90 protein-coding genes and 2 tRNA genes (2 of these 92 running past the window's edge) are annotated in these 115,343 nt (G+C 69.0%); 43 read left to right on the forward strand and 49 right to left on the reverse strand.

Annotation, left to right across the window (positions count from 1 at the left end):
• On the forward strand, positions 1-543 hold the 3' portion of the coding sequence (locus tag QHF83_RS07755) for an HNH endonuclease (RefSeq protein ID WP_282417116.1). 204 nt of this gene lie to the left of the window's left edge; only the last 543 of its 747 coding nucleotides appear in the window; the start codon falls outside the window, past its left edge; the stop codon is at positions 541-543.
• Here the strand turns inward: QHF83_RS07755 and QHF83_RS07760 are convergent.
• Positions 540-980 (reverse strand): hypothetical protein, encoded by a 441-nt coding sequence (locus QHF83_RS07760; RefSeq protein ID WP_282417117.1) that lies wholly within the window; start codon positions 978-980, stop codon positions 540-542. The two genes, QHF83_RS07755 and QHF83_RS07760, sit on opposite strands and share 4 nt — an antisense overlap.
• Before the next feature lie 35 nt (positions 981-1,015).
• Complete coding sequence (locus tag QHF83_RS07765) at positions 1,016-1,477, reverse strand: hypothetical protein (RefSeq protein ID WP_282417118.1); 462 nt, start codon at positions 1,475-1,477, stop codon at positions 1,016-1,018.
• Positions 1,478-1,555: 78 nt separating this feature from the next.
• Between QHF83_RS07765 and QHF83_RS07770 the strand changes: the two genes are divergently transcribed.
• Positions 1,556-2,197 (forward strand): AgmX/PglI C-terminal domain-containing protein, encoded by a 642-nt coding sequence (locus QHF83_RS07770; RefSeq protein ID WP_282417119.1) that lies wholly within the window; start codon positions 1,556-1,558, stop codon positions 2,195-2,197.
• Positions 2,198-2,339: 142 nt separating this feature from the next.
• Positions 2,340-3,944 (forward strand): hypothetical protein, encoded by a 1,605-nt coding sequence (locus QHF83_RS07775; protein WP_282417120.1) that lies wholly within the window; start codon positions 2,340-2,342, stop codon positions 3,942-3,944.
• On the opposite strand, the gene QHF83_RS07780 is transcribed toward QHF83_RS07775, so the two are convergent.
• Together QHF83_RS07780 and QHF83_RS07785 are read right to left on the reverse strand one after the other, a co-directional pair.
• Positions 3,941-5,197 (reverse strand): MFS transporter, encoded by a 1,257-nt coding sequence (locus QHF83_RS07780; protein ID WP_282417121.1) that lies wholly within the window; start codon positions 5,195-5,197, stop codon positions 3,941-3,943. The genes QHF83_RS07775 and QHF83_RS07780 overlap by 4 nt on opposite strands.
• Before the next feature lie 220 nt (positions 5,198-5,417).
• Positions 5,418-5,756 carry a hypothetical protein gene (locus tag QHF83_RS07785; protein ID WP_272418234.1) on the reverse strand — a complete coding sequence of 113 codons (339 nt, stop codon included), beginning with the start codon at positions 5,754-5,756 and terminating at the stop codon, positions 5,418-5,420.
• A 387-nt stretch (positions 5,757-6,143) separates the two neighbouring features.
• Here QHF83_RS07785 and QHF83_RS07790 point away from each other — a divergent pair, with 387 nt between their 5' ends.
• The 3 genes from QHF83_RS07790 (at position 6,144) to QHF83_RS07800 (ending at position 8,913) form a co-directional block, all read left to right on the forward strand.
• Positions 6,144-6,968 carry an OmpA family protein gene (locus QHF83_RS07790; protein WP_282417122.1) on the forward strand — a complete coding sequence of 275 codons (825 nt, stop codon included), beginning with the start codon at positions 6,144-6,146 and terminating at the stop codon, positions 6,966-6,968.
• 44 nt (positions 6,969-7,012) lie between these two features.
• Complete coding sequence (locus QHF83_RS07795) at positions 7,013-7,963, forward strand: Ppx/GppA phosphatase family protein (RefSeq protein ID WP_282417123.1); 951 nt, start codon at positions 7,013-7,015, stop codon at positions 7,961-7,963.
• 443 nt (positions 7,964-8,406) lie between these two features.
• Entirely contained in the window at positions 8,407-8,913 is a 507-nt protein-coding gene (locus tag QHF83_RS07800) for a CarD family transcriptional regulator (RefSeq protein ID WP_136920397.1), read from the forward strand.
• Positions 8,914-8,994: 81 nt separating this feature from the next.
• Here QHF83_RS07800 and QHF83_RS07805 read toward each other — a convergent pair whose 3' ends face one another.
• Positions 8,995-9,447, reverse strand: a complete 453-nt coding sequence (locus QHF83_RS07805; RefSeq protein WP_282417124.1) for a hypothetical protein — start codon at positions 9,445-9,447, stop codon at positions 8,995-8,997.
• A 5-nt stretch (positions 9,448-9,452) separates the two neighbouring features.
• A complete protein-coding gene (locus QHF83_RS07810) occupies positions 9,453-9,971 on the reverse strand; it encodes a tRNA (cytidine(34)-2'-O)-methyltransferase (protein ID WP_282417125.1) in 519 nt (172 codons plus the stop codon).
• A gap of 103 nt (positions 9,972-10,074) precedes the next feature.
• Here QHF83_RS07810 and QHF83_RS07815 point away from each other — a divergent pair, with 103 nt between their 5' ends.
• The gene (locus QHF83_RS07815; protein ID WP_282417126.1) at positions 10,075-11,235 is read left to right on the forward strand and encodes a hypothetical protein; all 1,161 of its coding nucleotides are present in this window, start codon (positions 10,075-10,077) and stop codon (positions 11,233-11,235) included.
• A gap of 75 nt (positions 11,236-11,310) precedes the next feature.
• Here QHF83_RS07815 and QHF83_RS07820 read toward each other — a convergent pair whose 3' ends face one another.
• The 3 genes from QHF83_RS07820 to QHF83_RS07830 are packed head-to-tail and all read right to left on the reverse strand — an operon-like array spanning position 11,311 to position 12,852.
• Entirely contained in the window at positions 11,311-11,727 is a 417-nt protein-coding gene (locus tag QHF83_RS07820; protein ID WP_282417127.1) for a hypothetical protein, read from the reverse strand.
• A gap of 23 nt (positions 11,728-11,750) precedes the next feature.
• Positions 11,751-12,536 (reverse strand): ribonuclease III, encoded by a 786-nt coding sequence (rnc, locus tag QHF83_RS07825; RefSeq protein WP_282417128.1) that lies wholly within the window; start codon positions 12,534-12,536, stop codon positions 11,751-11,753.
• 19 nt (positions 12,537-12,555) lie between these two features.
• Positions 12,556-12,852 (reverse strand): 4a-hydroxytetrahydrobiopterin dehydratase, encoded by a 297-nt coding sequence (locus QHF83_RS07830; RefSeq protein ID WP_282417129.1) that lies wholly within the window; start codon positions 12,850-12,852, stop codon positions 12,556-12,558.
• 68 nt (positions 12,853-12,920) lie between these two features.
• Here QHF83_RS07830 and QHF83_RS07835 point away from each other — a divergent pair, with 68 nt between their 5' ends.
• A complete protein-coding gene (locus QHF83_RS07835; protein ID WP_282417130.1) occupies positions 12,921-13,544 on the forward strand; it encodes a hypothetical protein in 624 nt (207 codons plus the stop codon).
• A gap of 106 nt (positions 13,545-13,650) precedes the next feature.
• Positions 13,651-14,466, forward strand: coding sequence for a hypothetical protein (locus tag QHF83_RS07840; protein ID WP_282417131.1), 816 nt, complete (start codon positions 13,651-13,653; stop codon positions 14,464-14,466).
• Between the two features lie 12 nt (positions 14,467-14,478).
• Here the strand turns inward: QHF83_RS07840 and QHF83_RS07845 are convergent, their stop codons facing one another.
• Both QHF83_RS07845 and QHF83_RS07850 read right to left on the reverse strand, forming a co-directional pair.
• On the reverse strand, positions 14,479-15,510 hold the full coding sequence (locus QHF83_RS07845) for a peptidyl-prolyl cis-trans isomerase (protein ID WP_282417132.1): 1,032 nt from the start codon (positions 15,508-15,510) through the stop codon (positions 14,479-14,481).
• 52 nt (positions 15,511-15,562) lie between these two features.
• Positions 15,563-16,837: a metallopeptidase family protein gene (locus tag QHF83_RS07850; protein WP_282417133.1), complete on the reverse strand. Its 1,275-nt coding sequence runs from the start codon at positions 16,835-16,837 to the stop codon at positions 15,563-15,565.
• Between the two features lie 150 nt (positions 16,838-16,987).
• On the opposite strand from QHF83_RS07850, the gene QHF83_RS07855 reads away from it, so the two are divergent.
• Positions 16,988-18,901: an SBBP repeat-containing protein gene (locus QHF83_RS07855; RefSeq protein ID WP_282417134.1), complete on the forward strand. Its 1,914-nt coding sequence runs from the start codon at positions 16,988-16,990 to the stop codon at positions 18,899-18,901.
• Between the two features lie 60 nt (positions 18,902-18,961).
• On the opposite strand, the gene QHF83_RS07860 is transcribed toward QHF83_RS07855, so the two are convergent.
• Entirely contained in the window at positions 18,962-20,509 is a 1,548-nt protein-coding gene (locus tag QHF83_RS07860; protein WP_282417135.1) for a hypothetical protein, read from the reverse strand.
• A 237-nt stretch (positions 20,510-20,746) separates the two neighbouring features.
• Between QHF83_RS07860 and QHF83_RS07865 the strand changes: the two genes are divergently transcribed.
• On the forward strand, positions 20,747-22,132 hold the full coding sequence (locus tag QHF83_RS07865) for a sigma-54 dependent transcriptional regulator (protein WP_282417136.1): 1,386 nt from the start codon (positions 20,747-20,749) through the stop codon (positions 22,130-22,132).
• A 155-nt stretch (positions 22,133-22,287) separates the two neighbouring features.
• Positions 22,288-23,490 (forward strand): hypothetical protein, encoded by a 1,203-nt coding sequence (locus QHF83_RS07870; protein ID WP_282417137.1) that lies wholly within the window; start codon positions 22,288-22,290, stop codon positions 23,488-23,490.
• A 25-nt stretch (positions 23,491-23,515) separates the two neighbouring features.
• On the opposite strand, the gene QHF83_RS07875 is transcribed toward QHF83_RS07870, so the two are convergent.
• Complete coding sequence (locus tag QHF83_RS07875) at positions 23,516-24,763, reverse strand: hypothetical protein (RefSeq protein ID WP_282417138.1); 1,248 nt, start codon at positions 24,761-24,763, stop codon at positions 23,516-23,518.
• Positions 24,764-24,921: 158 nt separating this feature from the next.
• Between QHF83_RS07875 and QHF83_RS07880 the strand changes: the two genes are divergently transcribed.
• Positions 24,922-24,996, forward strand: a tRNA-Cys gene (locus tag QHF83_RS07880).
• Positions 24,997-25,032: 36 nt separating this feature from the next.
• Here the strand turns inward: QHF83_RS07880 and QHF83_RS07885 are convergent.
• Complete coding sequence (locus QHF83_RS07885) at positions 25,033-25,806, reverse strand: hypothetical protein (RefSeq protein WP_282417139.1); 774 nt, start codon at positions 25,804-25,806, stop codon at positions 25,033-25,035.
• 110 nt (positions 25,807-25,916) lie between these two features.
• Here QHF83_RS07885 and cobA point away from each other — a divergent pair, with 110 nt between their 5' ends.
• On the forward strand, positions 25,917-27,527 hold the full coding sequence (gene cobA / locus QHF83_RS07890; protein ID WP_282417140.1) for a uroporphyrinogen-III C-methyltransferase: 1,611 nt from the start codon (positions 25,917-25,919) through the stop codon (positions 27,525-27,527).
• A 9-nt stretch (positions 27,528-27,536) separates the two neighbouring features.
• On the opposite strand, the gene nhaR is transcribed toward cobA, so the two are convergent.
• The 10 genes from nhaR to QHF83_RS07940 all read right to left on the reverse strand — a co-directional run bounded on the left by nhaR (position 27,537) and on the right by QHF83_RS07940 (position 43,085).
• Positions 27,537-28,436 (reverse strand): transcriptional activator NhaR, encoded by a 900-nt coding sequence (gene nhaR, locus QHF83_RS07895; RefSeq protein ID WP_282417141.1) that lies wholly within the window; start codon positions 28,434-28,436, stop codon positions 27,537-27,539.
• An 82-nt stretch (positions 28,437-28,518) separates the two neighbouring features.
• Positions 28,519-29,916, reverse strand: a complete 1,398-nt coding sequence (locus QHF83_RS07900; RefSeq protein WP_282417142.1) for a hypothetical protein — start codon at positions 29,914-29,916, stop codon at positions 28,519-28,521.
• A 36-nt stretch (positions 29,917-29,952) separates the two neighbouring features.
• Positions 29,953-30,330: a dihydroneopterin aldolase gene (folB, locus tag QHF83_RS07905; RefSeq protein WP_282417143.1), complete on the reverse strand. Its 378-nt coding sequence runs from the start codon at positions 30,328-30,330 to the stop codon at positions 29,953-29,955.
• A gap of 108 nt (positions 30,331-30,438) precedes the next feature.
• Entirely contained in the window at positions 30,439-31,164 is a 726-nt protein-coding gene (locus tag QHF83_RS07910; RefSeq protein ID WP_282417144.1) for a Crp/Fnr family transcriptional regulator, read from the reverse strand.
• Positions 31,165-31,208: 44 nt separating this feature from the next.
• Positions 31,209-35,069: a hypothetical protein gene (locus QHF83_RS07915; protein ID WP_282417145.1), complete on the reverse strand. Its 3,861-nt coding sequence runs from the start codon at positions 35,067-35,069 to the stop codon at positions 31,209-31,211.
• Positions 35,070-35,109: 40 nt separating this feature from the next.
• On the reverse strand, positions 35,110-37,185 hold the full coding sequence (locus QHF83_RS07920; RefSeq protein WP_282417146.1) for a hypothetical protein: 2,076 nt from the start codon (positions 37,183-37,185) through the stop codon (positions 35,110-35,112).
• Positions 37,182-40,214, reverse strand: coding sequence for a preprotein translocase subunit SecA (gene secA, locus QHF83_RS07925; protein ID WP_282417147.1), 3,033 nt, complete (start codon positions 40,212-40,214; stop codon positions 37,182-37,184). Before secA ends, QHF83_RS07920 begins: the two co-directional genes overlap by 4 nt.
• Positions 40,215-40,528: 314 nt before the next feature.
• Positions 40,529-40,610, reverse strand: a tRNA-Leu gene (locus tag QHF83_RS07930).
• A gap of 72 nt (positions 40,611-40,682) precedes the next feature.
• Complete coding sequence (locus QHF83_RS07935) at positions 40,683-41,621, reverse strand: hypothetical protein (protein ID WP_282417148.1); 939 nt, start codon at positions 41,619-41,621, stop codon at positions 40,683-40,685.
• A gap of 66 nt (positions 41,622-41,687) precedes the next feature.
• Complete coding sequence (locus tag QHF83_RS07940) at positions 41,688-43,085, reverse strand: hypothetical protein (RefSeq protein ID WP_282417149.1); 1,398 nt, start codon at positions 43,083-43,085, stop codon at positions 41,688-41,690.
• A 455-nt stretch (positions 43,086-43,540) separates the two neighbouring features.
• Here QHF83_RS07940 and QHF83_RS07945 point away from each other — a divergent pair, with 455 nt between their 5' ends.
• Positions 43,541-43,990, forward strand: a complete 450-nt coding sequence (locus tag QHF83_RS07945; RefSeq protein ID WP_282417150.1) for a response regulator — start codon at positions 43,541-43,543, stop codon at positions 43,988-43,990.
• Here the strand turns inward: QHF83_RS07945 and QHF83_RS07950 are convergent.
• Complete coding sequence (locus QHF83_RS07950; protein ID WP_282417151.1) at positions 43,944-44,669, reverse strand: Crp/Fnr family transcriptional regulator; 726 nt, start codon at positions 44,667-44,669, stop codon at positions 43,944-43,946. The genes QHF83_RS07945 and QHF83_RS07950 overlap by 47 nt on opposite strands.
• 352 nt (positions 44,670-45,021) lie before the next feature.
• Between QHF83_RS07950 and rpoN the strand changes: the two genes are divergently transcribed.
• Together rpoN and QHF83_RS07960 are read left to right on the forward strand one after the other, a co-directional pair.
• Positions 45,022-46,554, forward strand: a complete 1,533-nt coding sequence (gene rpoN / locus QHF83_RS07955) for an RNA polymerase factor sigma-54 (protein ID WP_282417152.1) — start codon at positions 45,022-45,024, stop codon at positions 46,552-46,554.
• An 11-nt stretch (positions 46,555-46,565) separates the two neighbouring features.
• Positions 46,566-47,504 carry a hypothetical protein gene (locus QHF83_RS07960; protein ID WP_282417153.1) on the forward strand — a complete coding sequence of 313 codons (939 nt, stop codon included), beginning with the start codon at positions 46,566-46,568 and terminating at the stop codon, positions 47,502-47,504.
• Between the two features lie 4 nt (positions 47,505-47,508).
• Here the strand turns inward: QHF83_RS07960 and QHF83_RS07965 are convergent, their stop codons facing one another.
• The 5 genes from QHF83_RS07965 to QHF83_RS07985 form a co-directional block, all read right to left on the reverse strand.
• Positions 47,509-48,081 carry a Uma2 family endonuclease gene (locus QHF83_RS07965; RefSeq protein ID WP_282417154.1) on the reverse strand — a complete coding sequence of 191 codons (573 nt, stop codon included), beginning with the start codon at positions 48,079-48,081 and terminating at the stop codon, positions 47,509-47,511.
• 32 nt (positions 48,082-48,113) lie between these two features.
• Positions 48,114-50,915, reverse strand: a complete 2,802-nt coding sequence (locus QHF83_RS07970; RefSeq protein ID WP_282417155.1) for a valine--tRNA ligase — start codon at positions 50,913-50,915, stop codon at positions 48,114-48,116.
• Between the two features lie 788 nt (positions 50,916-51,703).
• Positions 51,704-53,095, reverse strand: coding sequence for a neprosin family prolyl endopeptidase (locus tag QHF83_RS07975; RefSeq protein ID WP_282417156.1), 1,392 nt, complete (start codon positions 53,093-53,095; stop codon positions 51,704-51,706).
• A gap of 22 nt (positions 53,096-53,117) precedes the next feature.
• On the reverse strand, positions 53,118-53,852 hold the full coding sequence (locus QHF83_RS07980; protein ID WP_282417157.1) for a hypothetical protein: 735 nt from the start codon (positions 53,850-53,852) through the stop codon (positions 53,118-53,120).
• 76 nt (positions 53,853-53,928) lie between these two features.
• Positions 53,929-54,372, reverse strand: coding sequence for an HNH endonuclease signature motif containing protein (locus QHF83_RS07985; RefSeq protein ID WP_282417158.1), 444 nt, complete (start codon positions 54,370-54,372; stop codon positions 53,929-53,931).
• A gap of 102 nt (positions 54,373-54,474) precedes the next feature.
• On the opposite strand from QHF83_RS07985, the gene QHF83_RS07990 reads away from it, so the two are divergent.
• Complete coding sequence (locus QHF83_RS07990; RefSeq protein WP_282417159.1) at positions 54,475-55,491, forward strand: WYL domain-containing protein; 1,017 nt, start codon at positions 54,475-54,477, stop codon at positions 55,489-55,491.
• Here the strand turns inward: QHF83_RS07990 and QHF83_RS07995 are convergent.
• Complete coding sequence (locus tag QHF83_RS07995; RefSeq protein ID WP_282417160.1) at positions 55,460-56,257, reverse strand: response regulator; 798 nt, start codon at positions 56,255-56,257, stop codon at positions 55,460-55,462. The two genes, QHF83_RS07990 and QHF83_RS07995, sit on opposite strands and share 32 nt — an antisense overlap.
• A 270-nt stretch (positions 56,258-56,527) precedes the next feature.
• On the opposite strand from QHF83_RS07995, the gene QHF83_RS08000 reads away from it, so the two are divergent.
• Positions 56,528-57,571: an RluA family pseudouridine synthase gene (locus QHF83_RS08000; RefSeq protein WP_282417161.1), complete on the forward strand. Its 1,044-nt coding sequence runs from the start codon at positions 56,528-56,530 to the stop codon at positions 57,569-57,571.
• On the opposite strand, the gene hrcA is transcribed toward QHF83_RS08000, so the two are convergent.
• The gene (hrcA, locus tag QHF83_RS08005) at positions 57,563-58,612 is read right to left on the reverse strand and encodes a heat-inducible transcriptional repressor HrcA (RefSeq protein WP_282417162.1); all 1,050 of its coding nucleotides are present in this window, start codon (positions 58,610-58,612) and stop codon (positions 57,563-57,565) included. The genes QHF83_RS08000 and hrcA overlap by 9 nt on opposite strands.
• 309 nt (positions 58,613-58,921) lie before the next feature.
• Between hrcA and QHF83_RS08010 the strand changes: the two genes are divergently transcribed.
• Positions 58,922-59,986 (forward strand): hypothetical protein, encoded by a 1,065-nt coding sequence (locus QHF83_RS08010; RefSeq protein ID WP_282417163.1) that lies wholly within the window; start codon positions 58,922-58,924, stop codon positions 59,984-59,986.
• A 40-nt stretch (positions 59,987-60,026) separates the two neighbouring features.
• On the opposite strand, the gene QHF83_RS08015 is transcribed toward QHF83_RS08010, so the two are convergent.
• From QHF83_RS08015 to QHF83_RS08030, 4 genes are all read right to left on the reverse strand, one after another.
• Complete coding sequence (locus tag QHF83_RS08015) at positions 60,027-60,482, reverse strand: transcriptional repressor (RefSeq protein WP_348980431.1); 456 nt, start codon at positions 60,480-60,482, stop codon at positions 60,027-60,029.
• A 65-nt stretch (positions 60,483-60,547) separates the two neighbouring features.
• Entirely contained in the window at positions 60,548-62,890 is a 2,343-nt protein-coding gene (locus tag QHF83_RS08020; RefSeq protein WP_282417165.1) for an HAD-IC family P-type ATPase, read from the reverse strand.
• Between the two features lie 9 nt (positions 62,891-62,899).
• Positions 62,900-63,862 (reverse strand): ornithine carbamoyltransferase, encoded by a 963-nt coding sequence (argF, locus tag QHF83_RS08025; protein WP_282417166.1) that lies wholly within the window; start codon positions 63,860-63,862, stop codon positions 62,900-62,902.
• Positions 63,859-65,112 (reverse strand): aspartate aminotransferase family protein, encoded by a 1,254-nt coding sequence (locus QHF83_RS08030; protein ID WP_282417167.1) that lies wholly within the window; start codon positions 65,110-65,112, stop codon positions 63,859-63,861. Before QHF83_RS08030 ends, argF begins: the two co-directional genes overlap by 4 nt.
• Positions 65,113-65,241: 129 nt before the next feature.
• Here QHF83_RS08030 and grpE point away from each other — a divergent pair, with 129 nt between their 5' ends.
• The 3 genes from grpE to QHF83_RS08045 all read left to right on the forward strand — a co-directional run bounded on the left by grpE (position 65,242) and on the right by QHF83_RS08045 (position 71,836).
• A complete protein-coding gene (grpE, locus tag QHF83_RS08035; RefSeq protein WP_282417168.1) occupies positions 65,242-65,847 on the forward strand; it encodes a nucleotide exchange factor GrpE in 606 nt (201 codons plus the stop codon).
• A gap of 85 nt (positions 65,848-65,932) precedes the next feature.
• Positions 65,933-67,780 carry a molecular chaperone DnaK gene (gene dnaK / locus QHF83_RS08040; protein ID WP_282417169.1) on the forward strand — a complete coding sequence of 616 codons (1,848 nt, stop codon included), beginning with the start codon at positions 65,933-65,935 and terminating at the stop codon, positions 67,778-67,780.
• An 87-nt stretch (positions 67,781-67,867) separates the two neighbouring features.
• Positions 67,868-71,836 (forward strand): serine/threonine-protein kinase, encoded by a 3,969-nt coding sequence (locus QHF83_RS08045; RefSeq protein WP_282417170.1) that lies wholly within the window; start codon positions 67,868-67,870, stop codon positions 71,834-71,836.
• 16 nt (positions 71,837-71,852) lie between these two features.
• Here the strand turns inward: QHF83_RS08045 and QHF83_RS08050 are convergent, their stop codons facing one another.
• A complete protein-coding gene (locus QHF83_RS08050; RefSeq protein WP_282417171.1) occupies positions 71,853-73,466 on the reverse strand; it encodes a thioredoxin-like domain-containing protein in 1,614 nt (537 codons plus the stop codon).
• 53 nt (positions 73,467-73,519) lie between these two features.
• A complete protein-coding gene (gene dnaA, locus QHF83_RS08055) occupies positions 73,520-74,980 on the reverse strand; it encodes a chromosomal replication initiator protein DnaA (protein WP_282417172.1) in 1,461 nt (486 codons plus the stop codon).
• 806 nt (positions 74,981-75,786) lie between these two features.
• Between dnaA and QHF83_RS08060 the strand changes: the two genes are divergently transcribed.
• From QHF83_RS08060 to QHF83_RS08110, 11 genes are all read left to right on the forward strand, one after another.
• The gene (locus tag QHF83_RS08060) at positions 75,787-76,860 is read left to right on the forward strand and encodes a hypothetical protein (protein WP_282417173.1); all 1,074 of its coding nucleotides are present in this window, start codon (positions 75,787-75,789) and stop codon (positions 76,858-76,860) included.
• 91 nt (positions 76,861-76,951) lie between these two features.
• Positions 76,952-77,554 carry a tRNA isopentenyl-2-thiomethyl-A-37 hydroxylase MiaE gene (gene miaE, locus QHF83_RS08065; RefSeq protein ID WP_282417174.1) on the forward strand — a complete coding sequence of 201 codons (603 nt, stop codon included), beginning with the start codon at positions 76,952-76,954 and terminating at the stop codon, positions 77,552-77,554.
• A 5-nt stretch (positions 77,555-77,559) separates the two neighbouring features.
• On the forward strand, positions 77,560-78,897 hold the full coding sequence (locus QHF83_RS08070) for a hypothetical protein (RefSeq protein WP_282417175.1): 1,338 nt from the start codon (positions 77,560-77,562) through the stop codon (positions 78,895-78,897).
• A gap of 48 nt (positions 78,898-78,945) precedes the next feature.
• Entirely contained in the window at positions 78,946-79,224 is a 279-nt protein-coding gene (locus QHF83_RS08075; protein WP_282417176.1) for a hypothetical protein, read from the forward strand.
• 5 nt (positions 79,225-79,229) lie between these two features.
• Positions 79,230-79,622, forward strand: coding sequence for a PIN domain-containing protein (locus QHF83_RS08080; RefSeq protein ID WP_170229043.1), 393 nt, complete (start codon positions 79,230-79,232; stop codon positions 79,620-79,622).
• A gap of 357 nt (positions 79,623-79,979) precedes the next feature.
• Positions 79,980-80,453, forward strand: a complete 474-nt coding sequence (locus QHF83_RS08085; RefSeq protein ID WP_282417177.1) for an ATP synthase F0 subunit B — start codon at positions 79,980-79,982, stop codon at positions 80,451-80,453.
• Positions 80,453-81,418: a F0F1 ATP synthase subunit B gene (locus QHF83_RS08090; RefSeq protein WP_282417178.1), complete on the forward strand. Its 966-nt coding sequence runs from the start codon at positions 80,453-80,455 to the stop codon at positions 81,416-81,418. Before QHF83_RS08085 ends, QHF83_RS08090 begins: the two co-directional genes overlap by 1 nt.
• Positions 81,415-81,957, forward strand: a complete 543-nt coding sequence (gene atpH, locus QHF83_RS08095; RefSeq protein WP_282417179.1) for an ATP synthase F1 subunit delta — start codon at positions 81,415-81,417, stop codon at positions 81,955-81,957. The genes QHF83_RS08090 and atpH overlap by 4 nt, the downstream gene beginning before the upstream one ends.
• Positions 81,958-82,036: 79 nt before the next feature.
• Positions 82,037-83,824, forward strand: a complete 1,788-nt coding sequence (gene atpA / locus QHF83_RS08100) for a F0F1 ATP synthase subunit alpha (RefSeq protein ID WP_282417180.1) — start codon at positions 82,037-82,039, stop codon at positions 83,822-83,824.
• Between the two features lie 3 nt (positions 83,825-83,827).
• Positions 83,828-84,763, forward strand: a complete 936-nt coding sequence (gene atpG, locus QHF83_RS08105; protein WP_282417181.1) for an ATP synthase F1 subunit gamma — start codon at positions 83,828-83,830, stop codon at positions 84,761-84,763.
• A 95-nt stretch (positions 84,764-84,858) separates the two neighbouring features.
• Positions 84,859-85,470: an L-threonylcarbamoyladenylate synthase gene (locus QHF83_RS08110; RefSeq protein WP_282417182.1), complete on the forward strand. Its 612-nt coding sequence runs from the start codon at positions 84,859-84,861 to the stop codon at positions 85,468-85,470.
• Between the two features lie 21 nt (positions 85,471-85,491).
• On the opposite strand, the gene QHF83_RS08115 is transcribed toward QHF83_RS08110, so the two are convergent.
• Together QHF83_RS08115 and QHF83_RS08120 are read right to left on the reverse strand one after the other, a co-directional pair.
• Positions 85,492-88,113, reverse strand: a complete 2,622-nt coding sequence (locus tag QHF83_RS08115; protein ID WP_282417183.1) for a PBP1A family penicillin-binding protein — start codon at positions 88,111-88,113, stop codon at positions 85,492-85,494.
• 42 nt (positions 88,114-88,155) lie between these two features.
• Positions 88,156-89,571, reverse strand: coding sequence for a serine/threonine-protein kinase (locus tag QHF83_RS08120; RefSeq protein WP_282417184.1), 1,416 nt, complete (start codon positions 89,569-89,571; stop codon positions 88,156-88,158).
• Positions 89,572-89,647: 76 nt separating this feature from the next.
• On the opposite strand from QHF83_RS08120, the gene pgeF reads away from it, so the two are divergent.
• On the forward strand, positions 89,648-90,529 hold the full coding sequence (gene pgeF / locus QHF83_RS08125; RefSeq protein WP_282417185.1) for a peptidoglycan editing factor PgeF: 882 nt from the start codon (positions 89,648-89,650) through the stop codon (positions 90,527-90,529).
• Here the strand turns inward: pgeF and QHF83_RS08130 are convergent, their stop codons facing one another.
• A complete protein-coding gene (locus QHF83_RS08130; protein ID WP_282417186.1) occupies positions 90,530-91,519 on the reverse strand; it encodes a zinc-dependent alcohol dehydrogenase family protein in 990 nt (329 codons plus the stop codon).
• 6 nt (positions 91,520-91,525) lie between these two features.
• Positions 91,526-94,762: an AAA family ATPase gene (locus QHF83_RS08135; RefSeq protein WP_282417187.1), complete on the reverse strand. Its 3,237-nt coding sequence runs from the start codon at positions 94,760-94,762 to the stop codon at positions 91,526-91,528.
• A 376-nt stretch (positions 94,763-95,138) separates the two neighbouring features.
• Here QHF83_RS08135 and QHF83_RS08140 point away from each other — a divergent pair, with 376 nt between their 5' ends.
• From QHF83_RS08140 to QHF83_RS08150, 3 genes are all read left to right on the forward strand, one after another.
• Positions 95,139-95,528 carry a hypothetical protein gene (locus tag QHF83_RS08140; RefSeq protein WP_282417188.1) on the forward strand — a complete coding sequence of 130 codons (390 nt, stop codon included), beginning with the start codon at positions 95,139-95,141 and terminating at the stop codon, positions 95,526-95,528.
• 30 nt (positions 95,529-95,558) lie between these two features.
• Entirely contained in the window at positions 95,559-96,422 is an 864-nt protein-coding gene (locus tag QHF83_RS08145) for a hypothetical protein (protein ID WP_282417189.1), read from the forward strand.
• Positions 96,423-96,505: 83 nt separating this feature from the next.
• On the forward strand, positions 96,506-97,213 hold the full coding sequence (locus QHF83_RS08150) for a glutathione binding-like protein (RefSeq protein ID WP_282417190.1): 708 nt from the start codon (positions 96,506-96,508) through the stop codon (positions 97,211-97,213).
• A gap of 48 nt (positions 97,214-97,261) precedes the next feature.
• Here QHF83_RS08150 and QHF83_RS08155 read toward each other — a convergent pair whose 3' ends face one another.
• Positions 97,262-98,647 (reverse strand): cystathionine beta-synthase, encoded by a 1,386-nt coding sequence (locus QHF83_RS08155; RefSeq protein ID WP_282417191.1) that lies wholly within the window; start codon positions 98,645-98,647, stop codon positions 97,262-97,264.
• Between the two features lie 183 nt (positions 98,648-98,830).
• Between QHF83_RS08155 and QHF83_RS08160 the strand changes: the two genes are divergently transcribed.
• On the forward strand, positions 98,831-100,825 hold the full coding sequence (locus QHF83_RS08160) for a serine/threonine-protein kinase (protein WP_282417192.1): 1,995 nt from the start codon (positions 98,831-98,833) through the stop codon (positions 100,823-100,825).
• A gap of 11 nt (positions 100,826-100,836) precedes the next feature.
• Positions 100,837-103,464, forward strand: a complete 2,628-nt coding sequence (locus QHF83_RS08165) for a radical SAM protein (protein WP_282417193.1) — start codon at positions 100,837-100,839, stop codon at positions 103,462-103,464.
• 3 nt (positions 103,465-103,467) lie between these two features.
• Here QHF83_RS08165 and QHF83_RS08170 read toward each other — a convergent pair whose 3' ends face one another.
• On the reverse strand, positions 103,468-104,814 hold the full coding sequence (locus QHF83_RS08170) for a hypothetical protein (RefSeq protein WP_282417194.1): 1,347 nt from the start codon (positions 104,812-104,814) through the stop codon (positions 103,468-103,470).
• A 78-nt stretch (positions 104,815-104,892) separates the two neighbouring features.
• Here QHF83_RS08170 and QHF83_RS08175 point away from each other — a divergent pair, with 78 nt between their 5' ends.
• Entirely contained in the window at positions 104,893-107,682 is a 2,790-nt protein-coding gene (locus tag QHF83_RS08175) for a radical SAM protein (protein WP_282417195.1), read from the forward strand.
• Between the two features lie 65 nt (positions 107,683-107,747).
• Here the strand turns inward: QHF83_RS08175 and QHF83_RS08180 are convergent, their stop codons facing one another.
• Entirely contained in the window at positions 107,748-108,086 is a 339-nt protein-coding gene (locus QHF83_RS08180; protein WP_271927784.1) for a helix-turn-helix transcriptional regulator, read from the reverse strand.
• Between the two features lie 274 nt (positions 108,087-108,360).
• Between QHF83_RS08180 and QHF83_RS08185 the strand changes: the two genes are divergently transcribed.
• Positions 108,361-108,501, forward strand: a complete 141-nt coding sequence (locus QHF83_RS08185) for a hypothetical protein (protein ID WP_282417196.1) — start codon at positions 108,361-108,363, stop codon at positions 108,499-108,501.
• Positions 108,502-108,674: 173 nt separating this feature from the next.
• Here the strand turns inward: QHF83_RS08185 and QHF83_RS08190 are convergent, their stop codons facing one another.
• Positions 108,675-109,211, reverse strand: coding sequence for a thioredoxin family protein (locus QHF83_RS08190; protein WP_282417197.1), 537 nt, complete (start codon positions 109,209-109,211; stop codon positions 108,675-108,677).
• A 13-nt stretch (positions 109,212-109,224) separates the two neighbouring features.
• A complete protein-coding gene (locus QHF83_RS08195) occupies positions 109,225-110,160 on the reverse strand; it encodes a hypothetical protein (RefSeq protein WP_282417198.1) in 936 nt (311 codons plus the stop codon).
• A gap of 30 nt (positions 110,161-110,190) precedes the next feature.
• On the opposite strand from QHF83_RS08195, the gene QHF83_RS08200 reads away from it, so the two are divergent.
• Positions 110,191-111,429: an aminotransferase class V-fold PLP-dependent enzyme gene (locus tag QHF83_RS08200; RefSeq protein WP_282417199.1), complete on the forward strand. Its 1,239-nt coding sequence runs from the start codon at positions 110,191-110,193 to the stop codon at positions 111,427-111,429.
• Positions 111,430-111,456: 27 nt separating this feature from the next.
• Here QHF83_RS08200 and QHF83_RS08205 read toward each other — a convergent pair whose 3' ends face one another.
• Both QHF83_RS08205 and QHF83_RS08210 read right to left on the reverse strand, forming a co-directional pair.
• On the reverse strand, positions 111,457-114,171 hold the full coding sequence (locus QHF83_RS08205; protein WP_282417200.1) for a hypothetical protein: 2,715 nt from the start codon (positions 114,169-114,171) through the stop codon (positions 111,457-111,459).
• A gap of 83 nt (positions 114,172-114,254) precedes the next feature.
• Positions 114,255-115,343, reverse strand: partial view of an ATP-binding protein gene (locus QHF83_RS08210; protein ID WP_282417201.1) — the 3' portion only. 648 nt of this gene lie beyond the right edge of the window; 1,089 of the gene's 1,737 nt are visible here — the last part of the coding sequence; its start codon lies beyond the right edge, outside the window — the gene reads right to left on this strand; it ends in the stop codon at positions 114,255-114,257.

The raw sequence follows: 115,343 nt of genomic DNA on the forward strand, positions 1-115,343 counted from the left end.
CTCAACCGGCATTTTCATCCTGTCCAGGTGACGACCGCGCGCCGCGCATTCCTGCTTCTCTTCGGCGGCGCCGCGCACGCCATCGACGAGGCCGGCGAGGTGCACGATTTCCCCTCCTGGCGCCGCTTGCCCGTTCGCGACTCCGACGACGGCCTGCCCATCATCGGCGGCTCGCTGCGTGTGCCACGCGTGCTCCACCTGCGCCGCTACGAGCGCGTCCGTCGCCCGACGGTGCGTCTGTCGCGCCGCAACGTGATGCTGCGCGACGCACACCAGTGCCAGTACTGCTCGAAGCGACCGCCCGTGCGCGACCTCAACATCGATCACGTCGTGCCGCGATCCCGCGGCGGCGTCGACTCGTGGGAGAACCTCGTCACCGCGTGCCGCCCCTGCAATCTGCGCAAAGGTCGGCGCACGCCGGAGGAGGCGAGCATGCGCCTGCTCCGCGCGCCCACGGCGCCGCGGTGGTCGGCCTCCATGCTCCTTTTGCTCGGGAGGCCCGAGCCGTTCAAGGAGTGGGAGCCTTTTCTGAAATCGGCCTAAAGCTCGTGCCGCTTGCGCACTTCGAGCGTGACCGCGAGCTCGAAGCGCTCGCGAGACTGCGTCGTCGGGAACCGCAGCGCCGCCACGATTCGCTCGACGCACGCGCGCGCGTCGTCCGTGCCGTAGGTCGTCGCTTGTTGCGAGGTCACGTCGAGCGTCGCGCCGTCCTCCTCGATCCCGAGCTTCAGCGCGATCACGCCCGTCGAATCATCGGGATCGAGGCACGCGAGAAACGCGGGCTCCGCGTCGCGCAGCACCGCGCGCACCGCGTCCGCGTCGATCGTCGCGTCGGAGCGCACCGAGACGACGTCCACGACCATGCCCGAAACAGGCGCGCGCGCGCCTTTCGCCGCGGTCTCGGCCGTGGGTTCCACGACCTCGACCGGGCCGCGTTCGTCCGGACAGCCCACGAGCGCCATCGCCATCGCGAGGAGCACTGCGGCTTCCGGGACTCGATGCAGACCTCGTTGCCTCACTGGGTCAGTTCAAGCGTCCCTTCTTCATTGCAGTATGCCACGAGGTTCCAGCCTTCTCCGGTGCAAAGAAAAAAATCCAAGCAATCGGTCAGGCAAACGGTCTCGAAGCACTGCTCGGCCGCGACGGCAGGACAGTCCGGGTTCTGCAGATCCGGCATGCACCCCGTGGTCTCGCCCGTGTGGTCAATCACAGGTTTGGCGCAACCATCGGGCAAGGTGCCGGCGTCCGGGTCCTCACCGCCGCCGGGGCAGGTCTCGGCGAGGCGCCAGGCGCCGTCCACGCAATCGTAGAGGGCCGCGCAAGTCTGGTCGTCGCACGCACCGCCGCGGCCGACGGGGCAGCCTTTTTCGGGGATCTGACCGCAGGGACGAACCTCGTAAGGGTCGCCGCACGCGGCCGGGAGGGCAAATGCGAGGGGGATCACGAGGAACGCGAGCCTGGCGGGGAGCCTACGCATGGCCGAAAGATGGCCCGGCGCGCGCGTTCGGGCGAGGTGACGCACGGGAAGGAGGCAGGATCGGGTAGGATGGCCGCCATGCGAGCCTGCGCGACAGCCTCCTTCTTCGCGACGTTGAGCCTCACTTTCGCAGCGCTGTTCTCGGCGTGCGCGAGCGGATCGCCTCCCGAGGCGAGCTCACCCGAAGCCTCGCCGGACAAGGCCGCGAGCGGCGAGACGGCGACGCCGAAGGAAGAGGCGAAGCCCGGGCAAGGCGCGGCGACGGCCGATCAAGCTGCGGCCCCGACGCCTCCGCCCGTGCAGCGCAAGGCGCCGGAGAAGGCGTCCGACTGCAAGGACATGCTCGCCGAGATCACGAACGAGCCGCCGGCGAGCGGCGTCGTGATGAACAACGCGCAGACCGCGGGCGACGCGGGCGCGAGTGATCGCTTCCAGCCGATGAGCGACCTCATCAAGTCGAAGCGCGACGCGTTCCGCTGCTGCTTCGATCTCTGGGCGAAGAACAACCCGGGGCAGAAGGGCAAGGTCGCCTTCACGTTCGAGCTCGCGCCGGATGGTCGACTCAAGGAGGCGAAGATCAAGCGCGAGGACAGCGACATCACCGCGCCCGAGATCGAGAGCTGCATGCAGGACGTCGCGAAGGGGCTCACGTACCCGAAGTCGCCGAGCGGCAAGGACACGATCTTCACCTATCCCTTCGAGTTCAAGGCGCGCCGCTAGGTAGGCTGTCGATGAACTTGCTGCGCGCCCTGGATCGTCGGTCGTCGTCCTCGGAAGAGGACGCGTCTTTCTGCGTCCTCCTCCCTAGCTCCAGGGCGCTCGCTGCGTTCCTCAACAGCCTACCAGGGCGCCGGACGAGCCCTTGACGAGCGATTCGAACCCTCCCACACGCGGCCAGGGCCTCGGCGGCGCGAACAACGCGTACGTCGAGCTTCTGCGCGACTCGCGCGGCCTGCGTCGCGAGCAACGCGAGGCGCGCGAGGCCTGGTTCTCGAAGCTCGCCGAGAAGCAGAAGGACGAGATCCTCTTCGAGCTCGAGATTCTCCTGAAGGGCCTCGCCTGCTTCGCGAACCCGCGCAACCACCCGGGCTCGGGCCGCAGACAAACCATCGTCAGCCACGACTTCCGCGAGCAGCTCGCGCACGCGAAGGACGGCATGGCGCGCGTCGTGCAGCTCGCGCGCATGATGCTCGGCGAGCGTGATCGCGCGTTCGTGTTCCAGCGCTACCTCGAGACCGTGCTGCCCGAGGACAACTCGCGCACGCGGCTCGTCTACGCGACGATGGCGCAGGAGTCGCCCGAGGCGGCGCTGTTCCTCTTGCGGCAGGCGTTCACGAATCTGATCGAGACGGGCACGGCGATGCTGCGCCTGCCGCGCGTGAGCTACCGCGTCTTCTACGCGCACCTCTCGATCACGATGCGCGAGATCACGCAGAGCGCGTTCTTCAACCCGCTCTCGGCGCTCGAGTTCCGGCCCGAGTTCGATCGCATCGGCTCGTCGGCGGTGCTCGAGCTCATGCAAAACGTGGCGGGCGAGCACCCGCATCGGCTCGTGGCGCTCACGTTCCTGTCGCTCTACCGCATGCTCCGGTACCTGCGGCTGCTCGATGCGATCGCGCTCGATCACACCGATCGTCGCGTGGCGGGGCGCGCGTACCTCGTGCTCGCGGTGCTGCGCAGCGACGGGCGCGCGCTCTCGAACTACCTGCGCAGGCGATCGGGCGAGCTGCTCGCCGAGGGGTTCAGTCGGGAGATCGGGCGCGTGGGCGCGGCGGACATCGCGGCGCGGCACGGCGCGCTCGTGGCCGAGGGGCAGAGGCTCTCGGCGATCAAGGATGCGCTGCTCACGGTGTCGGCGAGCCTGCGCATCGAGCTGCGAAGAATCTTTGAGCACGAACTACCTCCCGCGGACGCGAAGCTGACGGAGCAGGATCTGCGCGCGCGGATTCAGGGCGCGACGGCGCTCCTGCGGCCGGCGATCGAGGTCTGCGTGCTCTTCCTGGGGCGCGCGCTCGGGGCGACGCTCGAGGAGGGGCGCGTCTTCGAGGACGTCGGTGTGCGGCGCGGGACGCTCGCGCGCGTGCGGCAGAACGTGTGGATGTTCGCGCAGATCACGCGCGCGTTCACGAGCAAGCTCCGGCACGCCGATCCCTCGAGCGACCGATGGGCGGTGCCCGAGAGCTTCGGCTTCGTGCGCGACTTCCTCGGCTACTTCCGCGCGATGGGTTATCCGCTCGTGGTGCTCGGCGACTACCCGCGCACCAAGGAGCTCGTCGCTTCGCTCTCGGCGCTGCGCGACGCCGATCTGCTCGACCCGACGCGCCTCGACGCGGCCGCGCGCGAGTGCGAGGCCTTCTACGATTTTTCGATCCAGCTCTTCGAACGCATGTCGCAGCGCGAGCTCGCGGGCGTGCCGTTCGATCGTCCCGCAGCGGCGCGATCGCTCCGGCTCTACCTCGGCGACTAGCTCGACGAGGGAACCGGGTTTGTCCGGCGCGCGCCGGCAAACCAGAACGCGGCCGAGAGCGCGAGCGCGACGGGCAGCGTGAGCATGCCCCAGAAGAGGCCCGTGCCCGACGTGCACTGCGCCTTCGAGTCGCCGAAGGCGTCGCTCACCGCGCCGACGATCGGAGGCGAGATCAGATCGCCGAGCAGGTGGATCAGGAAGATCGAAAGCGCCATCGCGCTCGCGCGTCGATCCTCGGGCACCGACTTCAAGATGGCGAGGTTCGTCGGGGCCACGCTCGCGAACACCGCGAGCTCGCAGACCCCGAGCAGCGCGAGGAAGCTCGTGGACGAGTGCGCGAAGAGCGCGAGGACGGCGACCGGCGTGGCCACGGCCGAGGAGATCGCGCAGACCCAGAGCGCCGCGCGCACGCGATCTTCGCCGGGCACGCGCTCCGCGACGAGGCTGCCGATCGCGGTGCCGACGAGGCCCGTGAGCACCGTGAGCTTGCCGAACGCGCCGTCGGCGACGTGCAGATCGAGGCAGAGCCTTCGATAGAGGAACGGCACGGCCCACTGCACGAAGCCGCCGAGCGCGAACGTCTGCGCGACGTAGCCCGCGACCGTGAGCACGTACGATCGGTTCCGTGCGAGCGCGCGCGTGTCGTCGAGGAAGCTCGCGACGACGCCGCGATCGTCCTTCTTCTGCGCGAGCGTGCGTGGTGGCTCGTGGACGAGCAGCGCGACGAGCGCGAGCAGCACGCCGGGCCCGCCTGCGATGTAGAAGGCGTTGCGCCATCCGTAGCGGTGCTCGAGCAAGCCGCCGAGGATGAAGCCGAGCGCGGAGCCCGCGGGGATCGCGACGTAGAAGATGCCGAGCCAGCGGTTCTTTTTCTCGGCGGGAGCGATGTCGTCGATGAGCGTGGGGCTCAGGGTCGCGTAGCTCGCCTCGCCGACGCCCACGACGACACGCGCGGCGAGCAGCGACGCGAGCGCGCCTGCGAGGCCCGAGGCTGCGGTCGCGGCGGACCAGACGAGGACGCCGGCGGCGATGAGGGCTTTGCGCGGGAACCTGTCACCGAGCCACCCGAAGACGGGGCTCGTGGCGAAGTAGCCGAGCATGAAGGCGCTCGTGACGAGGCCGAGCTCCTTGTCGGAGAGCCCGAGGTGTTCTTGGATGCGCGGTCCTACGGCCGTGACGACGAAGCGGTCGACGTAGTTCAGGAGGTTCAGGGCCGTGAGCAGCGCGAGGATCGCGCGCGGGCTCTTGATCACGGGACGAGACTACGGAAAGAGGCGCACAAAAACACGAATGGACGTGCGGCGCGTTCCGACGTCCATTCGGTCTAGGCTCTTCGATGTCTCCACCGCGACGGGTCGAGCTTCTTCGGGGCACATCATCCCTCGATCATGTCGAGGCCCCGACTCCCGTGAGGCGGACTCGAAATCCGCCTCCGGGAGGGCTGCGAAGAGCGTTGCGAGCTAGCTACCGGGCCTATTCCTCTTCGTGCGAAGCGGCGGGCGCGGGAGCGGGCGCGGACTTCGGAGCAGCAGGCTTGGCGGCGGCGCGACCCCGTGGAGCGGCCGACTTCTTGGCCGGCGCGCGCTTCGTGGCCTTCTTCGCCGTGCGCTTCGTCGTGGCGGCGGCGCGCTTCTTCGCGGGGGCGCGCTTGGCGGCCGTCTTCTTCGCGGGGGCGCGCTTGGCGGCCGTCTTCTTCGCGGCTGCCTTCTTCGCGGGCTTCTTGGCGGCCTTCGTGGCCTTCTGGGCGGCCGGCTTGGTGGCCTTCTTGGTCGCCTTCTTCGCGGGCTTCTTCGCAGTCTTCTTCGCAGCCATCTGAGACCCTCCTGATTGGCCGCCTCGCTCTCGCTCTCGCTATGCGCTTTGCCTGAGTCGCGAGCCCCGAGACAACAGATGTTGCACGACGTATATTGCCACGCATGGTGACGGTCAAGGAAATTCTTGCAAGGCCTGCTCTGATGTACCCCTTCGGTTGAAGGGAGATCGCTCTGCAAGCATTGCGAGGGCGGAACGCAGGAACAGATGGGGTGTAGTGTCCCTCGCGATTCCAGGCGCCTACAACCTCCTCTTTCGTCGCCAAACGTCGCCTATTGACATTGTGGTCGATCTGTGCGTCGTGGCTCGCGGAGCATGTCTCCCCTTGTGCGACACATCGGACCTCGGCTACCGTCCGGACGTCCGTCAAGCGTCCAGGAGGACAGGATGTCGATGCGTCGCACGACCTCGTGGCTCCTGCTCGGATCCGCCCTCTTCGCCTTCACGGGCGCTCTCGGGTGCGGCTACTCCGAGGAGGAGATGCAAGCCAAAGTCCGTGAAATCGAGGCCCTGAAGGGCCAGCTCGCCGATCAGGAAAGGCAAAACAAGAAGGCCCGCGGCGAGCTCGACGACGCGAAGGCGCAGATCGAGCAGCTCAAGCAGCAGCTCAAGAACGCCGGCGTCGATATCTCGAAGCTCAACGCGAGCCTCGAGGAGCAGTCGAAGGCCCTCGAGGAGTACCGCCGCCGCGCCGAGCAGCTCGAGGCGATCAAGAAGCGCTTCGAGACGCTGCGAGAGAAGCTCCAGGCCCTCACGAAGCTCGGCCTCAACGTGACCGTGCGCAACAACCGCATGGTCATCCAGCTCCCGGGCGACGTGCTCTTCGACCCCGGCAAGGAAACGCTGAAGAAGGACGGGCAGGACATCCTGCTCAAGGTCGCCGAGGTCGTGCGCACCGACTCGGCCCTGTCGCAGCGCTCGTTCCAGGTCGCCGGTCACACGGACAGCGACAAGCTCACGGGCGGTCGCTTCAAGGACAACTGGGGCCTCAGCGTGATGCGCGCCCGTGAGGTGCTCTCGTTCCTCATCGAGACGACCGAGAAGGGCGGCGGCGGCCTGAGCCCCTCCCGCTGGAGCGCCGCGGGCTACGGCGACACCGACCCGGTGAAGCCGAACGACACGCCCGAGAACAAGCTCGCCAACCGTCGCTGCGAGCTCGTGGTGCTGCCGAACGTCGAGGAGATGCTCGACCTCAAGACGCTCGCGAACTGATCGAGCGTCCGTCCGATCCTTTGTCCTCCAACCATCGGAGCTCCATGCGATTCGCCGCCATCGACATCGGCACGAACTCCGTTCTTTTGCTGGTCGTCGAGCAGAGGGGCGACGAGCTCGTGCCGATCCTCGAGCGAGCCACGATCACGCGCCTCGGGCAGGGCGTCGACGCGACGCGCAAGCTCGCGCCCGAGGCCGTGGATCGCACGCTCGACTGCCTCGCGCAGTACGGCAAGGAGCTCCGCGCGTGCGGCGTCGCGAAGGTCGCCGCCGTGGGCACGAGCGCGATGCGTGACGCGAGCGGCGGCGACGCCTTTCGCGCTGAGGCGAAGGCGCGGATCGGCGTCGAGCCGCGCGTCGTCTCGGGTCGCGAGGAGGCGGAGCTCACGTTCGAAGGCGCGCTGTCGGGGCTCGGACTCTCGGGCCCCGTCACGGTCTTCGACGTCGGCGGCGGCAGCACGGAGATCGTGACGGGCGACACGGCGAAGGGGCTCGCGCATGCGACGAGCCTCGACATCGGCAGCGTGCGGCTCACCGAGCGGCACGTGAAGAGCGACCCACCGACGGCAGCGGAGCTCGAGGCGGTGCGGGCGGACGTGCGCGCCTCGCTCGAGCGCACGGGCTTCTCGCCGAGCGGCGCGCTCGTCGGCGTGGCAGGCACGGTGACCACGCTCGCGGCCTATGCGCGGGACGTGTTCCCCTACGACGCGTCCCGCGTGCATGGCGCGCGTCTCTCGCGGGACGAGGTCGTCCGCGCCGTGGGTTCGCTCGCTGCCATGCCGCTCGCGGAGCGACGCGCCTTGCGGACGATCAAGCCGGAGCGTGCGGACGTGATCGTCGCGGGGGGTGTCCTCGTCGCGGAGGTGCTCGCGTGGGCCTGTGAGGCACACGCGCCGAGCACGCCCGCCGTGGAATCCACCGTCGAGCTCGTCGTGTCGGATCGGGGCGTGCGCTGGGGGCTCGCACAAAGGCTTGCGGAAGGGCGCGAGGCGTAACGGCGATCGCTCGGTCTGCCGCCCATTCATACGCGTGTCCGTTGCCGTTTCACCGGACCGTTGCCATATCTGTATGGAAGCTCGCCGGGAGAAGCCAATTCGGTTGACAGATCCCGGCGTTCTAACTAGAGTGCGCGCGCCTGGCGCAAACTAACCCCTCACCGGGACGTCGAGATCTCGAGACGTGAGGGGACTTCTCTCAACAACCCCGAAACCCCTTCCACCGTCAGCTCCCCCGCGGTGTCTTCGATGGTGACCGAACCAGCAGCGCTCTGCGATCTCCCGCATCCCCCAGGCCCTTATCGTGGTCTTCGCGGCGGCGCTCCCCTCTTCGGAATGAGACACCAGATCCAACGGTTCCTGGCCGACCTCGAGCGATCGCATCGCTCGGCCCAGCGGGGACACGGGATCGAAGCGGCGGGGCGGTAGGCAAAGGAGACAGTATGCAGGCTCGTTCGGAGATCCAGTTCAAGGTAGGCGACAAGGCGGTTTATCCGGCCCAGGGCGTGGCCGAGGTCGTCAACATCGAAGAGAAAGACATCGCCGGGAACCGCCAGCGCTTCTACGTTCTCCGCATCCTGGACACCGACCGCAAGATCATGGTGCCGGTCTCCAACGCCAGCGCCGTCGGGCTCCGTCAGGTGATCTCGGAGCAGGAGATCCGCGAGATCTTCGATATCCTGCGCGAGCGCACGATCGCGTTCGACAACCAGACCTGGAACCGCCGCTACCGCGGCTTCATGGACAAGATCAAGACGGGCTCGATTTACGACGTCGCCGAGGTCTTGCGTGATCTCTACCGTCTGAAGACGGACAAGCAGCTCTCCTTCGGCGAGCGCCGCATGCTCGACACGGCGCGTTCGCTCATCGTGAAGGAGATCGCGATCGCGCGGGGTCAGACCGAGGAGCAGGTGAAGACGGAGATCGAGGCGATCTTTCTCGCCAACTGAACCGTAGAGCCGCGCGGGCAAGGGGGCGGTGCGGTTCCCCGAAACAGGGCCGATTCCACGAGGAATCGGCCCTTCGTTTTTTTAATTATTTCCCGGACGAACCTGCACCGGAGGCAGCGGCGGAAACGGAAGATCCACGCGCCAGGCTTCGTCCTCGAAGACACACGCGACCTGCGCGCGATCCTCCGGTCCGAGGCCGATGATCTCGACGAGCGCGTGGTTGCCGGAGATCTGCGCCGCATACCGCTGCGGCTCGAACCGAACGACGAAGCGCGAGGGGACGATCATCGCCTCGGGCGCGATCGTCTTGCCGCTCGCCGCGCTGTAGCGCTGGGCTCGCTCGGCGAGGTTTCCACGCGCGCGCTTCGAGAGCAGCTCGAACGCGCTCTTCGCCGCGGCCGGGTCGCCGTTCACGAGCCGCAGGCGCTCGACGAGCTCGCGCACCGCGCCGTCGGGCGAGGCGTTCGGCGGTCTGCGGTTGCAGCCCGCCGCGGAGGCGAGCAGGCCGAGGCAAAGGAGGAGCGGCTTCATCATCGAGGTCACCCGAGCGTCGTCTGCGAGAGCGCGCCGATCTGCCGCAGGGCCTCGTAGAGCACGATGCCCACCGCGTTCGCGAGGTTCAGCGAGCGCACGGGCCCGAGGGTCGGGATGCCGTAGACGTCGTCGGGGAAGCGCTCGAGCAGCGCGTCGTCGAGGCCCTTGCTCTCCTTGCCGAACACGAGCACGTCGCCGGGCCTGTAGCCCGCGTCGAGGTAGCTCTTCGTGGCCACGGCGCTGAAGAGGCAGAGCCGCGCGTTCGGCAAGCTCGCGCGGAACTGGTCGAAATCGGTGTGCTGTTCGAGCTCGACGAGGTGCCAGTAGTCGACGCCGGCGCGGCGGACGGAGTGCTCGTCGATGCGGAAGCCGAGCTTGCCGACGAGGTGCAGCTTGCTCTTCGTGGCCGCCGTGAGCCGGGCGATGCTGCCGGTGTTCTGCGGGATCTCGGGATCGACCAGCACGACGTGCAGGGGTTCGTCGAGCGGTCGTGCGCGGAGGCGAGGGCGCTGGTCCTTGGCCACGCGGTCTTTTTAGCCCCATGCGCCCCGGGCACAAGCTTCCGTTCGGAGAGACCTTGACGGGAAAGCGGCCCCCACCGTAGCCTCGCGGCTCGGAGATCCTGGTATGCGTCGATTCGGGTGGATCGCGGCAGCTGCCGCGCTCGTCGCGGCGGTGGCGGTGCCTCGCCAGGCAGAGGCGGACACGATGGACCCCGCCCTCGCGCGCCTCGTGACGGACGAGAGTTGCCGCGCGCCGGGCGGAAACGGCGGCCTCTACTACAACCCGCAGTCGGGCTATTCCCGTTGCGGCACCGACGATCTCGCCTTCGCCAAACTCATCGGCGAGTGGGGCTTCGCGCTCGCGCCAACGGCGATGCATCCCGCGCGGACGACCGGCTACGGCGGGTTCGATCTCGCGTTCGAGGGCGCGTTCACGAACATCTCGTCGGACGCGCAATACTGGGCGCTCGGGACGCAAGGCAAGCAGGACCCGAACAACAAGCTCTTCTCCACGCGCAACACCGGGCCCGACGACTTCCTCCAGGTCTTCTCGATGAAGACCCGCTACGGCTTCGCGCCGCTGTCGTTGCCGCTCGGCATCCTCGGCATGGAGCTCGGCACGAAGATCGGGTTCATGGCGAACTCGAACATCGGCATCCTCGGCGCCGACGTGCGCATCGCGCTGCTCGAAGGCTTCCGCACGGGCATCCCCGCGATCTTCCCGGACATCGCGGTCGGCGGCTCGGTCACGACCCTGACGGGCAACCCCGAGTTTCAGCTCACGGTCGCGGCCGCCGACGCGCAGCTCTCGAAGCCCATCCCGATCGCGGGCAGCGTCGTGCTCACGCCGTACGTCGGTTACTCGTTCCTCCGCATCTTCGGCGACTCGGGTCTCATCGACCTCACGCCGAACACCGACGCGCTGAACTACTGCGGCTACCGGGGCGGTAACTCGCCCGCCGCGCCCGATCCGAGCAAGACCTACCGCGACGGCCAGCCCGTCTGCGCCACGGGAACGAGCGCGGACTTCAACAACACGGTCGTCTTCGATTCGGTCCGCATGACGCGCCACCGCATCGACGCGGGCCTGCAGTTCCGCTTCCAGATGGTGCGCATCGGCGCGCACTTCGTGACCGACGTCATCGATCCCGAAGAGGCGAACCAGGACGAGGCCTCGTTTGCCCCCACGCCGGATCCGAACGACGATCAGGCCGCCACGGTGAACAAGTTCGAGGGGCTTCCCCGGCAGTACACGCTCGCCTTCGACGTCGGCCTCGTCCTCTAGGAACGAGCGACGCTCAGAGCAAAACGGGCCACCTCGTTCGAGGCGGCCCGTTTCGTTTTCAGGCCTGCGCGCCGCTCATTTCTTCGTGTTCACGTCCGGCAGCGTGTAGCCGAGCTCCCGTATGATCGCGCGGAAGTTCCGGTCCTCGTCGCGCGCCGTGGTCAGGTGCTCCATGAACTTCTTGAAGTTGCCGTCCTCGGCCGCGGACGCCGCGCGCTCGTAGTTCTCGAGCACGAGCAAGAGGTGCGGGTGCGCCTTCGTCACGGCCGCGGGCACCTCCATCTTGCGGCCGACGCGCGCGCGCGCCTCGGCGAGCGCCTTCACGACGAGCACGAGCTCCTTGTCGAACGTGCGGGGCTGGAGCATGTCCCCTTCCTTGCGCGCCCCGTCGAGCAGCAGGGCGGCGCGGTCGAGATAACTACCAGCCCACGCCGGCAGAACGGTGAAGACCAGCGCGAGCGTCACGAGCACGGCGAGCGCGATCCGGCGCATCCTCGAAAACCTCCTCGAAAGTCTCAGGCATCCTCCGTCCGCGGGAGGGCTCCATTGGACGGACGAACCTCGGACTCGTTGGAACCCGAAGATACTTCGCTCGCCGCGTCCGCGTCACCTGCCCACAAGCGCAGGATCGCGGCCCGCGCGGCCTCCTGCTCCGCGAGCTTTTTCGAACGGCCCTGGCCTTCGCCCACCACCCGCTCGTCGATCTCCACGACGACCGTGAAATCCCGATGGTGCGGCGGTCCCTCGACGCGCACGACGCGGTAGCGGGGCGAGGGGCCGCCCGTGGCCTGCACACGCTCTTGCAGCTCGCTCTTCGGATCCCGCGTGCGCTCGGGGCCCTCCGTGAGGCGCGCGAGCGGCTCGGCGATCACCGCGTGCACGAAGAGGCGCGCCGCGTCGAAGCCACGATCGAGGTAGATCGCGCCCATCATCGCCTCGACCGCGTCCGCGAGCACGTTCGTGCGGTCACGCTCGCCTGCGGCTTGCGCGCCTCGACCGAGCCGGAGCGCCGCGCCGAGCTCGACGGTGCGCGCCCATGCGGCGAGCGGATTCGGGTTCACCAGGGACGCGCGCATCCGCGAGAGCTCGCCTTCGTCTGCACCGGGAAAACGCTGCATCAAGAGCTCGGCAACGCAGAGCCCGAGCACCGCATCGCCGAGGAATTCGAGCCGCTGGTTGTCGGCGCACGCGCCCTTGCGTTGCTCGTTCGAGAAGCTCGGGTGCGTGAGCGCCTCTTCCAGATGAGGCAGCTCGCCGCTCAACCCGAGCCGCGCGAGGAGCGCTTCTCGAGGGGACTCCATCACCGCGTCGGATCCTCGTTCATGCGCTTGCGTAGAGCCGATCGGTCGCTTCGGCCATCTCCGTGTCGACGACCGTGATCCCGCCGGCGTCGTGCGTCGACCAGACGACCGTCACGCGGCCCCAGCCGAGGTGGACGTCGGGGTGATGATCATGCTTCTCCGCCGCGAGGCCCACGCGCACGACGAAGGCGAGCGAGGTGGAGAAGTCGGGGAACTTGTAGGTCTTCTGGATGGCCTCGCCGGCGCGCGACCAGCCTGCGTGCGCGGACAGGAACGTGGCGACGGCGTCGTCTGCGAGCTTCTGTCGGTTCGACATGGTGGGGCATTTGTAAACGGCATGGCGCGCGCTGGGAACCCGGCGCGCGCTAAACTCCCCGCCGCCCGATGCCTGCCCTCGTCGCGTGCCCCTTCTGCCGTGAGATGTTCGAGCCCTCGGAGGCGCGCGTCTGCCCCGAGTGTGGCCTCGCGCTGGAGGACATCCGCAAGCTGCCGCCTTCGCGCGAGGCCCTCGAGGACGAGGAGCCGGTGCCGCCCGAGATGGAGACGGTGCCGTTCACGTACGTCGGCCGCGGACGTGGTCCGCTCGTGATGATCGCGGTGCTCGGGCTCGTCGCGTTTTTTCTGCCGTGGATGCGCGAGACCGCGCCGGAGCTTCGGGTGTTCACGGGATTCGAGTTCGCGGAGCGCTTGCAGTGGATGTGGGCGCCTTTCGTGTCGTGGGTCGTGATGCTCCCGCTCGTGCTCTCGCGCCGCTCGATCCACGCGATGCGCGGCGCGCGCCTCGCGGTCGGATTCCTCGCGGCGATCGTGATCATGACCGTGATCATGCGCGTCGCCGTGGTCCCCGAGAGCACGCGCAACCTGCCTCGTCGCTTCGCGTGGGCGTACGGTCTGCACGTCACGTTCGTGCTCGGCTTGCTCGCGCTCGGCGTCGCGACGCGCTTCGGCGGGCGCGTCGACGACCTGCGCTCGAAGGAGGCGCGCAAGGGCGACGAGATGTTGCATTGAGGCCTTTTTGCGGCCGCCCCGGGTCGACACGGCCGAGGCGCTCGCGTATTCTGTGGGCGGCGGCTTTTCTTCGCGCGGCGCGGGGCGGGTCCGTCGGAGGTGCGCCATGGCCAAGACACCGATGAGCGCGCAACGCGTCCGGCCGAGAGCGGACTCGTCCGACACCGATGCCTTCGAGGTGCCCGCGGCTGTGCTCTGCACGATCTGCGGCCAATCGGATTGCTCGGGGTGCACGCCCGCGGACGAGACGGCCTCGGGCGTGATGGCCATCGTGCCGTGGGAACGTCCTGGAGGGACGGCGTGGTCGCGGCTCTGGGGGACGGCGCTCGCGACGACGCAGGGCGCGGACGCGTTTTTCTCGGCGCTGCCGGACGGCGCGCTGCCGCCGGCCGTGCGGTTCGCGATCCTGGCCGAGATGCTCGCGGTCGGCTCGATGGTGGCGATGCTCTTGCCGCTCGCCGCGCTCGCGCTGCCGAACCTGGCGCTCCAGGTGATCGGCGATCCGGAGATGCGCGTGCGGGCGATCGAGTGGTTCGTCATCGGCGTGCCCGCGCTCGCGCTCTGGATGGTCGTGGCGCACGCGAGCCACGGCGCGGCGCTCGACGCGGGCGCGCGAAAGCATGGGGCGCGTCCGCAACGAAGGCGCGCGCTCCGGTTTGGCCTGTACTCGTGCGGCTGGGATCTGATGACGGGCCCGCTCGGCGCGATCTGGATGCTCGGATCGCGAGGCGCGAAGGCGGCGGCGGAGGTCCTCGCGCTCTCGATGCGCGTGCCGGGTCGAGCTTCGGACGCGCTCCTCAAAGGCGTCTACGGTTTGCCCGAGGACGCGGCGAAGCGCGCGCGGCGCACGGGCACGGTCGTCGCGGTGATCTCGGCGATCGTCTCGGCGTTCGGGCTCCTCGTGGCGATCGCGCTCGCTTGAGAGCGCGCTGCGTCAGCGCGGGCCCACGGGCGTCTGCGAGGGCGCGGGCGGGCCTGCGGCCGGGCGCCGCGACGAGGGCAAGGTGCCGGGGCGTTTGGCCGGCGTGATCTCGCCCATCGCGCTCACGCCGAGCATCTCGAGCAGGTCGGAGTTCGTCTCGCCGAGGTGCTCCTTGCGCAGCGCGGCCACGAGCTCCTGGATCTTCTTCTGCGTGCGCTCGTGCATCAGGATCTGCTTGATCGACGGCGCTTCGAGCTCGAGCGGGCGATCGACCGCCTTGATGCTCTGGCGCCGCCAGACGACGGCCCAGGACGAACCTTCGGCCACGGGCTCGGGCACGAGCTCGCTGTCCTTCACGCCCTCGACGGCTTTGACGAGCGCGACGTCGACCTTCACGTTCGGGTCCGTCGTCGTTCCATCCGGCGCCGCGAGCCCGAGGTTGCCGCCGCGCATGTTCGTCGTCTTGTCGAGCGAGAGATCTCGCGCGAGCTCGTTCCAGCGCTTCGGCGAGAGGTCGGCCTTCGCCTTCTGGATGACGTCGAGCGCCTGCTCGCGCGTCGCGACGAGGATGCGCCAGATCGCGACGCGCGACGGCGCGTGGTACTTGTCGCGGTTCGCGTCGTAGTAGGCGCGCACCTCCTCGTCGGTCACGCCGCCCTGCGCGGCGACCTCGGCGCGGATCTGCGAGACGATCGCGTTACGCAGCACGCTTCGAACGCGCTCGGCGACCTCGGGCAGCTCGCGCATCTTCGCGGCCTCGGCGCCCTCGGCGTAGAGCGTCTCCTTGAGGACGGTCTCTTCGACGAACTTGCGGCGGATCTCGTCGTGCGTCTTGCCGAAGTAGCGGAGCTGGAACGGCGGCATCGAGGCGAGCCTGCGCTCGACCTCGCGCACCGTGATCGTTCGAACTCCAACTTTCGCGACGACCGCGTTGCCGTCGGCCTTCGCGTCGGTCTGGGCGAGCACGTACGAGCTCGCGGCCGTGGCGGCGACGAGCGCGATCGAGGAGGCGAGGATCGCGCGCAGGATCGAGGCAGGGCGCATGACGAGGCCATTCTTGCCGGGCGAGGGCCGAGGTCAAGCTGGCTCGCCTCTTTCAGCGGCAGAATGTGAAATACGTGGCGACGAACGCGATCACGAAGAGCGGCCACGTCGTCCGCACGAACCCCGCGAGGTCCGACGCGAGGCCTCGGCTCGCGCGGCGCGCGGCCTCGCGTTTGCCGATCCTGCGGAGCGTTTCCTTCTCGATCACCGCGTGTTCTTCGTCGTCGAGCGGATCGTCGCCGGCGAGGTGATGCAGGTGGTGGGTGATCTCGTGGTCGATCGTCTCGTCGATCTCGGCGGCCACGTCGAACGAACGATCGCGGCGGTGCTCGGTCTGGAACGTCCGGTAGAACAAGCGGATCTCGGGCGCGCGTGGGATGCCGAGCGTCGCGTCCGTGCCGCCGGGCGTGTAGCAGCCGAGCAGCGGCTCGCCGCCGTCGTCGCAGGCGGGCACGCCGTCGTCGACGATGAGGTCGATGTTGCGCACGCCGCGCGCGCGGTAGATGCGGTCGGCGGCTTCCGTGACCATCGCCTCGAACGCGTCGAGGTCCGGGAAGGCGCGGCGTGGCTTGCGAGGCTCGCCGATCTCGTAAGGGATTTCGCGGTGCCAGGGGATGTCGAGGTCGTTTCGCGCGCCGCAGGAGGCGCAGCGGTGCACGGCGACGAGGCGCGCGGAGTAGTGCGCTTCGTAGAGGAGATCGGCGACGGCCTGGTAGGCCTCGGGCGGGGCCTCGGTGAGCGCCTTGGCGATGGCCGAGGCGCGGCGCTCGCGGCCGAGCGCGGTGATGCCCATGGCGACGACGAGCGCCGGCGTGATGCGTGCCGGTGCAGACTCGGCGCGGAAGAGCGGGAGGGCTTCCTCGACGGTGCGCGCGGCGATGCGGATCGAGCGGGCGAGCTCGGTGCCCACGCGGATCGCCGGGATCGCGTGGGCCGCCTCGTGATCGAAGGGTGCGTCGAGCTCGGGGTCGTCGAGCTCGCCGTCGATGAACGGCGCGATCTCGAGCAGGCGCGAAGGGACGACACGGAAAGCTTCGCCGCAGTTCTCGCACGGCAGCTCGGCGGGCTCTTCCTTTTGCACGCCGGTGTGGACCAGGAGCGCGCGGAGCACGTGGAAGTCACGCAGGGACAAACCACGCACGTCGATCGGCGCGGCGGCGTCGGTCTTCGCGACGTCCTCGGCTTCGAGGATCGCGATCGCTTCCATGCAGCCGCCCTTGCGTGTATCGGGCGTGCGAGCGTGTGTCCCGGCGCGCCGAGCGGCCTCGTCGGAGAGGCGCGCTACGCGGCCGGAGGGCAGGTGCACGCGGGCGGAGAGGCGGGGCACGTCGAGGCGATGATGCCGGAACGCGCCAGCGTCAACCCATCGCCGGATCGTGGGCGCGGCCCGATTGATTCGGCCGCCGGGCTCCCGTAGAGTCGATTCCTCCCCCAGCGCGTTATCGGCGCGTATTGCTTTTCGCACAGGAGAATGCTCATGCCCCACGCGGATCGTCGGATTCGTCGCTCTCTAGGTCTGCTCGCCGTGCTCGGCCTTTCCGCGGTGCCGCTCGCGTGTGGGTTCGACACGAATGGTTCGCTCCCCGTGCTGGCGGGCGGCGCGGCCGGCTCGGGGGGGACGGCGGGCGCAGGCGGGGTGGGCGGCACGGGGGGCAGCGGGGGCGATGGCGGCGCGGGCGGGAGCGTGATGTGCACGCCGGGCGCTACGAGGGCGTGTTATTCGGGGCCGTCGGGGACCCAGGGTGTCGGCATCTGCAAGGCCGGCACGGAGGTCTGCGGGGACAACGGCATGGAATGGGGCTCCTGCGAGGGGCAGGTCGTTCCCGCAGCAGCCGAAGATTGCACCCAGCCCGAAGACGAAGATTGTAATGGCGAGGCCAATGAGGCGGCGGTCTGTATTTGCCAGCCCGGCCAGCCGGCCTCGTGCGACACGGGTTTGGAAGGCATCTGCGCTGCGGGCATGGGGACGTGCAGCGCGGATGGAAAAGCGGTCGAATCGTGCACGGAGCTGAACAAGCCCAAGTTCGAAGATTGCGCGACGGTGGAGGACGAAGATTGCGACGGCACGACCATCACGTGCACGGGCACGGTGGAGTCGGGTTTCACGCCGACCGGGAAGAACTCCGATCCGATGGACGACGCGATCTACGACGTGGAATTCGCGCCGGACGGCGGGTATGTGATTGCAGGCACGGTCGACGCGGACCTCGGGGCGGATCTGTTCGGCTTCGACACGGCCGTGGGCAGCGTCTACGTCGCGAAGGTCGGCGCCGACGGACAGATGCAGTGGGCGAAGACGTATCCCGCGACGACGGTCGGCGTCGCGCGCGGGGTCGCTGTCAGCGATGCTGGCGACATCGTCGTCGTGGGCGAGTTCATCGGGACGATGAACTTCGGCGGCGGTGACCTGTCGGCCTCCGGGGACAACTGGGGGGACATCTTCGTCCTGAAGCTCAACGCCGCGGGTGAGCACGTCTGGAGCAAGCGCTTCGGGGCGAACAACGTGCAATCGGCGCAGGACGTGGACTTCGACGGCGCGGGGAACCTGTACGTGACGGGGTGGGCGACCAGCGACAACGTGAACCTCGGGGGCAACTCTCTGGACCCCAACATGGAGGACGTGTTCCTGGCGAGCTACGATTCCGCAGGGAATCATCGCTGGAGCCGCGTCATGGGCGGCGGCGGCAATCAACGAGCGCGGCACCTGACGGTGACGAAGGACGGCAATGTCGCGCTCGTGGGCGAGACGGACGGCAATGCGAATATCGGCGGCGGCAACATGAATGGAGCGGGCGGCCGCGACATCATCGTCGGTATGTACGAGGGGGGAAACGGCAATCACATGTGGAGCAAGCTCTTCGGTTTGTCCGGGGATCAATTCCAGGGAAACATCGCCGCCGCGCCGAATGGGAACGTCCTGATCACCGGCAGGTTCGCCGATAAGGTGAATTTTGGCAGCAGCGAGATGACGGCCGTGGGGGCGACCGACGTGTACGTTGCCGAGCTCGCGGCGAACGGAAACCACGTGAACAGCAGGCGCTTCGGGATCACCGGAACCTCGCGCGGCGCGGGCATCGCCGTCGACGGCGCGGGGCACGTCATCGTGACCGGGCATTTCGACGGGTCGGTGGATTTCGGCAGCGGGACGCTCACGACGGGCGACGGCAATGACGTCTTCGTCGTGAAGCTCGCCGCGGCGAACTGGGCGCCGATCTGGACCAAGACGTTCGGCGGGACCGGCGCGCAAACGGCCTGGGCCGCCGCCGTCGACGGAACAGGCGACGTGATCGTGGGCGGCAGCTTCGAATCGCAGATCGCATTCGGCGCGCCGCTCGGGACGATCACGAGCAGCGGCGGCGCCGATCTCTTCGGCGTCCGTCTCGCGCCCTGACGAACCCCGCGGCGATCGTGGCCTCCGTCCTTGGAGGACCAACGATCGCCGCGCCTCCCGCTACATCCGGAAATAGCCGCTCGGCCGCTTCGCCGGTTTGCCCATGGCGATCCGGTGGAGCTCGCGCGCGGCGTCCTGGTGGTCCGGATCGAGGTCGAGCACGCGGCGGAGATCCTGCACCGCGCCCTGCTCGTCGCCGATCCGACGGCGTAGATATCCCCGGTAGAACAAGGCCTGCGTGTGGTCCTCGCGTGCTTCGAGCAGCGCGTCGAGCTCGGCCACGCGGGCGCGGAGATCGGCGCCTCCGACGAGCGAGCGGATCCACACGGCGAGCGCGGCATAGTCGGGCTGCGTGGGATCGACCTCGCGCGCGAGCTGACACGCCGCGAGCGCGCCCGCGAGATCACGCTCCGCGATGCGCGACGTCGCGAGGCAGTAGAGCGCGTGCGCCGGGCGCGCGGCGTCCGGTTGGCCCTCGGGCGGCATGGGCACGGTGGGCGCCTTGTCGCTCTCCGAGGAGGGCGTGTCGCTCGCGGGCGGCTCTGCGGCCGCAGGCTTCGGTACGTTCGGCGGCGAAGGGTCTGTCTCGACGACCGCCGACGGCGGCGGCTCGGTCACGGCGGCCGTGGACGGCCGCTCGCTCACGGCCTCCATCGGCGGAGGCGTGCCGATGCGCCGCGCGGCGAGCGTGAACGCGCTCGGACGACCACGCTTGCGCGGGCGCGGTTGCACACGCGAGCGCTCGCCGTCGCCCGCGAGATCCGGCGCCGCCGCGCCCACGCGATGCGAGGCCGCGCGCAGGCGGATCCGCGCGAGCGTCACGGGGCGCGCCGTGGTCGGCTGCGGCTCGGGCGGGGTCTCCGCGCAGAGCGGCGTCGTGCCGAGGCCGAGGTCGAGCGAGCGCGTGATCACGAGCGCGTAGACCATCCAGCAGAGCGTCTCTTCCGGCGCGAAGCCGGCGCTGAAGAGCTGCGCGAGCGAGAGCTCGCTCGTCCGGATCCGATCGAGGATCTCGCGCTCTTCGGGGGCCATCGCGAACCTCTCGATCGCGGCCGCGGGGTGGACGCGGATCGTGACGTCGCGCAGGCGCTCGATCGTCTCGGCCATCATCGACGAGGCCGCGGCGTGCGCGCGCACGCCGGCCCAGAGGACCGCGAGCGGATGCAGCGTCGAGGCCGGCGCCGCGTCGTCGAGCAGGTCCGTGTGGCCGTCGAAGTAGCTGTACGTGGTATCGGCGCCGAGGCTGAAGAGCCGCGTCATCCGCATCGTGAACTGACGCGCGGCCGTCTGCTCGAGCAGGTCGCGCTCGACGCACCCCGCGAGGAGGAGCGCATCACCGAGCAGCCCGTGCATCGAGAGCGCGCCTCGCAGCGTGGTCTCGTCGATCGCGCCTGCCTCGACGAGCATCTCGCCGAGCATCGCGTGCCCGTCGCCCGGACGAACTTTCACGGGCGCGCCCGCTTCGAGGCGGATCGCGTGCTCGATGCCCGATGCCTCGCGCAGGAAAAGCGCGCCCGTGAGCGCCTTGTCCAGCGCGTAGACGAGCAGGTGTGCGAAGGGCGTTCGCCCGAGATCGCCTTCTGCGGTCGGAAGGATCTCGGCAGGCATGGGATCTCGAACGTACCACGAAGCGAACCACGTTCGTACATCCCCAACGTGGGGGCCGAGCGAGGCTCGACCCGAAAGCGGTTCATCGCTGCGCGAAAAATCGTCGGGACCCCGCTCGCTCGCTTCCGCGTCCACTTCGCGGAGCTTCGTTACAGGTCACGTTCGAACCCGTGCCGTGACGGAGGCGAAGGGCCCGGCGCCGTCCCACCCCCGGCGGACGGGTGCTAGGGTCTGCCGATGCCGCGCGGCCACGTGCTCGTCGTCGATGACGAGCCCTCCATCCTCACCACGCTCCAGAAGGCTCTCTCCCTCGAAGGCTATACCGTGGACGTCGCCGGCGGCGTCCGCATCGCCGAGGAGAAGCTCGCCAAGAAGAGCTACGACATCGCGCTCTTCGACGTCGCGCTGCCCGACGGCGACGGCGTGTCGCTGCTCGAAAAAGTCCGCGTTGGCGGATCGGACCTGCCCATCGTGATGATGAGCGGCCACGCCTCGATCGACGCCGCCGTCCGCGCCACGCGCCTCGGCGCGCTCGATTTCCTGGAGAAGCCGCTCTCCACCGATCGGCTGCTCCTCGTGCTCGACAACACGCTGCGCCTCGTGCGGGCCGAGGCCGAAGCACGCGTACTGCGCGCGCAGGCGGGGCAGCTCGGGGAGCTCATCGGCGAGAGCCGGTCGATGGTGGCGCTGCGCGAGCAGATCGCGCGGGCCGCGAAGGCGAGCGCGACGGTGCTCGTGACCGGCGAGCGCGGGACGGGCAAGGAGCTCGTGGCGCGCGCGATCCACATCGCCGGCAAGCGCGCGAAGGGCCCGCTCGAGAAGATGAACTGCGCCGCGGTCCCGAGTGAGCTCATCGAGAGCGAGATGTTCGGACACGAGGCCGGCGCGTTCACGGGCGCGACGAAGCAACGGCGCGGAAAATTCGAGCGCGCGAGCGGCGGCACGCTCTTCCTCGACGAGGTCGGCGACATGCCGATGCCGATGCAGGCGAAGCTGCTCCGCGTGCTGCAAGAGCGCGAGATCGAGCGGGTCGGCGGGCACGAGACGATCAAGGTCGACGTGCGCGTGGTGGCCGCGACGAACCGCGACCTCGAAGCCGCCTGCCAGAAAGGCGAGTTCCGCGCCGACCTCTACGATCGGCTCAACGTCGTGCCGCTCGCGCTGCCGGCGCTCCGCGCGCGCCGCGAGGACGTCCCGCTGCTCGCGCGGCATTTCCTGGGCCTCGCGATGGCCGCGAACGATCGGCCCGGCATGGTCCTGACCGAGGGCGCGATCGATGTGCTCACGGGTTATGGCTTCCCCGGCAACGTGCGCGAGCTCCGGAATTTGATCGAGCGGCTCGTGATCCTGACGCCCGACGCGAAGATCGACGCGGAGGACGTGCGGGTTTGTCTGGGCGGCGCCTCGGCCGGGACGCCGACGGGCCTGTTTCGTCCGGGCACGCCGTTCCGGGTGCTCGCCGAGGAGGCGGAGCGGCGGATCCTGGAGGAGGCGCTCGCGCATCACGGCGGGGCGATGGCGTCGACGGCGCGCGGGCTCGGCCTCGAGCGGAGCCACCTTTACAAGAAATGCAAAGCGCTCGGGCTGCGCGGCGACAAGGCGGAGGCCGAGGACGAAGGGTAGAGCATCGAATTCGATGCTCGGAAGATCGCGAAGCGATCTTCCCTCGGGGGGTGAATCGACCGGGCTTTGCCCGGGCGAGAGGGGGACGCGAGGCGTCCCCCTCGGGACAGGCACTTGGTCGTGGCAATCAAAAGGCCGCGGCGAGGAGACGGGTCATGAAGTCGAAGACGTACGTTGCTTTGATTCTTACGGGTGCACTGGGCCTCGGGCTCGGGGCGTGTCGCGCGACGGGGAACAATACGACCGGCATCGGCGGCGAAGGCGGCGAAGGTGGCGCGGGCGCGTCGGGCGGCGGCGGCGCGGGCGCGTCGGGCGGCATGGGCTCGGGCGGGATGACCACGTCGAGCACGGGCACGCCGGGCAGCTCGTCGTCGAGCGGCACGATGTGCACGCCGACGGGCGACGAGAACACCACGGAAGCGTGTAGCGACGGCGTCGACAACGATTGCGACGGCTTCAAGGACTGCAACGACTTCAACTGTGACAGCGTCGCGCCGTGCGCGAAGATCCAGGAAGCGTCGAACCCGCTCTGCTCCGACGGGATCGACAATGATAATGACGGAAAAACCGATTGCCAGGAGACGGCGTGTCAGGCGCTCGCGTTCTGCAAGCGTGAATGGTCGAACGGCCGCTGTTCCGACGGGATCGACAACGACGGCGACGGCAAGAGCGATTGCTTGGACACCGATTGCCAGGCCGAGGGCATCGTGGTCTGCACGGGTGACCAGCCGGCGAACCCCATGCCGACGGCGGCCGAGTTCGAGTCGCTCGCGAACGAGGCGTGCACGAACGGGCAGAACGAGGACGGCAACAACTTCATCGATTGCAGCGACAATGCCTGCCTCGTGAACCCGGACGTGACGGCGTGCAAGAACCTCGTCAAGGAGGATTCGAACGTCTTCTGCGCGAACGGGCTCGACGACGACAAGGACGGAGTCTCCGATTGCGAGGATCCGGGCTGTCAGCGCGAGGGCATCGTCGTGTGCAACGCGAACGTGCCGGCGAGCCCGATGCCGGCGCCGAACGAGTGGACGGCGCTCGCGAACGCGGAGTGCTCGAACGGCGCGTCGGATGACAACAACAACTTCATCGATTGCGCGGATTTTGGCTGCTCGCTGAACCCCGACGTCACGATCTGCCCCGAGGCGAACGACGCCGAGTGCTCGGACAACGTCGACAACAACGCGAACACCTTCGTCGATTGCGCCGACAACTCCTGCAGCCGCAAGCCGAGCATCACCGTCTGCGGCCACGAACTCTCGTTCGCCGAGTGCAGCGACGGTATCAGCAACGACGGCAATCCCTTCGTCGATTGCGACGATTTCGCCTGTGCGAGCAGCGGCGCCTGCGTGAAGTGACGCTTCGCCCGGGGGGGCGCCTTTCCTAAAAATATCCGTGAATCGTGGTGGCGACGCTCTGGTCGAGGAACTTTCCGACGCCCGGGGCGGGGTGCTGCGTCCAGTGCGCGTATTCCACGAGGAACTGGAGATGGTCGTTCATGTTGTAGCCGAAGCCCGGCTGATGCATGAACTCCGTGTAGCCGACGTCGCGGTATCGCACGCCGCTCACGTTGTAGCGGGCCACGAATTTCCAGATGCGCGCCTCGCCGCCGACGAGCAGATAATCGTTCCGTGCCGAGGCGCGGCCGGGGACGGCAGGCGTCGTCGCGGTCGCCGGGACGGGCGGGATCGGCCAATCCGTGACGCTCTGGCCCATCTGGCGCATGACCTCGCCCCACGCGCTCACCGGGCCGATGTTGACCGTGGCGTCGACGGCGAACCGGAGCACGTCCCGGTTTTTCCCGGCGAGCGCCGGGATGTCCGCCTGGAAGTATTGCCCCGACGCACCCAGGACGAGCGACGTGTCCTTGTTCCAGTAATAAGCCGGCTCGGCGCGGACGATGGCGATGTGCCTGCGCCTCGCGCCGGGGATGCTGATCGTGTCGCGCCCGACGTACGAGCCGTTCGTCCGGCCGTCGACGAGGTAATATTGCCCGAAATACGCGAGGCGCAGGCCCGTCTCCTTGCCCGCGGTGCCCTCGATCGAGATGCCGTAGTTCGGGTCGAGCTTGATGCCGTCGTAGAAATGGATGGGACCGAAAAACGAGTTGTCCCAGAAGAGGCCGAAGCGGCTGTACGATTTGCCGACCTTCACCATGACGCGCGGGTGCTTGTAATAGAAATAGCCTTCCTCGATCCACGCCGGGCCTTCGTAGAACTCGCGCATGCGGGTGTCGCGCACGCTCGCGTTGAAGAAGAGGCCAAAATCGCCGATCGAGGCGTCGAAATTCAGGTGCGCGACGTGCATCCGGAGGAAGGGCTTCTCCTCGGGAGGCTGGAAGGGCTGGTAGTAGAAGAGCCAGGCGCCGCCGTGGAGCTCGATCTTCAGCGTCGGTTTCGAGGGCGGCGGCTCTTTCGGCGGCTTCGCGGCGTCCTTCGCCGGGTCCTTCGCCGCGCCTGCGTCCGAGGGCTTCGGCCCGGGGTCGGGCTTGGCTGCCTTCCGCGTCGGGTCCGCTCCTCGCGGGTCCTCCTGGACACGGCGCGGAGGCGTGGACGTGATGCCCTGTCCCAGGGCAAACGACGGCGCCGCGAGGAGGCAAGCGGCCCAAACCCATCCGACGATCGCACGCATGCCCGTTCTCCGCTCGCCCTGCACGGACCATCGTACCGGATCGAGGCGCGGCGCCGAAAAAGTTTCAGGGACTGTGGTGGGGGTCACCTGAAAGGTGTCGTGCACGGACGCTTGACAGAGGGCGCAGGATGGGGCAAAAACGCGCCCCTACCAGCCGCGGTGAGGTAGCCAAGCGGTTAGGCAACGGTTTGCAAAACCGTCATACGCGGGTTCGAATCCCGTCCTCACCTCCAGAAACTGCTTCTTTCGGCCGGGATCTCCCGGCCTGATCACCAGCCGTCGTGATCGGCGCGGCACGAAAGGGCGTCGACGAGAGCCTCGACGACCGCGAGCTCACTCGCCCGGATGCGCGGCGCCTTGCGGCCGAGCTCGATGGACGCAGCAAGGCGGCCGCCCGCGAGCACGGGGACCATCCACGCCGCCTCGCACGAGACGCCAAGAGTCAGGAGCCGATCCCGGACCGCCTGCCCCGCGGGGCCCGGCGAGGGCTCGGCGACGACCGTGTTGCCCTCCGCCGCCGCCGCGAGCGCCGGATCCACGAGGCTCGTGCGCTCGCCGATCATGTCGCGCGCGAAGGGGCCGTGCGCGTACAGGACGACCGCTCCGTCGGGACGCACCACGTGCACGAGCCCGGCGTCGGCACACGTGCGCACGACGGCCGCGTTGAACAGGAGGAGCAGCGCGTCGTCGAGGTCCGCGGCGCCCGCGAGGGCGTCCTGCGGCATCACCTCGTCCGGAAAGACGGGCCGACCCGGCAGCGTGACGTCATCCCCCAGGCTGCCCGGGATGGTCGCCGCGGGGCGAGGATGGTAGGGCGGCGTGGGCGCCGCAGAGTCGACCGAGATCACCGCGAGCTCCGAGAGAGGTCGCCACACCTTCCACGCCTCGTGACGAACGTAGCTCTCCAGCGGCACCTTTCCCGCCTCGAGGCCCCGCGCGATGAGCTCGATGCCGACAGGACCGACCGCCGTCGCCCCATCGGAGACGTACCATCGGTCGACGACGCCCGCGCTGGGTTCGGTGAGCAGCTTGATGGATCGCATACAGCAGAGATCCCCAACGAGGAAGGGATGTGATGGGCGGAATCTAGGCGAATTGCGCATTGTGTCAAGGATGTGGCAATCGGGTGAAGAGGAAAGTGGTTGCGGGGATCATGAAAAATCGGTCGGAAGGCGAAGAAAGCGGGGATTTTACGCGATCCGCGGCACGGGCTGCCGCGTCAGGGACGGTGTACCTCGTAGGCGGAGGCCCCGGTGATCCTGGACTTTTGACCGAACGTGGGGCCGAGCTTCTATCGAGCGCGGAGGTGGTGCTGCACGATGAGCTCATTCATCCGGCCTTGCTTTCGCGCGTGCGGCCCGACGCGGTCGTGATGCCCGTGGGCAAGCGAGGCTCGGATCGCGCCTCGAAGCAGGCGAAGCAGGAGGCGATCGAGGCGGAGCTCGTGCGGCTCGGGCGCGCAGGGAAGAGCGTGGTGAGGCTGAAAGGCGGCGATCCGTACCTGTTCGGCCGAGGCTCGGAGGAGGTGGAGGCGCTCGCGCGCGCGGGCGTGCCGTTCGAGGTGGTGCCCGGCGTGTGCTCGCCGCTCGGGGCGACGGCGTACGCGGGGTTTTCCCTGACGCACCGGGATCTCGCGTCGAGCGTGACGATCGTGAGCGGGACGATGCGATCGGGCACGGGATACGACTGGTCGGAGCTCGCCAGCGTGAAAGGCACGATTTGCGTGCTGATGGGGATGCACAACCTGGAGGAGGTCGTGGCGGGGCTCGTCGGGCCCGCGAAGCGCGCGCCGGAGACGCCGGCGGCGGTGATCCAGTGGGGGACGCGGGCGGAGCAGCGGGTCGTGACGGGGACGGTCGCGGAGATCGCGGCGAAGGCGCGTGCGGAGGGGCTCGGGAGCCCGGGGATCTTGCTCGTGGGAGCGGTGGCCGCGCGGCGGGAGGCGCTGCGCTGGTTCGATACGCGGCCGCTGTTCGGCAAGCGCGTGGCATTGCTCCGGCCGCGGGGTCAAGCGCAATCGGTGGCGAAGCGGCTCAGGCAGCGAGGAGCCGAGCCCTACGTGTGGCCGGCGATCGAGATCGGTCCGCCGCCGGATCCGTCCGCGGTTTCGGCGCTCGTTTCGGAGCTCGGCGCCTGGGACGTGGTGGCCTTCACCAGCGAGAATGGCGTGGAGCGGCTCTTTGCGGCGCTCGCGGAGAAGGGCCTCGACGCGCGGGCTTTGGGCCGCGCGAAGGTGGCGGCGATCGGGACGGGGACGTCGGCGGCGCTGCTTTCCCGGGGAATTCGCGCGGACATCATGCCCAAGGATTTTCGCGGGGAGGGATTGGCGGCCGCGATCCTGGCGGACGAGGAAATACGGAGTCGTTTGTCCGAAAAGAAGATTGTGCGTGTCGTGATCCCGCGCGCGCTCGTGGCGCGGGAGGCGCTGCCCGAAATGTTGCGGGCAGCAGGCTGCGAGGTGCGGGTCGTGCCGGTGTACGAGACGCGAAAAGCCGGGCCCGAGCGGACGGCGGAGCTCGTGCAGAGGTTCGAGGAGAAATCGATCGACGTGGTGCTGCTCTCGGCGACGAGCACGGTGGAAGGGCTCGTGGCGGCGCTCGGGGCGCGGGCAGGCGCGCTGCTCGCGGGCGTGACGGTGGCGAGCATTGGCGAGATCACGACGGAGAGCGCGCGGGCACGGGGAATCGAGGTCGCCGTGACGGCGGAGACGAGCACGATGGAGGGGCTCGTGGAGGCGGTGGAGAGGTATTTCGCGCGGAAATGAAAGGCGGGCTCAGCCGAAGATGTGTTTGCGCGCGGCGCTGGCGACTGCGTTTGTCGCCGGGTTTTTGATTTTTCGTTCGCCGGTGATCGCGTAAAAGCGCTCCTTCACGGCTTCCGTGTGGCCGACGACACGCAGGTCGTACTGATTCTGGATCTCTTTTTCGATCACCGAAGGCGCGACGAGCACGCCCGCGCCGGCCTGGCCGAAGACCTTGAGCAGCGCGCTGTCGTCGAACTCGCCCACGACGCGTGGCCGGACTCGTTCGGATTCGAACCATTGCTCGAGCGAGCGCCGGAGCGTGGTGCCCTCGGCAGGCAGGAGGAACGGCGCGCCGTCGAGCAGGCCCGGGAACGGGCGTCGCGTGTCGAGCGCGATCGAGGGCGCGGCGAAGAAGCTGATCCCGCATTCGCCGAGCAAATGGCTGTACGCCTTGATCTTCATGCCGGAGCTGAGCGGGGCGTCGGTGATCACCATGTCGAGGTTGTGGAGGGCGAGCTCCGCGATCAGCCGTTCGGCCTTGTCTTCGCGACAAACCATACGCACGGGCTCTTCGAGGTCGAGGGCCGGTTCGAGCAGGCGGTGCGCGATGAGCTTGGGCAGGACGTCCGCGATGCCCACCACGAACCGGAGCGGCCTGCCGGTCGGTCGGCCTTTGACCGTGTCGAGCAGCTCGCGGCCGAGCGAGAAGATGTCGTCGGCATAACGATAAACGACGCGCCCGACCTCGGTGAGGACGAGGTGCCGGCCGCTGCGAGCGAAGAGCTTTTCCCCGAGCGCCTCCTCGAGGGCGCGAATCTGTCCGCTGATGGTGGGCTGGGCGAGCCGTAGCTCCTGGCTCGCCCTCGCGATGCTGCCCTCTCGCGCGACGACCCAGAAATAAAGGAGGTGATGATAGTTGAGCCACTCCACAGTGGCCGCAGCATACCATCGTTTTTCCCGATGTCTCCGCCACGATCCCTCGGTTTTTAGGGCAGCTGACCTCGCTTTGGCTTCAGGAAATGCGGATCGGATTCGCAAGGAGCCACAAGCGCTCGCGGATGTACGACGCGCCGGTGTCGCCGACGTGCGGGCGGAGGTGGGTCGGGAGGATGCGGACCTCGACGCGATACGCGCCGGGCGGCGCATTCTCGAGGCGGATCGCGTCGCCCTCGGCCGCGATCGTGGTGCCGGACGCGTCGATGCGCAGCAGGCGCATGGAAATCGTCGGTGCGTCGACGGCGGGATCGAGGTTATGAACCTTGGGAGCGTGGGCCACGATTGTCGCGCCGGCGGAGGCCTCCCCACCCATTTCGACGACGGTACCGTTTGTCTCGGCATGAAAATCGAATCCGGACGGCGTGCCGAGGATCTCGAACGCGACGTAGCTGCGGCCGGCAGCGAGGGCGGTCTTGACGGAGGTCGGGGTGATCGGGCCGTCGACGAGCGCGATGTTCGAGAACCACCGCATGAGGCGGCGGTAGCTGTCGCCACGCTCGCCGTCGCGGAGCACGCCCGAAAAGCTATTTTCGTGGACGTCGGTGCCCGCGATGCCCGTGACGTGGCGCGTTCGGAGCAAGGCGTCCCAGCGCTGTCCGTAGATGGGTAGCTCTTCGAAGAAGCCAAGGAAGGCGAGGTCGGGCTGCGGGCCGTCCTCGTCCTGGCGCGTGAACGGGAGGATGGAGGTGCCCCCGCCATAGGCTTCGAGGCCGAGGTAGTCGCGGCGAATGTCAGGGTCGATCGCCGCGTGGACGTTGTAGACCTCGATGCCGTCGTACGGCATCGAAGCGAGCCACTCGGGCGTGCGGGACTCGGTGTGCGCGATGAAGACGAGGGCGCCGGCTTCGTGCATCGCATCGACGGTGGTCGCGGTCTCGCCCTCGTAGGTGGCGCGGCGCGTGGCCGGGTCGCCGGGGAGGTGGCGTTCGAGGCCGACGGACATGAAGGTGTTCTCGTTGCCCGCCGTGACGAGGACGCGGCGGCCGTCGCCGCACGCGACGAAGTTGCCGATGGGCGCGCCGTCCGCGCCGAGGACGGGTTCGTCGCCGGGCTGGATGAAGAGCAACGAGGGGAAGTCGGCGTCCGCCATGTGAGCGGCGTGGTCCGTGAGGAAGACAAAATCCTCGGCGGCGTCGCACATGCCACGGCGGAGGTTCGCGACGCAGTCGGCTCGAGGTGCGCCGCTGTCGTCGAGGCCTTTGCCGTCGCACGCGTCGTGCGAGTAGGGCGAGTGGCTGTGGATGATGCCGCGCGCCTGCGTGAAGCCACGCACGGGGCCGAGCGCGACGTCGCTCGGTGTGGCGAGTTTGTCCCAGGCGCGCGGCGTGGGTTTGGCGGAGGGGGTTACGTCCTCGCTAGAGCAAGCGAGGGCGAGGAGCGCGAGCGGTGCCGCGAGGAGCGAGAGGCGATGCATGGCCCATGATAGGCCGCTCGCTCGTCTGCGGGATGGCTACGCGGGGCGGTTCGCCGAGAGCTCGACCGAGACCGCGTCGACCGACACCGACGTGGGCGGGCCGAACTTCTTGACCTGCACGGTGACGGCGACCGCAGGCGTGTCGGCGAGGATGCGCGTGATGAGCCGCTCAGCGAGGATTTCGAGCAGCTTGTACGAAGCACGCGTGCCCTCGTCGACGACGAGGTTCGCGAGGCCGTCGTAGTCGAAGACCTTCGCGAGGCTGTCCGTCCGGGGCAGACTCGTGACGGGCAACGAGACCTCGACATGGACGACGAAGTCCTGCGGCAATCCGCGTTCGGCCCGCGAGACACCATGGCGCGCGCGGAACCGGATCCCTTCGAGTCGAATCCGGTAGCTCTGGGCGATCGACATCGCGGTCGGGCGATAGCACGCCCGACCGCGACCGAGCACGCGAAAAGAAAAGACGCGCGGGGGCTCCGCGCGGACGAGCCGAGCTACGCCGCCGAACCCCCGAGCGGGTCAGCGGCGCTTCGCGAGCGCGTCGCGGTCGACCACGATGAGCCGTCGACCCGCCACGGCGAGCAAGCCGTCCTTGCGGAGCGCGCCGAGGGTGATGGTGACGGTCTCACGCGTGGAGCCGATCGACTGCGCGATCTCGAGGTGCGTGATCGGCGCGGAGATCAACGTGCCGCGTGTGTCGGGTACGCCCCAGCGATCGACGGCCCCGAGGAGGAACTCGACGAGGCGGCCTTCGACGTTGCGGAAGAGGAGCGACTCGATGCGATCCTCGGCCGCGCGCTGGCGATCGATGAGCAAGCCGAGGAGCGCGATGCCGAGCGCGGGATCGTCGCGCAGCCACGCTTGGATCGATGCGACCGGGAAGCGCACGACCTCGCTCTCGTCGATGGCGATTGCGCTCTCGGTGTACGTCCTCGCGCCCGCGAGCGCGGCCTCGCCGAGGAGATCACCGCTGCCGCGGTAACCAAGTGGAACCGTCTGTCCAGACGGTAGTTTGCGCTCGAGCCGCGCGCGCCCGTGTCCGAGGAGCGCGAGCGACGTGACGTCGTCGTCCTGCTTCTGGATGGACATCCCCGCGCGAACGACGTCGATTTCGGCGACTTCGAGCGCGCTGTCGAACGTCGAGCGAGCCACCTTCTCGAAGAGAGGGCACAGCTTGAGCGCACGGTTGATGCGTACCTTGGGTGCGTCGACAGAGGGACGCCGGTTATCCTGGATCGTGACCATGATTCATGGTCCATATTACCAGGATTGGTCGTAACGCGAGATCGCTAACGTGAACCCACGGAAATCACGATGTCGCGATGCAGGGCCGCCTCGGCCTCGCGGACGAAGCTCTGGAAGGTGCCATACGCATCGGGCTGCACCCGGCCGGCAGGGATGGTGATCGCGCGCTCGAAGACGAGTGTGTCGCGATCCACGCGGTCACTGACGGTGGCCGTGCGGCCTCCGTCCTGGGTGGAAGCCGAGGAGAGTTGTGTGGTGACTCGCGCTCCCTCGGGGAGTTTCACCTTCAGGCGAACGTTCGAAAAGACCGAGGATTGCTCCGAGATGTAGAGCGGCGTCTCACGCGAGGGGAGGGCAGCGAACGGCGAGAGGCGGAGCGCGAAGGGCGGCGAGATGACCATGTCGCCGGTGCGGACACGGGCGAAGTCGTTCATCTCGAGGTCCATGACGAGGACGAGCGGCGCGTCGAGGTCGGCCGCGTTCTTGATGTCGAGCGAGCGCAAGCGCGCGCCAGGCAAGGCCTGGCCGATGAGCTTGGTCTCGATGGCCTCGTCGCGTTGCGCGTCAGGCAAGCTCTCGAGGGCGGTGCGGAGCATGATCGCGAACTTGCCCTCGAAGCGCTGTTCGAGCTTGAGCGCGGCCGATCCGTCGCTGCGGAGCTCGACGGTGCCTTCGTACGTGACGCCGTCGCGCGAGCCGGTGAGCGGCGTGGTCTCGCGCGGCGCGCCCTCCTCGAGCACGACCGCAGGCTGGCCGCGCAAGGAGCTCGGGAGGTAGCCGAACGGCGCGAACTTGTCGCGCACGACCATCCAGCGCACGCCACGCTCGGTGCCGAGGCGGACGGCGAGCGCGTTGAAGGACTCGGCTTCGCTGAGCGGGCCATTGGAAGGCGGGGTGAGGCGATCGCGGACCATGCCGAGCGAGGCGTCGATGCCGGCAAGGCGGCAGAGGTAGAGGAACGCTTCGGTGCGGTTGCCGCTCTTGCCGATGATGATGCGGCGTCCGTCATCCTCGCGGCCCTGCTCGACGTTCGCGAGGACCCAGCGGTAGATGCGGCGCGCCTGCTCGTCGACGGACGTCGGGCGGGCAGGTTTGTCCGCGTCGTCGGGCGCAGCGCCGGTGACGATGCTCTCGGCGATGCGCTTGAGGCGCGGGTCGCGCGGGGTCTCGTCGCTCGTGGCGTCGACGAGGCGATCGATGCGCTCTTCGAGGTTGATGCCCCAGCCGACACGCACGTTCGGGAGGAACTCCTGCGTCGGCGCGCTGCCAGGCTCCTCGGGGAGCGCAGGGCTGCGATCGACGCGGAAGCGACGCTCGACGAACGCGCCGTTCTCCTTGAGGGTGGGCTTGGGGACGCTGCCGCCGATCTCGACGTCGAGCGGGCGGTTCTTGGGCGAGACGACGACGTACTCGCTGATGAAGTAGGGGATCTTCTCTTCGCGGAAGAACCAGCGCGGGCCCTCGAAGCTGCGGCCGCCGCGGCCGTCGCCGCGCAGCGTGTAGAGCGTCTCGGTCTCGATGTAATCGCCGACCTCGAGGTGCGGCATGGTGACGGTGGGCTTGCCGTCGACGAACTCGGGTTCGAGGACGCGGCCGTCTTTCTTGACGGTGCGGAGCTTGAGGACGAGGCCACGCGGGACGCGCTGCTCGGCGAGCTCCTCGATGGCCTCGCGCGACTGGATGCCGATGATCTCGTGCTCGAGCATGCGCGCCGAGCCGTCGGCGTGGACCCAGACGGTGGCGTAGTCGAGGACGCGCGCCGCGGTGCCGGGCATGGTGACGCCCGAGGCCTCGAACTGCGCGATGACCTTCTTGCCCTCGATGCGATACGGCGTGAGCTCGGTCGTGCCCTCGACGAGCTCGATGGCCTCGCGCAGCGCGGAAGGATCGGCGCCGGTCTGGATCGCCTCGACGAGCGCGGTGCGGAGGGCCGTCTTGTCGCCGCGGGCGAGGCGCGCGTCGGCGAGCGCGAGGCGCGCGGAGGCGTCCTCGGGGTCGTTCTTGACGGCGCGCTCGAGGGCTTCGATCGACTCGCGCTGCGCGCCGGCGCGGGTGAGGAGATCGGCGATCTTGATGGCGATGTCCTGACGATCGCGGCGGGTCTTTCCGATGCGTTCGAACTCGCGGATGGCGCCGCCCCAGTCGCGTCGCTCGAGCGCGCGCTGGAGGGCGACCTCGGCGTCGGGATCGAGGGCCTCGATGCGCTTGGCGATCTTGTCGGCCTCGGCGACGTCGCCGCGCTCGTCGTGCAGGCGCACGAGCGCGAAGAGGGCCTCGGTGTCCTCGGAGAAGCGCGTGGCCGTGTCCTTGACGGTGCGCGCGTGCTCGACGGTCCAGCCGATCTGCGCGTACATGCGGCCGAGTCCCTTGAGGATGTCCGGGACCTCGCGGAAACGATCGGCGAGCTTGGCGATCTTGGCCGCGGCCTCGGGCGCGCCGACCTTGTCGGCCTCGTCGAGCGCGAGCCAGAAGAGCGAGAGCCAGAGGTCGGGGTCCTTGGCGACGGCGCGGGCGCGGACGTCCTTCACGAGATCACGCGCGTCGTTCTGCGGGAAGATCGGGTCCTTCTCGATGAAGAGCGCCTGCGTGGAGAGCGCGGGGCCCGTGGCGCGCGACGGATCCTTCACGAGCGGTTCGAGCAGCACGGAGGCGAGGTCGTCCTGTCCCTCGATGTGCGAGAGCCACGTGGCGAGGTAACGCGCGATGGGATCGTTCGTGTCGCGCGGCGAAGGGCGCGGAGTGCGCGGCGCGGCGGGGACGCCGAGCGCGAGGAGGAAGGGTTCGAGGACGTTCGGATCGGGCAGGACGAGCGGCGGTTCGAGGACGTACGGCGCCGTAGGATCGTCGGAGGTCTCGGCGCCGAGGGGCAGGCCATTCGGCGCGAGGATGCGGATGCCGGTCTCGGCGCTGCCGATGCTCGCGAGGATGCGATGGCGGCCCGCGGAGAGGCGGACGCGCGCGCCGAAGCGAGGCCAGATGCCCCAGTCGCGCGGGTCACGCGCGAGGACCTCGACATCGTCGACGCGGATCGAGAACGCGCCCTGCACGGCGACGATGAGCTCACGCTCGGCAGGGAGCTCGAGGAAGGTCTCGGCGTAGAAGACGCCACCCGAGACGGGCTCGGCGGTGCGGATCTGGCAGCCGCGCCGCTCGGTGGCGAGGACACGCGGGCGATCGGCGCGGCGCGGATCGGCCGGGAAGAGGCGAGGCCAGGGGCCGGCGCGCTCGGCCTCGTAATGCTCGCGGTGATCATTCGCGGCGAGGTGGCCGAAGGGGCCGGCGAGGCGCGCCTTCTTGGCGCAGCCGAAGCGCTCGGCCGCGATCTCCGTCGGGCTCTTGTCCTTGCCCTCCGCTTCCTTGCGCAGGCCCTCGACGCTCCACCACTCCGCGAGGTCGCTGCGCGCGCGCCAGCCGATGTGGCCCGGCTGATCGATCGTGCGCACGACCGTGTCCTTCGCGAGTTCCCAGATGCCGGGGACGCTCGTGCGCAGGCGCAGCAGGTGGCTCGCCGCGTACCAACCGACGAGCGGCGCGTCGGGGTGATCCGTGGTGCGGGCGGCATTCACGGCGTCGAGGTGCGCGAGGGCGGCGGCGCGGAAGCGTCCGTGGATCTCGTCGTCGACGGCGCGCGCGAGCGAGGCGTAGAGGCCCTTGTTCGTGGAGGCCTTGTCGAGCTTTCCGCGCGCCTCGCGGGCCCGCGCCGCGTCGCCGCCGGGGACGAGCAGCTCACCGAGGAGCCAGCGGCCGAGGACCTCACCGTCTTGCGAGGCGCTCGCGCCGGCGCGCATGGCCTCGATCGGATCGGCGGCCGGCTTGGGGACGGCCGAGCCGCAGGCGCCGAGGGCCGTCACGAGCGTGGCGGCGGTTGCGATGCGAGCGATCGCGGCGATCAGGCGAGGACGCATGGCCGACGTGTTAGCGCGGCCAGGCAGGGGGGGCGAGCCGTCAGGGGACGACGCCGTCGAGTTGCGTCGTGATCTGGTGGAGGAGGACCGCCTGCTCGACCACGCCCGGCGCGACGTGCCCACCCTCGGGGCCGACCGCTCGTCGCAGCGTGGCAAGCTCCTGGTGGGCCGCGAGCAGGGCTTGCTCGAGCTCGACCGCCACGGCCGCGGGCTCTCCCTCGCCGCGCTCGGCGGACGCGAGGGCGAGCTCGAGCTGCGCGATGCGCCACTCGGCGGCCTTGAGATCTGCCTCGGAGCGGGCCGCGCGGACCGCGAGCGTGTCGAGCTGCGTCTTCAGGGTCTCGGCGTCGGCGTTGGCGACGGGAGAGGCTTCCGTGGTCTCGGAAGGAGCCGCCTCGGTCGCGGATGCAAACCCGCCGAGCGTCGACGGGGGCACGGGCGCTCCATTTTGCGTTTGCGGCGTCGCTGCCGGAGGAGCGGCCTCGCCCGCGGGGACCACGGCCGTCGCGCGGAGCGTTTCGAGCTCCTCGACGAGCTCCTTGCCGACGCGCAGGCCTTCGCGCAGCTCCGCTTCGAGCACCGCGATGCGATGCCCGCGATCCTGGAGCTGCGCTTCGAGCGCGTCGATCTCCGGCGCGAGGGACTCGCTCGCGGCGCGCTCGGCGAGGAGCGCGGCCGTCTGCTTCTCGAGCGTCTGGACCTTCTCGGCCAGGTGGAGCCGCTCCGCCGTGGTCGCGGCGAGCGTCTCGCCGAGCTCGTCGGCGCGGCGCACGGCGGCTTGCCGGGTGGCCTCCGACCGTTCGAGCGCGGCTTCGAGCTGAGCGACGCGCGAGAGCAGACCGGGATCCGGCTCCCGCGAGGCGGCCTCCTGGGCGGCGAGGCGGAGCTCCAGCTCGGCGACGCGGGCGCGCAGCGCGGCCCGATCGCTCGAGAGCTCCTCGATGCCCACGCCGGCCGCGCTGAGCTCGCCTTCGACCTCCATGGCGCGCGAGCGCGTCGCGACGAGCTCGGCCGTGAGCTGCTCGATGCGCTCCTTCGCGCCCGGGATCTCCGGGCGTCCGCGGGCGAGCCCGAGCTCGACCTCGGCCTTCGTGCGGAGTTTCTTCTCGTCGTCGAGCTGCTTCGCGAGCTTGGTCGCGCGGTCGCGCTGGCGGCGGAGCTCCTCGTCGAGATCGCGGATCTGGTGCGTCAGCCGCTCAGCCCGCACGTGCGTGTCGCCGGCGCGCGTGTCCACGTCGCGCAGCCGTTCGAGCTTTGCTTCGAGCTCGACCACGCGCGCCGCGGTCGCCACGGCGGCGGCCGCGCGCTCCTCGGCAAATTTTTCGTCCGTGCGCCTTCGCTCGTCGTGCACGGCGAGCGCGGCTTCGAGCTCCTTCACGCGGCTCGCGTCCACGGCCGTCGCGCCTACCGTCCCGATCGCCTCGCGCACCTCGGACAGCGAGAGCTCCACGACCACGAATGCGTCGACGGAGACCTTGCGCTCGCTGGCGATCGCGATGAAGTGCTCGGGCTCCTCGGTCGCCTTGAGCAGCGACGTGTCGACGCTGACCTCGAGATCCGGGCCGGCGGCGAAGTCCGCCACCGTGTACCCGACGAACGGCGCTTGCCCGAGCATGCGCACGACGGGGAACTGGAGCGAGACGATGTCGTAGAGCGCGTAATACCCGGGCGGCGACGTGTCCTTGCCGCGCGGCGAGGCGAGCGCGAGCAGCCTCCGCGACGCGTCCGGGTTCGGCGAGGCGATCACCGCGACGCCGGCCGAGCCGACGAGCTTTCGTGCCCTGCGCAGCACCTCGGACGGGTCGGCGAAGAGCGACAGATCGGGCACGACGACCACGTCGAAGGCCCCGTCGCGCACGCCGAGGTCGCCTTCGAACACTGCGTGCGTCACGTGCCGGTCGCGATCCTGCGCGGTACGCGCGAAGGCCTGGGCCGCGCGCGCTGCGTCGGGATCGTAGGCGTGGACGAGCCTCGCGCCGCGCTCGACGAGCTTCTCGGCGAGCTCCAGGGTCGCGTCGCCGAGCACGGCGACGCGACGCGCGCGGACGAGGCGCTCGAGGTAGGCCCCGAGCACCATCGACGGGTGGACCGGCCTTTGTGACGCCGCGGTGCTCATACCGACGCCTCGTCCTCGGCGCCGTGGCACTGCATGAAGGGCTTACCGCTGCCGCAGGGGCACTCCTGCTCGGCCTGGACGACCGGCTCTTGCGGCGGCGGCTCGGCGGAAGCGCCGGGCGGCAGCTCCTCGTCGTGGTGGGCCACGGCGTGCTCGAGCTGCGCCTGGTGACGGGCGAGGTCTTGCTCCTCGATCGCCTGCTCTTCCTCCTCGCGACGCACCTTCATCGCGAAGACCTTGGTCATCACGTTCGACTGCACGCGCGCGACCATGGTCACGAAGAGGTTGTAGCCTTCCTTCTTGTACTCCTGCTTCGGGTCCTTCTGACCGTAGCCGCGCAGGCCGATGCCGTCGCGCAGGTGGTCCATGTCGGTCAGGTGATCGACCCAGGACTTGTCGAGCTCTTCCAGGTAGATGTGCCGGAAGATCCTGAGGAGCAGCTCCGTCCCGATCTCCTTCTCGCGGGCCTCGAAGGCCTTCTCGGCGCGATCGAAGAGGTCGTGCGCGAGCTGCTCGGCCTCGGCGTGCTCGGCGATCTCGTCGGGCAGCTCGATCCCGAAGTGCTCGCGGAAGCCCTGGAAGATCCCGCCCCAGTCCCAGTCCTCCGGGGGCTTCCGCGGCGGGCAGTTCTCCTCGACCATCGCGCCGATGATCCGGTCCATCAGGTCGAGGAAGCGCTCGCGTTGCTCGGTCATCGCGCGCGGGATCAGGTCGACGCACTCGTCGTAGATCTCGACCCCTTCGTCCTCGCGGCCCTCGAAGTCGATCTTCACGCCGTAACGCGTGTAGAGCTCCTTCTGCAGGTTGTCGGTCTCGACGAACTTCTCGACCTTCTCGAAATCCTTGCGCGTGAGCGTCCGCGGGTTGCCGTCCTTGTCGCGCGGCGAGATCGGATCGGCCGCGAACATGCCGAGCATGTAGCCGACGTCCGGCACCACGTCCTCGACGAGGCGCGTGAGCGGCTTGATCGTGCGCTTCTCGCCCGTGGGCTTGCCTTCCTCGTCGACGATGTCGGGGGTGTAGCGTCCGACGAGCAGCTGCTGACGAATGTCGTAGATCGTCTTGCGCTGCGCGTTCATCACGTCGTCGTACTCGAGCAGGTTCTTGCGGATGTCGAAGTTGCGCTCTTCGACCTTCTTCTGCGCGTTCTCGACGCTCTTCGTGACCCAGGGGTGCTCGATGGGCTCGTCGTCCGGCATGCCCATCTTCTCCATGAGGTTCTTCACGCGGTCGCCCGCGAAGATCCGCATGAGGTCGTCCTCGAGCGACAGGTAGAAGCGCGACATGCCCGGGTCGCCCTGGCGGCCGGCGCGGCCGCGGAGCTGGTTGTCGATGCGCCGCGACTCGTGCCGCTCCGTGCCGATGATGTAGAGCCCGCCGATCTCGCGCACCTCGGCGCCCTCGGCCTCGCACTCCTTGCGGATCTGCTCGACGAGCACCTCGAAGGCCTCGGGCTCGGCCTCGGGCAGGCGGTTCTGCTCCTTGAAGCGCAGCTTCGCGAGCATCTCGGGGTTGCCGCCGAGGAGGATGTCGGTGCCGCGGCCGGCCATGTTCGTGCTGACCGTGATCGCGCCTTTGCGACCGGCCTGCGCGACGACGTAGGCCTCGTTCTCGTGCTGCTTGGCGTTCAGCACGCTGTGCTTGATCCCCTTCTTCCCGAGGATCTTCGCGATCGCGGCGCTCTTCTCGACGCTCGTCGTGCCGACCAGGATCGGCTGACCCTTCTCGTGCTTCTCGATGATCTCGTTGACGACGGCGGTGAACTTCTCGCGCTCGGTCTTGTAGACGACGTCCTCGTCGTCCTTGCGGATCGTGGTCTTGTTCGTCGGGATGATGATGACGTCGAGCTTGTAGGTGCTGTGGAACTCCGAGGCCTCGGTGTCCGCGGTGCCCGTCATGCCCGAGAGCTTCTTGTAGATGCGGAAGAGGTTCTGGAACGTGATCGTCGCCATCGTGCGGCTCTCCTCCTGGATCCGCACGTTCTCCTTGGCTTCGACCGCCTGGTGCAGGCCGTCCGACCACCTGCGTCCCGCGAGCACGCGGCCGGTGAACTCGTCGACGATGAGGACCTTGCCCTCCTTCACCAGGTAGTTGACGTCGCGCTTGTAGAGCGAGTGCGCGCGCAGGCACTGGTTCAGGATGTGCAGCGTCTCGAGGTTGACCGGGTCGTAGAGGTTCTTGCTCTTCAGGACCCCGATCGCCTCGAGCAGCTTCTCGGCGAGCTCCACGCCATCGTCGGTGAGGGTGACGGAGTGGCCCTTCTCGTCGACGTTGTAGTGCTCCTCGTTGCGGAGGCGCGGGATGATGTCGTTGATGACGCGGTACTTGTCGCTCGACCGCTCGCCCTGGCCGCTGATGATGAGCGGCGTCCGGGCCTCGTCGATGAGGATCGAGTCGACCTCGTCGACGATCGCGTAGTTCAGCGGGCGCTGGTGATAGTCGAGCGCCGAGAACTTCATGTTGTCGCGGAGGTAGTCGAAGCCGAACTCGTTGTTCTGGCCGTAGGTGATGTCGCAGCGGTAGGCGTGCCGCTTGTCCGCGTCGTTCTGCTGGTTCACGACGACGCCGGTCGAAAGGCCGAGGGCGCCGTAGAGCCTGCCCATCCACTCGGCGTCGCGCTTGGCGAGGTAGTCGTTCACGGTGATGACGTGGACGCCTTTGCCTTCGAGCGCGTTGAGGTAGCAGGGCAGGGTGGCGACGAGCGTCTTGCCTTCGCCCGTGCGCATCTCGGCGATCGAGCCCTGGTGGAGCACCATGCCGCCGATGAGCTGCACGTCGTAGTGGCGCATGCGCAGGACGCGCCGACTGGCCTCGCGGCAGACGGCGAAGGCCGGGATGAGGATGTCGTCGAGCCTCGCGCCGTTGTCGAGCTGGGTCTTGAACTCGGCCGTCTTGGCCTGGAGTTCTGCGTCCGAGAGCTTTTTCAGGTCCTTCTCGAGGGCCCCGATGGCCTCGACCTTCGGTCGCATGCGGCGGATGGCACGGTCGTGCGAGGTACCGAAGATCTTCTTCATCGCCCAGGTGAGCATCGTCTTTCGCCTTGGCTCCGGGTCTCGTCGTCCCGGTCGGATCGAGGGTCGGGGGTGGCGCGGAGCCTGCCGAACGTAGTCCCTACGGCAAGCGGGCGCAAATCCCGGGATGGGGACCTGAACCCGTACCCGTTCGAGGCGCTTCCCGCAACGGAGCGAAGCGCAGCGAAGTGGAGCGCGCGGGGGGTGGGGGGCGGAGGAGCCCCCAACGCTGGGAAACTGCAGAGAACCCCCACCCGATTCGAAACCGCGGGGGTGTGGGGGGCAGAGGAAGGACTGCAACGCAGTCCGACCGGAGCCCCCACCGTGGGCGGTGCACGAGGAGGGAGTCGAACCCTCAATCCTTGCGGCGCCGGAACCTAAACCCGGTGCGTATGCCAGTTCCGCCACTCGTGCTCGGGGACCGGCACTCTAGCAGCATGTGGCGGACCTGCGCATTCTTCCAGCGAACGACGGGATTTTCCGGCTTCAGGGGGCCACACAGACCTGGTTTTCGCACTTCGGCTTGGCCGGATCGGCGCAGTGCTCGTCCTTGTCGCACTGCACGCAGACCTCGCCCTTGCAGATCGGCGCGAGCGGGTCCTTGCAGTCCGCGTTCCCGAGGCAGCCGACGCACTCGTTTTTGTCTTTGCAAACCGGCGTTTGCGGGTTCGTGCAGTCGGCGCTCGTCACGCACACCCGGCAGTTGTTCCCGTCGCAGATCGGCGCCGCGGCCCCGCAGTCGGCGCTCGCCAGGCACTCCACGCAGCTGTTCTCGGCCACGTTGCAGACTGGCTTGCCCCCGTCGTTGCAGTCGTCGTTCGACGTGCAGGCCGCGTGGCACTTCGCGTCGGTCCCGCAGAGCGAGCCGGGCGGGCAGTGCCCGTCGACCAGGCACTCCTTGCACTCGCCTTTCTGCAGGTCGCAGACCGGCTGCGCGGCGCCGCAGTCCGCGTTCTCCGCGCACGCCCCGCACTGCTTGCGCGTCGGGTCGCAGATCGGCTTCTTCGCGTCCGTGCAGTCCGTGTTCGCGAGACAGCCGACGCACACGCCCGTGTTCGGCTCGCAGATCGGCGCCTCGCCGGGGCAGTCGCCGTTCGCGGTGCAGACGGGCTCGCACGTGAATTTGTGCGGGAAACACGCCTTGCCCGTGCCGCACTGCGCGGTCGCCTGGCACTCCTCGCAGCGGCCGAGCACGCAGAACGGCGCGCTCGCGGGGCAACTCTCGTCGGCCGCGCACTCGATACATCCGAGCGTCGGGCTACAGCCTGCGGCGCACTTCTCGCCGCCAAACGTGCACGTGTTCTCGTTGTTGCTGCTGCCCGACGTGCCGTCACCGTCCGAGCTGCAGGCGCTCGCGAGCACCGCCGTGGCTGCGAGCGTCACACACGCGACGAGCCACGATTTCCAAAGACGTACGTTCGCCATGGTCACCTCCGGGAAGGAAGGGGATCGGAAAAGCCTTGTTTTACGGGTGAAAGGGAGAGGGATGGATCAGCGGGCGATGAACACGCCGCGCAGATCTTCGGTCTGCGAGATGGGCACGCCGTCTTTGATCGACGTCGCGCGGAACTGGTAGATCATGCCCGGGAGCAGCGCCTCGCCGCCGTACTCCACGCTGACCGTCTTCGAGCCGCTCACGCTCGGCACGGCGAGGTCTTCCCAGACCTTCACGCCGAACGCGTCGAACACGCGCACCTCGTACAGGTCCTCGCTCGAGTCGTCGGCCCAGACGAACGTCGGCGTGCCCGTCACCTCTTCGATCGCGTCCTTGCCGGGCGACTCCGTGGCGAGTGAGCCCGTCACCTTGAAGCCCTCCTTCGTCACGCTCTGCCCACCGGCGATCGTCACGTCGAGGAGCGTCGTGCCGCCGATCGAGATGTCGGGGTCGCGCACCAGGCCGTCGTTCTCGAAGGCCGCGAGGATCACGTAGTCGCCGTCGGGCACGCCCGCGAACTCGTAGGCGCCCGTCACGCCGCCCACGCGCAGACCCTTCGGCACCTCGCCGCGCGCCGCATCCGCGACGAACGTATCCTTCAGCGCGAGCACGACGCTCGTCGTGCTGAAGCCGTTGCCGTTCACGATCTGCACGCTGCCCGTCACCTTCGCCGTCGCCGCGCTCGAGATGCGCAGCTCCACGTTGGCCGTCTCCTTGCCGGCCTCGACGGCGACCGTCTTCGGCGTGATCTGCAGGCCTGCGGCGTAGGCCTTCACGTCCACGCTCGCGTTCGCCGGCACGTTGAACACCACGAAGTTGCCCTTGAAGTCGACGATGCCCGTCGATCCGCCGGCGACGACCAGCGCGCCCGCGGGCACCAGGTCCACGCCTGTATCGGCCACCACCGTGCCTGCGATCGACCCGAGGCCCGACGCATTCGGCAGCGGCACGAGCGCGATGTCCGTCGACGCGTTTTGCACGACGGGCGGGCTGCCCGCCGCCGTATCCACGTCGATCGGCAGCGCGACGCGCGGGGCCAGCGGGAACGTCTGGTAGCCCGACGCGTCCGCGCGCAGGGTCAGCTTCGCGGCCAGCGGCTTGCCTTCCGCATTGCGTTTGGCCGGTACGTTCAGCGTGTAGGTCCCGTCCGCGGCCGAGATGGCGACCGGCGAGACGGCCGCGTCATTCGCGTCGCGGGCCACGATACGCGCCCCCTGGACGGGTTTGTCGTCGAGGGCGTTCACGACCATTCCTTTGAATGCCACGGGCGCAAAGCAGGCCGGGTCGGCTCCTTCGACCTCCTCGCATACGAGCCCGGTTTCGCAGCCGGTCTGCGCCTGGACGGAGCAGCCCTTGTTCTCGTTTTCCGGCGGGTCGTCGTCGCCGCAGCCCACGAGCGCGGCGGTTGCGAGGGAAAGCGTGGCAATCGTCAATACGCGAAGCGCATGCATCATCGTGCCTCCAAGGAAACCTGGACCGGGGTGACCGGTCCGGCGGCCGCAGGTATTGCACGATTCGCACCAAGCCGTCGAGGACGCACAAGTGCTTGAAATCACGCGGATCTTGGAGTTCGTGGAGGACGTGCGGAACGCCCTTGGTTGCTCCGTCTGGTCGACGACCTTTCCACGTCCCGGCCGCCCGTTGATGGGAAGAAAGCGCGCACGGCAATCACGCGGCAATGTCCTCGGACGACGATTGCCCGTGTTTGGTCACCGATTTGCGCGCAAGGAGGCTCACGCGAGCCTCCTTCGGGCACAGATCGTTATCGTACGGAAAGGAACCAGGCAGCCGCGGGGGCGCTGTTTGAACCTGGGATCTTCGGGCGCGGCGACGAACGCTGGTAAGCTCAGAAACCAACTCGTCGACACCGAACCCTGACGGCACGCGCGCTGCAAGGTGCCGCGGCGCCATGCTCAACGTACCGACGATCCTGCTCTTGGATGAAGAACAACTGATGCGCGAAGCCACGGCGCTCTTGCTCACGAATCGTGGCGCGAAGGTGACGAAGGCGGCGACGCTCGACGAGGCGCTCGCGGAGCTCGGGCACCGGACGTACGACGTCGCGGTCATCGATCTCTCGAACTCTTCGCCGAAGTGTGTGGAGATCCTTCAGCGGATGCGCTCGCACGGAAACGTGCCGCACCGGGTGATCGTCACGACGAGCCAGCCCTTGCCCCGCCACGAGTCCGCGGAGCTCGCGGAGGTGATCGTCAAGCCTTATCCGTTCGAGCGGCTGCTCGACGCGGTCTTCGGCGTGCGTTCGTCGCGACGAGCCGCGCCGCGCTCCGGCGTCTTCCCGCTCGTTCGTCGCATCACGGCGTCTCGGCGTACCGCGCAAGCGCGTCGCGGTCGGGTATGACGATCCGGCGCCTGTCGAGCTCGATGAGCTTGGCGCGGCGCAACCTGCCGAGCTCGAGCGTCACGGTCTCTCGTGTGGAGCCGATGAGGCTCGCGAGATCGGCGTGGGTGAAGGGGGCGGAGAGGGCGGTCCCGCTTCGGTGGGGTTCGCCCCAGCGGTCGAGCCCGTCGAGCAAGAGCTCGACGAGCCGCGCGCGGACGCTGCGCAAGAGGAGAGAGGCGAGCCGGTCTTCCGCGGCGCGCTGCCCTTCGAGCAGCGCCCGCGCCACGACGGCTTGCAAGAGGGTATCCGTGGTCGCGAGCCGGCGCAGGAACGTGGCCGGGAGCACGAGCGCCTCGGCCTCGTCGGCGACGATGGCGTGCTCCGGAGCGACGTTGCCCGTGAGCGCGGCTTCCCCGACGAGGTCGCCTGGGCCTCGGTGACCGACCGGGAACACGTGCCCGCTGCTGGCGCGCTCGAGCTTCACGCGGCCCTTGCCGAGGACGAACAAGGCGGGGGCTGGCTCGCCTTGTTGTGCGATGCGCTGGCGGCGGAGGAGGCGCTCGACCTTCCCGCCGTCGAGCAAGGCGTGTCGTGTGGACTCGGGCAGGCCGCGGAGGCCGGAGCGCTCGAGGATCTCGAGCGCGCGTGCGCTTGGCTTGGTTGCCGTGGTTTGTGTCTCGCCTTCCTGCAAACCCATGAAACCCCCCTATGTTGCCGTGCAGCGCGTGAGCTGGGCTGCTCGTACAACATCATGGGCCGGGCCTCACGTCCATCCCTGACTGAGGGGTTCGTCAGGATTTTCCCGAGGCGTGAGGGAGCTTCTCCAGTGATTGTGTTTCAGAACACCACGTGGCAAGGCTTGTCGCGGGCCTACGGATGCGCAATTTTTGAACCAAGAGTTTATAGACGAGACAAAGCAAGACTCGGGCCGCGACAGGTTTCAGTGCTAGGGTGGGATGCGGTACCGGGCACGTAGTCGGTCCGGACCTCGCTCCCCACGCCCACCGGGCGTGGGGGTCCCAGGGTGTTCGACCAGGTAGGAGCTCTCGATGGGCATGGAGATGAAGCTCCAGTTCAAGCTGTCCCAGCAGCTGGTGATGACGCCGCAGCTGGTGCAGGCGATCCGGCTGCTACAGCTGTCGCGCCTCGAACTGGTAGAGGAAATCCGCAAGGAGCTCGACGGCAACCCGCTGCTCGCCGACGACTCGGGCGAATCGGTGTCCTCGAAGTCGAGGGACGCCTCGGGTACGACGAGCCGGGAGGCGCAGGACCTCGACGGTCGGTCGAACCTGACCCTCGAACGGGCGAACTCGGAGCACTCCGACACCGATCTCGCCATGCGAGACACCGAAAAACGGGTGAAGGAGGTCGACTGGGAGCAGTTCCTCGAGAACCGCCAGCTCCAGCAGGCGATGCCCTCGCAGCGCGGCGGGTTCGAGGAGCTGCCGCCGATCGAGCAGAACCTGACCCGGAACCTGAGCCTGCAAGAGCACCTGCTCTGGCAGCTCCAGATGAGCGACTTCGTGGAGAACGAGTGTCGTTTCGCCGAGCTCGTCATCGGCAACCTGGACGAGCGCGGCTACCTCGACATGTCGGGCGGGGAGAACCCGGACGGGACGAAGCGTCCGGACCTGACGCTCGACGACCTCGCCAACGAGGCGGACCTCAACCCGGAGGACGCGCCGGAGGTGCTCGCCATGCTCCAGCGCTTCGACCCGGTGGGGGTCGCGGCGCGGGACCTCTCGGAGTGCCTGCGCATCCAGGCGGAGGTGCTCGGCTACGACGCGATCGAGATGGCCATCATCAAGGACCACCTCCACAACGTCGAGCGGCGCAACTTTCCGGCGATCGCGAAGGCCCTGAAGATTTCCCTGGAGGAGGTCTACGAGGCGGTCCAGGAGATCCAGAAGCTCGAGAGCGTCCCGGCGCGAAACTTCGCCGAGGTCGACGACAAGACGATCGCCATCACCCCGGACGTCTACGTCATCAAGGACGGCGACCTGTGGGTCGTGACGGACAACGACAAGGGTTTGCAGCGGCTCTTCATCAACGAGGGGCTCGCGCAGCGGATGCTGAAGGACCCGAAGGCGAAGGAGTTCATCAGCGAGAAGCTGCGCTCCGCGCAATGGCTGATCCGCGCGATCGAGCAGCGGCGGCGGACGATCATCAAGGTCACGGAGTGCATCGTCGAGAAGCAGAAGGACTTCCTCGAGCGGGGCGTGGCTTACCTGAAGCCGATGATCCTGCGCGACGTGGCCGAGAGCGTGGGCATGCACGAGTCGACGATCTCGCGCGTGACGTCGAACAAGTACGTGCACACACCGCAAGGGCTCTTCGAGCTGAAGTACTTCTTCAACTCGTCGATCCACCGCGTCGCCGACGAGGACATCGCCTCGGAGAGCGTGAAGCAGGCGATCAAGAAGATCATCGCGGCGGAGGACAAGTCGAACCCGCTGAGTGATCAGGCGATCGTGAAGATCCTCGAGGACCAGGACGGGATCCGCATCGCGCGGAGGACGGTCGCGAAGTACCGGGAAATGCTCGGTATCCTGTCGTCCTCGAAGCGCAAGAAGATGTTCTGAACGCCCGCCCCATGAGCGCCGAAAAACTCACCGCCGAGCGGCTCTTCACCACGTATTTCCGGAACTACTACCCGCCGCACCTCTGGGGCAACCTCGAGAAGCTGCGGAGCGAAGACGCGAATCCCGGGAAAAATCCGCACATTTTCGCGAGGATCGACGAGATTGCCGAGGCGTTTGCGCGCCTCGCGCCGGAGGTCCTCGGCGCACCGGACCTCGTGCTCGATTACTCGGATGCGTCCGTGCACAGGCTCGGCGCGACGATCACGCGCGAGAAACGCGACGCCTGGATCTCCAACAGGCACACTAGGTCGACCATCTCGGAGCTCATCTGGCACGGCACGCTCTACGTGGGCGCGTGCGTCGTGAAGAACCACGGCGGCGTGTGGCAGGTGCGGAACCCGCTCTGGGAGTCGCTCGTGCGGCTCACGTCGAAGGCGGGCACGGGCGATCTCTGGATCTTCGGGTGGTGGCTGAGGTCGTTCTCGGATGACGAGATCGATCAGCCGCGGCTCGCCGATCGCTACAGGACGCACGTGGAAGTGCCGACGTTCGACGCGGACGCGCTGCCCGTGATCGCGCCTCCGGACCGGCGTATGCCGCGGCTCGCGAAGGTGCGGTACGACCTGCTCTACAAGCACCTGCGCGCGCATCTTCCGGAGCTGCGCGACGTGGGCGAGGATTTTCCGTCGGCGGAGCGCTTCACGGAGCTCGGGTTCAAGTGGCTCGACTTCGTGTGGCTCGGCGGCGGGCGGATGCTCTTGATGCACGGGCCGACGCCGGAAGGCGTGCACCTGTTCTGGCTCGACGCGAAGGGGTTCGTGAAGAGCGCGTTTTACCCCGCGGACGCGTTCCCCGCGCACGTCGTGGAGACGGACGGGGACAAACTACGGGTGATCGTCAGCATCCAGGGGCAGATGCAGGTGCACGAGATGCTCTGGTGGGGAGCCTAGGGCGTCAGGGATCGAAGACGCCGCGGTAGATGTCGTCGAGCGAGAGCGTGACGTCGACCGAGGGGAGCTTGAGGGGCTGCGAGAGCCGCACGTCCCGGAGGGTCCAGGAGTCGTCCTCGTTGCGCGTGTAGTGCGTGATGCGCCGCTCGTCCTGCGAGATGAGCAGGTACTCGCGGAGCGTAGGTATGAGCCGGTAGTGGTCGAACTTCTGCTGCCGGTCGTACTTCTCGGTGCTCGGCGAGAGGACCTCGACAATCAGGATGGGGTTCGTGAGGGTGTTCGAGTTCTCGGGGTCGAACTCGAGCTTGCCGCAGACGACGCTCACGTCGGGGTAGGTCGCGAGGCCGGTCTCTTGCACGCGGATGCGCATATCCGGGCTGAAGACACGGCATCCGCGAGCGCCGAGCGCTTGGCTCAGCGCGCTGCTCATTCCCGTCGTGAGCAGCGAGTGCCGGGCCGTACTACCCGACATGGCGTAGATCTCGCCGTCCACGTACTCGTGCTTGATCTCGCTCGCCTCGTCGTACGCCACGTACTCCGCGAACGTGTACTTGAGCTTGCGTGCCGGTTCGTTCATCCCAGGACCTCCGGGGACAAACCTTACCTCTTTCATCCGAGCTCCGCCGCCAAACTCTTGGCCTCCTCCAGCCCCGCCCGCTTCTTCTTCAGCTCCTCGAGCTGATTGCGCGACTCCGCCACCACCTCCGGCGGCGCCTTCTCCGCGAAGCTCGGCAGCGAGAGCTTCTTCTCCAGCGCGGCGATGTCCTTCTCCGTCTTCTTGATCTCGCGCTCGATCCGCGCCGCTTCCTTCGCGCCCTCGACGAGGCCGCGCAGGTCGACGAGCACGTCGACGCCCGCCGCCACGCTCATCACCGCGCCCTTCGGTCGCGCCGCGCCGCGCACCTCGATGCCCGGCTCCGCCGCGGTCTTCACGAGCGTCTTGATCGCGCGCGCCTCGGCGCGTAGCAGCGACAGCAGCGCCTCGCCCTCCGCGCGCAGCAAGAGCGGCACCTCGGCGCCCGGGTGCACCTCGTGCTCGCTGCGGATCGTTCGCGCCGCCGAGATCACGGCCATCACGACGCCCATCTCGCGCTCGGCGTCCGCGTCGCGAGGCACGGTGCCCGGCTCCGGATACGCCGCGAGCGCGATCGACTTCGGCGCGTCCGACGGACGCGGCAGCCGCTGCCAGAGCTCCTCCGTGATGTACGGGATGAACGGGTGCAGCGCGCGGATCGACGCCTCGACCACGTACGCGAGCACGTTCTTCGTCTCGTCCTGCTCCGGCCCCGGCACCGCGCCTGTGCTCGGGTTCAGCACGGGCTTCGTGAGCTCCAGGTACCAGTCGCAGAGCTCGCCCCAGAAGAAGTGGTAGAGCGCGAGCGCCGCTTCATCCAGACGGAACTCGTCGAGCCCGCTCTTCGTCGTCTCGAGCGCCGCGCCGAGCCGCGAGAGGATCCACCGGTTCGTCAACGTCGTCGCCTTCGGCGGCTCGTTCGTCACGCGCGCGCCTTCGAGGTACGGCAGCGCGTAACGCACCGCGTTCCAGATCTTGTTGCAGAAGTGCCGGTTGCCCTCGATCTTCTTCGGCGACAGCGGGATGCGCCGCGCTTGAGGTGAGTACGTGCTCAGCGTGAAGCGCAGCGCGTCGGCGCCGTACGCGGAGAAGCCCGAGCCCATCTGCGAGGCCGAGGGGTAGGCCTTCTTGAACTTCTTCAGCGACTCCTCGCGCGGCGCGCCGGGCAGCGTCTTCTCCACGATCTCGTCGAACGTCGCGCCGTGCACGAGGTCGAGCGGATCGATCACGTTGCCCTTCACCTTGCTCATCTTGTCGCCGGTCTCGTCGACGACCATCCCGTGCAAGAGGATGCGCTTGAACGGCGGCACGCCCATGAAGTGGATGCCCATCATCATCATGCGCGCGACCCAGAAGAACAGGATGTCGTAGCCAGTCTCGAGGTCACTCGCCGGGTAGAACTTGCGGAGCATGTCCGTGTCGTTCGGCCAGCCGAGCGTGGAGAACGGCCAGAGCCCGCTCGAGAACCACGTGTCGAGCACGTCCTCGTCCTGACGAAGCTTGTCCGCGCCGCACTTCTCACACACCGTCGGATCCTCGCGCGTGACCGTCATGTGACCGCAGGCGTCGCAGTAGAACGCCGGGATCCGATGGCCCCACCAGAGCTGGCGCGAGATGCACCAGTCGAGGATGTTCGTCATCCAGTGCTCGTAGGTCTTCGTCCAGTCCTCGGGGATGATCTTCGTGTGGCCGTGACGAACCGCGGCGAGCGCCGGGCCCGCGAGCGGCTTCATCTTCACGAACCACTGCGTCGAGATCATCGGCTCGACGATCGAGCCGTTGCGCTCGCTGCGCGGTAGAACGAGCGTGTGGTTCTTCGAGCCACGCACGAGGCCCTTCTCGTCGAGCGCCTTCTTCACGGCCTTGCGCGCGGCGAAGCGCTCCATCCCCGCGAACGGCCCCGCCTCGGCGTTGAGCGTGCCGTCCTTGTTCATGATGGAGATCATCTCGAGCTTGTGGCGCTTGCCCGTCTCGTGATCGTTGAAGTCATGCGCCGGCGTGACCTTCACGGCGCCCGTGCCGAACTTCGGATCGACGAGGATCGCGTCCGTGATGATCGGGACCTTCCGATCGAGGAACGGGTGCTGGAGGAACTTGCCGTGCAGGTGCTTGTACCGAGGATCGTCGGGGTGCACCGCGACGGCCGTGTCGCCGAGCATCGTCTCGGGGCGCGTCGTCGCGACCACGAGCTCGCCTTCGCCGCCGGCGATCGGATACGCGAACTCGAAGAGCTCGCCGTTCGACTCCTCGTTCTCGACCTCGAGGTTCGAGAGCACGGTCTGCGCTTCGCAGTCCCAGTGCACGAGGCGCGTGTCGCGGTAGATGAGCTCCTGCTCGTAGAGGCGGACGAACGCCTCGCGCACGGCGCGCGACATGTCCGCGTCCATCGTGAACTTGCTGCGCGGCCAGTCGGGGCTCGCGCCGAGCTCGCGCTGCTGGAGCGCGATGCGGCCGCCGCTCTCGGCCTTCCACTGCCAGACGCGCTCGGTGAAGACCGCGCGGCCGAGGTCGTGGCGGCTCTTGCCCTCGCGGCGGAGCTGACGCTCGACGACGGTCTGCGTGGCGATGCCCGCGTGATCGATGCCGGGCTGCCAGAGCGTGTTGAACCCGCGCATGCGATGCCAGCGGGTGAGGACGTCCTCGAGCGTGACGAAGAGCGCGTGCCCCATGTGCAAGGACCCCGTGACGTTGGGGGGCGGCATGGGCAGGGCGTAGACGGGCCGCTTGTCCGCCGGATCGGGGTTGGCGGCGAAGACGTCGTGCTCGACCCAGTAGGCGTACCAGCGGGGTTCGACGTCCTTCGGCTCGTAAGCTTTTGCGAGTTCGGCAGTGCTCATCGGAGGGCAGGCACATTGCCACACCGCGGCACGAGGGGAAGGGGTTCGGGGCGGAGCGGGGGGCTTGTCGGGGCGGAGCGGGGGCTTGTCGGACGACGGCGGAGCTTGTCGGCACGCGAGCGAGGGGGGCGGAGGCGCGTGGGAAGCCTCGTCGGCTGTCAAGGGAGGTATCGAACTTCCAGATCCGGGTCTGGGAGGCGGGAGGCGAGCGGGGTCGGCGGGACGGAGGGTGATGTTGGTGAGGAGGAACGCGACGGGGGAGCGAGCGGGAGGGGGCGCGGCGGGTTCGACAAGGGTCGCGAGGGGCTGACAAGGGGGAGGGAGCGGAGGCGGGGTTCAGGGGGAGGCGCTGGGCGGGGGGAGGGAGGCGTCGGGGGAAGAGGAGGGTGTGCATTGCTGCTTGCATTGAAAGCCCGGGCCGCATTCCTCATCCTTGACGCAGCTCCGGCAGCGTCCGCGGATGCAGAGGAAATGCGCGCCATTCCTCGTCTTGCACATGTCGCCATTGTCGCACGGGCGTAACCTTGGGTAGAGCGGATCCGTCGTCCACTCTGTCATGCACCGATCCCGATCGCAGAACGCGTCGGGGGGGCATCGGGCATCATTTTCGTCGCATGGCGGTGCCAATCCGAGCGCCTTGCCCTTCGCAATCATATGGATGTCGCGCTGCCGCTCATGCTCCTCGTGCTGTTGATAAACCCAGAACCCTGTGTACACGAGGGAGCCGACGCCGACGAGGAGCCCCAGGAGCAGGGCCACCGACCAAGCGCGATTGTGCTGGTTCCCGCTCATTGGCAGCCAGCGCTCCGGCCAGGTCCGCCGAAGTAAATTTGGCTCTGCCAAGGGTCGTTCGGCGCGAACGAAAAGTTGGCGATGATGTCGTAGCACTCCTTCTTCGTCGGCCCCACCCTGTCCGTATAGAACTTCGTCCTGTCTCCATCGGGACTCCATTGGTACTGGAGATTGCGCATGAAAGCCACTTGTCTGCGCCAGCCCTCGACGGTGGGGAACTGCCCGCTTCCCATGTCGTTTTCGGTCATCCCTGGGATTGTCAGGTCATCGTTGGTCTCGCCATAGAAAGAAACGCTCATCGACTCCGTGCCGAGCCCATCCTGCGTGAACATCGATGCCGGATAGTACCCGACGAACTCGTCCTTCACCCGCACCCACCATTTCCCCTGATGCAGCTCGACGCGGAGGTACATCTCCACCTGCTTCCCTCCGAGCACACTGGTGGGAGTGAGCATCACGCCCGGGGTGATCGTACGCGACACCTGGACCCACCCCGCCTGGTTCAGGTTGTAGCCCCCTCGGAAGTCGCCCTGTTGGGCGTAGCGAGTGGTCGTGTAGTACACGAAGAAGCGCGTGGTGAAATCGCCGTTGAGCCCGCCGTTGACGTGCCACCCGGCTTCGACGGTCTCATCGGGCACGTTCGAGGAGTCCTTCTTATAAGCGAGAGCCACTTCAACCGTCGACTGCTCGCTTGGGACCATTGAAAATGGATTCCAGACGTTGAAGTACCCTTCGCCCCCGTAGTATCCCGCTCCGCCAGCCACCTTCTTCAAACCGGCCTTCGCGTAATAATGGCCATGTCCGTCCGGGGCTACCGGCGGCGGCACATCCATCCAGTAAGAAGGCAACTCCCCCTCGATTCCGTACCTCGACAAGAAGTCCGCCACCGTCCCCGGGGCATGGATCAGATCCGGATCGACCCAGAGGACCGGTACGGTCCCGGGCGGCCCCATCGCCTCCGGATCCTCCTCCAGCTCGCTGCGCACCGCCATCGGCGCGCAATCCGCCGTGCTCGCATCGCTCGGCGCATCGATCGGCGGCGGCGTTCCGACGTCGCCGCCCGGCACCTGAGAGTTTATGTCGATCCAGTCGTAGACGTGGCCCCATTTCGTGACCGTCGTCGCGACGACCCCCCGCTGCTGCCGGCGCGATTCGAGGTACTCGCGTACTTCCTGGGAGACGATCCGGTCAGCAGGATCGAGAGGCGGCGGCGAGGACTCCAGAGTCAAAGCCGGCTCGCCATTGCTCTCGCCGAGGACGCAGACCTCTTCGTCGGCGATCACGCAGCCCGCGCCAAGAAGAGCAAAGACCCAACAACAAACCTTGCGCTCGACTTCATGGATCCATCTTCCTCGTGGCGTGGGCTGCCACAGTGTCTCGTGCTTCAACGACGAGCGTCGAGGTAAAACCCTACCCCTCCGCCCCGCCCTTCCCTTCCTCGTCGCCCTCCGCCCGCTTTGCCGCCTTCTTGCGCTTCGCGAGCCCCAACCGAATCAAATGGTCCCGCCGCGTGATCGCCGTCCGCGCCGTCTCCGACCAATCGTCGAACCAGGCGCGTAATGTCACGAGGTCCGCGCGCCGCGCCTCGGCCGTCGAATCGGCATCTGCCTCGGCCGGCGCGCCCATTGCCTGCGCCGATTCCACCAATTTTCGGACGCGCTTTCGCTCATCCTTGGTGATTCCCCGTTTCGCCAGCGTCGCGAGCGCCGCGAGATCCGCATTGCGCGTCGCTGTTCGCTCGGGCGCGCTCTCGAGCGCGTCGAGCCGATCGAGGAAGGTACGCACCGAGAGGACAGCTCCCGCGCCGACCTGCGCTTCGAGGCCATCGAATACGAACGCTGCCTGTGCCGGGTGCAATCGTTCGAGCGCGGCGCGGCTCACGCGAAAATTGGGTTCGTCCCAGGCGTCGAGCGCGGCAATTGCTTTCTGCGCGTCCGTGTCGTCCGTCGAGGCAGCTTTCGGATCCCGATAACCCGAGACGCGATGCAGGAGCTCCCAGCCCTGGGCGTGCTCCTCGGCGGAGTAACCTCGCCCGGCGAGGGCCGTGCGAATGACAGCGGACGTGCCCACGCCCCGAAGAAAGGCGAGGACGCGGGCAGGGGTCTCTTCGAGGGTTTGACGGCTGAGGGTTTCGGCGTTGCTCATGAAGGTCTCCTCCATCCGGGATGGTAGGAGTCACCCCGCTGGGGAAGCAACGTCCATGGCGTGAGGGGGCCGACTCTTAAGCCGCGGCGCGGAAGAGGAGTGCCAACAGACCCACCACGGCCGCGGCCTCCTTGTTGAACTGCCGCGTTCCGTCAGGTTGCTCCTTTGCCAGAACAGCACCCGCCAGCAGACCGAACCCGACCCCGCCGACGATGGCAACGGCGGTCTTGTCGGACCCGCTCATGGGCGCCCGTGTCGTGCCCGCGAGCGAAAAGCGCACGAGCTCCGCGTCCCGTGTGCCGCGGATGCTGTTGCATCGCCCGTGCGCGATCATGAGGTTGTCGGGGTCGTCGTCGCCTCCAAAACTCTGAGGGACGAGGTGGTCCACGGTGACGGTTTCTTCGCCAAACGCTCCGGTGGGCCCATAAAACGTGACATCCACCGGGTCGTGGCAGAGGTGACAGTTGCCATCGGTCTTCGAGGCGATCTCCTCGATGTCTCCGTAACGTCTGCTGATCATCGACGAACTCCTTTCGCCGGAGAGCTTGGACGATCTGGTGGGTCCAAACCGGACCCACCGCCTCGGACGGCAACAGTTCGTCACCATGGTACATTGGCGTACATGCCCCAGACTGCGGCACGTTCAGGGAGAAGTCGGGTCGAGGACGTCGCCAAGAAGGTGTTGCGCCTGCTTCAGCGGGAGGAGTTCGTGCCGATCCGGCAGATGCAGCGCGACGTAGGCGCCTCGGAGAAAACCGTCAAACGAGCCATCGAGTGGCTACGGGACGAAGGCGCCGATGTCCGATACGTCGCAGCGCAGCGTGGATATCGGCTCATCGACCGCGCGTTCAGCCTGCCGCTCAGCGATCCCTCGAACGAGGATCTTCAAGCCATCCTCACCGCTGCCGGCCTTCTGCAGGAAGTGGGGCAGGGAGAGAGCGCGACGAGAGCATGGGCGCTGTTTCGGGTGCTTGCCGAGCGTGTCGGCGACGGGAAGAAGACCCCGATCAGGGGCGACGCTCTGCGCGTGACGCAGCGCTCGGCGATGCTGCGCGAGCCGAGGTGGGTGCTCGACCTCCTGCGCGCCGTCCAGCGCGAGGTCGTGTCGATCGAGTACCGGAGTCCATGGGCAAACGAGCTCAAAATGCATCGCATCGAGCCCTGGCAGGTCTGGCTCCACGACGGCGTGTTTTACGTCCGTGGCTATTCGCAGATCAGCAAAGCGCCACGTACCTTCCGCCTCGCCAACGTCACGAAACTGATCCGCCTGTCAAGTGAGAAACCTACCGCCCCTGTGCCAGCGGATCCGTGGGGCGACGGTGACCCGCGCTATGGGATCGACGAACATCGACCCGGCCAGGCGATCGTCCGCCTCCGCGGTTCTGTCGCTCGCTGGATCAGCGAGATCCGTTGGCATCCGGAGCAAAAGGACCAGTGGATCGAGCCGGACGAAATTCTCGAGCGAAGGGTTCCTTACCGCTCGGTCCGTGAGTTCGCCCGGCGTCTACTTGAAATCGTGGATGGACTTGACAGCGTGGACCCGCCCGAGTTGCGGGAACAGGTGATCGCGTTGGCGAGCAAGGGCATCGCCAGCCTGCGCGATGCGCTCACTTCGTCAGGCGCGCGATCTCTTCCTTGATGAGCGTCTCGGCGAGGACGGGGACGACCTCCCACACGACACGCTCGACGACCTCGCGCGAGAGCGCGAGCACGCCTTCGATCTGCGCGGGCGTCAGGCCCATCTCTTCGAGGCGCGCGGCCATCTGACCACCGTTCACGGCGGCGGCGGCCGTGCCCGGTTTGGCCGAGACGTCGGTCTTGGCGAGCGCGGGCTCGGGCTTCGTGGCCGCGGGGGGCACGCCCGGGATCGCCGCGTTCACGCCGCCCGGGTTGCCCGGGTTGTAGAGCATCGTCTTGGCGCGCTGGGGCGGCGCCGCGGCCGCGGCGGTCGGCATCGCGGCGGCGGGTTTGGCGGGGGCCGCGGGGACCGGGGTCGGCACGGCGACCGGCGCGGCGGCCTTCGGGGCCTCGGCCGGCTTCGCGGGCGACGCCAGCATCTTCTTGACCTTGTCGATCATCGCCGTGCTGTCGTACGGCTTGTCGATGTGGTCATCGGCCTGGGCTGCCGAGCCCTTGGCCTGATCGTACGGGTTTTGCTTGGACGACAGGATGAGGACTTGGGTCGCGGGCGAAGCTTGCTTGATCGCCTTGCAGAGGTCGTAACCGCTCTTGCCCTCGAGCGTGACGTCCGCGATCACGAGGGCAGGTTTCTCGGTCTTGAGCTTCTCCAGGGCCGCGTCGTGCCCATTGACCGCAACGCAGCGAAACTCGGGACCCGCAAACGTGATCTCGAGGACCTTGCGCATGGTCACGCTGTCGTCGACGGCGAGGATGGTGCTGGCCACGGAACGGTCTCCTCTGGGGTAAAGCGCCGCTGGGGCTGTCTTTCGCGCTATCTTCGGTCTCGCGCGCGCAGCGTGTCAACAAGCCGGATGATTTTCCGCCGCGGGCGCCCATGCGGCGTTCGATGTCGAGCGCCCACGATCGAGCGTTGCTCCGAAGAGCGCGGCGAGCATAGCGCAGTCGAGGCCCGCGAGGAAAAATCGAGCGGCGTATTCATGCGCGGTACGTCATCGTGAGCGCACCGTTGGTCCGCCATCCCGCTGATTTCCCGCATGTCCTCGCGCCCCCCGCCTCGTAAACGCCCCCGCGCCGCCCCGCGTGGTTCTCCTCGCACACCGCCGCCCGCCGGCCAGCCCGCGAGCTCGCTCGGTTCGCCCGACGCGACCTGGGTCGTCCCGCCCGACCTCGGGGGGCGCCCGCTCGACGGAGTCGTCCGGACGCTCGCCGCGGTCTCCTGGTCCGACGCACGAAGGCTCATCGAGACCGGAAAGATCGCGGTCGACGGTACGCAGATCCTCGATCCGACGCGCAAGACGAGGGCCGGCGCGGAGATCACCCGACACCCGCGCGCGCCGTCGCGCAAGGTCGCGCGGCTCGCGGAGCTCGGCGAGGAGCTCGTGGTGCACGTGGATCCGGCCGTCGTCGTGGTGCGAAAGCCCGCGGGGATCTCGACGATCCCGTTCGGAGACGAGTCGCCCGAGGAGCGTGAAAAGACGCTCGACGCGCTCGTGCGTGATCTGCTCGCGCGTCGCGATCGCATCCGCGGGCGTGCGCCGCTCGGCATCGTGCACAGGCTGGACAAGGCGACGAGCGGGCTGCTCGTCTTCACGCGGACGCTCGCGGCGAAGAAGCATCTCGCGCAGCAGTTCCGCGAGCACTCGGTGCGTCGCGTCTACCTGGCGATCGTGCACGGTGACATCGGCAAGCGGACGTTCCGCTCGAGGCTCGTCGCCGACCGCGGTGACGGGCTGCGCGGATCCCTCGACGAAGGTGAGCGTCGTGGTGAAGGACAGCTCGCCGTGACGCACGTCGAGCCGCTCGAACGGCTGCGCGGCGCGACGCTCGTCGCATGCCGTCTGGAGACGGGACGCACGCATCAGATCCGCATCCACCTCTCCGAGGCGGGACATCCGATCGTCGGGGAGAACGTGTACGTGCGTGACTACGCGGGCCCGCGCGTCGACGCGCCGCGGCTCATGCTGCACGCGGCGGAGCTCGGCTTCATCCACCCGCAGACGGGCGACGAGGTCTTTTTCGAAGAACCGCCGCCCGAAGATTTCGAGGGCGTGCTCGAACGACTGCGCGCGTCAGGATGAACCGCGTCGTCCGCCGAGCGCTTCGCTCATCGCGGTGGCCGTCGCGTCGACGAGAGGCATGACCTTCGCGTAGTCCATGCGCGTCGGACCGAGCACGCCGACGGTGCCCGCGACGCGCCCATGCTCCATGTACGGCGCGACGACGAGGCTGAGATCACCTTCGCCGAGCTCGCCGGCCTCGCTGCCGACGAACACCGTGACCGCGCCCGCGGCGATGACCTTGTCGAGCAGCTTGAGCAGATCCTCGCGCTCGGTGAGCGTGCGCAGGAGCTTCTTCAAGCGCGAGGCATCGGTGTACTCGGGCAGATCGATGAGCTTGCCCTGACCCTCGATGACGACGTCGCCGCCGCGACGGTTCACGTCCGCGGTGGCGCGACGACCGAGCTCGAAGGCGCGACGACGCAGGGCGTCGAGCGCGATGCGTTCGTCGGCGAGGCGTCGCGCGAAGAGGTCGCGCGCTTCGCCGAGTGATCGACCTTCGATGACGTCGGCGAGCAGGTTGTGGATGCGCGTGAGCTCCGGCTCGGCGGGGACCTCTTCGATCTGGATGAAGCGGTTCTCGACGGTGCCGTCGGAGAAGACGAGCACGGCGAGGAGCTGGCCGGGGCGCGTGGGGATGAAGCGGAGCTGCGAGAGCGCGCGGAGCTCGGTGCGCGGCGAGGCGATGACCGCGGCCGTGCCGGAGAGCTCCGACAGGTAACGCCCGGCCTCGCGCATCGGGTCTGTCGCGACCGCGTAGATCTCGGCGAAACGCTGGCCGAGCTTGGCCTGCTCCTCGGGGCTGTAGGCGCGCGCCTGGACGAGCGTGTCGATGAAGAGGCGCAGCGCGCGGTCCGTGGGGACGCGACCCGCGGACGTGTGAGGCTGCTTCAGGTATCCCGCCTCTTCGAGGTCGGCGAGCACGTTACGGACGGAGGCTGCGGAGAGATCGAGGCCGTACTTGCGCGCGAGCGTGCGACTTCCCACCGCGGCGCCTGTCGAGATGAACTCCGTGACGACGGCGAGCAGGATCTTGCGAGAGCGGTTCGTCAGGTCACTCATGATCGCATCCGTCCCTGCGAGCCCCCCGGGGTCGTCGTTTGCCTCCCCTGTGCTAGCTTGCTTCGCTTTTTGTAGGCCTGCTCGATGGCGAGGTCAAATCCGACCGACGAATCCCGGCCAAATTCCTCCAAGAGCGTCCGAAGTGCCGGATTCGTGCCCAAATTTTAGGGAGATCGCCTTCCCGGTCGTCCAAGGAGCGTCTTTCCAGCTCCAGCCTGCTTCCACCTTCAACGGAGCGCGCCCTGGATCCCGGCTTCCTGGTGCAGGTTCCCGGACACGCTCGCCCGCTCTGTCGCTATGGTAATCCGCGTGCTTCGCTCCCGTCGCAAGTCGTCCGCCCGACCGGCGGGCGCGTTCTTGGTCCTGCTCGTGCTCGCGCTCTCCTTCGCCGTGGCCGGCTGCCCTTGCGCCGGCTCCGTGGTGAACGCGAACCCGCAGCTCCGGTGGTGGCTCTTCTCGAACTTCGGCGCGAGTCGGATCTGCCCGGAGATGCTCAAGCTCGGTGTTCCTTTGAAGACCGACTCGGCCTCGCCGGCGATGGGCCGCTTCTTCCCGATGACGTGCAACTACACCGTCGATGACGCGCGTCAGACGGTGGCGGTGAGCTTCGCGGGGACGGGCTACGGCTACATGAACCCGGCCAAGCGCGTCGGGTTCTCGGCGTCGACGACGATCGAGCTCCGGCCGGACTTCGCGATCGCCGACGAAGACATCTACGTGTGGGGGCGGCTCAACCGCATCATCTCGGGGCCGGACTTCCGCGTCGGGTACATCGAGAACGCCGCGTTCAACGTGGCCTCGAACATCCCGCCGTTCGGCACGCTGACGAACTTCTTCGGCAACCAGGTGATGACGGGCGAGCTGACGCGCGGCTTCACGGTCGTCGCGAACGAGGACCGCGGCAACGAGTTCACGCTCGGGATCCTCATGCCGCCGAACAAGCCGCTCAAGCCGTTCAAGGTGCAGGACGACGAGCGCTTCACGTTCGCGAACGAGAGCGTCGACATCCACGGCAACGCGCGCGACTACCTCGGCCCGTTCGAGGTCGGCTCGGGGCAGTCGCTCTACCTGACGATGAGCGTGCAAGGGCCGACGGTCGACGTGATGATCGTGAGCAAGATGGTCGGTGATCCGTGGCGCGAGGGCTACCAGACGGGACAGCCGCTCGGACCCGCGCCAGGGCCGGTGCTCGGCGGCGCGCCGCTCGCGCCGGGGCCGGCGCAGACGCGCAAGTTCGGCCTCGCGCCGGGGCTCTACTACGTGGTCCTCGACAACACGCAGTACGCAGGTCTCGTGGCCCCGCCGGTGCAGGTCTTGAATCCGCTCTACGATCCGGTCGCGCGCGTCAGCTACGTGGCGCAGGTCGGCGAGTGAAACCTCGGCCCCTCTCCCGCGCGGGAGAGGGGCTCGCCCCTCACGACACCTTCTTCTGACAGTCGGCGCAGGTCCCGTACATCTCGTGCTTGTGCGAGCTGACCTGGAAGCCGTAGCGACGCGCGACCTCGTCCTGCAGCGCCTCGATGCGCGGCTCCTCGAACTCGACGATCGTGCCGCAGCTGATGCAGATCAGATGGTCGTGGTGCGCCTTCGCGTCGTCGGCGAGCTCGTAGCGGCTGAGGCCGTCGCCGAAGCGACGCTCGGAGGCGACGCCGCACTCAGCGAGTAGCTTGAGCGTGCGGTAGACCGTCGCGTAGCCGATGCCTTTGTCGCGGGCGCGGACCTCGGTGAGCAGGTCTTCGATCGTCATGTGCGACGCGCCCTCGAAGAACGTGTCGACGATGAGCCGCCGCTGCGCCGTCGAGCGCAGCCCCTTTTTGGCCATGTACGCCTGGAGTCGAGCCCGCAAGCGATCCACGGCGGCCCTGTCCAGGGTCACGGCTTCCTCCCTCACGCTCGCGACCATGGCGTCATTTATCCCGTCCACGTTTCCGTGCGTCAAGGGGCGCTTGAGCCGTTTTCCCACGTGTGTCCTCGCGTCGTTCCGGACTCTCGCACGCGATCGAGCGCTCGCACGTGCAAAACCGCCATCGCTCCCCCGAGCAGCGAGGCGAGCGGCGCATACGCCGGCGGAAGTACGCCGAACGCCACCGCGATCGCCCCGACGAGCGCTGGCAGGACGGCGATCGCCAGGCCCACCCGCGCTTCGAGGCGCGCGCGGTGCGCGATGGCGAGCGCGAGCGCGGCGTCTCGCACGTCGTCCGAGGCGAGCGAGACGGAAAGATCCCCCGGTGACGAGCCCGCCGCGCCAAGCGCGACCGCGACGTCCGCCGCGCCGAGCGCGCCGTCGTCGACGCCCGGATGACCGAGGACCGCGACGGACATGCCCGCGTCGATGAGCCGGCGGACCTCGGCCGCGCGTTCGGTCGGCAAGACCTCGGGGCGAATGTGGTCGACGTCGAGCGAGTGGCCGATGGCCTCACACGTCTCGCGCGCGTCACCCGACATGATCACGGGCTCGATCTGCGCGTCGAGTAGATGTTGCACCGCAGCACGCGCGCCCGGGCGGAGGCCATCCTGCAAGCCGAGGATGCCGACGAGGCGCGCGCCGACCGCGACGAGGACGACGGTGCGTCCGAGGGCCTCGAGCTCGGCGATGCGTTGCTCGGCCGCGGCGATGGAGATGCGGTTCGCGAGGAGGAGCGCGCGGCTGCCGACGCAGAGGTCCTCGCCCGAGCTCGTGACGGCCGTGACGCCGAGGCCCGGGACATGATGCGCGTTGCGCACGCCGTCGGGGCGAACCGAGCGAGTCACGGCGGCGCGCACGATCGCGGTGGCGATCGGGTGCTCTTCGCCGCGCTCGGCGCCGGCCGCGAGGGAGAGGACGTCGAGCGGCTCGAGTTTGCCGCCCGGGGCTTCGAGCTCCGCGAGCTCGGGCTCGCCGAGGAGGAGCGTGCCGCGCGCGCAGAAGACGGCGACGTTGACGCGCGCGGCGCGGTCCCACGCGCCCTCGCTCTTGTACGCGATGCCGCGGCGCTGCGCGTGGAGGATGCCACGCGCGACGTGCACGCCGGCGACGCCCGCGATGAGCGTGGTCGCGAGCGCGGCGTGCGAGGCGACGGCGGTCATCGTGATCTCCACGTAGGTGCGACCGCCGGCGATGAACGCGGAGAGCGCGCCGGTCACGAGCGCCGCGAGCGACCAGCGCTCGGCGAGGGCCCGCGAGGCGCGCGAGATCGGAGCGAGGGCGTCGGCGCGGCGGCGTGGATCGAGCAGGACACGCGCGAACGCGCGGTCGTTGCCGGCAAAGGTGCACGTGCCGCGCAGCCTGCCGCGCACGACCTTCGCGCCCGCGACGACGGGCTCGCCCGCGCGCCTGCGCACGGGCGTGGTCGCGCCGAGCCAGGGCAAGACGAAGACCTCGCCCGAGCCGACGACGAGGTCGACGGGGACGACCTCGCCAGGCTCGACGAGGACCTGCTCGCCGGGGCAGAGGTCGAAGACTTTGTTCTTGGCGATCTCGCCGGTCGCGCCATCGTCGGGCGCGCGCCTGCCAGGCACGGCGAGCGACTGCGCGACGAAGGCGCGCTCGGCGAGAGATGCGTGCCGCGCTCCTTCGAGCAGCCACGCGCCGACGGCCGTCGCCGTGACGATGATGCCAGCGAGCGAAGCGGCCTCGGCGCCGAGCGAAGGAGGGGCGCGGAGCGCGGCGAAGGCGGCGAGGACGAGCGAGAGGATCGAGGGCGCGAGGATCGGCGCGGGGTGCGGATCGGAGGGCTCGCGCGGGGTCGTGGCGGCGCGACCGACGAGCATGCCGGCGCCGACGGACGCGAGCACGATGCGCGCGCCGATGACGAGGGCCGCGTCGCCCGCGAGGCCGAGCGCGACCGCGAGCGTGCCGGCGATGGTGGCGATGACGAGCAGGAGCGCGCCGATGTCGCGCGGCTCGGGTACGTCGATGCGGGAAGGCTCCTCGGTGTGGATGGCGTGCGCGATGGGCTCGACGAGGGTCCTGTCGTCGAAGGGCGCGGGCGGCTCGGGGAGCGCGGCGTCACTCGAAGCGGGCGCGTGAAAGGGGACGATGGGCGCGTCGATGTTGCCGCGCGCGAGTTCGGGCTCCGACCTCCGGGGAGCGAAGAAGGAGAGCGGGACCCGTGCCGCGCGCGTGTTCTCGGCTTCGCCGGGGGGCTCGCCGAGGAAATGCGCGCGGCAGGCGTGACGATCGCAGAAGAAGTGGAACTTGCTGTCGAAGATCGCGACGTGGCCAGCGCGCAGCGGATCGAGCAGCTTGCCGCACCCCGAGCACGGCACGGGATCGGCGACGGGTCCGAGTGCTCGCAACGTCGAGCCTCAGCCTGCCGCGCCGCCGCGGCCGACAGCGTACGGCGGCGGGCCGAAGCCCGGCCCGAGCGCGGCCCATTCGAGCAGCGCCTTGCTCGTGTGCAGCCGCGACTCGACGGCGTCCCACACGAAGCTCCGCGGGCCTTCGAGCACGTCGGCGTCAATCTCCTCGCCGCGATGCGCGGGCAGGCAGTGCAGCACCACGACCTCGGGCGAGGCGAGCGAGACGAGCTCCTGTGTGATGCGGTAAGGCGAGAGCGCGCCGATGCGGTACTCGCGCTCGTCTTCCTGACCCATGCTGACCCACACGTCCGTGAGCAGGACGTCGGCATCCTTCGCGGCCTCGCGCGCGTCGCTCGTGATCGTGACGCGACCGCCGCGAGCGCGCGCCTCCTCGACCTCGGACAAGGGCGGGGCGAAGGCGGCCGGCGTCGCGAGCGTGATGTCGAGCTCGAGCAGGCCCGCGGCCTCGATCCACGAGCGGGCCACGTTGCTCGCGTCGCCGACCCAGCAGATGCGCAGGCCCTCGAGCCGTCCGCGCGCCTCGCGCGTCGTGTGCAGATCGGCGAGGACCTGCATCGGGTGCGCGTCGTCGGTGAGCGCGTTCAGCACGGGCGCGCGGCAGGCGCGGGCCATGGCCTCGAAGCGCGCCGTGGTGCTCGTGCGGTACGTGACGGCGGAGACCATGCGGCCGAGCACACGCGCGGTGTCCTCGGTGGGCTCGCCGCGGCTCATCTGCGTGGAGTCGGGCGTGACGATGATCGGGTGGCCGCCGAGCTCGTAGGTCGCGACCTCGAGCGAGAGGCGCGTGCGGGTCGAGGGCTTGTCGAAGAGGAGGGCGACGGCGTGGCCGGCGAGCGGTCGCGGGTGTTCGGCCTTGCCTCGCACGCGAGCGAAAAAGGCCGAGCGATCCAGCATGGCGACGATGCCGCCTTCCCCGAGGTCCGAGAGTCGAATCAGATCACGCTTCACGGCTTCATCTCCGCGAGCACACGGCCCGTGATGGCAATAGCTTCATCGATCTCGGCCTCGCGCACGACGAGCGGAGGCGTATAGCGGAGCGTGCTCGCGCCGGCGACCGTGAGGAGCAGGCCCTCTGCGCGGGCGCGGCCGAGGACGGCGCGCGTGTCGACGCCTTGCGCGAGCGTGAGGCCTTGCAAGAGGCCGCGGCCGCGTTGCCCCGTGCAGAGCGTGGGGTGCTCGTTCACGAGCGCCGTGAGGCCCTCGGCGAGGCGTTTTCCCTTGGTGACGGCGCCTTCGATGAGCTTCTCCTCGTCGAGGACGGCGAGCACGGTGCGCGCGGCCCGCGACGCGAGCGCGTTTCCGCCGAACGTCGAGCCGTGCGTGCCTGGCGTGAGCGCGCCGTTCAGCCGCTCCTTGATGAGGAGCGCGCCGATCGGAAAACCGCCGCCGAGGCCCTTGGCGAGCGCGATCGCGTCGCCCTCGACGCCGTCGTGCTGCGTGCCGAGGAAGGCGCCCGTGCGGCCGATTCCCGTCTGCACCTCATCGAGACAGAGGAGCGCGCCGTGCTCGTCGCAGAGGCTGCGCAGGCCGGGGAGAAAGCCTTGCGGCGGCGGGATCACGCCGCCCTCGCCTTGCACGGGCTCGACGAAGATCGCCGCGACGTCCGGGCCCATGGCGGCTTTCACCGCGTCGAGATCGCCGTACGGAACGTGCGTGACGCCTGCGAGCGGCGGGCCGAACCCTTCGCGGTACTTCGGCGTACCGGTGAGCGCGACGGCGCCCATCGTGCGGCCGTGGAACGCGTTGTCGAAGGCGATGATGCGGTAGCGCTCGGGCTGGCCTTTCGTGAAGAAGTACCGGCGCGCGAGCTTGAGCATCGCCTCGTTCGCCTCGGCGCCCGAGTTGCAGAAGAAGGCGCGGTCCATGCCGCTCCTCTTGCAAAGCTCGTCGGCGAGGCGCGCGTTCTCGGCGTTGTAGAAGTAGTTCGACACGTGCATCAGCCGCGCGGCCTGCTCGGCGATGGCGGCGACGAGGCGCGGGTGCGCGTGGCCGAGCGAGCAGACCGCGACGCCGGCGCAGAAGTCGAGGTAACGACGTCCCTCGGTGTCCCAGACCTCGGAGCCCTTGCCTCGATCGAGGACGAACGGGGCCTGGCGGTAGTTGCCCACGAGCCTGCGCTCGGCGAGGGGAAGGAGGTCTTCGGGTTCGAGCAGCTCGGCGATGGGGCTCTCGGCTCCGTACGCGGGGGCGAGGGTCATGCGAGGCGATCTACGCCGACCGCCCCGCCGGGGCAAATGCCACGCGCGGCCCGCGCGACGTAGCTCGGCCCGTCAGGTGGGGCGGCCCCGTTGCCAGTCGATCTTGGGAGGTTATAGTGGCCCGCACCCATGTCCGAAGCCGAGTCCACGACGAAGTCTGCCCAGGATCCGAACGGTCAAAACGGCGAAGCGACGAACGGCGAGCAGCCGTCGGCCGCGGCGGAGCCACAGGCTCCTCCGACGCCCACGGCGGAGCAGCGCCTCGCAGACGCCCTGGCCGAGGCCGCCCGGACGCGTGATCAGCTCCTCCGCACGGCGGCCGATTTCGACAATTTCCGCAAGCGCTCGCGGCGCGAGGTCGACGACGCCCACCGGCGCGGCCGAGAGACCACGGTGAAGGAGCTCCTGCCCGTCTTCGACAATTTCGAGCGCGCGCTCGTGCACGCCGAGGGCTCCGCCGACGCGAAGGCCGTGGCCGAGGGCCTGCGGATGGTGCTCAAGCAGTTCCTCGATACGCTGGAGAAGATGGGGATCCAGCGCGTCGTCGCCGTCGGTCAGCCCTTCGATCCCGCGCAGCACGAGGCCATCCAGCACCTCGAATCGCCCGAGCATCCGGCCGGCGTGGTCCTGCACGAGGTGCAGCCCGGTTATCGCATGGGGGACTACCTCGTCCGCCCGGCGATGGTCGTCGTTTCGAAGGGCCCGCCCGGCGGCGGCGCGGCCGCGGCGAGCTGATCTCCCTCGGACGGCACGCAAAACCTGGGCTCGTGGTCCACCGAGGACCATCGTTCGCCGCGTCTTTGATATCCTCGCCCCCGCCATGGGAAGGATCGTCGGCATCGACCTCGGGACCACCAACTCGTGCGTGGCCGTCGTCGACGTGGCGTCGGCTTCGTCGGCGAGCGACGTCAAGGTGATCCCCAACGCCGAGGGCGCGCGGACGACGCCCTCGGTCGTCGCCATCGTCGCGAGTGGCGAGCGGCTCGTCGGGCAAGTCGCCCGCAGGCAGGCCGTGACGAACCCGCAGAGCACGGTCTACGCGGTCAAACGCCTGATGGGGCGCAAGATCGACACGCCCGACGTCGAGCGCGCCGCCTCGCTCGTGCCGTACCCGATCGTGCGGGCGCCGAACGGCGACGCGTGGGTCGACCTCCGCGGCAAGGCGCATTCGCCGCCCGAGGTCAGCGCGATGATCCTCGCGCAGATGAAGGAGACCGCCGAGCGCTTCCTCGGCGAGGAGGTCACCGAGGCGGTGGTCACGGTCCCCGCGTACTTCGACGACGCGCAACGGCAAGCGACGAAGGACGCGGGCAGGATCGCGGGCCTCGAGGTGCGCCGCATCATCAACGAGCCCACGGCAGCGGCGCTCGCGTACGGGCTCGACAAGAAGGCCGCGGGCGCCGAGACGATCGCGGTCTACGACCTCGGCGGCGGCACGTTCGACATCTCGATCCTCGAGATCAGCGGCGGCGTCTTCAACGTGAAGGCGACGGGCGGCGACACGCACCTCGGCGGCGAGGACTTCGACGGGCGGCTGATGGACATGCTCGTCGGCGAGTTCCAGCTCGAGTTCGGCGTGGATCTGCGCACGGACCGGATGGCGATGCAGCGCTTGAAGGAGGCCGCGGAGAAGGCCAAGCACGAGCTCAGCTCGTCGCTCGAGACGCAGATCAACCTGCCCTTCATCGCGGTCGGACCCGACGGCGCGCCGCTCCACCTCGAACGATCGATGCAACGCAACGAGCTCGAGATGCTCACGCAGGACCTCGTGGAGCGCACGATCGAGGTCTCGCGTGACGTCCTCCGGGACGCGCAGGTCTCGCCGAGCGCGATCCAGACCGTGGTGCTCGTCGGCGGCATGACGCGGATGCCGGCGGTGCAGGCGGCCGTGAAGGAGCTCTTCCGCAAGGAGCCGTGCAAGGGCGTGAACCCCGACGAGGTCGTGGCCGTGGGCGCGGCGCTCCAGGCGGCGGCGCTCTCGGGGCAGGCCGACGAGATCCTCCTGCTCGACGTCACGCCGCTCTCGCTCGGCGTGGAGACGGGCGGCGGCATCATGACCAAGCTCATTCCGCGCAACACCACGATCCCCACCTCGCGCGGCGAGATCTTCACGACGAGCCTCGACCGGCAGACGTACGTGCCGATCCACGTGCTGCAGGGCGAGCGCGAGATGGCCGCCGACAACCAGAGCCTCGCGCGCTTCGATCTCACGGGCATCCCGCCCGCGCCGCGCGGCGTGCCGAAGATCCAGGTCGTCTTCCACATCGACGAGGATGGGATCGTGCACGTCGAGGCCACGGACCTCGGTACGCGCCGGGCGCAGAAGGTGCGCGTCACGCCGACGAGCGGGCTCGCGCCGTCGGAGGTCGAGCGGCTCGTCGGCGAGGCCGAAAAATTCCGTGAGGAAGATACGAAGCGGCGTGATCGTGCCGAGCTCAAGAACCAGTCCGAGACCCTGCTCTACACGACCGAGCAAGCCATCGAGGCGTACGCCGAGCTCGTCGACGAGGCGACGCTCTCCCGCGCGCGCGAGGGCTGCGTGATCCTGCGCAAGCTGCTCGACGAGGACGCGTCGAGCAGCGACCTGAAAGGCGCGTACGGCAAGCTCGAGGCCGCGGCCTATCTCCTCTCGGAGGCGATCTACGGCGGCAGCGCCGGCAGCGCGTGAGCTCGGATTTCGGCTTGGTTTGGGGTCCCCGGATACGAGCGAGGTGGTAGGATTCGGTTCCGCCGCGGGCATGCTCGGGGGACGAACTTGGAGAGACAGTTCGGGCGTTATGTGCTCCTCGAGCGACTTGGCGCCGGGGGGATGGCCGAAGTCTGGAAGGCGAAGAGCTTCGGCGCCTTGGGCTTCGAAAAGACGCTGGCGCTGAAGCGCATCTTGCCGGAGCTCGCGCGCGAGCCCGAGCTGCTCGAGATGTTCGTGCACGAGGCGAAGCTCTCGGTACGGCTCTCGCACGCGAACATCGTGCAGGTCTTCGACCTCGGCCGCGTCGAGCAGGAGGGCGAGCCGCCGGGCTACTACATCGCGATGGAGTACGTCGCGGGGCTCGATCTCGCGACGCTTCTCGCGCGATGTCGACGGACGAAGACGCGGCTGCCATTCGGGCTGGCGGTGTTCGTCGCGGCCGAGGTGGCGAAGGCGCTCGACCACGCGCACCGCAGGCGCGATGAGCAAGGAAAACCGCTCGGCATCGTGCATCGCGACGTCTCGCCGCAGAACATCCTCGTCTCGTGGGAAGGCGAGGTGAAGGTCACGGACTTCGGCATCGCGAAGGCCATGGGGTTGGGGGCGCAGCTCGGCTTGTCCGAGCGTAGCCCCCAAGCGTCGAACGACCTGATGCGCGAGGACGAGCCGGCAGGCGGGTCGGTGCTGCGCGTCCGCGGAAAACTCTCGTACATGAGCCCCGAGCAGTCGCTCGCGCAGCCGCTCGACGGGCGCAGTGATCTGTTCTCACTCGGCACGGTGCTCTACGAGCTCGTCGCGGGGACGAACCCGTTCGCCGGCGCGGGGGACGCCGAGACGCTGCGGCGTGTGCGCGCGGCCGAAGCGCCGCCGCTCGAGATCGCCCGGCCCGAGGTGCCGCGGGAGCTCGCCGCGATCGTGCGACGCCTGCTCACGCGTCGGCCCGAGGATCGCGTGCACGACGCAGGTCGTCTGCACGAGCTGCTCCTCGGGTACTTCTATGCGACCGGGGATCGTTTTGGCTCAAACGATCTCGCGGAGCTCGTCGCGCCGTTCCAGGACGAGGCGAGGAAGGCGCCGGAGATCGAGGCAGGCTCGGTGCTCGGGGACCCGCAAGGCACGGAGCAGGAGCGCACGCCGGTCGAGGTGCCGACGACGTCGGCGTCGCTGAGGGTCGCGGCGGAGAACGTCGCGACCGCGAATTTCGTGGAGCCCGTGGGCGAGCGGCGCGAGGGGACGGTGCTCGTCGTCGCGGCGACGTGCCGCATCCCAGCGCTGCCGTTCGAAGTGGAGGGCGCGCGCGAGGTGATCACGCGGTACGGCGGGGTGATCCTGGAGCAGGAGGCCTCGCAGGTCGTGGCGCTGTTCGGGCTCGAAGACGCGGACGGGCGCGACACGGAGGCGGCTGTCCGTGCGGCGCTCGTGATCCTTCGTGCTCAAAAGGGTCGTGGCGCGTCGGCGGGCGTGCACGTGGGCCGTGTGCTCGTGGATGCGCGCGGCGTGCCGATCGTCGACGCGCGGCTCGGGACGCTGGTCACGCAGGCGCAGGGGCTCGCGCGCGCGGTCACGGAGCAGGTCGCGGTGTCGCACCCGGCGGCGCGGATCGTGCGCGCGGCGTTCGCGTTCGACGAGCTGCCGGGCGGACCAGGCTCGGTACCGGAAGGCGGACGCGTGATCACCTCGGCGCGGCCGCCGATCGGCGCGAGCGGCAAGTTCGTCGGTCGTCAGGAGGAGCTGCGCCGCATCGGCGAGCTCCTCGCGGCCGCGACCCGCAAACGCGCGCAGGTGATCACGGTCCTCGGCGAGAAGGGCATCGGCAAGTCGCGGCTCTGCGCCGAGATCGAGCGGCGGCTCGGGCGCGGCAACTGGTCCGTGGGGTTTTACGCGGCGAGCTGCCCGCCGAGCGGAGCGGAGCTTCCGTGGAGCGGTCTGCAGGCGATGCTGCAGGTGCTCTGCGGTGTGCAGGAGGGCGACGGCGAGCAGGCGATCCTCGCGACCTTGCCGCGGCTTCGCGCGCTCGGTCTGCAAGAGGAGGAGTCGTCGGCGGTGCTGCGCCAGCTCGGCGCGCGGCTCGGCGATCGTCCGTCGCGCCCGGTGGGCGGGATGGGGACGGCGCTGCGCGCGGCGTTCACGCGCATGGTGCACAAGCTCTGCGAGGATCGGATTCACTGCTTCGCGTGGGACGACGCGCAGGCGATGGACGCGGCGACGGCGGAGGCGATCGCGAGCGTGGCGAGCCGCAACGAGGGCGCGGCGTCGAACATCCGCGCGGTGTTCATGCTGGCGACACGCACGGCGCCGCCGAGCGTGCTCTTGCCCCTCGCGCGTCATCACGTGGTCGCGCTCGGTCCGCTCGGCGCCGAGGAGAGCGAGCGGCTCGTGGCGGAGCGGATCGGCGTGCGCGCGGCGCCCCGCGAGCTCACCGCGTTCTGTCGCGAGCGCGCCGCGGGGCATCCGCTCTTCATCGAGGAGCTGTTGAAGGAGCTCGTCGACGCGCGCGCCGTGGAGGTCGAGGACGGCCGCGTTCGTCTGCGGCTCGACGGCGCGCGCGCCGTGCCACGAGCGCTGCGCGCGCTCATGGAGGCGCGCGTGAGCCGCCTCCCGCAGCACGAGCGTGGAGCGCTGAACGCCGCGGCGATCCTCGGCGATCCGGTGCACACGCAGGTGCTCGCGGCGCTGCTCGGCGAGAGTTTTTCCGTCGTCGATCGAGGGATCGGCGAGCTCGTCGCGCGCGGCTTCTTGCGCGCGGCCGGCGCCGCGGAGGTGAGCTTCCCGTCGCCGATGCACGGTGAGATCGTCCTCGACACGATCCCGCACGAGGCGCGGCGTGATCTGCACGGCAAGGCGGCCGAGGCGTACCGCGCCGTCTTCGGCCACGAGGTCGCGGAGCCGCACGGCGAGCGCGTCGGCAACCACCTCTACCACGCGGGCGATCGCGATCGCGCCGCCACGTTTTACGCGCGTGCGGCCTCGCGTCGCGTGCGCCTTTACCAGCTCGAACCCGGCATCCGCCTCTTGCTCCGCGCGATCGATCTCGCCGACCTCGACCGGCGCCCCGCGACCGAGATCGCGGCATGGCTGCGTGAGCTCTGCGTCGCGGTCCTGCCCGTCCGCGCGGCGCCCTCGCTGGAGGATCTTTCCGCGCGGGCGCTGCGTCGCATCGATGCCGCGGGCACGCTCGAACAGCGTGTCGCGGCGCGGGTCGACGTCGCGCGCGCGCTCGGCGCCGTGAACCGCTTCGATCGGGCGTACGCGGAGATCGACGTCGCGTTCAAGCTCGCCGCGGAGAACGACGAGCTTCAGCGTCGCGCGCTCGTCGCGGAGATCGATCTCGGCGCGCGGAGCGGAGATTTCGCCCGCGCGGCGCGCGCCGCCGATCGGCTCGAAGCCATGGGGCCAGCCGAGGATCCGCGCATACTCCTCGCCATCGCCCACGTGCGCGCCGCGACCGGCGTCGCCGCGGCGGCGCTGCTCGCCATCGATCGCGCCGAGGCTAAGAGCCCGATCGGCGACCTCACGCTCGCGAGCGAGCGCGAGAAGGAGCGCGTGCTCGTGTACGCATTCATGCGTGATTTCCGCGCCGCGGCGGAGGCCTCCGCGCGCGCCGTCGAGCTCGCTCGTGCCGCGGGGCTGCGCGCCGAGATGGCGGCGTCCTTGCACAACCTCGGCGACACGACGCGGCGCCTCGGCGACTTTCCACGCGCGTACGCCACGCTCACCGAGTCCCTCCAGATCGCCGAGGAGGCAGGCTACGAGCGCATCGCATCGCTCAACCGCGTCCACCTCGCGTACCTCGACGGGCGGAGCGGCAAGCCTGGCGCCGAGACGCGGATCCGCGAGCTCGTGAAGTACGCGGAAGCGCGCGGCTACCACGCCGATGCGCTCGAAGGCCGCTCGCTCCTCGCCTCGCTGCTCACCGAAGGGGGCGCGCGTGACGAGGCGCGGCACGAGCTCGAGCTCGTGCTCCGCATGGCCGAAGCCTATGGCAACGGCTTCATCGCCGACGACGCGCGCGAGGCGCTCGCGAAGCTCGGCTAGCTCGGTCGGTTCACGTTCACGGCGCCCTGGGAGGCGTGAGTCCCGTGAGGGCGACGGGCGCGGCCTCGCCGCTGCCGGTGATCGCGCGCCGGACGATGCGGCTCTTGTTCGTGTCGGCGATGACGAGGTCCTTGCCGGAGACCGTGATCCCCGCCGGCTCGGCGAGGCCCGTGAGCACCGTGCGTGTCGTGCCTTTGACCGGGTCCACGCGCTTGACCTTGCCGTTGTACGAGTCGGCGACCCAGAGCGCGCCTTGTCCGTACGTCATGCCGATCGGGTGCTGCAGCCGCGCCTTCGCGGCCTCGCCGTCGACGTCGCCGAACACGAAGAGGTCGACGCCGATCACGGTGCGCACGTTGGCCGTCGCGAAGTCGATCGCGCGCACGCTCGACGTCTCGCTGTCGAGCACGAACAAGCTCTTCTCGTCCGTGGCGAGCGCGCTCGGCTGGGCGAACGCGGCGCTCGGGGCCGGCCCGTCCTCGCGCGCCTCCCGTCCGCTGCCCGCGTAAAGGCGCACCGTGCGCATCTTCGGATCGAAGACCGCGATCTGATGCGAGCCGGCGAGCGCGACGTAGATCGATCCTTTGTAGTGCAACAGATCCCACGGAGAACGCAGCGGGGCCGTTCGCGCGGTGTGCTCCTGCGGCACGAGCGGCTCCGTGCCGATCACGCCCGTGCCGGCGACGGTCGTGACCTCTCGCGTGCGCCGGTCGATCTTGCGGATCAGGTGGTTGCCCGTATCGGCGACGTAGAGATCCGAGCCGACCTCCGTGAGTCCCTGCGGCCGCTGAAACGTCGCGCTCTCCGCGACCCCGTCCTTCGCGCCCGCCTCGCCCGCGCCGAACACGGCCTCCACCGCGCCCGCGGCGTTCGTCAGCACGATGCGGTGATGACCCGTATCGGCGATGGCGAGGCCGCCGTCCTGCAGCGCGAGCACCTTGCCCGGGTATCGCAAGACGCCTGCGGGCCCGCGATCGGGCCGCAGCCCTTCGATGGGCGCCTTCGCGAGCACGCTCGCGGCCCGCCCTTCGGCGAGCGCTTCTTCGACCGCGCCGTTGAGCTCGCCTGGATCCGGCTCGCCCGATCCGACCCACGCGAGCCTGCCTTCCGCGTCGATCACCGCGACCGTGGGCCACGCGCGCACGCCCCACGCGTCCCAGATCGTCATGTTCGCGTCGACGGCGACGGGGTGGACGATCTCCAGATCACGCAGCGTGTCGCGCAGGCGCGCCGCGTTCTTCTCCTCGTCGAACTTGGGCGAGTGCACGCCCACGACGAGCACCGGATCCTTCGCGAAACGGCGCTCGATCGCGGCCAGCGTGGGCAGCGTTTGCAGGCAGTTGATGCAGCAGCTCGTCCAGAAGTCGACCACCACCACGTGCCCGCGCAGCGCGTCGCGTCGCAGCGGCCGATCCACGTTGAGCCACGCCGTCGCGCCGTTCCACTCGGGGATCGAAGGCCGATCGCCCGGCGGCAAGAGCAAGCTCTCCTTGGGCCCGCTCGCCTCCTTCGGCATCGCCTCGACGACGGGCAGCTCGACCTTCGGGGCAGGCTTCGTGGCGGGCGCGGAGGGAGGGGACGTGCACGCGTTCGTGGCGACGAGCAGCGCAAAGGGTGGGATCCAGCGCATGACCCCAGTCTACGCGCGGCGGGCCTTTGGGGATGCCGCGCCCTCTTGGGCGCTCAGGAATCGCCGGCGAGCTTGCGCTCCAGGGCTTCGAGGTGGGCACGGACCTGGGGGTCGGTGTCGCGCTGGGCCTCGATCTTCCGGACGGCGCTCATCACGGTCGTATGGTCGCGATTGCCGAAGGCGCGGCCGATTTCGGGGAACGAGACCTTGAGCCGCTGCTTGCACAGGTACATCGCCACGTGCCGCGCGAAGGCGATGCTCTTGTGGCGATCCTTGGACGTCAAATCGATCGAGCGAAGGTGGAAATGGTGGCAGACCGCGCGCTGAATGTCCTCGACGCTCATGATCGAGGCGCGCGGCGTGGCGGCCGTGATCTCGGCGCGGGCGAAGGCGAGATCCACGGGGCGGCCGGTGAGGGAGGACTTGGCGGCGAGGCGGATCAGCGTGCCTTCGAGTTCGCGCACGTTCGAGCGGATCACCTGGGCGAGGTAGAGCGCGACGTCGTCGGGAAGGACGATGCCTTCGAGCGCGGCTTTGTTGCGCACGATGGCCACGCGCGTCTCGAGCTCCGGGGCCTGGATGTCGGCGACGAGGCCCCACGAGAAGCGCGAGACGAGCCGCTCTTCCATGCGCTCGAGGTTCTGCGGGTACTTGTCACTCGTCACGACGATCTGCCGATCGAGGCCGTGGAGCGCGTTGAACGTGTGAAAGAACTCTTCCTGCGTCTGCTCGCGGCCGGCGAGGAACTGGATGTCGTCGACGAGGAGCAGGTCGCAGTGGACGCGGTACTTCGCGCGGAAGTCGTCCATTCGGTGGTGCTGGATCGCCGTGATGAAGTCGTTCGTGAAGCGCTCGGCGGAGACGTAGATGATGCGGGCGCCGGGGCGCTCGTCGAGGACGCGGTGCGCGATCGCGTGGACGAGGTGGGTCTTGCCGAGGCCGGTGCCGCCGCAGATGAAGAGGGGGTTGTACCGCCTGCCGCCGCCGCCCGCGGCCGCGATCGCGGCGGCGTGGGCGAGCTGGTTCGAGGGGCCGACGACGAACGTCGCGAAGGTGTGCTTCGGGTTCAGGTCATCGGGCAGGGCAGGCCTGCGCTGCGGCGCGGGCGCGGGCGCCGGGGCGCGCGGCTCGGCAGAGGCGGGCGCGCTCGGGGACGCGGGCGCGGGCGCGCTCGGCGGATTCGTCGAGGGGCGCACGACGAGGGAGCGGGGGCGCACGGGCGGCATTTGCGGGACGTTCGCGATGGGCGCCTCGAGGTGCTGGTCGATGGTCCAGGCGACCTGAACGCTCCAGCCGGTGAGCTCACGGATCTTGTCGGTGATCGTGGGCAGGAAATTGGTCTTCACCCACTCGAGGACGAACTCGTTCTGCACCCTGAGCGAGAGGACCCCGTCGGTGAGGTCGTCGAACTGCACGCCGCCGAACCACTGATCGAACGTCGCAGGGGAAAGCCCGCGCGTATGCTCGATCGCCCGTTCGAAAATCGCTCGCGATTCGTCTCTCGAAGTGGTCATTCCAGCCCAGAAATCGCTGCGAATACAGTGCCGCGGCGATCCTCGTGCAGGACCGCCCCCAAGTTTTCCACAACCCGCATCCGCGATTCGTCTCGCTATCGTGCGGAATCAATACGGGAAGTTTACTTCCCGTATTGAATTCCCCGCGTTGTCCACAGGATATCCACAGAATGCCGAGGGGAACGCATGCTGTGGGCGCGAAGGGCACGATCAGGGGCCTGCGGCCCGGCGACGTCTCGGGGCTCGCCCGGCTCGGGGATGGGGGTCGACCCGCGTGGGTGACCCGCCCATTTCCAGGGGGGCTGTTCGAGCTTCGCGCAAGGGTTCATCACGGAACGCGAAAACGCACAATACAGGATCAAGCCTCCCCTGCGTAAGCCCTTGGGAGGTTTCCTTCACGATCGTCAGGAAAAATCCTAGTCCCGACGGGCCCCGCCAGAGGCCGCGGCGAAGACGAACCGGAGGTAGCACCGGGGACGGGCGGGCGTCCATCCCCATCGAAAACAAATGCGCCAACTACCTGATTTTACGACGGTTTTTCCGGGTTCGACGGTTCGACGCGTAACGCCGTTCGCGCTCTCCTGGGCGTCACGTTGCGGCGAGGGCCGAATCCATAGCCTCCGGAGGGAGCGCCCCCTCCGGACCCCCGAGAGAGGCGGGCTTTGGCAGACGCGTCCGTCCGTCAAGAGGGAAGATTGTCCATGATTTCCGGCGTTTGCCCGCGACGGCCGTGTCCTGTCCCGAAGCCGTTTTACGCCTGGCCCGAGAAGTTGCCCTGGGCCTCGACATGTGGCTAAGGCCCCTCCATGCGTCTGGTGAGCAGTAGAGCCACCACCCCCGCGGTCCTGTCCGCGCTCGTGGTCGGATCGTGGTCAACGCTTGCGAGTGCGCAGGAAACCGCCCTCGCCCCGCAGCTCGGCTACTCCTACGGAGAGCACGAGACGGCGCGTAGCCTCGCCATGGGCGGCGCGACGCGCGCCGTCGGCAACGGCACGACGGCGATCTTCGCGAACCCGGCGAACATGGCGCTCACGCGCCTCTATCACATCGAGGCGCTGGGGGAGTTCACGCCCGAGGTGACACGCGCCATCGGCGGCGGTGCCATCGTCGACTCGATCACGTCGTCGACCCGCATCGCCGGCGGCCTCGCGTTCTCGGGCGGCATCATCGATCCCGAAGGCGTCGATCGTGGCTTCATCGACGCGCGCGCGGCCGTCGCATACCCCATCGGCGATCGTGTCTTCCTCGGCGTCGGCGGCCGCTACCTGCGGATGATCCAGGACGGCTTCGGGCCGCTCGATGACGCGACAGCGTCGCGTTACAGCTCCGTGTCAGGCGGCCTCGTCGACGCCGCGGGCAAGCGCATGCCGTCGGTCGACGCGCTGACCTTCGACGCGGGGCTCACCATCAAGATCACGCAGTCGGTGTACCTCGGCGTCGCAGGGCAGAACCTCACGCACCCGGGTCACGGCCTCTTGCCCACCACGATCGGCGCCGCGCTCGGGTACGGATCAAAAGACATCACGCTCGAGGTCGACGGCGTCGCCGATCTCGATTCGTGGAACAAGGCGACGGCGCGCGTCATGGCCGGCGGCGAGTACCTCGCGGCCAATCACTACCCGATCCGCCTCGGCTACCGCTTCGATCAAGGCGCGGGCGTCCACCAGCTCTCCGGCGGCTTCGGCTACATCGGCCAGGAGATCGCCGCCGAGGTCTCCGTCCGCCGGACGCTCTCGGCCGAGATCAACAGCACGATGATCGCCATCGGCCTGACGTATCACCTCGAGTCGAGCGGCCTCACGCGGAACCGCGTGAGCGGCGAAGGGTCGAGCGGCGAAGGCACGAGCAGCGAAGACACGGGCGGCGGCGCGGAGAAGTGACGCGCAGCGGTAGGCCGCGCGGGCGCATCCAGGACGGAAGGACACGCCACGCGTCTTGCGCCCGGAAACGTCGTGCCATAGTTCGGGCGTCGTGCTCTGCCTGACCCGACCGACCGATCCCACCTGGGCTGCCGTGGCCCTCTCGGACCTCGCCACCTTGCTCCGGGATCACGCGCACTGCGAGATGAAGGCGGCGTCGAACGCTCTGTCGCTCGCGGCGCGGTGGCCGGAGCGGACGGAGGTTGCGCGCGCGCTCGTCGAGCTCGCCGAAGAGGAGCTGCGTCATTTCCGGGGCGTGCTCGACGAGCTCACCCGGCGTGGTCTCACGCTCGGCAAGCCCGAGGTCGACGTCTACGCGCATGAGCTGCGCAAGGCGATCGGCGTCGGTCGCAAGGGCGCGCCGGAGGATCCGCTCGTCGATCGGCTGCTCGTCGGCGCGGTGATCGAGGCGCGCTCGTGCGAGCGGTTTCGCCTGCTCTGCGAGGCCTTGCGGGCGCGCGGCGACGAGCCCGAGCTGCTCGCGTTCTACGAGGAGCTCTTCGCTTGCGAGGCGCGGCACTACCGCACGTTCGTCGACCTCGCGACGAGCGTGAAGGCGGACGCGGCCGCCGTGCGCGCGCGCCTCGAAGAGATCGCGCGGGCCGAGGGGAGGCTCGTGGAGGTGCTCGGCAAAGAACCCACCGTTCACGGGTGACGTACATGGATCTGCCTCCGCACGAGATCGATCGTCTGATCGCGCGAGCCACGGACGAGCTCCGCCAGAAGGAGCGCGCCTTCCGCGTCGAGGGACCCGCTCCGCGTGGCAACGTGCTCGAAGCCTTCCGCGCGGTGAGCACGCGCTCGATGTGGATCGAGCTCGGCGAGCGCGGCGCGAAGGATCCGATCCTCGCGGCCGCGCGCGCGCACGTCGCAGCGCTCACGATCACGCGCGTCACCTGGGCCGAGCGCGTGCGCCTCGCCGAGGCATGGCACGCGCCCACGATCGAGATCGAAGGTCCCGTGCCCGAGCGCGTGAGCCCGCGCGTGACGCTCGAACGTCTGCTCGACGAGACCGTCCCCGCGCGCCGCCACGTCCTCGCCGATGCGCTCACGCGTGGCGCGGGTGATCTCTCGGATGCCGCGCTCGTCCACGAGGAGCGCCGCGCCGAGGCGTTTCGCCGCCTCGGGATCGAGGACGTCGATACCCTCGAGATCCCCGTACAGCCTGCGGCCTCGCTCGCGCGCATCGCCGAGCGCCTGCTCGACGTGACGGCCGAGCTCATGCCGAAGCGCGCGCTGCGCTGGGACGACGCGCTCGCCGCGATGCTCGCGCGTGACGCCGGCGAGGGCTGGCCCGCGCGCCTCTCGCCGCGCTGGTTCCAGGAGCTCTTCGGCAAGACGGGCCTCTTCGAAGGCCTCTCGATCCCGCCGTTCCCGCTCCCGCGCCTCCTCGGCGCTGCCTCCTTCTCGCGCGCGCTCGCTCGCTTCGGCGAAGCCTTCGCCGAGGCCGACGTCCCGCGCGCCGCGCCCTTCGTGCTCGCGCGACCGCCCTTCGATCTTCGTCGCGCTCGCAGGGCCGCGCTCTTCGGCGCCTTGCCCACCGACCCCACGTTCGGCGTGCGGTCGCTCGGCCTCGGCCGATCGCGCGCGCGATCGCAAGCACAAGACGTCGCCCGCGCGCTCCTCTTCTCGCTCCGCCTCGACGCGGCGCGTGTCCTCCTTCGTGGCACGGTCACCCTCCCGCACCGCGCGCGGCGCGAGCGCTTCGAGGAGCTCACCGATCGTGCCCTCGGCGCTTCGCTCCCCGGCGTGCTCGCGTTTGTCCTTCCCGCCTCCGATCCTCAGGATCCGACGCGCCTCGCGGGCGCGCTCCTCGCCCTCACGGATCGACGTGCGCTCCTCGAGCGCTTCGACGAAGACTGGTTCCAGAACCCGCGCGCGGCTCTCGCCTTGCGTGAGGAGCACACCGTCCTGCCGCGGGATCCGACGAGCCCCGAGGCCGCGATCGAGGCGGGCCTCGTCGAGCTCTCGCGCTCGCTCGCCGAGCTCTTCCGCTGATGCGCGCTCGTGACTCCGGCCGCCCGATCCGGTAGGTATCGTGCCGTGGTGCAGAAGTACGGGATCCCCATCACCGACCTGCCGGGTCATTGCCTCGACGCCGTCGATGCGGCCGAACGCGTCCGCGCGCGCACGCTCGTCACGCGCGAGGGGCATCCGATCGCGGCCATCGTCCCGATGAGCGACCTCGACAAGATCGACCCGCCCGATCCTGCGGTCGACGGCGTCGACCCGCTGCTCTCCTTGTGCGGCACGTGCCGCCACGACGAGTTCGTCGACTCGCTCCTCACCGACATCTCGCAGACCGGACTCTGGCGTCGGGGCTAGCGCGCGTGGGTTACCTCTTCGATACGGCCACGCTGGCCGAGGTCCTCCGCACGGTCCCTTCGCGGCTGCTCGTCAAGCGCCTCTCCGGCGTGCCCACCTCGGAGCGCTGGACGACGTCGATCACCGTCAGCCAGATCCTGATCGCCGCGCGCCGCACGAGGCACCCGAAGCTCATGCAGGACGTCATTCGTCTCGTCGCGGCGGTGAAGGTCGCGCCCTTCGACACGCTCGCGGCGCAGTCCTTCGCCAAGCTCCGCACGACCGTCGCGCCCGACGTCGACACCGACGACGTCATGATCGCGGCCATCGCCGTCACGCACGACTTCACGCTCGTGACGCGCAGGCCCGCGGCGTTCCGCATCTATCCGCACCTGCGCGTCGAGGACTGGACGCTCTAGCGACGGACAGGCGGGTTCGTCCGCGCGACCCCTTCCGTTCGTGGGTGTTCCGTCGGGGCCGACCTCGGACGGGACGCACTTTTTTCGGAAAACGGCAGGGCTCGGACCCGGCTCCTTTGCCCCCTTTCTGCCGCGCGCGGGTGGGCCTGCTTCCGGCGAACAAAAGGGCCCTTCCCGTTCCCTTCGTCACGTGCTAGTTGCCCCCGCGCCCATCGAGAGGGTGTCTTTTTGCCTCTCGCGCGGCCCGTGACGTTCGGAGGCTCTCTCCTCGGGATCAACCGAGGGTCATGACCCCTGGCCTCCCCGCCTCATCGAGCCGATCGAGACATCGAGGCCCTCCGGAGACCGCCGGATCCCGTGAACCACCTCGCCTCAGCCAAGCTCTTCGCCTCGGCGATCAACGTCGATTTCGACCCGACGTTCATCGCCCAGTTCATCCTCTTCACGACGTTCGTCGTCGTGCTGCGGCCCTTGCTCTTCGATCCGCTCCTGCGCGTGTTCGAGGAACGCGAGAAGCGCACCGAAGGCGCCAAGGTCGAGGCCCGCACGATGGACGCGAAGGCCGGCGACCTTCTCACGAGGTACGAGGCGGAGCTCGAGAAGATCCGGCGCGAGGCGAACGTCGAGCGCGAGAAGCTGCGCCGCGAGGCCAAGGAGCTCGAGACGAAGATCATGACCGAGGCGCGCGACGAGGCGGCGCGCATCCTCGAGACGGGCAAGGCGCGGATCGCCGCGGAGGTCGAGCAGATGAGGAAGGAACTGAAGGACGCGCAGCCGGCGCTCGCCGCCGAGATTGCGTCCCGGGTCCTCGGTCGGGAGGTCGGTCGATGATGTCGCGAAGGCTTGCGAAAGTCTTCTTCCCGCTCGCGGTGGGTCTCGCGGGCGCCTCGGCGTTCGCGCAGACGAACCCGAACCAGGGTTTGCCCGCGGGGCACCCGCCGCTCGACATCCCGCCCGGCCAGGCGCGGCCGGCGCCGGGGCAGATGCCCCGTCCGATGCCGGGTGGCCAGCCGGGGCAGGCGATGCCGGGGCGCCCTGGTTTCCCGCCGGGAATGCAGCGGCAGCCGCAGCGCGCGCCTGCGCCGGCGCACGCCGAGGCGGGCGATCATGGCGGTGGGCACGGCGGGCATTGCCCCGGCCATGGCCCGCACGACGCCCCGCATTTCGACCAGATCAACTGGTGGCACGGCATGATCGCCGTGAACAACGAGAAGGCGGTCCAGCCGGGCTTCGTGAACAAGCTCCTCTGGCGCTACGAGAACCACTCGGATCCCTGCGATCCGAAGAACGAGCCGCCGCCGTTCCTCGCGTCGATCCTGAACCTCGGCGTGCTCGGGTTCCTCCTCTACCGCTTCGGCAAGAAGCCGATCGGCGAGGCGCTCGTGAAGCGCAAGCAGTCGATCATGTCGGAGATCGACAACGCGGCGCGCCTGAAGAACGAGGCGCAGAAGCGGCTCGACGAGTACGAGAGCAAGTTCGAGCGGTTGGCCGAGACGCTCGCCGTGGTGAAGGCCGAGTACGCGGCCCAGGCCGAGCTCGAGAAGAAGCACATCGTCGCCGAGGCCGAGGAGCGACGGGGGCGCATGCGCCGCGACGCCGAGTTCCGCATCGAGCAAGAGCTCCGGACGGCGCGGATCGAGCTCATGCGCGAGGCGGTGCAGGGCGCGACGGCGGCGGCCGAGGACATCATCCGCAGCCGAACGGCGCAGGCCGATCTGGATCGGATGAGCGAGGACTACCTGACCTCGGTGCGTGAGGCGCTCGCTTCGAGCGGGCCTGCGGGAGGAGCGCGATGAGCAGCGAGACGATCGCCAGGCGGTATGCGCGCGCGGTCTTCGAGCTCGGCAAGGAGCTCAAGAATCTGCCCGTGATCGCGCGGGACCTCGCGGATTTCTCGGCGAGCTTCGAGAAGTCGGACGAGCTCCGGATGGTCCTTTCGAGCCCGCTCATCGCGGAGGAACAGCGTGAGGCGCTCCTCAAGGAGGTCGGCCAGCGCATGAGCCTCTCCGAGACCGCGCTCTCGACGCTCCGCTTGCTCGCCAAGCGCAGGCGCCTCTCGGCGCTGCCGGACATGGTCCGTCAGCTTGAGAAGCTCGTGGACGAGGACGCGGGCACGCTCCGCGCGACGGTCACGAGCGCCGGTCCGCTCGGCGAGAGCTACCTTGCGAAACTCCGCGCCGAGCTCGAGAAATCGACCGGCCGCAAGGTCGTCATCACGCACGTGCAGGATCCCTCGCTCATCGCAGGCATCGTCACCCGCATCGGCGACCGGGTGATCGACGGGAGCGTCAAAGCCCGCCTCGAGAGCTTCCGCGAGTCGCTGCTCCGCACCTAGTCGATAGGCCGACCGAGGCCCCCAAACTTCCACCGCCCCTCGCACGGGCCGGGTCGAACCAGGATCAAGGACTTCCCCCATGCAGCTCAGAGCCGAAGAGATTTCCCAGATCATCAAGAAGCAGATCCAGAACATCGACAAGGCCGCGCTCGTCACCGAGGTGGGCACGGTGCTCACGGTCGGCGACGGTATCGCCCGCGTGTACGGCCTCAGCCGCGCGATGGCCGGTGAGCTCGTCGAGTTCGTGGGCGCGGGCGGCGAGACGCTCGCGGGGCTCGTGCTGAACCTCGAGGCCGACAACGTCGGCTGCGCGATCTTCGGCGACACGAGCCTCATCAAGGAAGGCGACTCCGTGAAGCGCACGGGCCGCATCCTCGACGTGCCGGCGGGCGAGGCCGTCGTCGGCCGCGTCGTGAACGCGCTCGGCATGCCGATCGACGGCAAGGGGCCGATCGAGACGAAGGAGCGCCGCCGCGTGGAGGTCAAGGCGCCCGGCATCATCCAGCGCCAGCCGGTCAAGGACCCGCTCCAGACGGGCATCAAGGCGATCGACGCGATGATCCCGATCGGCCGTGGTCAGCGCGAGCTCATCATCGGCGACCGCCAGGTCGGCAAGACCGCCGTCGCGATCGACGCGATCATCAACCAGAAGGGCAAGGGCGTTCACTGCATCTACGTCGCGATCGGCCAGAAGCTCAGCACCGTCCGGCAGGTCGTCGACCGGCTCGAGTCCTACGGCGCCATGGAGTACACGACCGTCGTCGCCGCGACCGCGAGCGAGACGGCGCCGCTGCAGTACATCGCGCCGTACACGGGCGTCACGATCGGCGAGTACTTCCGCGACACGGGCCGCCATGCGCTCTGCGTCTATGACGACCTCTCGAAGCAGGCCGTCGCGTACCGCCAGCTCTCGCTGCTCCTCCGCCGCCCGCCGGGCCGCGAGGCGTACCCGGGCGACGTCTTCTACCTCCACTCCCGCCTGCTCGAGCGCGCGGCGAAGATGGCGGACGTCTTCTGGGTCGTGAAGAAGGGCACGCCTGCGCCGCCGCCCGGAGACCGCGACTATCGCGGCGCCGACGGCAAGATCCACATCGGCGAGCAGGGCAAGGAGTCGTCGCACCACAGCTTGAAGGAGATGGGCAGCGACTACGAGATCATCAAGGACAAGTGGTCCGGCGGCTCGCTCACGGCGCTCCCCGTGATCGAGACGCAGGCCGGTGACGTCTCGGCGTACATCCCGACGAACGTCATCAGCATCACGGACGGGCAGATCTTCCTCGAGGCGGACCTGTTCTTCTCGGGCGTTCGTCCGGCCATCAACGTCGGCATCTCGGTCAGCCGCGTCGGCGGCAACGCGCAGATCAAGGCGATGAAGAGCGTCGCCGGCACGCTCCGCCTCGACCTCGCGCAGTACCGCGCCATGGCGGCGTTCGCGCAGTTCGCGGGCGACCTCGACGCGAAGACGCGCAAGCAGCTCGAGCGCGGCGCGCGCATGGTCGAGATCCTGAAGCAGGGCCAGTACGTCCCGCTCTCGGTCGAGAAGCAGGTCCTCATCATCTACACCGGCATCAACGGCTACGTCGACGACCTGCCGGTCGAGTCGCTCGCGCAGTTCGAGGAGGAGCTCTACAAGTACGTCGAGTCGAAGCACTCGACGCTCTTGCCGGCGATCGCCGAGAAGAAGGCGCTCGACGACGAGCTCAAGAAGCAAATGAACAAGGCGATCGAGACCTTCAAGAAGACCTTCGTCCCCGGCGGCAAGTCGAAGCCTGCCGTCGAGGAGTCGGAGGAAGCCGAGGCCCCGAAGGCCGAGGCGAAGGCCGATGGCAAGGCGGCCGCGAAGAAGGCCGCGAAGAAAGCGAAGTAAGCCGTGCCTTCGCTCAAAGCGATCCGCAAGCGCATCACCAGCGTCCGCTCGACGCAGAAGATCACGCGCGCGATGAAGATGGTTGCTGGCGCGCGGCTCAACCGCGCCCAGCAGCGCATCACCGAGCTGCGCCCCTACGCCATCAAGACGCAGGAGGTGCTCGCGGCGATCACGGCCTCTGCGCGCGCGGCGAGTGCGCAGGATGGCGGGCAAGACGTCCCTGCGGAGGCCGACGTCGTCCTCGAGCGTCCGCTCCACCCGCTGCTCGTCGAGCGTCCGGAGCGCCGCGTGATGCTCCTGATCCTCACGAGTGATCGTGGCCTCTGCGGCGCGTTCAACACGAACATCAACAAGCGCGCCGAGCGCGAGTGGAAGAGCCGCGTCGAGCAGGGGCAGGAGGTGATCATGAAGGTCATCGGCCGCAAAGGCCGTGACTACATGAGCCGCCGCAACGCTCCGAACCTCGGCTACCTCCCGGGCGTCTGGGAGAAGCTCGCCCTCGAGACGGCGCAGCGCGTGGGCAAGGAGATCCTCGATCCCTTCCTCAAGGGCGAGGTCGACAGCATTTACGTCATCTACAACGAGTTCAAGAGCGCGGTCACGCAGCAGGTCGTGGTCGAGCGCCTCTTGCCCGTTCGTCCGCTCGCGGAGGGCGAGCAGGCCGAGGGGACGTCGGCGACCGAGTTCATCTTCGAGCCGAGCCGCGAGGCGCTGCTCGACGTGCTCGCGCCGATGTACGTCGACATCTCGCTCCTGCGCGCGCTCTACGAGTCGATGGCGAGCGAGTTCGGCGCGAAGCTCACGGCGATGGACGCGGCCACGAAGAACGCGAAGGAAATGGTCGAGCGCTTGACGCTCGAATACAACCGCGCGCGTCAGGCTGCGATCACCAAGGAGCTCATGGAGATCATCGGTGGCAGCGAGGCGCTGAAGGACTAGGTCCTTCCTCGCCCCGCTCCGCACGTGGGGCGCGTCGCTCGGACGCGCCGAGCCGCGCCCCACGGCCCGCAGTCCTCACCTCTCGAGCCGCACCCGTGGCCATCCTCCTGCCCATCAACCCTGAGCACCCCGAGCCTCGCAAGATCCGACGCGCCGTCGAGATCCTGGAGAAGGGCGGCGTCATCGCTTACCCGACGGACACCGTCTACGGGCTCGGCTGCGACCTCTTCAACAAGCAGGCGATCGAGACGCTCTACCAGATCAAGGGGATGCAGCGAGACAAGAACCTCGCCTTCATCTGCCCGGATCTCGGGGACATCGCGCGATATGCGATCGTCGAGAACGCGGCCTACCGCGTGCTCAAGCGCTTCTTGCCCGGCCCGTATTGCTTTGTGCTCCAAGCAACGCGGGAGGTGCCGAAGATCGTGCAGATGAACAAGAAGACCGTGGGCATCCGCGTGCCTTCGCACCCCGTCACGCTCGCGATCGTGCGTGAGCTCGGTCGTCCGATCATCAGCACGACCGCGGCGCCCCCCGGCGAGGATCCCATGGTCGATCCCTGGGAGATCAAGGAGCGCTTCCCCGGCCTCGAGCTCGTCCTCGACGCCGGCGCCGGCGGCACCCTGCCCACGACCGTCGTCGATCTCAGCGAAGGCGACGTGCACATCCTGCGCGAGGGCGCAGGGCCCATCGACGAGCTCGTTTGAGCTCGAACGAACGCCGGAGCCTCAAGGCTCCTTGGCGTGCTCTCCTTCGCCCTCGCCGGGCGGACCCTCCTGCTTCAGCGTCGGCACCGGGATGACCGGGAGCGGCTCCTCCGCGCCCGCCTCCGCGCCCTCTTCGGCGGCGCCCGTCTCCGCGTCCGCCTCGCCGTCCGGCGCTGCGTCGACGCCCGCGTCGGGCGAGGTGTCCTTCAAGAACACCTCGTCGACCGCGTTCTCCTGCCCCTCGTACGCGAGCAGGCCCGTCTCCGGATCGATCTGCTTGTGCTCGAGGCCCGCGGGCTCGGTTGGCGTGCGCTTCGGTTTGCCCGCGTGCGCCTCGCGCATGAAGTCCACGAACGCGGGCAGCGACGCGACCGCGCCCGTCTCGCCCGCGCCGAGCGGCGCTGCGTCGTCGAAGCCCGTCCACACCGCGCACGCGATGTCCATCGAGTACCCGACGAACCACGCGTCCTTCGACTGGTTGCTCGTCCCGGTCTTGCCGGCGATCCATCGATCGAGCGCCTTCGCGCGTGTCGCCGTGCCTCGCTCCACCACGGACCGGAGCAGGCTGTTCACCAGGAACGCCTCTTCCTCGGTGAGCACGCGCTTCGGCTCCGGCTCCGCGTCGAGCTGGATGTCGACCCCGTTCGGCCCGGTGATCCGCGTGATGAGCCGCGGCTTCTTGTACTCGCCGCCTGCGGCGAACGCAGCGTATGCCGCGGCCATCTCGCGCGGCGTCACCTCGTAGGCGCCGAGCGCGAGCGACAGATCGGCGCCGAGCTTCGACTCGATCCCGAGGTCCTGCGCGAACGTCATCACGTTCGCCGGACCGAGCTCCTGGATCGACCACACCGCGGCCACGTTCACGCTGTGCGAGAGCGCCTCGCGCAGACGCGCCGGCGTCTTCCCTTCGCTCTCGTCGTAGTTGTTCGGCTGGTAGCCCTTCAGCGCTGCGGGGTTCGTCTCCAGCAACGTGGCCGGCGTGAGCTTGCGCGTGTGGATCCCGTACGCGTAGACGAACGGCTTGAACGTCGAGCCCGGCTGCCTCCTCGAAAGCGTCCGATCGAGCCCGGCGCGCACGCCCTCGTAGCCTCCGACGAGCGCCACGATGTCGCGCGTCGCGACGTCGATCGCCACGAGCGCCGATTGCGGACCGAGCTCGAGCCGCAGCCCCGCGGGCTGCGCCTTCTCCTTCGGCGTTTGCTCCGGCGGCGGCTCCTCGTGCGGCTCGGGCGCGCCTTGACGCGGATCCGCGGCCGACGCGGCGGCCTCCTTCGGATCCACGAGGCTCACGCGCAGCACCTTGCCGACCTTCGCGAACTGGCTCGGCAGGAGATCCTTCGGGTTGTACCGACTCTTCCCACGCAGATCGACCGCGCCCGAGAGCGCGCCGATCCGCACGAACAAGAGCCCCTTGGCGTCGTCGTGTCCCGTCACCACGCCCGCGTACACGCGATGACCACTCGGCTTCGGCGCGCCTTCGAACGCGGGCGGCTCGCGTTTGCCCGGCGCGAGCGGCGCGACCATGTTGTGCCGCTTCAGGTACGCGTCGAGGCTCGACCGCACCGCGCCGCGCGCCTTCGACTGCAGCGTCGGATCGATCGTCGTCGTGATCGTGTAGCCGCCGCGATCCGCGTCCGACCCCACGAGCGCGCGCAGCGTACGCTTCGCCTCCTCGACGACCTCGGGCGCCAGCTCGCGCATCTCTTCCTGCGCGGGCGCGAGGTTCACCTCTTCCGCGCGAGCGGCCTCCACCTCTTCCGCCGTCGCGAAACCCTTCGCGAGCATCTGCCCGAGCACGTACTCGCGTCGCTTCTTCGCGCGCTCGAGGCTCACGCGCGGCGAGTAGATGCCCGGCCCCTTCACGATGCCCGCGAGGAGCGCGGCCTGCGCGAGCGTCGCCTCGCGGATCGACTTGCCGAAGTAGTACCGACAAGCCTCCTCGATCCCGTAGCGCCCGTGCCCGAAGTAGATGTGGTTCAGGTAGAGCCCGAGGATCTCGTTCTTCGTGAGCTCCTGCTCGATGCGGCGCGCGAGGATGACCTCCTTCATCTTCCGGTCGAACGTGCGCTCGGACGTGAGCAGCACGTTCTTCACGACCTGCTGCGTGATCGTGCTCGCGCCCTGCTTCGCGCTCGCGCCGCGCAGGTTCTTGTAGAGCGCGCGAAGCATCCCCGGATAGTCGAGCCCCTTGTGCTCGTAGAAGGCCGCGTCCTCCGCGGCGAGCGCCGCGTAGCGCACGTGCGCTGGCAAGGACTCGACGTCGACGATCGTGCGCCGCTCGACGAACAGCTCGCCGAGCACCACCTGACCGCCACGCGCGAGCACGCGCGTCACCTGCGGCGGCCTGTAGCTCTTGAGCTCCTCCGTCGACGGCAGGTCCGCCTCGTAGTGCCGGATCGTCAGCGCGACGCCGAGCATCGCCGCCGCCGCGAGCAGCACGATCGCGATCCCCCCGCGCCGGGCCCAGCGCTGGATCGCTCGCTTGCGCCTCCGCGCGGCGCGCCGCTTCTCGCGCTCCTCGTCGGTGGTGCTGTTCGCCTCGCTCGGCGCTCCGGGCGTGCTGTTCGCCTCGTTCGGCGCCGCGGGCGAGCTCTTCCTCGCGTCGCTACCGTTCTGCTCTTCGGAGGGGCGATCGGCCGGCATGGTGGGTGTCTCGGAAACGCCGAGCGCGCTTCGGATCGTCCGCTAGCGAAGCAGCTTGAGGACGATGACTGCGAGGAGCACGCCCACGATCAAGAAGCCCACCGCCACGCCGACGAGCATCAGCGTCGACGGCGTGCCCTTCACGACGACGGGCGCGGGCGTGGGCGCGGGCGTGGGCCCCGGCTGCGACCTCGACGTGGGTGGCGCGATGCGCAGCGACGACGGGCCGTCGGTGATGCCCGACTTGAGCTTCGGGCTCACCGCGTGCGGCGACGGCATCGGCCGCGGCGACGACACGGGATTGCCCGTGCTCGTCATGGGCGACGGGGGCCGCGGCGCGGACGCCGGATTGCCCGTGCTCGTCATCGGGTTGGCGCCGTTCGGCTTGCGGTTCGAGGGCGCGCCGTCCATCGCGGCGGGCGCGGCCGCGCCTCCTTGCCGTGAGGAACCGGGCGCGGGTGGCTGCCGCTGCGACTCCGGCTTCGCCTCCGGCATGTTCGCGACCTCGGCGTGCGAGCGCGACGCCTTCTCGAGCACCTCCATGCTGCTCGCGGGGAAGAGCCCGGAAAAACCCTTGCCACCGCCCGGCGCGTACGGCTTCAGCGCGTCGGCGAAGTCCGCGGCCGTCGTGTATCGATCCTCCGGTCGCTTCTCGAGCGCCTTCGCGAGCACCGCGCCGAGGCCTTGCGGGAAGGTCTTTCCCGGCACGCGCGTCTCCAGCGCGAGCGGCGGCTTCGTCACGTGGTGCTGGATGAACTCCATCGGCGTGCGCGCGTCGAACGGCAGCTTGCCGGTCAGCATCTCGTAGAGGATCACCGCGAGCGAGTAGATGTCGCTTCGCGCGTCGAGCGGTTTGCCCTGGGCTTGCTCGGGCGACATGAACTCCGGCGTCCCGAAGACCATGCCCTCCTGCGTGAGCATCACGGAGCCGGGACGCAGCTCGCGCTCGGTGACCTTCGCGAGGCCGAAGTCGAGCACCTTCGGGAAGTCGCGCAGACCTCCGTTGGTGGACAAAAAGATGTTCTCGGGCTTCAGGTCGCGATGGACGATCCCCTGCGAGTGCGCCTCTTGCAGCGCGCCGCAGACCTGGATGAGCACCGGGATCGCGCGGTCGAGGCCCATCGGCCCCTCCTTGCGGACGATCTGGTTGAGGTTTTTCCCCTCCAGGTACTCCATCACGATGTAGAGCGAGCCGTCTTCGAGCTCGCCGTAGAGCAGCACCTTCACCGTGTTCGGGTGCGTCAGGTGGCTCATCGCGCGCGCCTCGCGGCGGAACCTCGAGACGAGGTCTTTGCGGTTCGCGAGCTTCGGATGGAGGATCTTCACGGCCACCATCCGGTTCATCGCCGGTTGCGCGGCCTTGTAGACGGATCCCATCCCGCCCGAGCCGATCTTCTGCAGGATCTGGAACTGACCGCCCAGAATGTCTCGGCCGATGTTCGGGTCTTGCGGGCGCATCGGATCTTCAGCCGGAAAATATCACCTCGCCGGCCTCGCTCGTCCATGACAGCCTCACGTCAGGCGAGGAAGATCCGTGAAAAGCCCGAATGGAGAGCAGGCGTCCCAACGCACCACGCCATCCCGGGATTCCGGAAGCCCGCCGGCCGAGGACCGTTCCGGCCCCCCTTCCGCCCCCCCCTCGGCGAGCGCGCTGAGCCCTGTTTTCTCGGCACTTCTCGACGCCGAGGGCTTCCGCCACGCGTTCTTCACGCGCGCTGGCGGGGTCAGCCGTCCCCCGTGGGACTCCCTCAACGTCGCCGCCGCCGCCACCGGGGACGACGCTTCGGCCGTGCAGGAGAACATTCGTCGTTGCGCCGAGGCCCTGGGTGTGCCCCTGCCGCGCCTCTACATCCTCAGCCAGGTTCACGGCACCGACGCGCACATCCTCGACGGCACCGAAGACCGCGAGGAGGTCGTGAAGCGCCTCGGAGACATCACCGCATCGCGCACGCCCGGCGTCGCGTGCGGCGTGCGCTCCGCCGACTGCGTGCCCGTCCTGCTCGCCGATCGACAGAGCGGCGCCGTCGTCGCCGTGCACAGCGGTTGGCGCGGCACCGTGGCGAACGCAGCCGCCGCCGGCGTCGCCGTTCTTCGCACGCTCGCGTCTTCGCCGAGCATCGTCGCGGCGATCGGCCCGCACATCGAGCCGTGTTGCTTCGAGGTCGGCGACGACGTCGCGGCCTCGCTCGCCTCCGCATCCGACGCAGGCGACGACGTCGTCGATCGCAGCCGCGAACGCGCGCACGTCGACCTTCGCCGCATCGTCCGCGCGCAGCTCATGGCCGCGGGCGTCGAGCCCACGCGGATCGACGACGTCCGCGGCTGCACCGTGTGCGATCGCGAGCGCTACTTCTCGTATCGGCGTGACGCCGCGAAGAGCGGACGGCTCCTCTCGGCGATCGTCGCGCGCGCTTGATCAGCGTCCCTGCGGAACGAGGACGATCTTGCCGCCGCGACCTTCACGCTCGGCGTGCGTCACGGCGTCCTTGATCCGATCGAGCGTGTACGTCGCCTCGACTGGCACGGCGACCGCGCTCGTCGCGACCAGGCCCGCGAGCCGCTTCCAGAGCTCGCAGAGCTCCTCCTTCGGGATCGTCGCGAGGTGCGAGGCGAGCCAGAAGCCACGCAGGTGGATGTCGCGGAACACGAGATCGTTCGTCGCGATGTGCCCCGGCTGTCCGCTGAGCATGCCGTAACTCACGACCGTACCGCCGCGGCCGAGACAACCCGCGATGCGCGTCGTCGCGCCGCCCGCGACCGCGTCGAGCCCGAGCTTGATCGACGCGCCGCGCGTCGCGGCCGTGATGCGCTTGCCGAGCTCGGCGCCGTCGACGAGCACCACGTTCGCGCCGAGCGCGCGCAGCGGATCTACCTGCGACGCGCGCCGCACCACGTTCACCGTCTTGATGCCGCGCTCCTTCGCGAGCGTGACGATCCACCGCCCGATCGCCGAGCTCGCTGCGTTCTGCACGAGGAAGTCGCCGGGCCCGAGGTTCACGAGCGCCGTCAGCAGGAAGTGCGCGGCGAGCGGGTTCAACGTCGCCATCGCGAGCTGCTCGGCCGGCACGCCTTCCGGCGCGGGGATCACGTCCTCGGCGTGGACCTTCAGCCGCTCGCGCCACGCGCCTGCGCCGATCGGCAAGAGCACGCGCATGCCTCGCTCGATTCCGGCCGCGCCGGGGCCCACGTCGATCACGCGGCCCACGCCTTCTTTGCCGGGCACCGTCGGCAGACGCGGCAGCGCGCCGTAGATGCCCGACAGGATCAAGAGATCCGATGGGTTGATCGGGGTTGCCTCGACCGAGACCGTGATCTCGCCCTCGCGCGGGGGCTCCGGCTCGGGCACCTCGAGGTAACGGACCACCTCGGCCGGGGGTCCGAACGCATCGACTCGAATTGCCTTCATGTCTCGCTAAAAGGGCCGCTTCTTCAGGTCTTTGACGTTGCCGAGCGGGTCGTCGGGGTTGTCCTTCATGAGCCCGCGCAGCACTTCCTTCACGTCTTTCTGAGGCGGCCGATGGGGTTCGTCCGAGGGCGAGGTCTTGTCGCTGCTCCGCGCTTGCGAAGGCGCTTTTCCGCTCGCGCCGGCCTCGCGGCTTTGCTTCGCGTCGCCGAGCTGCGAGGCCGCCATCGAGCGCTGCAGGAGCACCTGCGCGATCTTGCGATGGTAGGCCTGGCGCGTGTTGTGGAGCAGCGACTCGTACGCCGTGTCCTGCACGAGCACGTACTTGAACGTGTACGTCGCGCGCGGGATGCGGCCGCGCTGGTAGAGCACGTCCGCCTCGACGAGACGATCGAGCTCGCGCTGCAGCGTCGTCGGATCGATCGGCGAGACGGCCTCCATGAGGTCGTAGGTGAACTCGCGCCCGAGGATCGCGCCGAGCTGCGCCACGCGTTTGGCGGAGCCGAGCCTGTCGAGCCGCGCCATCAGCGAGTCGCGCAGCGTCGCGGGGATCGCGAACGCGGGCAGCGGGCCCGTGAGCACGTAACGACCGCCGCGCTCTTCGAGCAGACCCGATTCGAGCAGCATCTTCGTCACTTCCTCGACGAAGAGCGGCACGCCGTCCGTCTTCTCGACAAGCTGATCGAAGACCTCCTGGGGCAGCTCTTTCCCCTTCGTGATCTCCTCGACCATCATCTTCACGCGCTTCGGCGTGAGGCGGCTCAGGGTCACGGTGCTGACGTGCGAGCGCGCGGGCCACGGCGGGACGAACCCGGGGCGCGCCGTGCCGAGCAGCATCGTGCTCACCGTCGGCAGGTCGTGCACGATGTCGCCGAGGATCGCGAGCGTCGCGGGATCGGCCCAGTGCAGATCCGCGAACATGATCACGACCGGCCTCTTCCGCGCGAGCGTCTCGATCGCCGTGAAGAGCACCTCTTGCAGCTTCGCGCGCTGATCGTCGGTGGCCATCGTGCTCGGCGGGTAGCGATGCCAGACCGGCAGGCCGAGCAGCGCCCCGAAGATCGGCATCACCTCGGGCAGCGGATAGCCGTAGTGCGTGAGCGCGCGCTCGAGCTTGCTGATCTTCTCCTCGGGGGTGTCGCGCGGGACCAGCACGAAGAGATGGTTCACGAGCCCCGCGATCGGGAAGAGCGGGCGGTCGCGCTGATCTTGCAGGCAGCGCGTCTCGAGCCACGTGTGCGGCGAGGTCTCGAGTCTGTCCCGGAACACGCGCGTCAGGCGCGACTTGCCGATGCCCGCCTCGCCCGAGATCAGGAGGAGCTGCCCCGATCCCTCTTCCACGCGGGCCCAGCGATCGAGCATCAGGCCGAGCTCGAGATCACGGCCGACCATGGGCGTGAGCCTGCCCGTGGTCATGCCCTCGATGCGGCTCTTCGCGCCGCTCTCGTCGCTCACCTGGTACGTCTCGACCGGCTGCGGGTAGCCCTTCAGCGTGCGCAGGCCGAGGCTCTGGGACTGGTAGTAGTTGCGCACGAGCCGGTACGTCGTGCCGCTGATGAGCACCGTGTTGCGCCGCGCGAGGTTCGCCAGGCGCCAGGCCATCGTCGGCGTCGCGCCCGCGATCGCGGCGGGCCTGCTCGCCACCTCGTCGATGATCTCCCAGGTCAGCACGAGGCCCGTGTGCACGCCGACTCGCACGTCGAGCAGCGGTTTGTCGTGGCGGCTGTTCAGCTTCTGCGCCGTCTCCACGAGCTCGAGCGCCGCGCTCACGGCGCGCCGCGCGTCGTCCTCGCGCGCGATCGGGTAGCCGAAATACGCGATCTGCCCCTCGCCGAGCGGCTGCGCGGTCTGGCCCTTGTAGCCCCTCATCACCTGCGCGAACGCGTCCTCGTACTCCTTCATCGACTCGCGCAGCTTCTGCGGATCGAGCTTCGAGGCGTTTTCCGTCGAGGGCAAAAGCTCGTACGAGACGATCGTGAGCTGCCGGCGTTCACCCTCGGGGACCAGCGTGTCGCTGCCGGCGCGCAGCACCGTCCCGATGCCCACGTGCATCGGCTCCGAGCCCTTTGGCGCGGGCATCGGCGTCACCGTCCCGGGCTGCGCCTTCGCCTCGGCTTCGGCCGCCTTCGCCTCGGCCTCGGCCGCCTTCTTCATGTTGTGCCGCGAGCGCGACGAGGGGCGCGTGTGCGTGCGCTCCCGCTCCGATCGCGGCAGCGCGCCCGAGGGCATCGTCGCTGGCGGCGGCGGGTTGCTCGGCGTGTTCGGCAGGTGCTGCGGGCGCAGCGTCTCGGCGTGCTCGATCGTCTCGGGGGCCTGCGGCGCCTGGCCCGTGAGCATCGTCCGATGCGCCTCGTTCGGCTTCTCCGGCGGCCCGATCCCGAGGGCCTCCGCCAGCGCCTTGACCTGATCCCACACGCTCGCGAACCGCTTCTTCGGATCGCGATCACACGAGCGCAAGAACCACGCGTCGAACGACGGCGGCAGGCTCGGATCGCGGACCGACGGCGCCTCCATCGGGCGGGTCAGGATCTCGACGAGCAGCTCCGCCATCGTGTGGGCCTTCCAGTAGACCAGGCCCGTCAGCAGGCGGAACGCGATGAGCCCGAGCGCCCACATGTCCGCGGGCGGCCCGACGCGCGGCGTGTCGCCGGTGGCTTGCTCGGGCGGCATGTAGAGCGGCGTCCCGAGCACTGCGCCCGTGCGGGTCAGGCGCGCCTCCTCGATGTTGCCCTCGTCGCCGGCCATCTTCGAGATGCCGAAATCGAGCACCTTCACGATCACGCGGCCGTCGTAGTGCTCGTGCAGGAAGATGTTCTCGGGCTTGAGATCGCGATGGACGATCCCGAGCGCGTGCGCCTTGCTCAGCGCGTCCGCGACCTGCCAGTAGATGCCCACGACCTCGGCGGCGGGCACCTTTTGCATGCGCTGCACGTACGCTTCGAGATCGGAGCCGCGCAAGAGCTCCATCACGAGGAACGGCGCGTTGCCGAGCTCGGGCGCGACGTCGGCGTCGATCACGCGCACCACGTGATCGCTGCGGATCCGCGCGGGCAGCCAGGCCTCGCGCTTGAAGCGCTTGACGAGCTTCGCATTGGTGCCGACGTGCGCTTGCAGCACCTTCATCGCCAGCTCTTCGCCGGTGTACACGTGCTCGACGAGGTACACCGTCCCCATGTTCCCCTCACCAATGGGGTGAACGACGCGATATCGCGATGCGATGAGCTCGGGGATCTTCTCCGGCAGCATAGTCAGCGACGCGCACCACACCGGGCCGCCGGCCGGGCATCTTCGTTCCCGGACGCGCGCGTGTGGCAACGGTGCCTCGGTGCGCGCGCGGCAGGGACGGGGAGGGGCATCCCGAGCATCGTATTCTGCCTCTTTGCGGCTTACCAGCCTTCTACATGTGGATCGTTCGCCCTTCCGCGCGCGCTCTGCTTACGAAACGTCGGCAATTCTTTCGCGTCTGGTCACCAAGCTGTCCACCGCCCGCCCAGGGAAGACCCTTCCCGAGTTTTGTACGCCTCCACCGGATCGCTCCCCACAGCCTCGATCGCTCCATTCTTGGCCTTGGGGGGCTCCTCCAAGGTAGTGTCATGTCCTACGCGACGGGAGGTTCTCCTACATGACGAACGAACGACGCAGGAAACGGAGCGAGCTGGTCCAGGTGGCGGCCAGCCTTTATCTCGAAGCCGTGCTCGAGCGGAGCCGGATCAAGGCCGTGGCGCTCGCGAGCGACGAGGGGCTGCTCGTGGCCGGGGCCGGGGCCGGGTACGACCACGAGTGGCTCGCGGCACTCGGCATCGTTACGGGGGAGCCCCATTTCGACGACGTGATCACGGAGATCACGCGAGGCGAGGGGATGGTCTCGTTCGACGTCCCGGTCCATGGCCGCACGCTTCGGCTCTCGGCCGTGGGCAAGGTGCCTCCTTCGCTCGAAGACGCGAGCGCGGCGCTCTCGCGCATCTTCGCGCCGCTCTTCGGGGCGAGCCCGGCGGTCGTCGCGTCTTCCTGAGCTCGCTCCCTTCCTGATACGTTCGGGGTCGTGCTTGCCCTTCGCTCGACCTCCACGCTTATTTCCGTCCTCCTCACCTCCCTCATTGCCGCTGGCTGCGCGCCGGCGCTCTCCAGCATGCAGCCGGCGCACGTGGCACCCAAAGGCCACGTCCAGGCCGAGCTCGGCATGGATATCTCCATACCGACGGGCTCGATCTCCGATGTCGTCGACGTCGCCACCGTGCTCGTCGACGCCTCCGACGATCGTGATCTCACGCAGGCCGAGGTCGATCAAATCTACGCCGCGGCCGGTAGCCTCGCCCTGAATCCGCCTTCGGTGACGCCGCACGTCGGCGTCGGGTACACGCCGATCGACAACCTCGAAATCTCGCTGCGCTTCGCCACGAGCTCCCTTCGCCTGGGCGGTCGTTATCAATTCCTGAATGGGGAGAAGCACGGCGTCGACGCCTCCGTGGGGCTCGGGCTCGGTTATTACATCTTGCCGTTGCCGCTCGGCGACACGCTGCAGATCGTCGAGCTCGAGGATTTCACGCGTTTTCAAGTCGACGTCCCGCTCGTGTTCGGCAAGCACGGGAACTGGTATCGGATCTGGGGCGGGCCGCGGTTCATGTACACGCATTTCGGCACATCGCTGAAGCTCGCGATCCCGGAGAACGTCGCGAAGCAGATCGTGGGCCGCGCCGAGCTCGCGTCATTCGGCGGAAATGCGTTTTACGTGGGCGGACAGGGCGGCGTGGCCGTCGGATACAAGCACGTCTTTTTCGGCTTCGAGCTCACCCTGGTGCAGCTCATCTCGAACGGCAACCTGCAGGTGCTCGACAAAACCTTGCGCGAGCTCGACCACAATAGCTTCATCGTGTATCCGGCGCTCGGCTTCATGGGCGAGTTTTGACGGGAAGACGGCGCGCTCCGTGCATCGTTCTCCGGCGGGGGTAAGATGTCCGCGCGCCGGCCCGCGGCGCCCGAGGAGGGACGATGATCGATCTTCATTTTTGGCCCACGCCGAACGGTCGCAAAATCTCCATCATGCTCGAAGAGGTGGAGCTCCCGTACCGGGTCATCCCCGTGAACATCGGGCGCGGCGACCAGTTCAAGCCCGAGTTCCTGGCGATCAGCCCGAACAACCGCATGCCGGCCATCGTCGACCACGAGCCCGAGGGCGGCGGCGCGCCGATCAGCGTCTTCGAATCCGGCGCCATTCTGGTCTACCTCGCCGAGAAGACCGGCCGCTTCCTGCCGAAAGACGCGCGCGGCCGGGCTGAAACGTTGCAATGGCTCTTCTGGCAAATGGGCGGGCTCGGGCCCATGGCCGGCCAGGCTCACCATTTCCGCATCTATGCGCCCGAGAAGATCGAATACGCGATCGATCGATACACGAAGGAGGTGAACCGCCTCTACGGCGTCATGGACAAACGCCTCTCGGACCGCGAATACCTCGCCGGCGATTACTCGATCGCGGACATGGCCGCCTGGCCGTGGGTCGTGCCGTGGAAGGCGCAGGGGCAGAACCTCGACGATTTCCCGCACTTGAAGCGCTGGTTCGAGGCGATCGAGGCCCGCCCGGCCGTCGAGCGCGGCCGCGCCGTCGGCCGGGATCTCGTGCAGACCCAGGGCCCGGCGATGGACGACGAGGCGAAGAAGGTTCTGTTCGGACAAACGGCCGCGACGGTGCGCGGGCGCTGAAAGGGAAGGGGGGCGAGCTCGTTCGCGACGCGCTCGCCCCGGCCTGGCTCAGACCGCGGGCTCGGCCGCGCGCTTCGCCAGGTAATCGATCAGATCGATCTTCGAGATGATGCCGACGACCCGCGTGCCGTCGGTGACGATGGCGACGCGCGCGTCGTTCAGCACGCCCTTCAAGAGCTCGACCTTCGTGTCGACGGTGACCGTCGCGTACTCGCTCTCGATGAGCTCCTGGATATGCGAGTCGAGGCTGCCCTTGCCGCCGACGAGGTGGCGGAGCAGGTCGACCTCGTGCACGAGACCGCAGAGCTTGCCCTCGTCGACGATGGGGATCTGGCTGATGCCGTGGGTCTTCAGCTTGCTGATGACCTCGCCGACCCGGTCCTGCGGCCGCGCCGACACGACCTCGCCGAGGGGTTTGCCCGCGAGCAGATCACGCACCGTGCCGAGGCTCTTCTCCTCTTCGAGGAAGCCGTTCGAGCGCATCCAGTTGTCGTTGAAGATCTTGCCGAGGTACTTCGAGGCCGCGTCGGGCAGGAGGATCAGGATGTTCTCCTTCCGGCCGCTCTGCCGCGCGTACTTGATGGCGCCTGCGACGGCCGCGCCCCCGGATCCGCCGACGAACAGGCCCTCCAGACGCACGAGATCACGCGTCATGAGGAAGCACTCCTTGTCGTCGACGCGGATGACCTCGTCGATGATCTGGAGGTTCATCGTGCTCGGGAAGAAGTCCTCGCCGATGCCCTCGACCTTGTAGCTGAAGGGCTTCGTGATGCGGCCCGTCTTCACGAAGTCGTAGTAGAGCGAGCCCACGGGATCGACGCCGACGAGCTTGATCGAGGGCTTCTTCTCGCGGAGGTACTTGCCCGTCCCGCTGATCGTGCCGCCCGTGCCCATGCCTGCGACGAACACGTCGAGGTCCTCACCGCACTGCTCCCAGATCTCGGGGCCCGTCGAGAGGTAGTGCGCGCCGGGGTTCGAGGGGTTGTGGTACTGGTTCGCGTAGAAGCAGTTCGGCGTCTCTTCCGCGATGCGCTTGGCGACCTGGTAGTAGCTGCGCGGGTCGTCGGGCTCGACGGCCGTGGGACAAACGACGACCTTCGCCCCGAACGCGCGCAGGGTGTCGACCTTCTCCTGCGACATCTTGTCGGGCATCACGAAGATGCATTTGTAGCCTCGGACGGCCGCGTTCATCGCGAGCGCCGCGCCGGTGTTGCCGCTCGTCGCCTCGACGATCGAGCCGCCCGGCTTGAGCCCGGCCGCCTCGGCGTCCCGGATCATGTTGATGGCGACCCTGTCCTTGTGGCTCCCGCCGGGATTCAGGTACTCGCACTTGACGTAGATGTCGCTCTCGATCCCCTCGGTCACCTTGTTCAGCTTGACGATGGGAGTCCGACCGACGGCCTTGGTGATGTCACTCAGGGCGCCTCGCATCATGGGGGTCGTTTCTAGTAGGCCACGGGAACCGACACAAGCTTTGTCGGGCAGACCCGCACGCAGCGGCGCGGTTCGGTGGGCGTGGGGACGGATGGGAAAAAGTGCCACGATCGCCGGCGATTGGCCTTACCCTCGAAGGGTGGCCGCGCGCGGCCGAGCGCGCGAGGTGGCCCATCCCTCACCATGGCGGATCGAGAGATACGCGCGAGATACGAGCTCCTTGGCGCCGTCCACGACGCGCCGGTGAGCCTCTTCCGCGCGCTCGATCGCGTCACGGGCAAGGCCGTCGCGGTCAAGATTCTCCGAGGCGCTTCGAGCGATGACGCAGCGCGTTTCGCGCGTGAGACGAGCATCCTCGCGACCCTCGATCATCAGGCGATCGTGCGGTACCTCGACCACGGCACGACCGAGGCGGGCGAGCCGTTCCTCGTGATGGAGTGGCTCGACGGCGTCACGCTCGCCGAGCGCCTCGCCGAGCCCGCGCCCCTCGCGTTCTCCGAGTCGATCATCATCGGCACGCGCGTCGCCGAGGCGCTCGAGGCCGTGCACGCGCTCGGGATCGTGCACCGCGATGTGAAGCCGGAGAACGTGCTGCTCGTCTCGCGCCGGCCCGACGATGCGCGCCTGCTCGACTTCGGCATCGCCCGCGCTTCGAGCCCCGCGCGCTCCTTGACGTGCGACGGGCTCGTGGTCGGCACGTTCGGGTACATGGCCCCCGAGCAGGCGCGCGGCGCGGGTGAGATCGACGCGCGTACGGACCTCTTCGCGCTCGGCTGCCTGCTCTTCGAATGCGTCGCGCGGCGCAGGCTCTTCGCGGGCGCGACCGAGGGCGAGGTCCTCTCCTCGATGCTCGACACGGCCGCGCCGCGCCTCTCCACGATCGTGCCGGGCGTGCCGCCTGCGCTCGACGATCTCGTCGCGCGCCTGCTCCACGAAGACCCCGCGTCGAGGCCGCAGAGCGCGGCCGCCGTGCTGCGCGCGCTCGCCGCGATCGACGTCGACGAGCCCATCTCGGAGAGGCCTCCGGGCGCGCCGCCCGCGCTCACCGAGCGCGAGGTGCGCATGCGCGACGTCACGGCCGCGCGGCTGTTCGGCGAGGCGTCTGCCTTGCTCCTCGACGGGCCGTTCGTGGGCCGGGAGCGCGAGCTCGGCGCGCTGCTCTCGGCGCTCGAAGCGTGCCTCGAAGAGGTATCGCCGCGCGCGGTGCTCGTGACGGGCCCGCCGGGCATCGGCAAATCGCGGCTCGGGCGTGAGCTCGTGCGCGAGGTGCGCCGACGCGGGATCACGAACATAGCGATCACGCAGGCGGGTCGCGTGGCCGTCGACGCCTCGGTCGACTGCGCCGAGGCGCTCTCCATGGCCCGCACCGGCCGCCCGGCGATCCTCGTCGTCGACGACCTCCAGTGGTGTGACGCGCGCGCTGTCGCCGCGCTCGGCGACGTGCTCTGCGAGCTCCACGATTGCCCGCTCTTCGTGCTCGCCCTCGCGCGCCCCGAGCTCTTCGACGAGTTCGGCCACACGGCCGCCGTCACGTTCACGCAGGTCATGCCGCTCGCGCCGCTCCCGCGCAAAGCCGCGGTCGAGCTCGCGCGCGTCTGGATCGGCGATCGGGCCGAAGCCGCGCGCGTCGACCGCCTCGTCGAGCGTGCCGCGGGCCTGCCGCTCGTGCTCGAAGAGCTCGCGCGCGCCGAGCGCGAAGGGCGTGGCGACGAGCTGCCGACCTCGGCGCGCGCGCTCCTCGAAACGCAGATCGGCGCGCTCGACGCCGAGGCGCGACGCACCTTGCGTGCGGCCAGCATCTTCGGCGACGTCTTCTGGTCGGGCGGCCTCTCGGCGCTGCTCGGCCACACGCGCACGACGACCGAGAGCGGGAGGCTCCGCATGCTCGTCGATCGGGGCTTCGTCGTGCCGCACGCGGGCAGCCGTTTTCCCGGCGAGCAGGAGCTCGCGTTCCGCCACACGCTCATGCGGGAAGCGGCCTACGGCATGCTCACCGAGGCCGATCGCGCGCTCGGGCACGCGCTCGCGGCGGCGTGGCTCACGCAAAAGGGCGAGCGGGACCTCATCCTCACCGAGCATTTCCACCGCGCCGGGGATCGCGCCCGCGCCTCGCTCCACGCCGAGCGGGCCCTGCGGGCCGGGGACGTCCACTTTCGTCGGGGCCCGATCCGCTGGTAGCATCGATCGGGATGACGGACGCGTACGGCAAGCGGCAAGCTCTCCTCGTCGCCGTCGCCGGGAAGCCGGAATCGGCGCCGCGCGTCGTCTCGCCCCTCTCGCGCCTCGCGCGCGCCGCGCGCATCGTGCCCACGACCGCGGCCGAAGCGCGGAGGCGCGCCCCCGATCTCGCGGCCAAGCTCGCGGGTGATGCCGGCTGCCTCGTGCTCGGCGACGACGTGCCGGAAGAGGCCGCGCGCGCGATCGTCGCGGCGGCGCCCGGCGTGCGGATCGTCGTCCCTGCGGCGCTCGCCGAGGCGCTCCGGGACACGACTTCTCCCGACGTGATCGACGCGGGCGCGCTCGTCCTCGAACCGATGTTCCTCGCGCTCGTCGAGGAGGCGCGGCGTGAATCGATGGGCGCGCTCGTGGGTTTGTCCGTGCGCTCGCCGGCGGGCCGCCGCGTGCGGCGCGCGGCCTCGACGCGCACGCCGTTCGTCGCGGGCGCGCGCATCGCGTTCGAGCTTCCGGCCGACATTGCGGCGCGGATCGCCCGCCTCGCCGCGGGCCCGTTCGCGCTCGCGGACGCGGTCGTCCCGGGCGCGGCGCGCGGCCTCGAAGTCACCGAGGTCGTCGCGCTCCCGGGCGCGGATCGGATCGTCTGCCATGCGCGTTTCGGCGACGTCGTGGTCGAGGTCGACCTCGACGAGGAAATGCAGGGCGAGGGCCCGCTCGAAGTCGAGGCCGTCATGCGGCGCGGCGCGCTGGTTTGTCGCTGGAGCAAGCAGGGCGCATCGCTCACGCGAAAGGCGCTCCTCCGGGACGGCCCCGTGCGGCTCGACGTCGTCCCGAGCCCCTTCGAGATCGCGACGCGCCACGCCCTTTCGGCGCCCCGTAGGGCCGACGCGCCCTCGCCGGCCTCGCTCGCCGGCGCCGCCGCGTCCGTCGCAATCGCGCAGGCGAGCCTCGAACGGTATGCGACGCGCGCGGCGAAAAGGCCGATCGAAATGGTCCTCGTGCACGTCCCGCGGTATCGCAACAGCTACGACGAGCTCGAATTGCCCTCGCTCGCGGCGGCGCGGCTCGCGGCGTTCACCCGCGGCCACGGTTTCTCCACACATGTCCACGATCTGCAAATCACGCACGCCGAAGACCGGCTCGATTGCTTCACGGACGATGCCGCCGTCGACGGCTGGCTCGCGGGCGCCGAGAGCCCCGCGGTCGCGGCGGCGGCCGAGCACCTGTGGAATTCCTTCGGCCCGGAGCTCGTGCGCGCCGCCGAGGCCGGCCGCCGCGCGCTGGTCGGGTTTTCCATCGTCGATTACTTTGGCCATTTTCAGATGAACATCGCGGCGTGCCTCGCGCGGCTCGTCAAGGAGCGGACGGGTTTTCCGACGGTCCTCGGCGGCGAGCGGGATCAGGTCGACGGCGACCGCGCGCTCGGCACCGAGAAGACCTTCGATTACGTGGTCGACGGCGACGGCGAGATCCCGCTCCTCGGCCTCTTGCACCTCGAAGCCTACCGGGATCGCCGCGCGGCCGACATTCCCGGCGTCTGGTCCCGCGAGGGCGCGAGCGTCACGAAAAACAAACTCGTCCGCTCGCACCTCAACGCCATGCCGCGCCCCGATTTCGACGACGTCCCGTTCGAGTTGTACCGCGGCAAACCCACCGAGCGCCTCCTCGCCGCCCTCGCGCAGGATGGCCTCCATCATGGCGAGCCGGTCGAACCCTTCGCGTATCTTCCTTATGGATTCGTGAAGGGTTGCACCGCGAAATGCGAGTTTTGCAGCGCGAAGGAATGGCTCGACGTCCAGTCGCCCGAGAAGACCGCGGACGAGCTCATGGAGCTCTCCGAGCGCTACGGGGTCCGGGACTTCATGTTCCTGAACAACCTCGTCAACGTGAGCCCGCGCCTGCTCGAGCGCCTCTGCCGGCGGCTCGTCGATTCGAAGGCCGGCCTGCAATGGACCGACTCCTGCCGCCCCACCGACATCTCCGCCGAGCTCGCCGCGCTCATGCGTGAATCCGGCTGCCTCCTGCTCAATTACGGCGCCGAGAGCGGCAGCGACAAGATCCTCGAATTGATGAAGAAGGGCCTGCTCTCGCGGGACATCATCGACACGCTGCGGAACACCCACAGGGCCGGCATCATCAACCGCGTCAATTTCATCGCCGGTTATTTCCACGAGACCGAGGAGGACGTCGACGCGACGGTCCGGCTCGTGGAGACGCTCGCCGAGGAGATCGACATCGTCGGCTGCTTCCAGGGGTTTTACCTGTTCCCCGGCATGGGCGTCGACCCCGAGGCGGCCGGCATCGTGCTGCGCCCCGACTTCGACCGATTGAAGACGGGGCAGGTGACGCTCGCGTACGACGAGATCGGCGGATTGAAATGGGAGGACAAACGCGACGTGATCGATGCGTCGCGCAATCGAATCCTCGCCCGCATGGGCGACCTCGACATCCGCACGCTCGACAAGATCAACGAATACGATCTCTTCTGGATGTCGCGGCGCTACGACAAGGAGACCGTGACGAAGTATCTGCTCGAAATCCCGCCGCGGCCGGTGGGGCGACGCAACCAAGCGGCGATACCCCCGGGCGGCCAGCGCGGGCGCGTGGACGTAATGCCCGGCGGATCGGGGTATCTCGGCTGAGGTTTACCCGGACGAACCACCGAACGGCAAGAGCACGCCGAGCCGCGGCGAGGTTCGTCCGAGGCGACGTGTGAAGGAAGCGCCGCGCACCTCGAATGCGTCGTCCGTGACCACGAGCGTGCCGCCGCCCTCGAAAAGCGCTCCGAAAAGCTTCCGTGCGAAAAACTCGCCTTCGGAATCGAGCGGGGCCGGGGCGGGGAGGAAACGCGCGGATTCGAAGGTGATCGCGGCGCCGTCGATCCGGGCGCCTTCGAACGCGACGGCGCGCGCCTCGTCGAGGTAGAGCACGGGCCGCGCGAGCGCGCGGGTGAGCGGCTCGGCCTGCGCGCGCGGGAGCGAGGCGACGACGCGCGCGGCAGCAGAAGCGGCGCGCGCACAGCCGAACGAGCACGGGGTGAAGGGGACGACGCGCCGCACGGCCACGTCGAGCAGCGGATGAAAGGACGCGCCGAGCGCGCGGGTGCGCGCGGCCGTGACGTACACGAGCGCCGCGTTGTTCCGGCGATCGGCGAGCGCCACGAACGCGGCCGTGCAGCAGGGCGGATACCCGAGCAGCTCGCCGATCGCGGCGGCGTTCCGGGACGAACCTTGCTCCCAGAGCGAGGCCGCGCGCGCGGCGAGATCCGGGTCCGTCGAGAAAAACACGTGCACGGTCGCCTCGCCGGAGGCGCCTTCGATACGCCGGCCCGTCGCGCCCTCGACCGCGAGCGGAAAAGCCTCCGCGCGCGCGAGGGCCATCGCCGCGCCCGGATGCCGCGCGCGCACGTCGTCGAGCGAGCGAGCGGGCACCACCAGATAAAGCACGGGTTTGTCCCCGTTCGTGAACGCGACCTCCTCCAGGTTCTCGGACAAACCCGGGACGGGCGCATCCATCGGCAGCGGCTCCGCGGCCTCGGCGGCTTCTTCCCAGGCGACATCGACGTCGAGCCCGATCGTGGCTGCTCGCTTGCTTCGCCCTGCGGCTCGCACGGCCGCTTCCCACGCAGAGACCTCGGGCGCGCCCACCTGAACACGCTCGTTTCCTGCGCGCACGCGCTCGTATCCGCGCCTGTCGTCGTGCACGAAGAGCTCGCGCCCGAAGCTCCGCGCCCGCGTGGCGAGCTCTTTTTCGTGCGCCTCCGCGAACGCGCCGCGGCGCAGGACCACGGCCTTCACATCCCGCTCGAGGCACAAGCTCGCGCGGAAAAACCCTTCCTCGCCGCCCGAGGTCACGACGGCGGCGCGTGGGCTCCGGGCAAGCAGCGCCTCGATGCCTTCGAGGCCGGAGCCTTCGGGCTCGACGAGCACGTCCCCGTCCGCCGCCGCGAGCGAGACTTCGCCTTTGCCGAGGAGGATGACGGGCTGCCGCACCCGGTGTAGCCTACGGGCTTCCGGGCCCCGATGCGATCCTTGCCGCTCGTTCGCGAGGCGGGTGTGCCGCCCCTTTCTATGCCTGCCTCAGACGCGCGTGGTGAAGGCGCGCTCCCGGCGGCCGTCCTCAGCTTGCACAGCCACCGCGATCGGTCGTTCCTCGACGACGTGGGCCTGCACCACATCGCGGGCGCCATGCGCGCCGCGGGGCTCCCCGGCGACCTCGTCGTGGCGCACCTCCCGCGTGGAGCCGAGACGGGACCCAGCGCAGCCTGGGACGCGCTCGTCCGCGCGCTCCGCCCCTATCCGACGATCCTTTACGAGCGGCTCTGGAGCGCGGCGATCGTCGCGCGGCTCGCCCGCGAATTGCCGGACGCCACGTTCGTCCGTCTCGTCGGCGAGCACGACCTCTCGGACGCACCGGCGAACCATGTTTGTCCGGCCGAACCGAAGGCCGTGGTCGCGCTCCTCTCCGCGCTCGCGGGCCGCGTGCTTCCGACGGAGCCGCTGCCGGGGTATGCGCCGCTCCTCCGGCCCGTGTACGCGACCGAGGACGCGCGCCCGCGGTTTCTGTCGTTTCCGATCACGGGCAACACGGGCTGCCCGTACCAGGCCGACGCGCGGGAAAACCCGCTCTATGCGGGCACGACGATCCCCGAAGGCGCGGGCCGCGGCTGCGCGTTCTGCACGACGGGCAACCATTACGAGCACAAGTCGCGCGACGAGGCGCTCGCCTGGGCCCTCGTCCAGCTCCGGTATCTGCGGGCGAACGCGCCGGAGATCCAGGCGCTCGTCCTGCGCGACCAGAACCCGTTTTATTACCTCACGGAGCTCGTCGAGGCGGCCGAGGCCGAGAAGCTCGGGCCCTTCACGTTGCTCATCGAGTCGCGCGCCGACTGGTGGCTCCAGAATACGACCCGCTTCACGCGCGCGCTCGCGTCCGCGCGGCGCTCGTCGATCCGACTCGCGCCTTTCCTCGTCGGCGTGGAGAACTTCTCCCAGCCCGAGCTCGATCGCTTCAACAAAGGCGCGACGCAGGAGACGCTCGTCCGCTTCCTCGAAGCGCTCCGCCGCTGGAACACCGAATACGCGCCCGCGATGGACCTCTCGCACGCGGCCTTCGGCTTCATCCTGTTCACGCCGTGGACCACGATGGAGGACCTCCGGACGAACCTCGCCTGCATGAGGCGAACCGGCATGCACGAGCTGCGTGGGCACCTGCTCCTCTCGCGCGTGCGGCTTTATCCCGACACGGCGCTCTACTGGCTCGCCGAGCGGGACGGCCTGCTCGCCGACACCTACGAGAACCCCGAGGACGACGCGAGCGCGCGTTATGGGTATCTGCCCGCGCGGCCGTGGCGGTTCCAGGACAAACCTGTGCACCGCGTCGCCGACCTCGCCGCCGCGTCGATCCGCCGAAGTGGGGGGCGCGACGAGCTCACGCTCTTCGAGACGCTCCTCGCGCTCGTCTCGTCCGCGGCCGATCCGGCGCTCCTTTCGGTCGACGACATCGAGCGCGCCATGGCCGCGAAGGGCCACGCGCGCGGACGCGACGTGGCCGGGACGAACGGCGTCGTCTTTCGAGATCCGCCGAGCGTCGAGAACGAGGCGGCCGAGAAGAAACGCGAGCTCGCGCGGGCGCTCGTGAACGCGCCGTCGCTGCCCGTGGACCTGCCCGCGTTCGGGCTCGCGCTGCTCGACGTGAATGCGGACAAACATCACGTGGAGCTCGTGCTCGGGAAACGTGACCCCGTCGCGCGCCTCAGGCTCGGCTGGGACAAGGGCGCGGGCAAAGCCACGGTGGAGGTTTGTCCAAGCACACCCGAAGCCGCGCGATGGTCGAAGGCGTTCGAGGCGATGGCGGCGCGGCTCGTCGTGGCGACGACGAAAGAGCGATGGGAGCGCGCCTCGGCGATCGCAAAGGAGCTCGCGCGGCTGCCCCTCGGCGTGCCGCTCGGCTTCTTCCGCCAGATCGTCGCCGGCGTCGAGCCGCTCGAAGGTATCGTGCGGACGGGCTTCGGCTGCAACCAGGACTGCGGCATGTGCTGGCAGGGCCGCGATTGGGGGCGCTACGGGCCCGAGCAGGTCGTCCGATGGATCGAGGACCTATGGGCGGCCGGCGCGCGTTCGCTCATCGTCTCGGGCGGCGAGCCCATGCTCGACCCGGAGCTCATTCGTTACGTGGAGCGTGCGCGCGCGCTCGGTTTTACCGGGGTGACGCTCGAGACGAACGCCATCCAGGCGAGCAAGCCGGGGTATGCCACGCGCCTCGTGAACGCGGGCGTCACGCAGGCGTTCGTCTCGCTCCATAGCGGAGATGCGACGGTGTCGGACGCCATCACGCGAGCGCCCGGCACGCACGAGCGTACCGTGCGGGGCATCCATGCGCTGCTCGACGCGGGCATCCCGGTCGCGCTGAATGCCGTGACCACGGCCGAGGGCATCGACGAGCTCGGCGCGCTGCCCGATTTCATCCACGACACGTTCGGCCGCCATCCGAGGCTCCTGCACCTCATGATCTCGTACCCGACGATGCCGTTCGATCGTGCGCTCGTCCGGACGATCGTGCCGGATCCCGCGCGCCTGCGCGCCGCGCTTCGCAAAGCGCTGGATCGCGCGTTTGTCCTGGGGATCGTGGTGCGCGGGCTCGAGGGGCCGTGCGGCCCGCCTCTCTGTGCTTTCGACGCCGACGAACGGTTCATCTCGGGCAAACCCATCCCCGGGCCGGTCGAGTTTCGCCGGAAGGTCCCCGCGTGCGATCGTTGCGTGGTGAAATCGGCGTGCTTCGGCGTCCGGCACATGGACGTCGAGCGCTTCGGGGAAACGTGTGTCGCGCCGATCGAGATGCGTTCGTCGCGGTCGACCTAAAAAAATCGGGGCCACCTTTCAGGGCGGCCCCGATTTCGGGATCGGTCGAGATATGTGCCTCGGGATCAGCGTTTACGGAGACCGAGCTGCACCTGGAGCTGACGGCGAAGCTTGCGGACCTGATCGGTAGGCAGCTTGCGAACGAGCTCCGCGGCGTGCGCGCGCTCGTCCTCCGCGGGGAACGTCAGCAAGTAGAGCGGCGGTAGCGAGAGCCCCCGGGCGAGCCGGGAGATCGTCTGGATCGTGATGGCAGCGAGCCCGTGTTCGACGCTGGAAAGGTGTCCTTTCGACAGCTCGCTCGCGTCCGCGAGCTCGGCCAGGGACATGCCTCGTTCCAGACGAAGCTCACGGATGCGGCCACCCACCTGCGTTGCAAAAGGATCCGGTACGGTTCGTCGCGGCATGGCGTTTCTTTCGGGACGTCCTCACGGACGACCCCGCCGGCCCTCCTCGTGCCGGATCAAGTAAGTGGTTGATTGCTGAGCCTGGAACCTGGTTTGTCGTCGGGCGGGCGCAGGCCCCACGTCCACCCTGTTATGCTTTTGGGCGAGCACGACCCTACTATGCACTGTTCCGACGAACCTGGGCACCGGAAAATGCGGTTTCATTGCGATGACCACCCCCGAGACACGTTTGTCATAGGAGCTCATCGTTGTGAGACGTGTTACGTGTCGATGCATGCGCGCACGCTCCCCTCCCGAGACGAACGGCTCGCCTCGGCAACCGGCAGACGCGGGCAAAACGCGAGCGAACACGCGCGTCTTCCCGGAGATCTCGATGATGCGGCGCGTGCACACGATGACGCGCCGGCGGCTGTGACGTGATCGTTATGATCGGTTCGGCCGAACCCTCGCCCCCCACGCGAAGCGAAGGACGCACCCAAAGCGACCCCCTCTCGGCTTCGAGGGTTTCGTTCGAGACGCGAGGGGTGCGAAAAGAACGTAGCAGTCGGACCGGCGCTCCCGCGTCGGGGGCCGTGAATGGCGAGCGGCTCAGCCGGTAGGGCCCGCCGAGGGGCGCGGCAAGATGCGGCGGAGGCGGCTCGCAATCTCCATGACGGCCGCCTCGCCCTTGACCGAGCCCTCGATGCGTCGATCCGAGGCGGTGCCGTCCTCGTTTGGCGCGACAAATAAGGGGATGAGCCGCGAGGTGTAACCGGCGACGGCGAGCCGCTCGGCGTCACGATCGAGGTCGAACTCCAGGATCCGCAGGCGCGGAAAGATGTCGTCGAGCTCCCCCTTCTCGGCCGCGTGATGGAACCTTTGGCAGGGCTCGCACCACGTCGCGCCCACGTAGACGAGTAGATCTCGTCCGTCCTTGCGAGCGCGCTCGATCTCGCGCCGCACGGACGTCGCGACGTCCTCCCCCTCGGTCGCACGGACCCACTCGACACGTCCCTTCGACGCGGCCGATGCTGCCGGCTTGGCTTCGGGTGTGGGAGTTTGGTCGTTCGAACACCCCGCCGCGCCCAGGCTCGCGGCCACGGAGAACAACAGCGCCGAATATTTCCACTTCGATGCGGCCTTCATCAGGCGCAATGTATCAGCGCAGCAGCGAGACGCGGACGGGGGCTTTTCGGATCCCGGCGAGCGCGAGGGTGGCGCTGCGGATGAGGCGCTCGTTCGGCTCGAAGCGGAAGTGGAGGACGGCGCGGCCGCCACGTACGTCGAGATCGGGGATGTCGAAGGCGGCGACGGCGAGCAGCGCCTTGCGCACGGCGGGGCCGAACAGGCTCTTTGCGACGTCGGGCTCGGCTTCGATGAGGAACAAATCATCGAAACGTTCGTCCCCGACCTCCGCCTCGCGCACGAGGCCGATCGCCTTGCCAAGGCCATGCAAGAGCGTCTGGGGACGAATCCGTAATGGCGGTGTTCCAGCGGCGACGGAGGTCGCGATGAAGACGTGGACCTCGGCCGGGGTCTCGTTGGGGGAGTAGGCGATCTGGGTGAGGATCGAGAAGGGCGCGTCGTGCGCGTGGAAGCGGACGCGATAGGCGTACGCGGTCTGTTTCTCGACCTCGGCGTTCTTGTCGAGCGCGAGCGCGGCAAGGCGCAGCCCACGCTCGGCGGCGTCGCAAGTCTCGACGACGATGTCGGCCTTGAAGAGGTCGATGAAGGGGCGCAGCGAGCCCGAGAGCTGCGGGTCGGGCGCTTCTTGGGGGAGCGCGCGTTGCTCGTCTTCGAGGTCGGGCGCGAGCTCGATCGCGCGGTCGAGGGCGTCGCGATAAACGAGGAGCGTGGCCTCGGCGGCGAGGAGCTCGGCCTCGGTGTTCGCGGGCAAGCGCGCGCGGGCGCGGCCGTCGAGGAGGGTTTCGGCGAGCTTTCGAGGCAGGTGCTCGAAGAGCGCGTCGGTGAGCATGGCCTCGCGTTCGTCGACCTCGCGAGCGAGGTCCTGCACGCGGGTACGCAAGCCCTGCAGCGGATCCCGATAAGCACCGTCGTTGCCGTGCACGTCGGCGTGCGAGCGTAGCCTTGCCACGAGGCCTTGGGGAGGGGCATCCTCTCGGCCATGGGTCGCGGCGACGACATCAAGTTCACGGCAAATCTCGGCGATCGGGAGCATTTTCCGGATCTCGAGGCGCTCGTCTATTGCAACCACGCGGCCATCTCGCCGCCGTCCTGGCCCGTTCGCCGCGCGATGCAAAACACGATCGCGGACTGGGGAAGGCGCGGGTCGCAGGCCTTCGGGACCTACAGCGCGCAGAGGTCGCGGCTGCGCGAGAAGATCGCGCGGCTCGTGGGCGCGTCGGCCGAGGAGATCGCGTTCGTTCCGAACACGTCGTCGGGCGTGACGGCGATCGCGCTGTCGTTTCCGTGGAAGCGCGGCGATCGGGTGATCCTGTTCGAAGGGGAGTTCCCGGCGAACGTGACGCCGTGGCAACGCGCGGGGGAGCTCTTCGGCGTCACGCCGGTGTTCCTGCCGCTTTCGGATTTCCAGGAGAGCGACGAGCGAGGCCTCGGGCGGCTCGCGGAGGAGCTCGCGAAGGGCGCGCGGCTCGTGGCGGTGAGCGCGGTGCAGTTCCGGACGGGGCTCCGGATGCCGCTCGGGGAGATGGCGCGGCTCTGCCACGCGCACGGGGCGGAGCTCTTCGTCGACGGGATCCAGGCGACGGGCGCGGCGCCGGTGGACGTGCGCGCGCTCGGCATCGATTACTGGGCCTCGGGCGGGCACAAGTGGCTGATGGGCCCCGAGGGGACGGGGATCTTGTACGTGCGGAAGGAGCGCGTGGAGGCGCTGCACCCGCACGTCGCCGGATGGCTGAGCCACGAGGACGCGGTGCGCTTCCTGCTCGAAGGGCCAGGGCACATGCGGTACGACCGGCCGCTCAAGAAGCGCGCGGACGTGTTCGAGGTCGGCTGCATCAACGCGATCGGGCTCGTGGGGCTCGAAGCGGCGGTGGATCTCGTGGCCGAGCTCGGGGTGGAGAAGATTCACGCGCACGTGGTGCGCTGGGGCGACGCGGTGGAGCCGGGCCTCGTGGAGCGAGGTTTCACGAGCCTGCGTGCGCCCGAGGCGAACCGGCGGAGCGGGATCCTCGCGGTGCTGCCGCCGAAGGACATCGACGTGGTGGCGCTCCACCGCGCGCTGCTCGTCCGCGGGATCAGCACGGCGATCCCGGACGGGGTGCTGCGGTTCAGCCCGCACTGGCCGAACAACGTGGACGAGGCGGAGCAGGTGCTCCTGTCGATGGAGGATGCGCTCGCCGAGCTCAGGGGCGCGCCGCGGCCGCGCTCGAATGATTGGTAGTCAAAGGATCGAGGACCCGCCGGTCGTCTAGGGCCAGCCGATCGTCATGAACCGGACGCGGCCGGTGCCGCCGATGGCGTCGTCGCCGAAGAAGAGCGAGGTGCCCTCGCGGCCGGCGAACGAGGGGGAGACGTCCGCGTTGGCGCCGCCCGTGAGCGTCGCGAGGGCCTTGAGCGGTCCAGGAGGCGCGCCGGGCGAGAGCTCGAACGCGTCGAGGTTCATGCTGTCACGGAGCGCCGAGGTGAGGACGCCGCGGCACTTCGAGGGGCCGCACGCGAGGGCCACGGACGTGACCGCGCTTTGCTCCTCGCCGCGCACGAGGCGAGAGCTGCCGGCGAGGGCGCCGCGCTCGTCGAGGATGGCGATGCGCACGCCCGCCTCGGTCTCTTCGGGCTTTGCGTCATGGGCGGCCTCCTCGATCCACGCGACGACCACGCGATCGCCGGCGAGCGCGATCGTGGGCGAGCGCGAGTGGCCGGGGGACGTGTAGAGGCGCGTCTCGGGGCCGGCCTTCTGCAGCGTGCGCGTGTCGAGGCGGACGACGTGGATGTCGCCGGCGCCCTCGTCGGGGTTTCCGCGCGCATCCGACCACACGAGGAACGTCTCCTTGCCGCGCACCGCGATCTGCACCTCGGTGGAGTCGCCGGGGGCCTCGGTGATGCGTCGGTCCTGGACGACCTTGCGCAGCGTGCGATCGACGCGCGCGGCGTAGATCTCGGCGTTGCCGTCGCGCGTGTCGACCCACGCGACGATGAAGCCGTCGTCGGTGCTCTTGTCCGGATCCGAGGGAGGCGCGTAGGCGACGGCGACGTCCGAGACCTCGCTCGGGACGCCGTCCTTGCTCGGCTTGCGCGCGATCGTCGTGAGCGGTTTCTGCGCGAGTTTGTCGCCCTCGGGGCCGAGCTTGGCGATCTGGACCTGCGCTTCGGTCTTGTCGCGCGCGGCCCAGACGAGCGCGCTTTCTTCGGTTTTACCGCCGGGCGCGGCGGCGATCGCGACGCCGCCGATCGAGAGCGCGCGGCGGGAGAGGATCTGGGTTTTTCCGGGAACGCCGGCCGCGGAGACGGGCCGCACGCCGACCGTGGCGAGCGGGTCGTCTTTGCGGGCCGGTTTGCCGCCTGCGCCGTCGCCCGAGCCTTCGATGTAGTAGGTGACCCACGCGGCGAGCGAGCCGCCGGAGGGGCGTTCCGTCGCGGCCACGCGGGCGAGGTGCTCGCCGTCGTACAGGGCCGTGACGCTGAGCGGGCGCGGCGGGGTGTCGTCGGGATCCCGCGAGGCCGGCGCGCGCCACGGGCTCTGCCGCACGGGCAAGCCGACCACCGCGAGCGTCGCGGGGGAGCCCTCGTTCGCCGCGAGCGTGGTGCAAGCGCCTGCCTGGCAGGACAAACCGCGCGTGAGGTAGGGGATGCCCTCGCTGCTCGCGAAGGCCTCGGCGCGCACGGGCTCGGCGGCGCGGATCTGGAGGTCGGGGCCGAAGCGCACGAACGTGGGCCAGATCGGCGCGTCCTTGGGCAGCGGGCCCGGTTCGCTCGAGGCGGGCGCGAGCGTGAGCGCGGCGAAGCCGTCGCCGTCGGCGGTGATGTCGGGCGGGCCGCTCGCGCTGAAGACGAGCGTGGAGCGCTCGGCGCCGAGCTTGCCGTCGGGGTCCATCGTGGCGAGGTGGATGAGGCGTCCTTCGCGCGGCGATCGCAGGAGATCCTCCCACGCGAGCAGCGCGCGTTTGCCCGGGCCTCCGCCCGAGACGAGCGAGACGAGCGCCTGCTCGCCGACGGGCGCGGTGGCGCGCTTCGGAGGCGTGACGACGTTGCCGCCGGGCGCGACGGCCGCGACGTACACGCTGGAGTCGATGTTGCGCACGTCGGTCCAGCCGATGAGCGTGCGGTCGCCCGCGCGGCCCACGAGGATGTCGTTCTGCGCCGTGGCCTCGGGGTTCACGACGACGGGCGCCGAGACCTTCCCGGTGAAATCGACGTCGGCGTAGATCACGCGGCCGACGCGGCCTTGCTCGGCCTGCTTCTGCGCGCTGCCCGCGCCGGCGACGACGCTCGCGATCGCGGCGCCGCGCTCGGTCGCGACGAGATCCCAGCCGAGGGCGTCGTGGGCGAGGACGACGGCGGGGGCGGGGTTTTTTCCGGGCGTCACGGGCGCCGCGAGCACGTCGAAGTGGTCCTCGCGAGGCACCTCCCAGACGACGAGCGCCGATTTCGGGCCCGCGACGATCTGGACCCAGCTCACCTCGTCGGCGGACTGCGCGATGGTGATGGGCGCGCCGCGCGCGGCGCCCGTGGCGTCGAGCGAGAGCATCTTCACCCCGGCATTGCTCTTCATGCCCTCGACCCACGCGGCGAGGTAGCCATCGCCGACGGCCTCGACCGTCGCGACGGGTATCTCGGCCGCGGCGGGTCCGACGTCGATGGGCTCGGCCGTCCTCGGCTTTCCATCCGGCCCGCAGAGGCGCGTGAGGAGCCGGCCGCGCGCGTCGTAGAAGACGAGCATGTCCTCGCCGCGCCGCGCGACGTACGGCGCCGCGTTCTCGTCGTCGAGCCGCGCGATCACGTACGAGGGCAGGAGCGCCGGGCCCGAGATCGTGGCGGCGGGCTTCGGGTTCGCCGTGGGGCGGAGCATGGTCTTCGGGCGCGAGGTGCGGGACTGCTTCGCAGGCGCGCCGCCGCAGCCCAGCACGAGCGACGAGAGAGCCACGAGCGAGAGGGCGAACCGAGCGCGTGCCGTCGAGCTTCGCATGGTCGGACCATGCCAGAGCCGATCGATGCAGGCCAGCGCCGAAGGCCCGCTTTTCGGACCTCGAGGGGAATGACTCGGAGGGGCTACGCGCTCTTGTCGGGGCCGCGAAGCGTGGTCTCGACGGCCGGCGGTTTGTCGAGCAGCGGAGGGCCGGACACCGGGAGCCACACCTCGAAGACCGCGCCGCCCTTCTTCGCCTCGCGGTACGTGATTTCTCCGCCGTGCTCGAACACGATGCGCTGGACGATCGCGAGGCCGAGGCCGGTCCCCTTCTCCTTCGTCGTCGCGTACGCCTCGAAGAGCCGCGGCACCATCTCCGCAGGTACGCCCGGGCCGTTGTCGCGCACGACGATGCGGACCTTGTTGTCCGGTTGCGGCCCGATCGTCACGAGCACACGCGGATCGGGACGCACGGCGCTCGCCGCGTCGAGGCCGTTCTGGATCAGGTTGGTCAAGACCTGCACCATCTGATCCCGATCGGCCATCACCTGCGGGATCGGCTCGGACGAAAGGTCGACCCGCCGCGTCCCCGTGCGCTCGACGCCTTCGCCCGCCGAGGCGTGCAGCGTGACCACGCCCTTCGCCACGGAGACGAGATCGATCGGCGCGGGGTTCGGCGGGGGCAGACGCGCGAAGCGGGTGAACTCGGTGACGATGTTCGCGATCCGGTGGACCTCTTGCAGGACCGTGACCGTCGCCTCCTCGAAGTACTCGTCGAAGGCGGGATCTTCACGAGCGCGGAGCCTGCGGAGCGTCTCGACGGCGGCGCGGATCGGGGCGAGCGGGTTCTTGATCTCGTGCGCGATTTGCCGCGCGACCTCGCGTTGCGCGGCGATGCGCTCCGTCGCGGCGAGGCGCCTGCGGATCGCCGCGAGCTCGGCGATCGTGCGGTTCCAGGCGTCGGCGAGGTCCGAGAGCTCGCGGCCCCCGCGCCCCTTCACCGTGCGCGGCGCGCCGGCCACGACCTCGCGCGTCTCGCGGGCGAGCTCGACGAGCGGGCGCGAGAGGCTTCGCGCGAGGACGAACGCGATCGCGAGGCCGAGGACGAGCGCGACGGAGCCGGCGAAGAGCATCGCGCGATCGAGCTTCGCGAGCGCGCCGTGGAGTTTTTCGCGCGCGGCGATTGCCACGACGCGCAGGCCCGGGACCTCGGCGACGTCGATCGGACGGAC

The organism is Polyangium sp. 15x6, from assembly GCF_029960785.1.
Taxonomy (GTDB): Bacteria; Myxococcota_A; Polyangia; order Polyangiales; family Polyangiaceae; genus Polyangium.

Coding starts and splice junctions, on each gene's coding strand:
- QHF83_RS08140 (WP_282417188.1), top strand. CDS start 95,139: ATGACGAACGAACGACGCAGGAAACGGAGCGAGCTGGTCCAGGTGGCG.
- QHF83_RS07765 (WP_282417118.1), bottom strand. CDS start 1,477: ATGCGTAGGCTCCCCGCCAGGCTCGCGTTCCTCGTGATCCCCCTCGCA.
- QHF83_RS07820 (WP_282417127.1), bottom strand. CDS start 11,727: ATGCGCCGGATCGCGCTCGCCGTGCTCGTGACGCTCGCGCTGGTCTTC.
- QHF83_RS08030 (WP_282417167.1), bottom strand. CDS start 65,112: ATGACCCTCGCCCCCGCGTACGGAGCCGAGAGCCCCATCGCCGAGCTG.
- QHF83_RS07910 (WP_282417144.1), bottom strand. CDS start 31,164: ATGGTCACGATCCAGGATAACCGGCGTCCCTCTGTCGACGCACCCAAG.
- QHF83_RS07830 (WP_282417129.1), bottom strand. CDS start 12,852: ATGTCGAACCGACAGAAGCTCGCAGACGACGCCGTCGCCACGTTCCTG.
- QHF83_RS07865 (WP_282417136.1), top strand. CDS start 20,747: ATGCCGCGCGGCCACGTGCTCGTCGTCGATGACGAGCCCTCCATCCTC.
- QHF83_RS07960 (WP_282417153.1), top strand. CDS start 46,566: ATGAGCGCCGAAAAACTCACCGCCGAGCGGCTCTTCACCACGTATTTC.
- QHF83_RS07790 (WP_282417122.1), top strand. CDS start 6,144: ATGTCGATGCGTCGCACGACCTCGTGGCTCCTGCTCGGATCCGCCCTC.
- QHF83_RS07770 (WP_282417119.1), top strand. CDS start 1,556: ATGCGAGCCTGCGCGACAGCCTCCTTCTTCGCGACGTTGAGCCTCACT.
- grpE (WP_282417168.1), top strand. CDS start 65,242: ATGTCCGAAGCCGAGTCCACGACGAAGTCTGCCCAGGATCCGAACGGT.
- QHF83_RS07855 (WP_282417134.1), top strand. CDS start 16,988: ATGCCCCACGCGGATCGTCGGATTCGTCGCTCTCTAGGTCTGCTCGCC.
- QHF83_RS07940 (WP_282417149.1), bottom strand. CDS start 43,085: ATGATGCATGCGCTTCGCGTATTGACGATTGCCACGCTTTCCCTCGCA.
- QHF83_RS07965 (WP_282417154.1), bottom strand. CDS start 48,081: ATGAACGAACCGGCACGCAAGCTCAAGTACACGTTCGCGGAGTACGTG.
- QHF83_RS07835 (WP_282417130.1), top strand. CDS start 12,921: ATGCCTGCCCTCGTCGCGTGCCCCTTCTGCCGTGAGATGTTCGAGCCC.
- QHF83_RS08155 (WP_282417191.1), bottom strand. CDS start 98,647: ATGATGCGAGGCGCCCTGAGTGACATCACCAAGGCCGTCGGTCGGACT.
- QHF83_RS08060 (WP_282417173.1), top strand. CDS start 75,787: ATGCGTCTGGTGAGCAGTAGAGCCACCACCCCCGCGGTCCTGTCCGCG.
- QHF83_RS08180 (WP_271927784.1), bottom strand. CDS start 108,086: ATGCCGCGACGAACCGTACCGGATCCTTTTGCAACGCAGGTGGGTGGC.
- QHF83_RS08120 (WP_282417184.1), bottom strand. CDS start 89,571: ATGCGCCCGCAAGACCCGAACATCGGCCGAGACATTCTGGGCGGTCAG.
- QHF83_RS07840 (WP_282417131.1), top strand. CDS start 13,651: ATGGCCAAGACACCGATGAGCGCGCAACGCGTCCGGCCGAGAGCGGAC.
- QHF83_RS07950 (WP_282417151.1), bottom strand. CDS start 44,669: ATGGGTTTGCAGGAAGGCGAGACACAAACCACGGCAACCAAGCCAAGC.
- QHF83_RS08160 (WP_282417192.1), top strand. CDS start 98,831: ATGGCGGATCGAGAGATACGCGCGAGATACGAGCTCCTTGGCGCCGTC.
- QHF83_RS08070 (WP_282417175.1), top strand. CDS start 77,560: ATGGATCTGCCTCCGCACGAGATCGATCGTCTGATCGCGCGAGCCACG.
- QHF83_RS08115 (WP_282417183.1), bottom strand. CDS start 88,113: ATGCCGGCCGATCGCCCCTCCGAAGAGCAGAACGGTAGCGACGCGAGG.
- QHF83_RS07920 (WP_282417146.1), bottom strand. CDS start 37,185: ATGAGCACCGCGGCGTCACAAAGGCCGGTCCACCCGTCGATGGTGCTC.
- QHF83_RS07870 (WP_282417137.1), top strand. CDS start 22,288: ATGAAGTCGAAGACGTACGTTGCTTTGATTCTTACGGGTGCACTGGGC.
- QHF83_RS07800 (WP_136920397.1), top strand. CDS start 8,407: ATGCAGGCTCGTTCGGAGATCCAGTTCAAGGTAGGCGACAAGGCGGTT.
- QHF83_RS08185 (WP_282417196.1), top strand. CDS start 108,361: ATGCGCGCACGCTCCCCTCCCGAGACGAACGGCTCGCCTCGGCAACCG.
- atpH (WP_282417179.1), top strand. CDS start 81,415: ATGAGCAGCGAGACGATCGCCAGGCGGTATGCGCGCGCGGTCTTCGAG.
- QHF83_RS08175 (WP_282417195.1), top strand. CDS start 104,893: ATGCCTGCCTCAGACGCGCGTGGTGAAGGCGCGCTCCCGGCGGCCGTC.
- QHF83_RS08190 (WP_282417197.1), bottom strand. CDS start 109,211: ATGAAGGCCGCATCGAAGTGGAAATATTCGGCGCTGTTGTTCTCCGTG.
- secA (WP_282417147.1), bottom strand. CDS start 40,214: ATGCTCACCTGGGCGATGAAGAAGATCTTCGGTACCTCGCACGACCGT.
- QHF83_RS07860 (WP_282417135.1), bottom strand. CDS start 20,509: ATGCCTGCCGAGATCCTTCCGACCGCAGAAGGCGATCTCGGGCGAACG.
- QHF83_RS07785 (WP_272418234.1), bottom strand. CDS start 5,756: ATGGCTGCGAAGAAGACTGCGAAGAAGCCCGCGAAGAAGGCGACCAAG.
- QHF83_RS08050 (WP_282417171.1), bottom strand. CDS start 73,466: ATGCGCTGGATCCCACCCTTTGCGCTGCTCGTCGCCACGAACGCGTGC.
- QHF83_RS07915 (WP_282417145.1), bottom strand. CDS start 35,069: ATGCGTCCTCGCCTGATCGCCGCGATCGCTCGCATCGCAACCGCCGCC.
- QHF83_RS07795 (WP_282417123.1), top strand. CDS start 7,013: ATGCGATTCGCCGCCATCGACATCGGCACGAACTCCGTTCTTTTGCTG.
- QHF83_RS07805 (WP_282417124.1), bottom strand. CDS start 9,447: ATGATGAAGCCGCTCCTCCTTTGCCTCGGCCTGCTCGCCTCCGCGGCG.
- QHF83_RS08000 (WP_282417161.1), top strand. CDS start 56,528: ATGTCCTCGCGCCCCCCGCCTCGTAAACGCCCCCGCGCCGCCCCGCGT.
- QHF83_RS07980 (WP_282417157.1), bottom strand. CDS start 53,852: ATGAGCAACGCCGAAACCCTCAGCCGTCAAACCCTCGAAGAGACCCCT.
- QHF83_RS07985 (WP_282417158.1), bottom strand. CDS start 54,372: ATGATCAGCAGACGTTACGGAGACATCGAGGAGATCGCCTCGAAGACC.
- QHF83_RS07935 (WP_282417148.1), bottom strand. CDS start 41,621: ATGGCGAACGTACGTCTTTGGAAATCGTGGCTCGTCGCGTGTGTGACG.
- dnaK (WP_282417169.1), top strand. CDS start 65,933: ATGGGAAGGATCGTCGGCATCGACCTCGGGACCACCAACTCGTGCGTG.
- QHF83_RS07945 (WP_282417150.1), top strand. CDS start 43,541: ATGCTCAACGTACCGACGATCCTGCTCTTGGATGAAGAACAACTGATG.
- folB (WP_282417143.1), bottom strand. CDS start 30,330: ATGTCGATCGCCCAGAGCTACCGGATTCGACTCGAAGGGATCCGGTTC.
- QHF83_RS08135 (WP_282417187.1), bottom strand. CDS start 94,762: ATGCTGCCGGAGAAGATCCCCGAGCTCATCGCATCGCGATATCGCGTC.
- QHF83_RS08090 (WP_282417178.1), top strand. CDS start 80,453: ATGTCGCGAAGGCTTGCGAAAGTCTTCTTCCCGCTCGCGGTGGGTCTC.
- QHF83_RS07815 (WP_282417126.1), top strand. CDS start 10,075: ATGCGTCGATTCGGGTGGATCGCGGCAGCTGCCGCGCTCGTCGCGGCG.
- QHF83_RS08200 (WP_282417199.1), top strand. CDS start 110,191: ATGGGTCGCGGCGACGACATCAAGTTCACGGCAAATCTCGGCGATCGG.
- QHF83_RS08150 (WP_282417190.1), top strand. CDS start 96,506: ATGATCGATCTTCATTTTTGGCCCACGCCGAACGGTCGCAAAATCTCC.
- QHF83_RS07970 (WP_282417155.1), bottom strand. CDS start 50,915: ATGAGCACTGCCGAACTCGCAAAAGCTTACGAGCCGAAGGACGTCGAA.
- QHF83_RS07875 (WP_282417138.1), bottom strand. CDS start 24,763: ATGCGTGCGATCGTCGGATGGGTTTGGGCCGCTTGCCTCCTCGCGGCG.
- atpA (WP_282417180.1), top strand. CDS start 82,037: ATGCAGCTCAGAGCCGAAGAGATTTCCCAGATCATCAAGAAGCAGATC.
- QHF83_RS07990 (WP_282417159.1), top strand. CDS start 54,475: ATGCCCCAGACTGCGGCACGTTCAGGGAGAAGTCGGGTCGAGGACGTC.
- dnaA (WP_282417172.1), bottom strand. CDS start 74,980: ATGACCACTTCGAGAGACGAATCGCGAGCGATTTTCGAACGGGCGATC.
- QHF83_RS08205 (WP_282417200.1), bottom strand. CDS start 114,171: ATGCGAAGCTCGACGGCACGCGCTCGGTTCGCCCTCTCGCTCGTGGCT.
- rpoN (WP_282417152.1), top strand. CDS start 45,022: ATGGGCATGGAGATGAAGCTCCAGTTCAAGCTGTCCCAGCAGCTGGTG.
- QHF83_RS08130 (WP_282417186.1), bottom strand. CDS start 91,519: ATGAAGGCAATTCGAGTCGATGCGTTCGGACCCCCGGCCGAGGTGGTC.
- QHF83_RS07900 (WP_282417142.1), bottom strand. CDS start 29,916: ATGCATCGCCTCTCGCTCCTCGCGGCACCGCTCGCGCTCCTCGCCCTC.
- cobA (WP_282417140.1), top strand. CDS start 25,917: ATGAAAAATCGGTCGGAAGGCGAAGAAAGCGGGGATTTTACGCGATCC.
- hrcA (WP_282417162.1), bottom strand. CDS start 58,612: ATGAGTGACCTGACGAACCGCTCTCGCAAGATCCTGCTCGCCGTCGTC.
- QHF83_RS07845 (WP_282417132.1), bottom strand. CDS start 15,510: ATGCGCCCTGCCTCGATCCTGCGCGCGATCCTCGCCTCCTCGATCGCG.
- QHF83_RS07885 (WP_282417139.1), bottom strand. CDS start 25,806: ATGCGATCCATCAAGCTGCTCACCGAACCCAGCGCGGGCGTCGTCGAC.
- rnc (WP_282417128.1), bottom strand. CDS start 12,536: ATGGAGTCCCCTCGAGAAGCGCTCCTCGCGCGGCTCGGGTTGAGCGGC.
- QHF83_RS08165 (WP_282417193.1), top strand. CDS start 100,837: ATGACGGACGCGTACGGCAAGCGGCAAGCTCTCCTCGTCGCCGTCGCC.